The 110,629-nt window shown below is 61.9% G+C and carries 114 protein-coding genes, 4 tRNA genes and 1 pseudogene (2 of these 119 only partly in view); 65 read left to right on the top strand and 54 right to left on the bottom strand.

Features of this window, described 5'->3' with window-relative positions:
* Together AC1DY9_RS05550 and AC1DY9_RS05545 are read left to right on the top strand one after the other, a co-directional pair.
* Positions 1-1,693, top strand: partial view of an ABC-F family ATP-binding cassette domain-containing protein gene (locus AC1DY9_RS05550; RefSeq protein WP_477665988.1) — the 3' portion only. 320 nt of this gene lie to the left of the window's left edge; 1,693 of the gene's 2,013 nt are visible here — the last part of the coding sequence; the start codon falls outside the window, past its left edge; it ends in the stop codon at positions 1,691-1,693.
* A 66-nt stretch (positions 1,694-1,759) separates the two neighbouring features.
* Positions 1,760-2,263, top strand: a complete 504-nt coding sequence (locus tag AC1DY9_RS05545; protein WP_457280831.1) for a hypothetical protein — start codon at positions 1,760-1,762, stop codon at positions 2,261-2,263.
* A gap of 81 nt (positions 2,264-2,344) precedes the next feature.
* Here AC1DY9_RS05545 and AC1DY9_RS05540 read toward each other — a convergent pair.
* The 9 genes from AC1DY9_RS05540 to AC1DY9_RS05500 all read right to left on the bottom strand — a co-directional run bounded on the left by AC1DY9_RS05540 (position 2,345) and on the right by AC1DY9_RS05500 (position 8,873).
* Positions 2,345-2,420, bottom strand: a tRNA-Lys gene (locus tag AC1DY9_RS05540).
* Positions 2,421-2,428: 8 nt separating this feature from the next.
* A tRNA-Lys gene (locus AC1DY9_RS05535) sits at positions 2,429-2,504 on the bottom strand.
* A 93-nt stretch (positions 2,505-2,597) separates the two neighbouring features.
* Positions 2,598-3,377 carry a tRNA threonylcarbamoyladenosine dehydratase gene (locus AC1DY9_RS05530; RefSeq protein ID WP_457280830.1) on the bottom strand — a complete coding sequence of 260 codons (780 nt, stop codon included), beginning with the start codon at positions 3,375-3,377 and terminating at the stop codon, positions 2,598-2,600.
* Positions 3,378-3,406: 29 nt separating this feature from the next.
* Positions 3,407-4,522, bottom strand: a complete 1,116-nt coding sequence (locus tag AC1DY9_RS05525; RefSeq protein WP_457280829.1) for a YeeE/YedE family protein — start codon at positions 4,520-4,522, stop codon at positions 3,407-3,409.
* Positions 4,523-4,588: 66 nt separating this feature from the next.
* Positions 4,589-5,344, bottom strand: a complete 756-nt coding sequence (gene ybgF / locus AC1DY9_RS05520; protein WP_457280991.1) for a tol-pal system protein YbgF — start codon at positions 5,342-5,344, stop codon at positions 4,589-4,591.
* Positions 5,345-5,364: 20 nt separating this feature from the next.
* Positions 5,365-5,898, bottom strand: a complete 534-nt coding sequence (gene pal, locus AC1DY9_RS05515; RefSeq protein ID WP_457280828.1) for a peptidoglycan-associated lipoprotein Pal — start codon at positions 5,896-5,898, stop codon at positions 5,365-5,367.
* A gap of 62 nt (positions 5,899-5,960) precedes the next feature.
* Entirely contained in the window at positions 5,961-7,250 is a 1,290-nt protein-coding gene (gene tolB / locus AC1DY9_RS05510; RefSeq protein WP_477665987.1) for a Tol-Pal system beta propeller repeat protein TolB, read from the bottom strand.
* 13 nt (positions 7,251-7,263) lie between these two features.
* Positions 7,264-8,121 carry a glycosyltransferase family 2 protein gene (locus AC1DY9_RS05505; protein WP_477665986.1) on the bottom strand — a complete coding sequence of 286 codons (858 nt, stop codon included), beginning with the start codon at positions 8,119-8,121 and terminating at the stop codon, positions 7,264-7,266.
* A complete protein-coding gene (locus AC1DY9_RS05500; RefSeq protein ID WP_477665985.1) occupies positions 8,118-8,873 on the bottom strand; it encodes a glycosyltransferase family 2 protein in 756 nt (251 codons plus the stop codon). Before AC1DY9_RS05500 ends, AC1DY9_RS05505 begins: the two co-directional genes overlap by 4 nt.
* Positions 8,874-8,981: 108 nt before the next feature.
* On the opposite strand from AC1DY9_RS05500, the gene AC1DY9_RS05495 reads away from it, so the two are divergent.
* Genes AC1DY9_RS05495 through AC1DY9_RS05485 form a run of 3 tightly spaced genes read left to right on the top strand, consistent with a single transcriptional unit; the run spans position 8,982 to position 12,972 of the window.
* Positions 8,982-10,316, top strand: a complete 1,335-nt coding sequence (locus AC1DY9_RS05495) for an O-antigen ligase family protein (RefSeq protein WP_477665984.1) — start codon at positions 8,982-8,984, stop codon at positions 10,314-10,316.
* A complete protein-coding gene (gene msbA / locus AC1DY9_RS05490) occupies positions 10,313-12,085 on the top strand; it encodes a lipid A export permease/ATP-binding protein MsbA (protein WP_457280823.1) in 1,773 nt (590 codons plus the stop codon). Before AC1DY9_RS05495 ends, msbA begins: the two co-directional genes overlap by 4 nt.
* 14 nt (positions 12,086-12,099) lie before the next feature.
* Complete coding sequence (locus AC1DY9_RS05485; RefSeq protein ID WP_457280822.1) at positions 12,100-12,972, top strand: glycosyltransferase family protein; 873 nt, start codon at positions 12,100-12,102, stop codon at positions 12,970-12,972.
* Positions 12,973-12,979: 7 nt separating this feature from the next.
* Here the strand turns inward: AC1DY9_RS05485 and AC1DY9_RS05480 are convergent, their stop codons facing one another.
* The 10 genes from AC1DY9_RS05480 to AC1DY9_RS05435 form a co-directional block, all read right to left on the bottom strand.
* Positions 12,980-14,161: a glycosyltransferase family 4 protein gene (locus AC1DY9_RS05480; RefSeq protein WP_477665983.1), complete on the bottom strand. Its 1,182-nt coding sequence runs from the start codon at positions 14,159-14,161 to the stop codon at positions 12,980-12,982.
* Complete coding sequence (locus AC1DY9_RS05475; RefSeq protein ID WP_457306663.1) at positions 14,158-14,910, bottom strand: polysaccharide deacetylase family protein; 753 nt, start codon at positions 14,908-14,910, stop codon at positions 14,158-14,160. Before AC1DY9_RS05475 ends, AC1DY9_RS05480 begins: the two co-directional genes overlap by 4 nt.
* Positions 14,911-14,915: 5 nt before the next feature.
* Positions 14,916-16,415 (bottom strand): ribonuclease G, encoded by a 1,500-nt coding sequence (gene rng / locus AC1DY9_RS05470; RefSeq protein WP_457280819.1) that lies wholly within the window; start codon positions 16,413-16,415, stop codon positions 14,916-14,918.
* Positions 16,416-16,447: 32 nt separating this feature from the next.
* Positions 16,448-17,050, bottom strand: a complete 603-nt coding sequence (locus AC1DY9_RS05465; protein WP_457280818.1) for a Maf family protein — start codon at positions 17,048-17,050, stop codon at positions 16,448-16,450.
* A 130-nt stretch (positions 17,051-17,180) separates the two neighbouring features.
* The gene (rlmH, locus tag AC1DY9_RS05460) at positions 17,181-17,648 is read right to left on the bottom strand and encodes a 23S rRNA (pseudouridine(1915)-N(3))-methyltransferase RlmH (protein WP_436154540.1); all 468 of its coding nucleotides are present in this window, start codon (positions 17,646-17,648) and stop codon (positions 17,181-17,183) included.
* Positions 17,645-18,457 carry a ribosome silencing factor gene (gene rsfS, locus AC1DY9_RS05455; protein WP_477665982.1) on the bottom strand — a complete coding sequence of 271 codons (813 nt, stop codon included), beginning with the start codon at positions 18,455-18,457 and terminating at the stop codon, positions 17,645-17,647. The genes rlmH and rsfS overlap by 4 nt, the downstream gene beginning before the upstream one ends.
* 29 nt (positions 18,458-18,486) lie before the next feature.
* A complete protein-coding gene (gene nadD, locus AC1DY9_RS05450; RefSeq protein ID WP_457280816.1) occupies positions 18,487-19,116 on the bottom strand; it encodes a nicotinate (nicotinamide) nucleotide adenylyltransferase in 630 nt (209 codons plus the stop codon).
* Positions 19,116-20,033 (bottom strand): oxygen-dependent coproporphyrinogen oxidase, encoded by a 918-nt coding sequence (gene hemF / locus AC1DY9_RS05445; protein WP_457280815.1) that lies wholly within the window; start codon positions 20,031-20,033, stop codon positions 19,116-19,118. Before hemF ends, nadD begins: the two co-directional genes overlap by 1 nt.
* A 51-nt stretch (positions 20,034-20,084) precedes the next feature.
* Positions 20,085-21,386, bottom strand: a complete 1,302-nt coding sequence (gene purD, locus AC1DY9_RS05440; RefSeq protein ID WP_457280814.1) for a phosphoribosylamine--glycine ligase — start codon at positions 21,384-21,386, stop codon at positions 20,085-20,087.
* An 81-nt stretch (positions 21,387-21,467) separates the two neighbouring features.
* Complete coding sequence (locus AC1DY9_RS05435) at positions 21,468-22,193, bottom strand: YebC/PmpR family DNA-binding transcriptional regulator (RefSeq protein ID WP_457280813.1); 726 nt, start codon at positions 22,191-22,193, stop codon at positions 21,468-21,470.
* A 75-nt stretch (positions 22,194-22,268) separates the two neighbouring features.
* On the opposite strand from AC1DY9_RS05435, the gene AC1DY9_RS05430 reads away from it, so the two are divergent.
* The 20 genes from AC1DY9_RS05430 (at position 22,269) to AC1DY9_RS05335 (ending at position 41,250) form a co-directional block, all read left to right on the top strand.
* The gene (locus tag AC1DY9_RS05430; protein ID WP_477665981.1) at positions 22,269-23,783 is read left to right on the top strand and encodes a helicase HerA-like C-terminal domain-containing protein; all 1,515 of its coding nucleotides are present in this window, start codon (positions 22,269-22,271) and stop codon (positions 23,781-23,783) included.
* A gap of 118 nt (positions 23,784-23,901) precedes the next feature.
* Entirely contained in the window at positions 23,902-25,233 is a 1,332-nt protein-coding gene (locus tag AC1DY9_RS05425) for a GTP cyclohydrolase II (protein WP_457280811.1), read from the top strand.
* Positions 25,226-26,545: a URC4/urg3 family protein gene (locus AC1DY9_RS05420; protein ID WP_457280810.1), complete on the top strand. Its 1,320-nt coding sequence runs from the start codon at positions 25,226-25,228 to the stop codon at positions 26,543-26,545. Before AC1DY9_RS05425 ends, AC1DY9_RS05420 begins: the two co-directional genes overlap by 8 nt.
* 109 nt (positions 26,546-26,654) lie before the next feature.
* Positions 26,655-27,296, top strand: coding sequence for a uracil phosphoribosyltransferase (gene upp / locus AC1DY9_RS05415; protein ID WP_457280809.1), 642 nt, complete (start codon positions 26,655-26,657; stop codon positions 27,294-27,296).
* A 96-nt stretch (positions 27,297-27,392) separates the two neighbouring features.
* Complete coding sequence (locus AC1DY9_RS05410) at positions 27,393-28,394, top strand: BMP family protein (protein WP_457280808.1); 1,002 nt, start codon at positions 27,393-27,395, stop codon at positions 28,392-28,394.
* Positions 28,395-28,428: 34 nt separating this feature from the next.
* Positions 28,429-29,436: a 5'-methylthioadenosine/S-adenosylhomocysteine nucleosidase gene (locus tag AC1DY9_RS05405; protein ID WP_457280807.1), complete on the top strand. Its 1,008-nt coding sequence runs from the start codon at positions 28,429-28,431 to the stop codon at positions 29,434-29,436.
* A gap of 1 nt (position 29,437) precedes the next feature.
* Positions 29,438-29,881 carry a VOC family protein gene (locus AC1DY9_RS05400; protein WP_457280806.1) on the top strand — a complete coding sequence of 148 codons (444 nt, stop codon included), beginning with the start codon at positions 29,438-29,440 and terminating at the stop codon, positions 29,879-29,881.
* Positions 29,856-31,592 carry an ABC transporter ATP-binding protein gene (locus tag AC1DY9_RS05395; protein ID WP_457280805.1) on the top strand — a complete coding sequence of 579 codons (1,737 nt, stop codon included), beginning with the start codon at positions 29,856-29,858 and terminating at the stop codon, positions 31,590-31,592. The genes AC1DY9_RS05400 and AC1DY9_RS05395 overlap by 26 nt, the downstream gene beginning before the upstream one ends.
* Positions 31,589-32,668 carry an ABC transporter permease gene (locus AC1DY9_RS05390; RefSeq protein ID WP_457280804.1) on the top strand — a complete coding sequence of 360 codons (1,080 nt, stop codon included), beginning with the start codon at positions 31,589-31,591 and terminating at the stop codon, positions 32,666-32,668. The genes AC1DY9_RS05395 and AC1DY9_RS05390 overlap by 4 nt, the downstream gene beginning before the upstream one ends.
* Positions 32,669-32,839: 171 nt before the next feature.
* Positions 32,840-33,781 (top strand): ABC transporter permease, encoded by a 942-nt coding sequence (locus AC1DY9_RS05385; protein WP_477665980.1) that lies wholly within the window; start codon positions 32,840-32,842, stop codon positions 33,779-33,781.
* Positions 33,781-34,242 carry a hypothetical protein gene (locus AC1DY9_RS05380; RefSeq protein ID WP_477665979.1) on the top strand — a complete coding sequence of 154 codons (462 nt, stop codon included), beginning with the start codon at positions 33,781-33,783 and terminating at the stop codon, positions 34,240-34,242. Before AC1DY9_RS05385 ends, AC1DY9_RS05380 begins: the two co-directional genes overlap by 1 nt.
* A 22-nt stretch (positions 34,243-34,264) precedes the next feature.
* Positions 34,265-35,542 (top strand): amidohydrolase family protein, encoded by a 1,278-nt coding sequence (locus AC1DY9_RS05375; RefSeq protein WP_477665978.1) that lies wholly within the window; start codon positions 34,265-34,267, stop codon positions 35,540-35,542.
* Positions 35,539-35,793 carry a hypothetical protein gene (locus AC1DY9_RS05370; protein WP_477665977.1) on the top strand — a complete coding sequence of 85 codons (255 nt, stop codon included), beginning with the start codon at positions 35,539-35,541 and terminating at the stop codon, positions 35,791-35,793. Before AC1DY9_RS05375 ends, AC1DY9_RS05370 begins: the two co-directional genes overlap by 4 nt.
* A 72-nt stretch (positions 35,794-35,865) precedes the next feature.
* Positions 35,866-36,123: a hypothetical protein gene (locus AC1DY9_RS05365; RefSeq protein ID WP_457280799.1), complete on the top strand. Its 258-nt coding sequence runs from the start codon at positions 35,866-35,868 to the stop codon at positions 36,121-36,123.
* Between the two features lie 105 nt (positions 36,124-36,228).
* The gene (locus tag AC1DY9_RS05360; protein WP_477665976.1) at positions 36,229-36,501 is read left to right on the top strand and encodes a YkvA family protein; all 273 of its coding nucleotides are present in this window, start codon (positions 36,229-36,231) and stop codon (positions 36,499-36,501) included.
* Positions 36,502-36,564: 63 nt separating this feature from the next.
* Positions 36,565-37,251 carry an alpha/beta hydrolase family protein gene (locus AC1DY9_RS05355; RefSeq protein WP_477665975.1) on the top strand — a complete coding sequence of 229 codons (687 nt, stop codon included), beginning with the start codon at positions 36,565-36,567 and terminating at the stop codon, positions 37,249-37,251.
* A 157-nt stretch (positions 37,252-37,408) separates the two neighbouring features.
* Positions 37,409-38,470 carry a L,D-transpeptidase family protein gene (locus AC1DY9_RS05350; protein ID WP_477665974.1) on the top strand — a complete coding sequence of 354 codons (1,062 nt, stop codon included), beginning with the start codon at positions 37,409-37,411 and terminating at the stop codon, positions 38,468-38,470.
* Complete coding sequence (locus AC1DY9_RS05345; protein WP_477665973.1) at positions 38,470-39,192, top strand: M23 family metallopeptidase; 723 nt, start codon at positions 38,470-38,472, stop codon at positions 39,190-39,192. Before AC1DY9_RS05350 ends, AC1DY9_RS05345 begins: the two co-directional genes overlap by 1 nt.
* A 27-nt stretch (positions 39,193-39,219) precedes the next feature.
* Entirely contained in the window at positions 39,220-39,408 is a 189-nt protein-coding gene (locus AC1DY9_RS05340) for a hypothetical protein (RefSeq protein WP_477665972.1), read from the top strand.
* Between the two features lie 213 nt (positions 39,409-39,621).
* Entirely contained in the window at positions 39,622-41,250 is a 1,629-nt protein-coding gene (locus tag AC1DY9_RS05335) for a hypothetical protein (RefSeq protein ID WP_457280794.1), read from the top strand.
* Positions 41,251-41,309: 59 nt separating this feature from the next.
* On the opposite strand, the gene AC1DY9_RS05330 is transcribed toward AC1DY9_RS05335, so the two are convergent.
* Together AC1DY9_RS05330 and AC1DY9_RS05325 are read right to left on the bottom strand one after the other, a co-directional pair.
* Positions 41,310-42,731, bottom strand: coding sequence for a DUF2867 domain-containing protein (locus AC1DY9_RS05330; RefSeq protein ID WP_477665971.1), 1,422 nt, complete (start codon positions 42,729-42,731; stop codon positions 41,310-41,312).
* A gap of 16 nt (positions 42,732-42,747) precedes the next feature.
* Complete coding sequence (locus AC1DY9_RS05325) at positions 42,748-43,071, bottom strand: metalloregulator ArsR/SmtB family transcription factor (protein ID WP_477665970.1); 324 nt, start codon at positions 43,069-43,071, stop codon at positions 42,748-42,750.
* A gap of 153 nt (positions 43,072-43,224) precedes the next feature.
* Between AC1DY9_RS05325 and AC1DY9_RS05320 the strand changes: the two genes are divergently transcribed.
* Entirely contained in the window at positions 43,225-43,683 is a 459-nt protein-coding gene (locus tag AC1DY9_RS05320) for an EVE domain-containing protein (RefSeq protein ID WP_457280791.1), read from the top strand.
* Between the two features lie 8 nt (positions 43,684-43,691).
* Here the strand turns inward: AC1DY9_RS05320 and AC1DY9_RS05315 are convergent, their stop codons facing one another.
* From AC1DY9_RS05315 to AC1DY9_RS05285, 7 genes are all read right to left on the bottom strand, one after another.
* Entirely contained in the window at positions 43,692-44,426 is a 735-nt protein-coding gene (locus tag AC1DY9_RS05315) for a Crp/Fnr family transcriptional regulator (RefSeq protein ID WP_457280790.1), read from the bottom strand.
* Positions 44,401-45,105: a cupin domain-containing protein gene (locus AC1DY9_RS05310; RefSeq protein WP_477665969.1), complete on the bottom strand. Its 705-nt coding sequence runs from the start codon at positions 45,103-45,105 to the stop codon at positions 44,401-44,403. Before AC1DY9_RS05310 ends, AC1DY9_RS05315 begins: the two co-directional genes overlap by 26 nt.
* Positions 45,105-45,752: an SDR family NAD(P)-dependent oxidoreductase gene (locus AC1DY9_RS05305; protein ID WP_477665968.1), complete on the bottom strand. Its 648-nt coding sequence runs from the start codon at positions 45,750-45,752 to the stop codon at positions 45,105-45,107. The genes AC1DY9_RS05310 and AC1DY9_RS05305 overlap by 1 nt, the downstream gene beginning before the upstream one ends.
* Positions 45,749-46,147, bottom strand: a complete 399-nt coding sequence (locus tag AC1DY9_RS05300; RefSeq protein WP_457280787.1) for an MAPEG family protein — start codon at positions 46,145-46,147, stop codon at positions 45,749-45,751. The genes AC1DY9_RS05305 and AC1DY9_RS05300 overlap by 4 nt, the downstream gene beginning before the upstream one ends.
* Positions 46,148-46,280: 133 nt before the next feature.
* Complete coding sequence (locus tag AC1DY9_RS05295) at positions 46,281-48,023, bottom strand: bifunctional protein-serine/threonine kinase/phosphatase (protein ID WP_477665967.1); 1,743 nt, start codon at positions 48,021-48,023, stop codon at positions 46,281-46,283.
* A 63-nt stretch (positions 48,024-48,086) separates the two neighbouring features.
* Entirely contained in the window at positions 48,087-48,899 is an 813-nt protein-coding gene (locus tag AC1DY9_RS05290) for a formate/nitrite transporter family protein (RefSeq protein ID WP_457280785.1), read from the bottom strand.
* 335 nt (positions 48,900-49,234) lie between these two features.
* Positions 49,235-50,053 (bottom strand): dienelactone hydrolase family protein, encoded by an 819-nt coding sequence (locus AC1DY9_RS05285; protein ID WP_477665966.1) that lies wholly within the window; start codon positions 50,051-50,053, stop codon positions 49,235-49,237.
* A gap of 127 nt (positions 50,054-50,180) precedes the next feature.
* On the opposite strand from AC1DY9_RS05285, the gene AC1DY9_RS05280 reads away from it, so the two are divergent.
* Positions 50,181-51,161 carry a GlxA family transcriptional regulator gene (locus tag AC1DY9_RS05280; protein ID WP_477665965.1) on the top strand — a complete coding sequence of 327 codons (981 nt, stop codon included), beginning with the start codon at positions 50,181-50,183 and terminating at the stop codon, positions 51,159-51,161.
* 12 nt (positions 51,162-51,173) lie between these two features.
* Here AC1DY9_RS05280 and AC1DY9_RS05275 read toward each other — a convergent pair whose 3' ends face one another.
* Positions 51,174-52,088: a ketopantoate reductase family protein gene (locus AC1DY9_RS05275; protein WP_477665964.1), complete on the bottom strand. Its 915-nt coding sequence runs from the start codon at positions 52,086-52,088 to the stop codon at positions 51,174-51,176.
* Between the two features lie 109 nt (positions 52,089-52,197).
* Positions 52,198-53,127 (bottom strand): LysR family transcriptional regulator, encoded by a 930-nt coding sequence (locus tag AC1DY9_RS05270; protein WP_477665963.1) that lies wholly within the window; start codon positions 53,125-53,127, stop codon positions 52,198-52,200.
* 106 nt (positions 53,128-53,233) lie between these two features.
* Between AC1DY9_RS05270 and AC1DY9_RS05265 the strand changes: the two genes are divergently transcribed.
* The gene (locus tag AC1DY9_RS05265) at positions 53,234-53,863 is read left to right on the top strand and encodes an NADPH-dependent F420 reductase (RefSeq protein ID WP_477665962.1); all 630 of its coding nucleotides are present in this window, start codon (positions 53,234-53,236) and stop codon (positions 53,861-53,863) included.
* 108 nt (positions 53,864-53,971) lie between these two features.
* On the opposite strand, the gene AC1DY9_RS05260 is transcribed toward AC1DY9_RS05265, so the two are convergent.
* On the bottom strand, positions 53,972-55,297 hold the full coding sequence (locus tag AC1DY9_RS05260; RefSeq protein ID WP_477665961.1) for an ATP-binding protein: 1,326 nt from the start codon (positions 55,295-55,297) through the stop codon (positions 53,972-53,974).
* Positions 55,298-55,307: 10 nt separating this feature from the next.
* The gene (ompR, locus tag AC1DY9_RS05255; protein WP_477665960.1) at positions 55,308-56,057 is read right to left on the bottom strand and encodes an osmolarity response regulator transcription factor OmpR; all 750 of its coding nucleotides are present in this window, start codon (positions 56,055-56,057) and stop codon (positions 55,308-55,310) included.
* Positions 56,058-56,335: 278 nt separating this feature from the next.
* On the opposite strand from ompR, the gene AC1DY9_RS05250 reads away from it, so the two are divergent.
* The 3 genes from AC1DY9_RS05250 (at position 56,336) to AC1DY9_RS05240 (ending at position 58,280) form a co-directional block, all read left to right on the top strand.
* Entirely contained in the window at positions 56,336-56,878 is a 543-nt protein-coding gene (locus AC1DY9_RS05250) for a hypothetical protein (protein ID WP_477665959.1), read from the top strand.
* A gap of 73 nt (positions 56,879-56,951) precedes the next feature.
* Positions 56,952-57,257: an EF-hand domain-containing protein gene (locus tag AC1DY9_RS05245; protein WP_457280776.1), complete on the top strand. Its 306-nt coding sequence runs from the start codon at positions 56,952-56,954 to the stop codon at positions 57,255-57,257.
* A gap of 111 nt (positions 57,258-57,368) precedes the next feature.
* Positions 57,369-58,280: an alpha/beta hydrolase gene (locus AC1DY9_RS05240; protein ID WP_477665958.1), complete on the top strand. Its 912-nt coding sequence runs from the start codon at positions 57,369-57,371 to the stop codon at positions 58,278-58,280.
* 80 nt (positions 58,281-58,360) lie between these two features.
* On the opposite strand, the gene AC1DY9_RS05235 is transcribed toward AC1DY9_RS05240, so the two are convergent.
* Positions 58,361-59,617 carry an extracellular catalytic domain type 1 short-chain-length polyhydroxyalkanoate depolymerase gene (locus tag AC1DY9_RS05235; RefSeq protein ID WP_477665957.1) on the bottom strand — a complete coding sequence of 419 codons (1,257 nt, stop codon included), beginning with the start codon at positions 59,615-59,617 and terminating at the stop codon, positions 58,361-58,363.
* Positions 59,618-59,986: 369 nt separating this feature from the next.
* Between AC1DY9_RS05235 and trhO the strand changes: the two genes are divergently transcribed.
* Together trhO and AC1DY9_RS05225 are read left to right on the top strand one after the other, a co-directional pair.
* Positions 59,987-60,934 (top strand): oxygen-dependent tRNA uridine(34) hydroxylase TrhO, encoded by a 948-nt coding sequence (gene trhO / locus AC1DY9_RS05230; protein WP_477665956.1) that lies wholly within the window; start codon positions 59,987-59,989, stop codon positions 60,932-60,934.
* Positions 60,935-60,954: 20 nt separating this feature from the next.
* Positions 60,955-61,608 carry a glutathione S-transferase gene (locus AC1DY9_RS05225; RefSeq protein ID WP_477665955.1) on the top strand — a complete coding sequence of 218 codons (654 nt, stop codon included), beginning with the start codon at positions 60,955-60,957 and terminating at the stop codon, positions 61,606-61,608.
* Positions 61,609-61,870: 262 nt separating this feature from the next.
* Here the strand turns inward: AC1DY9_RS05225 and AC1DY9_RS05220 are convergent, their stop codons facing one another.
* Positions 61,871-62,302, bottom strand: coding sequence for an Lrp/AsnC family transcriptional regulator (locus AC1DY9_RS05220; protein ID WP_477665954.1), 432 nt, complete (start codon positions 62,300-62,302; stop codon positions 61,871-61,873).
* 169 nt (positions 62,303-62,471) lie between these two features.
* On the opposite strand from AC1DY9_RS05220, the gene AC1DY9_RS05215 reads away from it, so the two are divergent.
* On the top strand, positions 62,472-63,569 hold the full coding sequence (locus AC1DY9_RS05215; protein ID WP_477665953.1) for a saccharopine dehydrogenase family protein: 1,098 nt from the start codon (positions 62,472-62,474) through the stop codon (positions 63,567-63,569).
* 738 nt (positions 63,570-64,307) lie between these two features.
* Positions 64,308-64,703, top strand: coding sequence for a hypothetical protein (locus AC1DY9_RS05210; RefSeq protein WP_457280769.1), 396 nt, complete (start codon positions 64,308-64,310; stop codon positions 64,701-64,703).
* Positions 64,704-64,718: 15 nt separating this feature from the next.
* Here AC1DY9_RS05210 and sbcB read toward each other — a convergent pair whose 3' ends face one another.
* The 5 genes from sbcB to icd all read right to left on the bottom strand — a co-directional run bounded on the left by sbcB (position 64,719) and on the right by icd (position 71,993).
* A complete protein-coding gene (gene sbcB / locus AC1DY9_RS05205; protein WP_477665952.1) occupies positions 64,719-66,185 on the bottom strand; it encodes an exodeoxyribonuclease I in 1,467 nt (488 codons plus the stop codon).
* Between the two features lie 20 nt (positions 66,186-66,205).
* A complete protein-coding gene (gene cls / locus AC1DY9_RS05200) occupies positions 66,206-67,663 on the bottom strand; it encodes a cardiolipin synthase (RefSeq protein WP_477665951.1) in 1,458 nt (485 codons plus the stop codon).
* A 124-nt stretch (positions 67,664-67,787) separates the two neighbouring features.
* A complete protein-coding gene (gene clpA / locus AC1DY9_RS05195) occupies positions 67,788-70,124 on the bottom strand; it encodes an ATP-dependent Clp protease ATP-binding subunit ClpA (protein ID WP_457280766.1) in 2,337 nt (778 codons plus the stop codon).
* 69 nt (positions 70,125-70,193) lie between these two features.
* Positions 70,194-70,571 (bottom strand): ATP-dependent Clp protease adapter ClpS, encoded by a 378-nt coding sequence (gene clpS, locus AC1DY9_RS05190; RefSeq protein ID WP_457280765.1) that lies wholly within the window; start codon positions 70,569-70,571, stop codon positions 70,194-70,196.
* A gap of 162 nt (positions 70,572-70,733) precedes the next feature.
* Complete coding sequence (icd, locus tag AC1DY9_RS05185) at positions 70,734-71,993, bottom strand: NADP-dependent isocitrate dehydrogenase (RefSeq protein WP_457280764.1); 1,260 nt, start codon at positions 71,991-71,993, stop codon at positions 70,734-70,736.
* Between the two features lie 199 nt (positions 71,994-72,192).
* On the opposite strand from icd, the gene AC1DY9_RS05180 reads away from it, so the two are divergent.
* On the top strand, positions 72,193-72,498 hold the full coding sequence (locus tag AC1DY9_RS05180; RefSeq protein ID WP_457280763.1) for a hypothetical protein: 306 nt from the start codon (positions 72,193-72,195) through the stop codon (positions 72,496-72,498).
* Between the two features lie 151 nt (positions 72,499-72,649).
* Positions 72,650-73,087, top strand: a complete 438-nt coding sequence (locus AC1DY9_RS05175; protein ID WP_477666040.1) for a DUF192 domain-containing protein — start codon at positions 72,650-72,652, stop codon at positions 73,085-73,087.
* A gap of 66 nt (positions 73,088-73,153) precedes the next feature.
* Here the strand turns inward: AC1DY9_RS05175 and AC1DY9_RS05170 are convergent, their stop codons facing one another.
* Complete coding sequence (locus tag AC1DY9_RS05170) at positions 73,154-73,735, bottom strand: Fe-Mn family superoxide dismutase (protein WP_431096247.1); 582 nt, start codon at positions 73,733-73,735, stop codon at positions 73,154-73,156.
* Between the two features lie 54 nt (positions 73,736-73,789).
* The gene (gene xseA / locus AC1DY9_RS05165; protein WP_477665950.1) at positions 73,790-75,109 is read right to left on the bottom strand and encodes an exodeoxyribonuclease VII large subunit; all 1,320 of its coding nucleotides are present in this window, start codon (positions 75,107-75,109) and stop codon (positions 73,790-73,792) included.
* 340 nt (positions 75,110-75,449) lie between these two features.
* Here xseA and AC1DY9_RS05160 point away from each other — a divergent pair, with 340 nt between their 5' ends.
* From AC1DY9_RS05160 to adk, 6 genes are all read left to right on the top strand, one after another.
* Entirely contained in the window at positions 75,450-76,088 is a 639-nt protein-coding gene (locus AC1DY9_RS05160; protein ID WP_457280990.1) for a MotA/TolQ/ExbB proton channel family protein, read from the top strand.
* Positions 76,085-76,513, top strand: coding sequence for an ExbD/TolR family protein (locus AC1DY9_RS05155; RefSeq protein WP_457280760.1), 429 nt, complete (start codon positions 76,085-76,087; stop codon positions 76,511-76,513). Before AC1DY9_RS05160 ends, AC1DY9_RS05155 begins: the two co-directional genes overlap by 4 nt.
* 22 nt (positions 76,514-76,535) lie before the next feature.
* Positions 76,536-77,606: a tetraacyldisaccharide 4'-kinase gene (lpxK, locus tag AC1DY9_RS05150; protein WP_477665949.1), complete on the top strand. Its 1,071-nt coding sequence runs from the start codon at positions 76,536-76,538 to the stop codon at positions 77,604-77,606.
* Positions 77,587-77,769, top strand: a complete 183-nt coding sequence (locus tag AC1DY9_RS05145) for a Trm112 family protein (protein ID WP_122956562.1) — start codon at positions 77,587-77,589, stop codon at positions 77,767-77,769. The genes lpxK and AC1DY9_RS05145 overlap by 20 nt, the downstream gene beginning before the upstream one ends.
* 37 nt (positions 77,770-77,806) lie before the next feature.
* Positions 77,807-78,565 (top strand): 3-deoxy-manno-octulosonate cytidylyltransferase, encoded by a 759-nt coding sequence (gene kdsB / locus AC1DY9_RS05140; protein ID WP_477665948.1) that lies wholly within the window; start codon positions 77,807-77,809, stop codon positions 78,563-78,565.
* Positions 78,566-78,751: 186 nt separating this feature from the next.
* Complete coding sequence (adk, locus tag AC1DY9_RS05135) at positions 78,752-79,408, top strand: adenylate kinase (protein WP_477648743.1); 657 nt, start codon at positions 78,752-78,754, stop codon at positions 79,406-79,408.
* 96 nt (positions 79,409-79,504) lie between these two features.
* Here adk and AC1DY9_RS05130 read toward each other — a convergent pair whose 3' ends face one another.
* Positions 79,505-80,461 carry an asparaginase gene (locus AC1DY9_RS05130; protein WP_477665947.1) on the bottom strand — a complete coding sequence of 319 codons (957 nt, stop codon included), beginning with the start codon at positions 80,459-80,461 and terminating at the stop codon, positions 79,505-79,507.
* A gap of 237 nt (positions 80,462-80,698) precedes the next feature.
* On the opposite strand from AC1DY9_RS05130, the gene lexA reads away from it, so the two are divergent.
* The 3 genes from lexA to AC1DY9_RS05115 all read left to right on the top strand — a co-directional run bounded on the left by lexA (position 80,699) and on the right by AC1DY9_RS05115 (position 83,086).
* Complete coding sequence (gene lexA / locus AC1DY9_RS05125) at positions 80,699-81,403, top strand: transcriptional repressor LexA (RefSeq protein WP_457280989.1); 705 nt, start codon at positions 80,699-80,701, stop codon at positions 81,401-81,403.
* 136 nt (positions 81,404-81,539) lie between these two features.
* A complete protein-coding gene (locus tag AC1DY9_RS05120; protein ID WP_457280755.1) occupies positions 81,540-81,932 on the top strand; it encodes a hypothetical protein in 393 nt (130 codons plus the stop codon).
* Between the two features lie 146 nt (positions 81,933-82,078).
* On the top strand, positions 82,079-83,086 hold the full coding sequence (locus AC1DY9_RS05115) for a D-2-hydroxyacid dehydrogenase family protein (RefSeq protein WP_457280754.1): 1,008 nt from the start codon (positions 82,079-82,081) through the stop codon (positions 83,084-83,086).
* A 69-nt stretch (positions 83,087-83,155) separates the two neighbouring features.
* On the opposite strand, the gene AC1DY9_RS05110 is transcribed toward AC1DY9_RS05115, so the two are convergent.
* Positions 83,156-85,291: a type IV pilus assembly protein FimV gene (locus AC1DY9_RS05110; protein WP_477665946.1), complete on the bottom strand. Its 2,136-nt coding sequence runs from the start codon at positions 85,289-85,291 to the stop codon at positions 83,156-83,158.
* 56 nt (positions 85,292-85,347) lie between these two features.
* On the opposite strand from AC1DY9_RS05110, the gene AC1DY9_RS05105 reads away from it, so the two are divergent.
* The 5 genes from AC1DY9_RS05105 to AC1DY9_RS05085 all read left to right on the top strand — a co-directional run bounded on the left by AC1DY9_RS05105 (position 85,348) and on the right by AC1DY9_RS05085 (position 91,094).
* Positions 85,348-86,868, top strand: a complete 1,521-nt coding sequence (locus AC1DY9_RS05105) for a 3-hydroxyacyl-CoA dehydrogenase (protein ID WP_457280752.1) — start codon at positions 85,348-85,350, stop codon at positions 86,866-86,868.
* A gap of 159 nt (positions 86,869-87,027) precedes the next feature.
* Positions 87,028-87,807, top strand: coding sequence for an oxepin-CoA hydrolase, alternative type (locus AC1DY9_RS05100; RefSeq protein WP_477665945.1), 780 nt, complete (start codon positions 87,028-87,030; stop codon positions 87,805-87,807).
* 139 nt (positions 87,808-87,946) lie between these two features.
* On the top strand, positions 87,947-88,672 hold the full coding sequence (locus AC1DY9_RS05095; RefSeq protein ID WP_457280750.1) for a Crp/Fnr family transcriptional regulator: 726 nt from the start codon (positions 87,947-87,949) through the stop codon (positions 88,670-88,672).
* Positions 88,673-88,693: 21 nt separating this feature from the next.
* A complete protein-coding gene (locus tag AC1DY9_RS05090; RefSeq protein WP_457280749.1) occupies positions 88,694-89,785 on the top strand; it encodes a phosphotransferase in 1,092 nt (363 codons plus the stop codon).
* A gap of 49 nt (positions 89,786-89,834) precedes the next feature.
* Complete coding sequence (locus AC1DY9_RS05085) at positions 89,835-91,094, top strand: acyl-CoA dehydrogenase family protein (protein WP_457280748.1); 1,260 nt, start codon at positions 89,835-89,837, stop codon at positions 91,092-91,094.
* A 90-nt stretch (positions 91,095-91,184) separates the two neighbouring features.
* On the opposite strand, the gene AC1DY9_RS05080 is transcribed toward AC1DY9_RS05085, so the two are convergent.
* Entirely contained in the window at positions 91,185-91,871 is a 687-nt protein-coding gene (locus AC1DY9_RS05080; RefSeq protein WP_457280747.1) for a hypothetical protein, read from the bottom strand.
* Positions 91,872-91,927: 56 nt separating this feature from the next.
* On the opposite strand from AC1DY9_RS05080, the gene AC1DY9_RS05075 reads away from it, so the two are divergent.
* Positions 91,928-92,632, top strand: a complete 705-nt coding sequence (locus AC1DY9_RS05075; RefSeq protein WP_457280746.1) for a glutathione binding-like protein — start codon at positions 91,928-91,930, stop codon at positions 92,630-92,632.
* A 362-nt stretch (positions 92,633-92,994) separates the two neighbouring features.
* On the opposite strand, the gene AC1DY9_RS05070 is transcribed toward AC1DY9_RS05075, so the two are convergent.
* Positions 92,995-93,071, bottom strand: a tRNA-Arg gene (locus AC1DY9_RS05070).
* A gap of 239 nt (positions 93,072-93,310) precedes the next feature.
* Here AC1DY9_RS05070 and AC1DY9_RS05065 point away from each other — a divergent pair.
* A complete protein-coding gene (locus AC1DY9_RS05065; protein WP_457280745.1) occupies positions 93,311-93,754 on the top strand; it encodes a response regulator in 444 nt (147 codons plus the stop codon).
* 116 nt (positions 93,755-93,870) lie between these two features.
* On the opposite strand, the gene AC1DY9_RS05060 is transcribed toward AC1DY9_RS05065, so the two are convergent.
* Positions 93,871-93,947, bottom strand: a tRNA-Pro gene (locus AC1DY9_RS05060).
* Between the two features lie 155 nt (positions 93,948-94,102).
* Here AC1DY9_RS05060 and AC1DY9_RS05055 point away from each other — a divergent pair.
* Positions 94,103-94,489 (top strand): DUF488 domain-containing protein, encoded by a 387-nt coding sequence (locus tag AC1DY9_RS05055; RefSeq protein ID WP_457280744.1) that lies wholly within the window; start codon positions 94,103-94,105, stop codon positions 94,487-94,489.
* Positions 94,490-94,597: 108 nt separating this feature from the next.
* Here the strand turns inward: AC1DY9_RS05055 and boxB are convergent, their stop codons facing one another.
* The 3 genes from boxB to AC1DY9_RS05040 all read right to left on the bottom strand — a co-directional run bounded on the left by boxB (position 94,598) and on the right by AC1DY9_RS05040 (position 98,764).
* A complete protein-coding gene (gene boxB / locus AC1DY9_RS05050) occupies positions 94,598-96,022 on the bottom strand; it encodes a benzoyl-CoA 2,3-epoxidase subunit BoxB (RefSeq protein ID WP_457280743.1) in 1,425 nt (474 codons plus the stop codon).
* Positions 96,023-96,150: 128 nt separating this feature from the next.
* Complete coding sequence (gene boxC / locus AC1DY9_RS05045) at positions 96,151-97,854, bottom strand: 2,3-epoxybenzoyl-CoA dihydrolase (RefSeq protein WP_477665944.1); 1,704 nt, start codon at positions 97,852-97,854, stop codon at positions 96,151-96,153.
* A 13-nt stretch (positions 97,855-97,867) separates the two neighbouring features.
* Entirely contained in the window at positions 97,868-98,764 is an 897-nt protein-coding gene (locus AC1DY9_RS05040) for a helix-turn-helix transcriptional regulator (RefSeq protein WP_477665943.1), read from the bottom strand.
* A gap of 134 nt (positions 98,765-98,898) precedes the next feature.
* Between AC1DY9_RS05040 and AC1DY9_RS05035 the strand changes: the two genes are divergently transcribed.
* The 9 genes and pseudogenes from AC1DY9_RS05035 (at position 98,899) to AC1DY9_RS04995 (ending at position 106,645) form a co-directional block, all read left to right on the top strand.
* Positions 98,899-99,390 (top strand): flavodoxin domain-containing protein, encoded by a 492-nt coding sequence (locus AC1DY9_RS05035; protein ID WP_457280740.1) that lies wholly within the window; start codon positions 98,899-98,901, stop codon positions 99,388-99,390.
* A gap of 96 nt (positions 99,391-99,486) precedes the next feature.
* On the top strand, positions 99,487-101,064 hold the full coding sequence (locus tag AC1DY9_RS05030; RefSeq protein ID WP_457280739.1) for a benzoate-CoA ligase family protein: 1,578 nt from the start codon (positions 99,487-99,489) through the stop codon (positions 101,062-101,064).
* Between the two features lie 195 nt (positions 101,065-101,259).
* Entirely contained in the window at positions 101,260-102,447 is a 1,188-nt protein-coding gene (locus AC1DY9_RS05025; RefSeq protein WP_457280738.1) for an ABC transporter substrate-binding protein, read from the top strand.
* A gap of 182 nt (positions 102,448-102,629) precedes the next feature.
* Entirely contained in the window at positions 102,630-103,256 is a 627-nt protein-coding gene (locus tag AC1DY9_RS05020) for a LysE family translocator (RefSeq protein WP_477665942.1), read from the top strand.
* A gap of 9 nt (positions 103,257-103,265) precedes the next feature.
* Entirely contained in the window at positions 103,266-104,129 is an 864-nt protein-coding gene (locus AC1DY9_RS05015; RefSeq protein WP_457280736.1) for a branched-chain amino acid ABC transporter permease, read from the top strand.
* On the top strand, positions 104,126-105,148 hold the full coding sequence (locus tag AC1DY9_RS05010) for a branched-chain amino acid ABC transporter permease (protein ID WP_477665941.1): 1,023 nt from the start codon (positions 104,126-104,128) through the stop codon (positions 105,146-105,148). Before AC1DY9_RS05015 ends, AC1DY9_RS05010 begins: the two co-directional genes overlap by 4 nt.
* A pseudogene (locus AC1DY9_RS05005) lies at positions 105,141-105,659 on the top strand (ABC transporter ATP-binding protein); the annotation flags it as partial. The gene AC1DY9_RS05010 and the pseudogene AC1DY9_RS05005, both read left to right, overlap by 8 nt.
* 15 nt (positions 105,660-105,674) lie before the next feature.
* Positions 105,675-105,893 (top strand): ABC transporter ATP-binding protein C-terminal domain-containing protein, encoded by a 219-nt coding sequence (locus AC1DY9_RS05000; protein ID WP_477666039.1) that lies wholly within the window; start codon positions 105,675-105,677, stop codon positions 105,891-105,893.
* A complete protein-coding gene (locus AC1DY9_RS04995; protein WP_477665940.1) occupies positions 105,890-106,645 on the top strand; it encodes an ABC transporter ATP-binding protein in 756 nt (251 codons plus the stop codon). Before AC1DY9_RS05000 ends, AC1DY9_RS04995 begins: the two co-directional genes overlap by 4 nt.
* Before the next feature lie 122 nt (positions 106,646-106,767).
* Here AC1DY9_RS04995 and AC1DY9_RS04990 read toward each other — a convergent pair whose 3' ends face one another.
* Positions 106,768-107,613 (bottom strand): IclR family transcriptional regulator domain-containing protein, encoded by an 846-nt coding sequence (locus tag AC1DY9_RS04990; RefSeq protein WP_457280732.1) that lies wholly within the window; start codon positions 107,611-107,613, stop codon positions 106,768-106,770.
* A gap of 126 nt (positions 107,614-107,739) precedes the next feature.
* Here AC1DY9_RS04990 and pobA point away from each other — a divergent pair, with 126 nt between their 5' ends.
* Positions 107,740-108,909, top strand: coding sequence for a 4-hydroxybenzoate 3-monooxygenase (pobA, locus tag AC1DY9_RS04985; protein WP_457280731.1), 1,170 nt, complete (start codon positions 107,740-107,742; stop codon positions 108,907-108,909).
* Between the two features lie 27 nt (positions 108,910-108,936).
* On the opposite strand, the gene AC1DY9_RS04980 is transcribed toward pobA, so the two are convergent.
* Genes AC1DY9_RS04980 through AC1DY9_RS04965 form a run of 4 tightly spaced genes read right to left on the bottom strand, consistent with a single transcriptional unit; the run spans position 108,937 to position 110,368 of the window.
* A complete protein-coding gene (locus AC1DY9_RS04980) occupies positions 108,937-109,263 on the bottom strand; it encodes a TfoX/Sxy family protein (RefSeq protein WP_477665939.1) in 327 nt (108 codons plus the stop codon).
* A 49-nt stretch (positions 109,264-109,312) separates the two neighbouring features.
* Entirely contained in the window at positions 109,313-109,513 is a 201-nt protein-coding gene (locus AC1DY9_RS04975; RefSeq protein ID WP_477665938.1) for a hypothetical protein, read from the bottom strand.
* A gap of 22 nt (positions 109,514-109,535) precedes the next feature.
* A complete protein-coding gene (locus AC1DY9_RS04970) occupies positions 109,536-109,751 on the bottom strand; it encodes a helix-turn-helix domain-containing protein (protein ID WP_092127875.1) in 216 nt (71 codons plus the stop codon).
* 47 nt (positions 109,752-109,798) lie between these two features.
* Positions 109,799-110,368, bottom strand: a complete 570-nt coding sequence (locus tag AC1DY9_RS04965; protein WP_477665937.1) for a DUF2975 domain-containing protein — start codon at positions 110,366-110,368, stop codon at positions 109,799-109,801.
* Positions 110,369-110,582: 214 nt separating this feature from the next.
* Between AC1DY9_RS04965 and AC1DY9_RS04960 the strand changes: the two genes are divergently transcribed.
* Positions 110,583-110,629 carry the start of a CoA transferase gene (locus tag AC1DY9_RS04960; RefSeq protein WP_477665936.1) on the top strand. 907 nt of this gene lie beyond the right edge of the window, so 47 of the gene's 954 nt are visible here — the first part of the coding sequence; it begins with the start codon at positions 110,583-110,585; its stop codon lies off the right edge, out of view.

Below are 110,629 nucleotides of genomic sequence, written 5' to 3'. Positions count from 1 at the left end.
CGACCGCATGGCGCACGCCTACATGGAGCTGTACGACTCCGGCGCGCACGACTCGCAGGCGCGCGCCCAAGCGCTGATCCTGGGCCTGGGCTTCAAGGTCAGCGAACTGGACAACCCGGTCAACAGCTTTTCCGGCGGCTGGCGCATGCGACTGCAGCTGGCGCGCGCGCTGATGTGCCCGTCTGACCTGTTGCTGCTGGACGAGCCCACCAACCATTTGGACCTGGACGCGCTGGTCTGGCTGGAAGCCTGGCTCAAGCGCTACCAGGGCACCATGCTGGTCATCAGCCATGACCGCGAATTTCTCGACGCCGTGACCGACGTGACGGTGCATATCGAAAGCGCAAAACTCACTCGTTACGGCGGCAATTACAGCAAGTTCGAAGATTTGCGTTCCGAGCAAATGGCGCTGCAACAGACTGCGTTTTCCAAGCAGCAGGACAAGATCGCCCACCTGCAGAAGTTCATCGCCCGCTTCAAAGCCAAAGCCAGCAAGGCCAAGCAGGCGCAAAGCCGCGTCAAGGCACTGGACCGCATGGAGAAAATCGCGCCGCTGTTGGCCGAGGCCGACTTCACCTTCGAGTTCAAGGAGCCGGCCAACCTGCCCAACCCCATGCTGTCGATGCAGAACGCCTACTTCGGTTACCCACCGCTTGAAGATTCCCCGGAAGGTACGCCGCCCACAGTCATCGTGCAGAACGTCAGCAAGTCAGTGCTGGCCGGCCAGCGCATTGGCATCCTGGGCGCCAACGGCCAGGGCAAGTCCACGCTCGTGAAGACCGTGGCCCGGGCACTCGTGCCCATCAGCGGCGAGATGATTGAGGGCAAGGGACTGAACATCGGCTACTTCGCCCAGCAGGAGCTGGACGTGCTGCGCCCTGCTGACAACCCGCTGGAGCACATGATCCGCCTTGTCAAGGAAGTCACCGCCGCCGGCAAGATGGGCAACCAGCCTACGCGTGAGCAGGATTTGCGCAGCTTCCTGGGTAATTTCAATTTTGGCGGCGACATGGTCAAACAGGCCGTGGGCAGCATGAGTGGCGGTGAGAAGGCCCGCCTGGTGTTGTGCATGATCGTCTGGCAGCGCCCCAACCTGCTGCTGCTTGATGAGCCGACCAACCACCTGGACTTGGCCACGCGTGAAGCCTTGTCGATGGCACTCAATGAGTTTGAAGGCACCGTCATGCTGGTGAGCCACGACCGCGCACTGCTGCGCGCCGTCTGCGATGAATTCTGGATGGTGTCCCAAGGCGGCGTCGCCCCCTTTGACGGCGACCTGGACGACTACCAGAAATACTTGCTCGACCATGCCAAACGTCAGCGCGAGGAAGCCAAGAAAGCCGGCAGCGCGGCCCCGGTTGCCACTGCCAAGTCGGTTACACCCCCTGCGGCGGCCGAAGAAAAGAAACCCGTGCCCCGCGAGACGCCCGAACAGCGCAAGTTTGATGCACAGCGCCGTCAGCAACAGGCCGAAGCCACCAAACCGCTTCGCAAGGAAATCGAGAAAATCGACCTTCGCATGAAAGCGCTGGCCGCAGAACGCGACAGCCTGCAGGGCTTGCTGACCACCACCACTGCGCCCGCAGAGATCGCCCAGACCGGCAAGCGCCTCAAGGCCATCGAGGGCGAAATAGACATGCTGGAAGAACGGTGGCTTGAGCTGACCGAACAGATCGAGACGGCTGCGGTGTAAAGTGGCGAAAGGATCCTTGACGGCACCACGCCGCCGAGGTCACCCCATTTTGAAAGGGCCCGATTGATGCCTTCAGCCTTGCATATGGCCGCGGACGACGCGGCACTTGAAGCCGCCGTCAAACGCAGCCGCAAGCTGCTGAACAAGCGTGCCATGGTGGCGGCCGCAGCCAGCGCCGTGCCGGTGCCCGGGCTGGACTGGGCGGTGGACGCTGCGATGCTGTCCCGGCTCATCCCGGAAATCAACAGGGAGTTCGGTCTCACGCCCCAACAGCTTGACAGGCTGGAGCCCAGAAAGCGCGACCAGGTGCAAAAAGCCGTCACGCTGGTAGGTTCGGTGCTCATCGGAAAATTTATCAGCCGTGACCTTGTCATCAAGGCTGCCACCAAGATCGGCGTTCGCCTGACCACCAAACAGGTTGCCAAGTATGTGCCACTGGCTGGCCAGATCGTGTCGGCCGCAGTCGGCTATGCGGCGATACGCTACCTGGGCGAAGAGCACATGAAAGACTGTATCCGGGTGGCGAAGCAGGCGGAGATGGAGCTGCCCTTGCTGGGCTACTCGGCTTGAGCCCGCAAAGCCCGCCTTCGGGAGTTTGTCAGCAGAACAACAAAAAAGGACCTGGCCTTGCGGCCAGGTCCTTGATGTACTTGGTGGGTTCTGACAGATTCGAACTGTCGACCTACGGATTAAGAGTCCGCTGCTCTACCAACTGAGCTAAGAACCCGGAAATTCTGGTGGGACCAGCGGGGGTCGAACCCACGACAAACGGATTAAAAGTCCGCTGCTCTACCAACTGAGCTATGGTCCCAAGAACGTATCTTGCGAGACATCCCGGTATTTGCTGCTTCGAGGGCAGCAAAGCCTTGAATTATAGCGTGATTTTTTAAGCCTCCGCAAAAACTCAGGCCGCAATTTTGTCGAGTGCCCAGCCGGCCGCGCACAACCCGAAGGTCGAGGTCACGCTCACGACCGATCCATAACCGTGGCAGTTCAGGCTACCGTCGCTCTGAGCGGCCGCATCGGGCTGCAGCACGGCTTCGCGGCTGAACACGCAGGCCACGCCTATCTTGCCTTTGCGCGCCGCGCCGTGCTCCTTGCGCAGGCGGTAACGCAGCTGCGCCAGCAAAGGGTCGTGCGTGACCAGCGACAGGTCGTCGATGTCCACGCGGTGCGCCAGCCGCTTGCCGCCCGCGGCGCCTACACTGACCAGATTCACCTTGTTGGCAATCGCCCAAGCTGCCATGGCGGTTTTGGCTTTCACCTGGTCGCAGGCGTCGATGACGGCCAGCTGCTTGCGGTCAAAGCCCTCTTCGAGGCCCAGGATGCCCGGCCAGTTGGCGGTGTCGACAAATTCCTCGATGCCGTCCACGCGGCAGCCCGGGTGAATCTGCGCGATGCGTTCGCGCATGGCCTGCACCTTGGCCTGCCCCAGCGTGCTGTCCAGCGCATGGACCTGGCGGTTGATGTTCGATTCGGCGATGTGGTCGAGGTCGATCAAGGTCAGGCGGGCCACGCCGCTGCGGGCCGCGGCCTCGGCCGCCCAGGAACCCACGCCGCCCAGACCCACAACCACAACGTGCGCCTGGCGTATGCGCTGCGCCCCCGCCGCGCCGTAAAGGCGCGCCAGGCCGCCGAACCGGCGCTCCAAGTCGGCGGGAAGTTCTTCGATGAGGGATGTCATTGGAAATGCGGATCGTTGCCGGGACGTGCTCAGGCAGAACGTTCCAGCCGCCAGATCTGGTACTTCAATCCCGCCACGCAGCCCGCGAGAATGGCCGCCAGCGCCACAAAGCTGGTGGCGCTCAGGGTCGAGATGCCCGACAGGCCCTGCCCTACAGTGCAGCCCATGGCGCAGACGCCGCCCACGCCCATCAACGTTGCGCCCACCAGGTGGTTGGCGGTGTCTTCCGCGTCGCGAAAGCCTTCCCAGCGGAAACTGCGCGACAGCAGGGCATAGACGGCCGAGCCGGCCACCACCCCGAACACAGACACGATGCCCAGGGTGAGCACCTTGCTCTTGTCGCTGAAGAACATCAACCAGTCTACGGTATAGGCCACCGGCGAGACAAAGCTCAGTGCCTCGGCCCGGCCCGAGTTGGTGGCCAGGAAGGCCTCCTGCAGCGTCTCCGGATGCTCGGCCACATAACCGAGATGCCCGCTGACCCACCACATGGCCGCAATGACGCCGCCTATGCCCAAGCCCGCGAGCAGGTTGTCGAAGCGCCGGAACTCTTTGCCGAACAAGGCCCAGACGATGAGGCCCAGTCCGATGAGGATGGCCAGGCCTATGCCGGCGGCAGCGGGCGTTATGCCGATGGCGCCCGCCACCCAGTTCGGCAGGGTCGCATTGACCGCGAACTCAACGGCCACCTTGTCGACCGTGGCCACCCGAACCACGGCGGTGATGCCCTTGAGTGTGGCGAAAGCCGCGATGCCCATCACGGCGAACACCACGACGGATTTGAGGCTGCCTCCTCCGATACGCACCAGCGTCTTGCTCCCGCAGCCCGAGGCCAGCACCATGCCAAAACCGAACATCGTGCCGCCCACCAGCGCAGAGAGCCAGATAAACCGGTTGGAGGCGTACAAGGTCTTGGCGGGGTCAATCACACCGGCAGCGGCCAGGGTGAAAAAACCGATCATGGCGACGCCGATCGCCATTCCCCACATGCGCATACGGGTCCAGTCACCCATGTTCACGATGTCGCTGACGGCGCCCATGGTGCAGAAGTGCGTTCGCTGGGCAATCGCGCCAAAAACCATGGCGAGAATGAAACCGGCCCAGAGAACCTGGGCCGTGAGACTGTTGAGTGCGGAGATGTCCATCGCCCGATTTTAGGGGCGAATGATCTTTGCCCCCGGGCCGGCCGGATAGCCTGCCCGAGGTGCGGCTTACTTCAGCTTGGCCAGCCGTTCCTTGGCGACGGAAGCCGCCTCGGCCTGGGGATAGGTCTTGACCAGGTCCTCCAGCGTCTTGCGGGCCGACTTGGTGTCCTTGAGTTCCACCTGGCAGTTGGCCAGCGAAAGCATGGCCTCCGGCGCACGCATATGATCGGGTTCAGCCGTCACGAGCGAGCGGAAATTGGTCACCGCATCGCGGTAGTTGCGCAGGGCGTACTGCGCATTGCCCAGCCAGAACAGGGACGATGTCCGGTAGCCGGTTTGCGGATAACGCTTCAGGAAGCCCAGGAAGCTCGTCTGCGCTGCTGCGAAGTCGCCCTTGCGAAGCGTAGCCAGTGCGGTTTCAAACTCCTGTTTTTCAGCGGGCTCGGCCACAAATTCCTTGCCGTCCACATTGACTTTGCCGGGTTCGAACTTGCGCAGACGCTCGTCCACGCCTGTCGTCAGGTCTTTCTGGGTGCGCTGCATCTCGGCCACGCTGCGCGTCAGGTTTTCGTTCTGCCCACGCAGGTTGGCGACTTCGCTGCGCAGTGCCTCAATCTGGTTGGACAGGTCGAGTACGCTGCGGCGCAACTGGGCATTGTCTTCCGTGTTTTTCCGCACGTCATCGGCCATGCGCAGCTGCGACGCATCGACCTTTTGCCGCAAATCGAGGATCGCCCGGCGGGCCTCATCGTCTTCAAACAGGCCGGCGTTTGCATTGAACGCCAGCACGCAGGCCGCGGCCACAGCGGCATACCGAAACATGTTCACGGTTCGGGCTCCGTTTAACGGTAGTTGAGTTCAGCGCGGCGATTCTTCGCCATGGATTCCTCATCAGAGCCCGTAGCTGCCGGCTTTTCCTTGCCGAAGCTAACGGCCTCGACTTGCGCATCTGCCACGCCCAGCAAGCCCAGCGCGCGGCGAACTGCCTCGGCGCGCCTTTGGCCCAGAGCCAGGTTGTACTCGCGGCCGCCGCGCTCGTCAGTATGGCCTTCAATAGCCATCTTGCGGCCCTTGTTGGCCGTCAGATATTTGGCATGGGCCTCGATGGCTCCCTGGAACTCGGGCTTGACCACATAGCTGTCGAAGTCAAAGTAGATGACCTTGGTGGTATTGGCCGGCCCTGCCAGCGAGGCATCGGCACCTTCAACCTGTACCGGCGCAACAGCACGGCCGGTCGCGCCTGGTGTACCGCCTTGCTGGGTCGTGCCGGTGCGATCCTCGACCGGCACGTCGTTCAACTTGACGCCAGAGCCGCAAGCTGTCAGCGTGGCCGCCAGGACAAGGGAGGAGATGATTGAAAAAACGGTGCGTTTCATGAGGTACCTCTACAAAAAAAATAGGCCGTATGGAAAACAAAAATAATGCCGGGTGTTGCCGGTCACCGCTGGAAAGGGCCCCAATCGGGCTCCCGGATGTCACCGCTTGCCCCGGACAGTCTTGCCTTGATCTTGCCGTCCAGCGTTGTGGTCATCAGGGCTTCCCTGCCCTGCTGCTGGGTGGCATACACAATCAACCGGCTGTTGGGTGCAAAGCTCGGACTCTCATCGGCCGTGGTTTCGGTGATTGGAGTGACCGTGCCGCTGGCAAGTTCCATAACGTGCAGCTTGAAGGCGCCGCCCACCCGGGAAACATAGGCCAGCCATCGACCGTCGGGGCTGATCGCAGGGGATATGTTGTAGGTCCCGGTAAAGGTGACCCGCTCTGCATTGCCACCATTGGGGCTCATGCGGTAGATTTGCGGCGCGCCGCCGCGGTCGCTCACGAAATAGATGTAGCGTCCGTCGGGCGAGAAGGCAGGCTCGGTGTCTATGCTGGAAGACTGGGTCAGCCGTTTGGGCTCGCCCCCATTGAGGCCGATCGCATAGAGCTGTGAACCGCCGTCGCGGCTCAGTGTCGCCACCAACTGTTTGCCGTCCGGTGACCACGCCGGCGCGCTGTTGGAGCCTCGAAAGTTGGCCAGCAGGCGTCGCTTGCCGGAAGCCACATCGTGCGCGTAGATCACCGGCTTGCGCGACTCAAACGACACATAGGCCAGTTGCGAGCCGTTGGGTGACCATGCGGGCGAAATAATGGGTTCGGGGCTGGTCAAGGCCGACTGCGCGCCCTCACCATCGGAGTCGGCCACCCAGAGGTTATATTTCTGGGCCGCCTTGGTCACGTAAGCGATACGCGTCGAGAAAATGCCTTTTTCGCCAGTGAGTTTTTCATAGACAAAATCGGAAATGCGGTGTGCAGACAGCCGCAAGTCAGCAGGTCCTACCGTGTAACTCTGGCCTCCCAAATCCTGTCCGCGCACGATATCCCAGAGGCGAAGACGAACGTCGAAACGACCGTCTGCCAACGGAGAAATGCTGCCGGTCACCATCGAATCGGCGCCTTTTTGCTTCCAGGCGGCCAGATCCGGGCGGGTATTCTCATCTGCGACGATCCCTGCGGTATCGATCGGCCGAAACATGCCACTACGTTCAAGGTCTGCCCGGACGATGGCACCGATCTTTTGCGGCGCCTGCGCTTCTCCCCGAAACGTGGCGATGGCAATGGGCAGTTGGGTCAGGCCAACTCCGGAAACCTCAACGCGAAATTGCGCCAGAGCCGGCACTGCCGGGAGCGTGGCAGCAACCAGCATTCCAGCAATGGTGCGACGGCGAATAAGGGGTGTGATGCTCATGGTTTTTTTGAGGTCAATGCAAATGCGTTATTTTGATGGGTGTTTGGGGGGCAATCTGGCCCAGCCCTTTCTCCGCCTGCGTGACAGCAGTTTTCATGCGCTGGAGCACCCTGTTTTTATTGATGGATTCCTGGTCGCGCGTGTTCTCTCGGTGCCAAAGATGAAATACTTCCGTACCCATAAAACCATTTTTGCGCCGAATTCCCATATGGCTGAGCCTCAACACCAGGTCGGCATCTTCATGACCCCACCCCTGAAAAGTTTCGTCAAATCCGTTGACGTTAAAAAAATCCCGCCGCCAGACACCCAGATTGCAGCTGCGAATGCCTTGCCACTGAAAACCTTGTTGTACCCTGAATAAACGCCATGGCCAGGACAGGAGGTGCAATAATTTGTTGCTATCACCCTGCAGCCGGGCGCGAATCCAGAACGATACAGGACGGCTGGGTAAATCAATAGCGCCATTGACTACACGTTCTGTAAGACGCGGGCTGATGAGCACCCTGCTTCCATTGACAAAACATCCTGGTTCGGCGAGGCGGGCGTGCTCCGCCACAAAGCGCGGCCCGGGAACGCAGTCTCCGTCGAGAAAAACCAGATAGTCGGCCGTAGCCAGACTGGCTCCGAGGTTGCGAGCCTGCGCAGCGGTAAAGCCCACGTCAGGGTGCCAAACGTGGCGGACGGAGCATTTGAAGTCCGGACATTGCTTATGGAGCATCTCCACTTCATCCGCGCGAGATCCATCATCGGCAATGATGACCTCATGCGCCGACCCGCATTGATTTGCGAGTGACTTCAAAACAACCAGCAATGCATTGGTCCGGTTGTAGGTCAGCACAATAAAGCTGACCTTCACGGTGTGCTCGTTCACTTGCCGGAATTCCGTTGCAGCAACCAAAGCTTCAGGTAGCGGTAATAGGTACCTTCGGCATTTGAAATGGCAAGCACGAGCCCCATGCGCCCGTCCATGAAACCCAAGCGCAAAAAATAGGTTCGAAAGAATGCCCAAAAACCATGGCCGAGCGCTTTGCTGATCGACGATTTTTTACCCTTGCTGCGCAGCACTTGGGCACCGGCACTGGAATAGCGGTTGGCCTTGTCGAGAACCGACTCAAAGTTTGTGAAACTTTCGTGGAGCAGGGAGGAGTTCAACTGCCCCACCGGGTTCGACGTAAGAATTTTTTCATGGACAAGATCATCCGAAAAACGGGCACTCTCGCGCCGAAACAGTCGCGTCACACGATCGGGATACCAGCCGGAATGCCGCATATATTGCCCGCAATAGCTGGAAAGACGAGGGAAAGAATAGACGTCAAACGCCGGCGCCTGAAGCGCTTTGATGATTTCACGCTGAAGCTCGGGGGTAACTCTTTCGTCCGCGTCCAGAGAAAGAACCCATTGGGAACTCGCCAGGGCCAATGCGCGATTTTTCTGGGCACCAAACCCGGGCCAGTCATGATCGATGCTGACGCGAGCTCCCATGGACCGGGCAATGGCCACAGTTCCATCACTGCTGCCTGAATCGAGAACCACGACCTCATCAGCGAAAGCTACCGAGCGTAAACAGGCCTCCATGTTATGGGCCTCATTCTTGGTGATGATGGTGACGGACAAGCTTGCCAACGAATGCCTACTCAGAAGATCACAAGGGGGAATTACCAGTGAAGTTGCGTTGCTTCATCCCCTGACAGCATAGCAGAGGACCCGTACGCTTTCCCCTCGTCGCCAAGTGTGGAATCACCGATAATGCGGGCTGCTCATCAGGTACTCACTGCGACCATTTTGTTAAAAAAGACGCTCAATTTTCGGCTCGCCATTATTTGCATAGCCACGGCCTCTATTGGATTGTCTATGGCAATAATCAGTATTGCCAAGCTTTTGCTGGTGCTTTGCGGGCTCGCTACCCTGCTGGCCATGCGACAAACCGGGCAATACAAGAATCCGCTTGCAGGGTTGCGCGTACCAATCGCCGTGCTGGTCATACTGTTCGCGTTCACGCTTAGCCTGATATGGACCGTTGCGCCACTGACCGATGCATTGAGCTCGGTTGGAAAATATGGCAAGCTGCTTGAGATCATCCTGATCGTATTTCTTGTTCGCGATGCGCGCGAGGCGATGTGTGCGTTTGCCACATTTGTTGCTGCACAGGTATTTTTGCTGGCCGGTTCCTGGATGCTTTTTTTCCATCTACCGGTACCCTGGGCCACTTCCAATATGGCGCTGACAAACTACGCCGTATTCTCCAGCTACCTGGACCAGAGCATCATGAGCGGAGTGTTCGCGGCGGTCTGCTGGCATTTACGCGCCCTCTTCCCCGGGCGCTTTGGCCCACATTTCGCTGTATTGGCAGCGATCCTGGCGCTGTGCAATGTTTTTTTTGTGCTGAGTGGCCGTACCGGGCACGTGGTGGCAATCCTTTTGCTGTCGAGCGCCATCATGTGGGAACTACCCAAGCGCTATCGAATAGTCACTGTACTTCTGCCTTTTATCTTTCTTGTAGCTCTCTCATTTGGTTCATCCAAAATGCACCAGCGAATTGTGGAAGCTCAGGCTGAAATAAAGTCTTTCTCCTTTAAAAAAGGTGCCGATATCGCAACCGGTTACGGCGCAGTATCAAGCTCTTCAGGCATTCGGCTCCATTTTTGGCACAGGGCGGTGCAGTCGATTGGCGACAACCCGGTTCTGGGCGCCGGGGCCGGGAGCTGGGCAAGCGAATACAACCGGCTTGAGCAACGGGAAAAGCAGGATTACAAGCCTGTACAAAACGGAAATCCGCATCAGGAATACCTGCTGTGGGGAGTTCAGCTGGGCATTCCCGGAATTGCTCTACTTTGCGGGTTGATGTTTTCGATCTTCAAAGATACCGCCGGGATGAACAAAGCATGTGCCCGGGCGGTGCAGTCCACTTTGCTGGCACTGGCTGCTTCGTGCTTTTTCAATGCATCCATTTATGACGCGCTGATCGGGGATTTTTTCTGTGTATTGCTCGGTTTGTTGCTGGTTTTAGGGCTTCGCAGCCCGACGCAAGAATCTGCTGGTCGATCTAAAAACGAAGCAATAGCATGAGCAGCAGCACTGAAACAGGCTCCTTGGATTCACCATCAAAGCCGTCCCTGCAGCACAGGATTGCGAGAGTCTGGCCTTATTTCAGCAGCTCACGCGGTGGATGGGCATTGGCCATTGGCGCCACTATCGTGGCTTCGGCAACCGAGCCGTTTGTACCGGCATTACTCAAGCCACTCCTGGACCGGGGATTTCAGCGGGACTCATTCAATCTCTGGCTGGTTCCACTGACGTTGATGCTGCTTTTCACCCTGCGAGGACTCTCCGGGTTTCTGGCGCAGTACGCCCTGGCCAAGGTCACCAACGAGGGCCTCCAGTCGCTGCGCCGGGCGATGTTCGGCAAACTGCTGAGCTCGCGCCTGTCGCTGTTCGCGGACCAGTCCTCCAGCGCCATCGCCAACACCGTTGTCTACGAGGTGTTCAACGGCTCGTCGATGATGATCAATGCGGTCATGAAGCTGGCGCGCGACGTTCTCACGCTGGTGGCCTTGGTGGCTTACTTGCTCTTCCTGAACTGGAAGCTGATGCTGATCGTCTCCTTGCTGTTCCCGGCCGTCGCGCTGGTGATTCAGCTACTGACGCGCCGCCTTTACCGGTTGACCCGTGAAAGCCAGGTGGCCACGGACAACCTGGCCTATGTCGTCGAAGAAAACGTGCTGGCTCACCGCGACGTGCGGCTGCATGGCGCGCAGGCCGGTCAGGCTTCGCGCTTCGAGGCGCTGAGCAACACGCTGCGGCGGCTGTCCATCAAATCCACCGTCGCCTACGCAGGCATGAGCGCCATCACCCAGGTGCTGGCCGCAATGGCGCTATCGGCCGTCATCTCCATCGCCCTGCTCCAGGGCTCGGAAAACACCACCACTGTGGGCGGCTTCGTGGCCTTCGTGACGGCCATGCTGCTGCTGATCGCCCCCATAAAAAGCTTGTCCGACGGCGCCACGCCCATCACGCGAGGGCTGGCAGCGATCGAGCGCGGGCTGGACCTGGTCGACCTCATCGAGGACGAAAGCAGCGGCAGCTTCAGCACGGCCAGGGTCGCCGGCGACATTGAATTTTCAGGCGTCAGCGTTGTCTACAAGCCGGATACGCCGTCGGCGTTGGACGGCATCAGCCTGGCGATACGCGCCGGCGAGACCGTGGCGCTGGTCGGCTCGTCCGGTTCTGGCAAGACCACGCTGGCCAGCCTGCTTCCGCGCTTTGTCGACTACAGCGCCGGCAGCATACTGCTGGACGGCACGGAACTACGGGACTGGGACCTGGCTTCGCTGCGCTCGCAGTTCGCCTTCGTAAGCCAGCACGTCGTCATGTTCAACAACAGCATGGCCTTCAACGTCGCGCTGGGTCAGTCTTTCGACAGGGACAAGGTCATGCGCTGCCTGACCGCCGCCAACCTGGGCCAGCTGCTCGATGAACTGCCGCAGGGTATAGACACCGTGCTCGGCCACAACGCCATGCAGTTGTCCGGCGGCCAGCGCCAGCGGCTGGCGATTGCCCGGGCGCTGTACAAGGATGCGCCCGTGCTCATCCTCGACGAAGCCACCTCGGCACTGGACACGGAGTCGGAAAAAGCCGTGCAGGAAGCCATACAGCGGCTGGCCGCGGGCCGCACCTCGCTGATCATCGCCCACCGGCTGTCCACCATCCAGCATGCCGACCGCATCATCATGATGAACGCCGGCCGCATCGTCGAGCAGGGCAGCCATGCTCAGCTGCTCCAGAACAACGGCGCTTATGCCCACCTTTACCGCCTGGGCTTCCAGGGCGCAGCCTAGAAAGTCATTTTCCGATGCCAGTCTCCATCAGCGGCTTTACCTTTATTCGCAACGGCGTGGGCCTGGGCTTTCCCTTTGAGGCCTCCATCCGCTCCCTGTTGCCCCTGGTCGATGAATTCGTCGTGGCAGTGGGCAAGGGCGAGGACGACACGCTGGAGCGCGTCAAGGCCATAGGCGACCCGAAAATCCGCATCATCGAAACCCTGTGGAACGAGCGCATGGCCGACCGCGGCTTTGTGTATGCCCAGCAGAAAATGATCGCGCAGTATTCGTGCACCGGCGACTGGGCTTTCTACCTTGAAGGCGATGAAGTCGTGCATGAGGGCGAACTGGCCGCCATACGCGCCAGCGTCGAGCGCCACCACAACAACCCGGCCGTCGAGGCGCTGGTCTTCGATTACCTGCATTTTTACGGCTCGCCCGACTGGATCTCCATCAGCCCCGGCTGGTACCGCCGCGAATGCCGTTTGATCCGCAACACCATACGCAGCTATGCACCCGATGGCCAGTACTGGCTGGTGACCACCCGACACAAGCGCGGGCGCAACCCGCAGGCCGCACTGGCCAACGCGCATATCTACCACTACGGCTGGATACGCCGCAACGAGGAAATGCAGAAGAAGCTGGACCAGGTCAGCAAGTACTGGGGCGAAGCCCTGGCGGCGCAGATCACCTACAGCCAGTTCGACCGCCGCGCCCTCGCCCCATTTACCGGCACGCACCCCGAGGCCGTGCGGCAATGGCTGGCCACCGAGGCTGAACCGGTCCTGAACCTCGACCCGGCCTACAAGCCCACGCCCAAGGAAAACAAATACCATTTCATGCGGCAGGTGGAGACACTGACCGGTCTGGACTTCAGCCGCAAGCATTTCAAGCTGGTGGCCTGAGGCGTTTTCAGGAATCCGCGCCCTTCACCGCCATCGCCGAAAAGTACAGCGCCTCCTGCTGCAGTGCGATTTCCCGCCACTGGTAATGCGCGGCAAAGGCCGCCGCGCCCTCTGACAGCGTTTCCCGCAGCGCGGCCTGGCCCAGCAAATCCCCCAGCACCCGCGCCAGTTCGCCCGCATCCCGGGGATCGTCCAGCAGCATCGCATTGGCACCCTGCACCAGCAGCCCGGCGATGCCGCAATACTTCGGCCCGCTGACCACCACCGGCAGGCCGTGGGCCATGGCCTCCAGCACCACCATCGCAAAGGTGTCCTCGAAGGTGGGGTGCACCAGGATATCGGCGGCTTCGTAGGCTGGGCTGACGTCTTTGAGCGCACCCAGGAAGAACACCCGCGCACCGAGTTTGAGCGTCTCGGCCAGCGCGCGGAATTCTGCAATATGGGCCGGGTTGCCCACCACCGCCAGCACAACCTCGGCCGGCAGTTGCATCAGAGCCTGCAGCAAAGCCTCCAGGCCCTTCTTGCGGTAATCGTTGCCCACAAACAGCAGGCAACGGCCCTCTGCCGGCAAGCCCAGCCGAGCCCTCGCCTCGCGTTTTTGATCCGCCGTCACCGGCAAGTTGGGCAGCGTGATGCCCGGGGTCACGACCGAAACGGCCGCGCGGCACGCCGGATAGGCGGCCTCCATGATGGGCCGCAGACTTTCGGAGGTCACCACCACCTGCCGGCCTGGGTGCGGCGTATAGCGCGCGCGCTCCAGTGCCAGGTAAGCCAGCAGACGCGGGCTGGTGACAACCTTGATCCAGCGCAGGAAGCGGCGCAGCCCACCGCGACCCTGGAACAGGCTGTGTTTGACCGGCATCACGTGCACCGTCTGCACCTCGCCGTGCCAGGTGTTTTCATGCGAGTGCACCACGTCGAAGCCGCGGCGCGTCGCCCACCAGGTTGCTGTGGCAAACCACAGCTGGTTGATCCAGCGCGGCTTGCGTATCGGGGCCGATACCTTGTGATAAGTCACGCCGGGCCACTGGTGATCAATTTCCTGCGCGAACACATGCACTTCGTGCCGGGCCGAGAGTTGTTCAACCAGGGCGATGGAATAGCGCTCAGCGCCGCCGCCGGTCGGCGAAAAAGTGCGGTTGAAGACGGCAACGCGCAGTTTCTGGGATGGGGAATCGGGCGGGCTCATTTTTTCCGGCGGTCCTCGTAGGCCGTGGCGATCTTGAGCCAGAACACCGGCAAGGTGGTTGAGCGCAGTACGGGCACCCGCGGCAACTGCAGCAGATCAGCGCCGCTATGGCAGCGACTGCGCTGTGTGGTGGTGGCGGTAGCAAAACCCAGTTCCCGGACCAACTCGACGTGCCTGGCCTCGTAATGGCCGTAGGGATAGCAGAAATGCTCGACCGGCCGGGCTATGACGGCCTCCAGCCCGGTTTTTCCGAGCACCATCTCCTGGCGACAACCAGACTCGTCGGTTTCCAGCAGATTGACGTGCCGGTGCGTATGCGAGCCAATCTCCTGCCCGCCCGCCACCCATTGGCGGATCTCGGCCTCGTCCATCAGCGGTGTCTGCGGAATGCCGATGTTCTCGTCCCAGATATTGGTTTTGCCCAACAACCCGCTGACCGCGTAGCAGGTAGACGAAAAGCCATGCTTCACCAACGCCGGCAGAGCATGCGTGAGGTTGTTCCGGTAGCCGTCGTCAAAAGTGATGCCAATCACCCTGCCGCTGCGCTCGCCCTGCAGGTAAGGTTGCAAGGCGCTCATGGACAGGCCGGTGTAACCGAGTAGTTTGAGCCAGGCCATTTGCCGCGCAAAGGCCGCAGGTGCCACGTACAGGCCGCGAAAAGGGCTGCCCTTTGGCGGCGCCTCGGCGATCTGGTGATAGACCAGGATGGGAATGGGCTGGCGGTTCTGGCTGAACATTGAAAGGGGCATGAAGGTCACAGCAGCACGATGTCGTATTGTTCCTGAGCCATCGCCGCTTCCGCCTGCAGGGAAATGGGTTTACCGATGAAGTCGCTCAGGCTGGCCAGGTGCTGGCTCTCTTCATCGAGGAAAAGTTCGATCACCTTGGGTGAAGCCACCACCCTGAATTCGCGCGGGTTGAACTGCCGCGCTTCGCGCAGGATTTCGCGCAGGATGTCGTAGGTCACGCTCCGCGCCGTTTTAACCACGCCTTTGCCCATGCAGGCTGCGCAGGGCTCGCAAAGCTGGTGGGCCAGGGATTCGCGGGTGCGCTTGCGTGTCATCTCCAGCAGGCCCAGTGCGGAAAACCCGTTGACACTGGTCTTGATGCGGTCTCGTGAGAGCTGCTTCTGAAATTCGCTCAGCACCGCATCGCGGTGGTTTTCCTTGACCATGTCAATGAAATCGACAATCACAATGCCGCCAAGGTTGCGCAGGCGCAGCTGCCGGGCAATCGCCTGCGATGCCTCCAGGTTCGTTTTGAAAATCGTGTCGTCGAAGTTGCGGGCACCGACAAATCCACCGGTATTGACATCGACGGTTGTCAGCGCTTCCGTTTGGTCGATGATCAGGTAACCGCCTGATTTGAGATCGACCCGCCGGCCCAGTGCTTTGGCAATTTCCTCGTCAATGTTGAACAAGTCAAAAATAGGACGTTCGCCACCGTAGTGCTGCAGCTTCGGCTCGGTTGCCGGCATGAACTCCACAGCAAATGCCTTCAGCTTTTCAAACTGCTCACGTGAATCAATGCGGATGGTCTGCGTTTCCTCTACCACCAGGTCGCGCAGCACGCGTTGCAGCAGATTAAGGTCCTGGTGCAGCACGGAAGCGGGGGGTAAACGCACAGACGCATCCTTGATCCGTCCCCAGGTCTTGCGCAGGTAGGTGATGTCCTCTGCCAGTTCAGCGTCTGTCGCATCCTCGCCGTTGGTTCTCAGTATGAATCCGCCACCCATGTCCGCAGTCAGGGCCTGAACCCGTTGACGAAGCTCTTCGCGTTGCCTGGGTGGTATTTTTTGCGACACACCGATATGGTTGTCCTGCGGCAAAAACACCAGCAACCGGCCGGCAATGCTGATTTGCGCGGTCAGCCGCGCGCCCTTGGTGCCTATCGGGTCTTTGAGGACCTGCACCATGACGGCCTGCCCTTCGAACAGCTGCTTTTCAATCGGCTGTAACGACGCCATGGCCGGTGACGTCAAGCCGCCAGCCGCCTGGGCATCCGTGTCGGCATGGCGGCTGTTGATGCTGCTCATGAGATCGGCCACGTGCAGAAAGGCTGCTCGGTCCAGTCCGATGTCGATAAAGGCCGACTGCATGCCGGGCAGCACGCGGGCGACCTTGCCCAGGTACACATTGCCGACCAGGCCGCGTTCCAGGGTGCGTTCAACGTGAAGCTCCTGCACTGCGCCGTGTTCGACCACCGCCACCCGGGTTTCCTGGGGAGACCAGTTGATCAGGATGTCTTGTTGCATGTCTTTTGGGAGATTGAGTTGGCTTGGGGGCGCTAGAGGCGGATACCCGCGGCCTGCAGCAGCTGGGCGGTTTCCCTCAGCGGGAGCCCCATGATGCCACTGTAGGAGCCATCGATGCGGCTGATGTGCATCGCCACCCTGCCCTGCACGGCATATGCGCCGGCCTTGCCCATAGGCTCGCCACTGGCCACATAGCTGCGGATCTGCGCGGTCGTCAGCGCGTCAAAACTGACACGCGAAATGCTCAGCGCCTCGAAACGACGGCGCCCGGACTGCACCGCCACGGCGGTCAGCACCCTGTGCGTACCGTCCGAAAGCTCGCGCAGCATGCGGGCCGCGTCTTTCGCGTCCTCCGGCTTGCCGTAAATCACCCGCCCCATGGCCACCGTAGTGTCCGAACAAAGGATGGGCGCCGGCGGCAGTTTGCGCCGCTTCATGCGGGTGACCGCGGCATCCAGCTTCAGGCCAGTGACGCGCTGGACGTAGGTGGCAGGCGCTTCATTCTTGAACACCGCCTCCAGCGATTCGGCGTCCTCATCGGCGTCCGGCAGCAGCAGTTCGTGACGCACGCCGAGTTGCTCCAGCAGTTGTCGCCGCCGTGGGCTTTGCGAGGCCAGGTAGATAAATTCAGGCATACAGCAGGTTATTCAGGTATTTGGATATTCAAACCAGCAGGAGCCGCGGAACTGGCTTTGCCGGGCCGCAGGCGCAGCGGCCCCCTCGGGGGCAGGAAGCTACACGAAGGGAGCGACCGTGGGGGCTTCATCACTCTCTGTGGTAAGGATGGTTGATCGTGATGCTCCAGGCGCGGTAAAGCTGCTCAATCAGCAGCACACGCACCATGGCATGCGGCAAGGTCAGGTCCGAGAGGCGCAGGCGCTCGTGCGCGGCCTGCTTGAAGCCGGCGTCCAGCCCGTCAGGCCCGCCGATCACGATGGCGACGTCGTCACCGGAGAGTTGCCAGGCTTTGAGTCGTTCAGCCAGTGCCACGGTAGTGACGGCCGTGCCGCGTTCATCGAGCGCCACGACGCGGGTGCCGCGGGCGATGCTCGCCTCTATGCGCCCGCGCTCGGCCGACAGCAGGTTTTCCAGGGTCTTGGAGGCGCGAGGCTCGGTCTTGACGGCTTTGAGCTCGACTTTCAGCTCTGGCGGGAAGCGCTTGGCGTAGTCGTCATAGGCCGTTTGCGCCCAGTCGGGCACTTTCTGGCCGACCGCTACGATCGTGAGCCTCATTTGCTCCGGGACGGAGTTTTCCTGGCGGCGGGTTTGCGGGCTGCTGTTTTAGCGGCGGTTTTGGCCGCAGTTTTCTTCGCCGCCACCTTTTTGGCTACGGGCACTTTGACAATTGGTGTCTTAACCGCAGGTTTTGCCGATGACCTGGCAGGAGCCGCTTTGGCGCCTGCCCGGGCCGGCTTGGCGGCTGGTTCGGTCGCAGGCGTGGCGGCATTGCGCTTGGCGGTCCAGTCGTTGGTCTTGCCGACCCGGCCCACATAGCTTGAATCGGGGGCCGTCGGCGCCTTTGCAGGTGCTTTGGCCGCCGACTTCGCGGTGGTCTTTGCGCCTGGTTTCGCGGAAGTTTTCGCGCCAGCGCGGGAAGTCTTGGGTTTGGCCTCCAGCTCGGCCTCGGATTTGGACGCCTTCACCAGTGGCGCGGGCGCGCCCAGCTTGAGTTTGATGGGCTTGTCGCCCCAGAGTTCTTCCAGATGGTAGTACTGGCGAATGGTCGGCTGCATGATGTGCGCCACAGCGGCGCCGCAATCAACAATGATCCATTCACCGTTGTCTTCGCCTTCAATGCGCGGCTTGGCAAAACCGGCGTCCCGCACGGCATCCCGCACGCTGGCGGCCAATGCCTTGGTCTGGCGGTTGGAGCTGCCGGAGGCGATGATCACGCGCTCGAACAATGACGTGATGTGCTCCGTGTCAAACACCTGGATGTCCTGCGCCTTGACGTCTTCCAGACCGTCAATGATGGCACGCTGCAGTTTCTGCACGTCCTTTTTGTCGGCGGCGGCGGAGGTTTTGACGGTGGTGGATGTCATGCAGTGTTTTGCTTCGATAAAGTGGGAAATTAATGGGAACCGTACAGCTGGTGAAGTGAAATATAACGCGCAACGGCTTCAGGGACCAACTGGGTAATTCCCCCTGTCACCGCGGCTCCGGAGGCCATTAACTGGCGAATCTGGGTGGCGCTGACAGGCATCAGGGGAAGATTGAGCAGGACAAAACGGTTGCTGCGGCTTTCGTAGGACTCAAATTGAGCTCCAGCCAGCGTGGATTGTGCGCGATCAGCTATACAAATTATAGCGAGGTCAAGAATGTCCTGCCACCGGTGCCATTGCCTGAAGACGGCAAACTGGTCTGCGCCAATGAACAGGTAAAGCTGGGCGCCCGGATTCTCCTCCTGGAGCGCCAAAAGCGTGTCAATGGTGAAAGTCGGCCCGGTGCGTTGCACCTCGCGCTCATCCACCCGAACGCCGGAAATATCGCCAAAAGCCAGCCTGGCCATGGCCAGCCGGTGAGCCGGCGCGCTCAAGGCGCGGGATTTGTGCCAGGCGTGGCCGGTCGGAACGACATACAAGGTATCAAGGCCAAACTGCCTGATCGCCTCTTGAACCAGTGCAACGTGTGCGCTGTGCGGCGGATCAAACGCACCACCAAACATGCCGATGCGCTTTTGCGCAGGTGACGGCGTTGCCATCAAACCCAGTCCCGTCTCGGCAAAAACTCCGTATACAGGCGCTCTTCAGGGCTGCCAGTCTCTACGCCCCGCTGATAAGACCAGCTCGCCAGCGGCGGCATGGACATCAGGATCGACTCCGTGCGCCCCCCGGATTGCAAACCAAAGTGCGTGCCGCGGTCCCACACAAGGTTGAACTCCACATATCGGCCGCGCCGGTAAAGCTGGAATTCGCGCTCCCGCTCACCATATGGCGTGTCCTTGCGCCGCTCAACAATTGGCAAATAGGCCTGCAAGAAAGAGTCAGCCACACTTTGCATCAGGGCAAAACTCCGGTCCGGCCCCAGCTCCTGGAAGTCGTCAAAGAAAACGCCGCCAATTCCACGCTGCTCCTGCCGGTGCTTCAGGTGAAAGTACTCATCACACCATTGTTTGAACCGGGGGTACTTGTCGTCGCCAAACGGTGCCAGCGCGTCCTTGCAGGTCTGGTGGAAATGCACCGCGTCCTCTTCAAACCCGTAATAAGGCGTCAGGTCCATGCCTCCACCAAACCAGCAGACGGCCTCGCCCGAGCCTGCCACCGGGGTCGCGGCCAGCATGCGCACATTCATATGGACTGTCGGCACGTAGGGATTACGCGGGTGAAACACCAGCGAAACCCCCAGGGCCTCAAACGGTGCGCCTGTCAATTCCGGACGGTGCTGCGTCGCCGAAGGCGGCAGCTTGGGGCCCCGCACATGCGAGAACCCGCAGCCGGCACGCTCAAACACCTGGCCCTGCTCCAGGATCATGGTGATGCCATTGCCCTGCAGCGTCTCGCCGGGCGCTTTCTGCCAATGGTCCGCCGTGAAGGACTGGCCGTCGATCCCGGAAACCGCGCCGGTGATGCGCTGCTGCAGCGCCAACAGAAAGTCTCGAACGCTTGAAATATCGGTCATGCTGCAGTGTTACCCGAAGGGCGGAGGGAAAAACCAGCGCTCATTTGGCGATCAAGACTTGACCGCGCGCCAGCCGATGTCTTTGCGGTACTGCGCACCATCAAATCCAATGTCCTGGGCAACTTCGTAGGCACGTTGCTGCGCGGCCTTCACCGTGCTGCCGAGTGCCGTCACGCACAGGACCCGGCCGCCAGCCGTTACCGTCGAATCGCCCTGTTTTCGTGTTCCGGCATGAAACACCATCGCGTCTTCGGCCGCATCGGCGCCTTTTTGCAGCCCATGAATCACGTCGCCCTTGCGCGGGCTCAGTGGATAACCGTGCGCAGCCATCACCACCCCCAGGGCTGGCCGGCGGTCCCAGTCCAGCTCGATCTGGTCCAGCGCACCCGAGGTGGCGGCCATCATCACCTCATACAGGTCGGTTTTGAGGCGCATCATGATCGGCTGCGTCTCCGGGTCGCCCATGCGGCAGTTGAATTCCAGTGTTTTCGGTTTGCCTTCCGCATCAATCATCAGGCCGGCATACAAAAAGCCGGTGAACGGAATGCCGTCTTTTTCCATGCCCTTGATGGTCGGCAGGATGATCTCGCGCATGGCGCGGCCGTGCACTTCGGGGGTAACGACCGGGGCCGGTGAATAGGCTCCCATTCCGCCGGTATTCGGGCCTTCATCGCCGTCCAGCAGGCGCTTGTGGTCCTGGCTGGTCGCCATGGCGGCCACATTCTTGCCGTCGCACATCACGATGAAACTGGCTTCTTCACCCTGCAAAAATTCTTCAATCACCACCCGAGCGCCACCCTCGTTGTGTGCCACGCCAAGCGGGTTGAAGTCGGGATTTGGCGCCAGCATGAATTCGATGGCCTCGTGCGCCTCGTGCAGCGTCATGGCCACCACCACGCCCTTGCCGGCCGCCAGGCCGTCGGCCTTGACGACTATCGGGGCGCCTTTTTCGTCCACGTAGGCGTGGGCCGCCGCAGCGTCGGTGAAGGTTTCATATTCAGCCGTCGGAATACCGTGGCGCTTCATAAAGGCCTTGGAGAACGCCTTGGAGCTTTCCAGCTGCGCCGCCGCCTTGGTCGGGCCGAAGACCCGCAAGCCGTGCGCACGGAACTCGTCAACGATACCGGCCGCAAGCGGCTGCTCGGGGCCCACCACTGTCAGCGCGATCTTTTCGGTCAGCGCCCATTCGCGCAGCGCCTTCACGTCGGTGATGTCAATATTTTCAAGGCGCGCATCCAGCGCAGTGCCGCCATTGCCTGGGGCGACATACACCGCCTGAACCTTGGGAGACTGCGCCAGTTTCCAGGCCAGGGCGTGCTCACGGCCACCGCCGCCCACCACTAAAACTTTCATGCTGCTGCTTTCATTGTGTGCCTGGCTTTGCTTTTGCTGTTGTGGTGTTGTTGCTTCATTGTGGCTGCGTGTTTGGTTTTCTTATTCAGACAACTCGGCGTTATGGAACACATCCTGGGTATCGTCCAGGTCTTCCAGCACGTCCAGCAGTTTTTGCATCTTGCGGGCATCCTCGCCGGCAAGTTCTATGGTGTTGTCGGCGCGCATGGTGACTTCGGCAATCTCGGGCTTGAGGCCGGCGGCTTCCAGCGCGTTCCTCACGGCTTCAAAGCCCGTGTAAGGCGTCAACACCTCAATGGCACCGTCTTCATGCGTGATGACGTCGTCGGCGCCGGACTCCAGCGCGACTTCCATGATCTTGTCTTCGCTGGTGCCGGGCGCAAAAATCAGCTGGCCGCAGTGCTTGAACTGGAAAGCCACCGAGCCTTCGGTGCCCATGTTGCCGCCATGTTTGGAAAAAGCGTGCCGCACTTCAGCCACGGTACGCACCTTGTTATCGGTCATGCAGTCCACGATGATGGCCGCGCCGCCGATGCCGTAGCCTTCGTAGCGGACTTCCTCGTAATGCACGCCTTCCAGGCTGCCCGTGGCCTTGGCAATGCCGTATTTGACGTTCTCATTGGGCATGTTGGCCGCCTTGGCCTTGTCCACTGCCAGACGCAGACGCGGATTCGTGCCCAGGTCGCCGCCGCCCATGCGGGCCGCCACCATGATTTCACGCATCACACGGGTCCAGATGCGCTGGCGCTTTTCATCCTGGCGCCCCTTGCGGTGTTGAATATTCGCCCATTTACTGTGACCGGCCACGAAGAATCCCTTTTCAGACTGATTAATTGATTTAATCTACAACCCGCATTTTACTTTTTCACTCCAGGACACCCCATGGCCGAGCCGTTACTGATTGCCAAGCACGATTCCATCCACTGCGAGATCCTTCCCGCGCTGGCCAACCGCCATGGGCTGATCACCGGCGCCACGGGTACCGGCAAGACCGTCACGCTGCAAACACTGGCCGAAAACTTCTCGAAAATCGGTGTCCCGGTCTTCATGGCCGACGTCAAAGGGGACTTGACCGGCATCAGCCAGGCCGGCACCATCGGCGACAAAATGGCCGGCATCCTCAAGGAACGCGGCATCGACCTTCCCGAATCGCTGGCCTGCCCCGCCACGCTGTGGGACGTCTTCGGCGAACAGGGTCACCCCGTGCGCGCTACCATTTCCGACATGGGCCCGCTGCTGCTGGGCCGCATGCTCAACCTCAACGAAACCCAGGCCGGCGTGCTCAACCTGGTGTTCAAGATTGCCGACGACAACGGCATGCTGCTGCTCGACCTCAAAGACCTGCGCGCCATGCTGCAGTACGTCGGCGACAACGCCAGCGAGTTCACCACCAAGTACGGCAACGTCAGCGCCGCCAGTGTGGGCGCCATCCAGCGCGGGCTGCTGCAGGTCGAAAGCCAGGGCGGCGACAAGTTCTTCGGCGAGCCCATGCTCAACATCAGCGACTTCATGCAAACCGTTGATGGCAAAGGGGTGATCAACATACTGGCCGCCGACAAGCTCATGAACTCGCCGCGCCTCTACGCCACCTTCCTGCTGTGGATGCTGTCCGAGCTGTTCGAACAACTGCCTGAAATTGGCGACCCGGACCAGCCCAAGCTCGTCTTCTTCTTTGACGAAGCCCACCTGCTCTTCAACGAAGCGCCCAAGGTGCTGGTCGAGCGCATCGAGCTGGTGGTGCGCCTGGTGCGCTCCAAGGGCGTCGGCGTGTATTTTGTGACGCAAAACCCATTGGACATTCCCGATTCGGTGCTGGCCCAGCTTGGTAACCGGGTGCAGCACGCCCTGCGCGCCTTCACTCCGCGCGACCAGAAAGCCGTCAAGGCCACCGCCCAGACCATGCGGCAAAAGCCCGGCCTCGACATCGAAACCGCGATCACCGAACTGGCCGTTGGCGAGGCCCTGGTGAGCTTTCTCGACAGCAAGGGCCGTCCCAGCGTGACGGAACGCGTTTACGTGCTGCCGCCCGGCAGCCAGATCGGTCCCATCACACCGCCACAACGCCAGCTGCTGCTGCAAAACTCACTGGTGGCCGGTGCCTACGAAAAGACCGTAGACCGCGAATCGGCCTACGAAGCCATCAAAGGCCGCGCGGAAGTCGCGGCCACGGAAGCGGCCAAAGCTCCCCAGGGCGGCGCGGCCGGCCAAACCGATTCGGGCGGCATCATGGGCGGGCTCAACGACGTCCTGTTCGGCACCACGGGCCCGCGCGGCGGCAAACACGACGGCCTGGCGCAAAGCATGGCCAAGTCCGCCGTGCGTACCATGGGCTCGGCCGTGGGCCGGGAAATCATCCGCGGCGTCCTCGGCAGCATCTTCGGCGGCAAAAAACGCTGAGCCTGCGCACAGACCCGGTGCGTTCGGCCGGGCCTGTCGCAAATTAACGACCCGGCAAAACTGCCGGGCTTGTCAATCCCGGCACGCATCGCTACATTGGATTTTTTAAGGATCCGCAATGCCTGCTGAAGTTGCCGCCAAATCACCCGATCCAAGGCCGGCCTCCCCCTCGCCTGTTTCTGCGCCTGCCTCCTCCACAGCTCCAGCCAGCCCTGCGGTCTCCCACATCCGATTGACCTCTCACGCAGGAGGTTATGGCGCCTTGCCCATCCGCTGGGCCGCCGCCACTGCCACCGAACGCGGCCCGGTGGTGGGCACCACCACCAAACGCAGCCACCGCAACGTCATCGGCACGCATAGCGGCTCGTACAGCGTCTACCGCGCGCTCGCCGTTGCTTCCGGCGCGCTCAAGGCCAGCCACAAGGCCGACCTCACCAACACCTCGCCGACCGACGTGATCGGCCCCTACCCGCAATGGAGCGAGCCTGGCCGTATCGTCGCCATGGACCCATGGGGCGCGATGGTGGCCGACGTTTTTTCCAGTGAGCTGGCAGCGGGTTACGACATCCGGCCAACCATCGCCGTAACCCAGGCCCACGTGATCCTGCCCGAGGTGATCGAAGCCCTGCAGTCCGGCAGGCTCAAGGCCGACGGCAAGTTTTTGACAGCCGGCGGCGCGGCCATGGTGACCAAGGTCGCCGTTGAACCGGTCTGGTACCTGCCCGAAATTGCCCGGCGCTTTGGCTGCAGCGAAACCGATTTGCGCCGCGTGCTGTTTGAAGAAACCGGCGGCATGTACCCCGAGCTCGTCACCCGCAGCGACCTGGAAGTCTTCCTGCCGCCCATCGGCGGCCTCACGGCCTACATCTTTGGCCGCCCGCGCGACCTCGCCAACCCCGACATCGAGCTCACAGCCCGCGTGCATGACGAATGCAACGGCTCCGACGTCTTCGGCTCAGACATCTGCACCTGCCGCCCCTACCTCACACACGCCATTGAAGAGTGCATCCAGGGTGCCCAGCGCGGCGGCGTGGGCCTTGTGTCCTATTTCCGCAAGGAGGGCCGGGCGCTCGGCGAAGTCACCAAATTCCTGGTCTACAACGCCCGCAAGCGCCAGGTGGGCGGCGACACCGCCGACCAGTACTTCAACCGCACGGAATGCGTGGCCGGCGTACAGGACATGCGCTTCCAGGAACTCATGCCAGACGTGCTCAACTGGCTGGGCATCCGCAAGATCCACCGGCTCGTTTCCATGAGCAACATGAAGTACGACGCCATCACCCGCTCGGGCATCGAGGTAGTTCAGCGCATCAATATTCCCGAGCACATGATCCCGGCCGACGCCCAGGTCGAAATGGACGCCAAGATGGCCGCAGGCTATTTCACCCCCGGCGCGGTGCCCGACGCCGAAGAACTGAAAAAAGCCAAGGGCCGGGGGCTGGATGTCTGAAACCACACCCGCTCCTGACAGTCCCAGCAACCCCGCCAACGCCACCTATACCATCGCCGGAAACCTGCGCGGGATCAGCGCCGCCGCAGAATTGCGTTCCACCAGAACCATACGCGCCCGCGCCTCTGCCCTGCTTGAGCGCGCACGCCGCGGCGAATCCGCCTGGTTTACCGTCAACGACGGCGCCATGACCACCGCCGCTGCGCTGGTTGCTGAAATCACCCGCGCCCGCTACCCGGACCTGGACATTCCGTACCACAGCCGCTGGCGACATTTTGAAGCTGGCGGCATTGACCGCCTGGGTTTACTCAATGCAGCACTGGCATCCGCCACGCCTGCCGGGCGCGCCCGCGCGCAGATTGACCTCGCGCTCATCAGCGTGCTGCTGGACGCCGGTGCCGGCGCCCAGTGGCACTACCTCGAAGCCGCCCAGGGAGAGCATCCCTGCAGCGAATACAGCCGTTCCGAAGGCCTGGGGGTGGCAAGTTTTCACGCCTTCATGGCTGGGCTCTTTTCCAGCGATCCACAGCAACCGCTGCAGGCCGATGCCCTCAAGCTCAAAACCATTACCGCAGACCAGCTTGCCCTGGCTTTTCAGGTCACGCCCGAAAACCCGCTGATCGGCCTCGAAGGCCGCGCCGCGCTGCTGCGGCGCCTCGGCCAGGCACTTCAGGACCAGCCTGCGCTCTTTGGCCAGCGCGGCCGTCCCGGCCATTTGTTTGAAGCGCTGGCGCAACCCGGGCAAAGTGCTATCGAGGCGCACGAGCTGCTGTCGGTGCTGCTCACCAGCCTCTCGTCTATTTGGCCAGCCCAAAATGTCATGGGCAACATTCCCCTGGGCGACTGCTGGCAGCACAGCGCGGCAGGCGACGATGAATCCGAAAAAGCTGGGCCCAGCCATGGCTGGATGCCTTTCCACAAGCTGTCGCAGTGGCTCACCTATTCACTGCTGGAGCCTTTCGAGTGGGCCGGTGTGCAGGTCAAAGGGCTAGACGCGCTGACCGGCCTGCCCGAATACCGCAACGGCGGCCTGTTCCTCGACGCCGGTGTGCTGGTGCTGAAAGACCCGGCCCAGGCTGGGCGCCTGCATGCCGCCGGCGACGAACTCATCGTGGAGTGGCGCGCGCTTACCGTGGCCCTTCTCGACGAGCTCGCGCCACTGGTGCGTGAGCAGCTGGGATTGACCGCCGAGCAGATGCCGCTGGCCTGCGTGCTCGAAGGCGGCACCTGGGCCGCAGGGCGTGCACTGGCACAGCAATTGCATCAAGGTTTGCCGCCCCTGAACATCGAAAGCGACGGCACCGTATTCTGAACATCGATCCCGAAAGATGCGCGGACCCGACGGGCACAGGCACAGGTAAAAGCAGAATAAAAATAACAACCGAACAAAACAAAGACAGAACACAGAGGCACACAAGAAAATGACCATCCAGAGCAACAAAGTCCACCTGATCGACCACCCGCTGGTACAGCACAAGCTCACCCTGATGCGCCGTAAGGACGCCTCCACCAACACCTTCCGCACCCTGCTCAACGAGCTCAGCATGCTGATGGCCTACGAGGTCACGCGTGACATGCCGATGCAGGACATCGAGATCGAGACCCCGCTCGAAATCACCACCTCCAAAGTCATCGACGGCAAGAAGCTGGTGTTTGTCTCTATCCTGCGCGCCGGCAACGGCATTCTTGAAGGCATGCTCAGCGTGGTGCCCGGCGCCCGCGTCGGCCACGTCGGCCTGTACCGCGACCCGAAAACCCTGACGGCGGTCGAGTACTACTTCAAGATGCCGCACGACATGGAAGAGCGCGACATTGTCGTGGTCGACCCAATGCTCGCCACCGGCAACTCGGCCATCGCGGCGGTCGAGCGGCTCAAGGAGCTCAACCCCAAGTCCATCAAGTTCGTCTGCCTGCTGACCTGCCCCGAAGGCATCAAGGCCCTGCAGACCGCCCACCCGGACGTGCCCATCTACACCGCCGCCATTGACCGCGAACTCAACAGCCATGGCTACATCCTGCCGGGCCTGGGCGACGCGGGCGACCGGATCTTCGGAACCAAATAAGGCCTCCGCCCTTTATGGACGTGCGCAAGCAGCTCCTGAATTGATAGCAGTTTCCAGACACCGCCAACCCACCTGAAAACCCAACCGGAGAGTCCCATGCCTCAGATTTTCAAGCGCCGCCAGCTCGTTCTATTGGCAACCGCCCTCGCAACCGCCCTGCCCGGCCTGGCCCTTGCCCAGGCAGCCAAAACCAAGGTTGCGGCCATCTACACCGTGCCGTTTGAGCAGCAATGGGTCAGCCGCCTGCACAAGGCGCTCAAAGCCGCCGAAGCGCGCGGGGAGATCGAATACAAGGCCACTGAAAACGTCTCCAATGCCGACTACGAACGTGTCATGCGCGAATACGCCACGGCCGGCAACGCGCTCATCGTCGGCGAAGCTTTTGCGGTGGAGGCCGCGGCCCGCAAGGTCGCCAAGGACTTCCCGAAAGTGTCCTTCCTCATGGGCTCGTCCGGCAAGGTGCAGGAGCCCAACTTCTCGGTGTTCGACAACTACATTCAGGAGCCGGCCTACCTAAGCGGCATGATCGCCGGCGGCGTGACCAAGAGCAACAAGATCGGCATGGTCGGCGGTTTTCCGATTCCCGAAGTCAACCGCCTGATGAACGCCTTCATGGCAGGCGCCAAAGAAACCAACCCCAAGGTCGAGTTCAGCGTGAGTTTCATCAACAGCTGGTTTGACCCGCCCAAAGCCAAGGAAGCCGCCTTCGCCATGATCGACAAGGGCGCCGACGTGATGTACGCCGAGCGCTTCGGTGTGAGCGACGCCGCCAAGGAAAAGGGCAAGCTGGCCATCGGCAACGTCATCAACACGCAAGACAAATACCCCGACACCGTGGTGGCGTCGGCCCTGTGGAACATGGAGCCCAGCATCGACCGCGCGATCAAGGCCGTCAAGGAAGGCAAATTCAAGGCCGAAGACTACGGCCCGTATTCCATGATGAAGTACAAGGGCTCCGAACTCGCCCCGCTGGGCACCTTCGAGAAAAAGGTGCCCGCCGACATCGTTGCCAAGGTCAAGGCCAAAGAAGCCGACATCCTGGCCGGCAAGTTCACCGTCAAGGTCGACGACGGCCAGCCCAAGTCCACCGCCAAATAAGCCGGCGTTTCACCGCCCCACCTGAAAGCGCCGTATGCATTCCCTGTTTTGCTTGCGGCGTTTTCTTTTCAGTCAGCCTGTTGCCTGGCGGGCCGCGGCGCCGCTGGCCTTCCTGGCCTTTCTGTCATTTGGCCTGTTGGGATGTGCGGGTCCGGCGTCTGTCCCATCCAATCCATCAGGCGCAGCTGCGGGCATTCCTGTCCGGCTTGACGCCACGCCCCGCATCGCGGTGATGTCGGCTTTTCAGCCCGAACTGACCCTGTTGCTCAACCGCTTGCAAGGCCCCGCCAGGCACCGCATCAACGGCGTCGATTTCACCACCGGCACCCTGCAGGGCAAGCCGGTTGTGCTGTTCCTTTCCGGCATCAGCATGGTCAATGCGTCCATGAACACGCAGCTGGTGCTGGACCGTTTCAACATCACCCACATCGTCTTTAGCGGCATCGCCGGTGGCGTCAACCCGGCCCTGCACATCGGCGACGTCAGCGTACCCACCCAATGGAGCCAATACCTTGAAGTGCTGATGGCACGCGAAACTTCGCCGGGCCGCTTCACTATCCCGCCGCGCATGGAGGCGCAGACCCTGGCGCCCTTCGGCATGCTGCACCCGCGCCCGGTTGAAACGCGCACCGCCGCCAACCCGGCGCCCGTACGCAAGTTTTGGTTTGAAGTCGACCCCCGGATGCTCGCGGTTGCCAGGGGCATGGGCAACATCGAACTCGGCGCCTGCAACGCGGGGGTATGCCTCACGCACAAACCGCAGCTGATGGTGGGCGGCAACGGCGTGTCGGGCCAGGCCTTTGTCGACAATGCTGCCTTCCGCGAATACGCCTTCAAGACCTTCCAGGCCAACGTACTCGACATGGAAACCGCCGCCGTGGGCATGGTGGCCTACAGCAACAGCGTGCCTTACATCGCCTTCCGGTCGCTCAGCGACCTGGCCGGCGGCGGTGAAGCCGCCAATGAAATGGTCACTTTCATGAACATCGCTGCCGACAACTCGGCCAAGGTTCTATTGGCGTTTCTCGCGGCCTGGAAATAACATGCCCGAGCTCACCGGCATCGACCACATCTACATTGCCGTGAGCAACATGGCCGAGTCGGAAGCGTTCTACGACAAGCTCATGCTCAAGGCACTCAGCTGCCGCAAAAACACCTTCACCATCGGCGGCGACCCGCACATCCAGTACTACAACCGCCACTTTGGTTATGTGCTGCGGCCAGCCCGCTCGCAAGCCGCGCACGACTCATACTCGCCCGGCCTTCATCACTTCTGCCTGCGCGTAGACACCATCGAAGACGTGGCCGAATGCGCACGGCTGCTGCAGGCCTCCGGCATCAACGCCAGCGAGCCGCACAACCACGGCGAATACGCACCCGACTACTGGGCCACTTTTTTCACCGACCCCGACGGCCTTCGTCTGGAGATCACCAACTACCGCCAGGAGCGGCGCGACCGGCATGACCACTGGGCATCCCTCGGCTGAGAACGCACAACCGCCGGCGCTGCGGCTGAACGGCATCACCAAACGCTTCGGCCCGCTGGTTGCCAACGACGCGATTTCGCTTCAACTGCACAGCGGTGAAATCCTCGCGCTGTTGGGTGAAAACGGCGCCGGCAAGTCCACGCTGGTGTCCATCCTCTTTGGCCACTACACCGCCGACGAAGGCCACATCGAAATCTTTGGCCAGTCGCTGCCACCGGGTAACCCCAAGGCCGCGCTGGCGGCGGGTGTCGGCATGGTGCACCAGCATTTCACGCTGGCCGACAACCTCAGTGTGCTCGACAACGTGATGCTGGGCAGCGAGCCGCTGTGGCAACTGTTTTCACGTCGCAGAGCAGCCCGTGCCAGGCTGCTGGACGTGGCCCGGCGCTTTGGCCTGCCCGTGGCGCCCGATGCCAGGGTGGGCAGCCTCTCGGTCGGTGAACGCCAGCGTGTCGAGATCCTGAAAGCGCTGTACCGCGGTGCACGCATCCTGATCCTGGACGAACCCACCGCCGTGCTGACGCCGCAGGAAAGCGAGGCGCTTTTCGATACGCTGGGCCAGATGGTGGCGCAAGGCCTGTCCATCATTTTCATCAGCCACAAGCTCGGCGAGGTGCTGCGCGTGTCGAACCGGGTGGCTGTGCTGCGCGGTGGCAAGCTGGTGGCCGAAGCACCTGCCGCCGGTACCAGCCAGGCGCAGTTGGCGCAATGGATGGTCGGCCACGCCGTCACCACCACACAACGCCGCCCCGCGCCGTCAACCGGCCTGCCGGTCTGCACGCTGGAAGGCGTCAGCACGGCCGATGCGGGGCAAGACCGCCTGGATGGCGTTTCGCTTCAGCTCAAGGCCGGTGAAATCGTCGCCATTGCGGGTGTCTCAGGCAACGGCCAGCTCGCCCTGGCCGACCTGCTGTGTGGCACCCGCGCCGCCAGCCAGGGCTCCGTGACATTTCTGGGCCAACCCATGAAGGCCTCGCCAGCCTGGCTGGTCACCCAGGGCGTGGCGCGCATCCCCGAAGACCGGCATGGCGTGGGCGTGGTTGGCGACCTCAGCGTCTGGGAAAACGCCGTGTCAGAGCGCTTGCGCAGCCCGGTGTTTTCCAAAGTGCTGTGGGTCAAGCGCAAGGCCGCGCAGGCCCATGCAGCCCGCATCATGCGCGAGTTTGACGTGCGCGGCGGCGGACCGGACACCGCGGCGCGCTCGCTGTCGGGCGGCAATATGCAAAAGCTCATCCTCGGGCGGGCGCTCGTGGCCCCCACGCTTGTCGCTTCGCGTACTGCGCTGCCCCCCGAGGGGGCTATTTTTCCTAGGGGCGGCCCGTCGGAAAAATGTTTCCCCTCTTCCGAAACCGCACCCCAGCCGGCCAAACTGATCATCGCCCACCAGCCCACCTGGGGCCTGGACATCGGCGCCGTTGCCTATGTGCAGCAGCAACTGATCGCAGCACGAGACGCCGGCGCGGCCGTGCTGGTCATTTCTGATGACCTGGACGAAGTGGTGGCGCTCGGCGACCGCGTGGCGGTGATGCACGCGGGCCAGCTGACGGAGGCTCTGCCCGCCGAAGCCTGGACACGCGAGGCCATTGGGCTGGCCATGGCTGGAGCCAATGGGGGTGACTCGAGCGCCGCCGGGCCGCCCCAAGGAGCGAGGGCCCCCTCGGGGGGCAGCGCATTACACGAAGTGAAAAGCGTGGGGGCCAACCAGTTATGAGGCTGGAGAAAAGAACACAAACCTCAAAGCTGGCCCTGGTGCTCGCGCCCATAGGCGCCATCGTCTTCACCTTGCTGATCAGCGCACTGCTGGTGCTGTGGGCCGGTGCACCGTTGGGCCAAACCTATGTGCTGCTGTTCAAGGGCGGCTTTGGTTCCGTCTTTGCCCTCAGCGAAACCTTCACCCGTGCAGTGCCCCTCATCCTGACCGGCCTGGCCGCCACGGTGGCCTTCAAGGCGCGGCTTTTCAACATTGGCGCCGAAGGCCAGCTTTATGCCGGCGCGCTGGCCGCCGTGGCTGTGGGCGGCATGCATGGGGGTACCGGTTTTGAGCTCCCCACCTGGCTGCTGTTCGGGCTGATGATGCTGGCCGCCGCCGTTGCCGGTGCGCTGCTGTTGCTGGGCCCGGCCCTGCTGAAGGCCCGGCTGGGCGTCGATGAAGTCGTCACCACCCTGCTGCTCAACTTCATCATGCTGCTGTTTGTGTCGGCCATGCTCGACGGCCCCATGAAAGACCCCACCGCCATGGGCTGGCCGCAAAGCGTGGCGCTGCAGGGCGATCTGGAGCTTTCCAGGCTCGTCGCGCAGACACGCATCCACGCCGGCCTGCTGTGGGCCGCTGCGCTGGCTGTGGCGCTGTGGGCCTTGCTGAAGTACACCGTGCTGGGCTTTGACATACGCGCTGTGGGCGCCAACGCCAAAGCCGCGGCGTTCGCCGGCGTGCCCGTCACCCGCACGGTGGTGCTGGTTGCCCTGCTCTCGGGCGCGCTGGCCGGACTGGCCGGCGCCATCGAGGTGGCCGGCCGCACCAGCTACGTCACGCTCGACATGTCACCCGGCTATGGCTACACCGGCATCGTGATCGCCATGCTGGCCGCGCTCAACCCCATGGGCGTTCTGGCGGCAGCCGTGTTTGTGGCGGGCGTGCTGGTCGGCGCCGACACCATGAGCCGGGCCGTGGGTGTGCCGACCTATATCGCCGACGTCATCGTGGCGGCGTCGCTGATCTCGGTGCTGGTGGCCACGTTGATGACGCAATACCGGCTGGTAGTCAAAGAAAAAGGCCGGGCCGCATGAAATTCTTCGGCTCACGCGCCCTGCCAACCCATCAGGCCACTGACGCCCGGGCTGAACCTGCACGCACAGTTCTTAAGAAAATAATAGCCACAAGCCAATACAGACGGGCGCAACCAGCTATTAAATTCATAGCGAAAGCTGCCTGCACACCACAGGGAAAAGGCTTCCTGCATGGCTGAAATGCTCGATATCCTCGCCGCCGCGCCCTTCTGGATCGCCGTCCTGCGCATCGCCACGCCGCTCATCCTGGGCACCCTGGGTGTACTGCTGTGTGAGCGTGCCGGCGTGCTTAACCTGGGCATCGAGGGCATCATGGTTGCCGGCGCCTTCAGCGGCTGGCTGGCCGTGTATGGCGGCGCGCCGCTGTGGGTTGGCGTGGGTGTGGCGGCGCTTACCGGTGCGATGTTCGGCTTGCTGCACGCCTTTCTCACCGTCGGCCTGGCGCTGTCGCAGCACGTGTCCGGGCTTGGCATCACCCTGCTGGCCACCTCGCTCAGTTACTACGGCTACCGCGTCAGCTTTCCCAAAGTCGACACGCCACCCACCATCACACCCTTTGCTCCCATGCATTGGCTAGACGGCTTTCCCGGCGGCGGGCTGAACGTGCTGGCCGCGCAAACCTCGCTCACGCTGCTGGCGCTGCTGCTGGTGCCGCTGATCGCCTGGCTGCTCTACCGCACACCGGCCGGCCTGGCCATCCGCATGGTCGGCGAGAACCCCCAGGCCGCCGAAGGCCAGGGTGTCTCCGTCGCCGCTACCCGCACCGCCGCCATCGTGGCCGGCTCGGCACTCATGGGCGTGGCAGGCTCCTTCCTCACGCTGTCGGCGTTTAACGCTTTTTTCTTCAGCATGGTCAATGGCCGCGGCTGGGTGTGCGTGGCACTGGTGGTGTTTGCCTCGTGGCGGCCCGGCAAGGCACTGCTGGGCGCGCTGCTGTTTGCCTTTTTCGACGCACTGCAGCTGCGCCTGCAAACCTCGGGCATCGTGAATGTGCCCTATCAGGTGTACTTGATGCTGCCCTACGCCCTCTCCGTCCTCGCGCTGGTGCTGGTGGCGCGCAAGGCGGCGTATCCTCAGGCGTTGATGAAACCTTATCGAAAAGGCGAGCGCTGATGACGACGACACCCCTTGCCCCACGCGGCACGCTGCTGGCCGCCTTGCTGGTACTGGGCTGCGCCAACGCGCAGGCGCTGGGCAGTGACTACAGCTACGACAGATTCAAGACACCCGACGCTGTAAGCTGGGTGCAGATGTGCGGCACATGGGGCAAGGACCACCAGGGCACCTACCGCGTCGTGCACGCCGACCAGTACGCACAATCATTCCTCTACATCCAGTGGATGACACGCGACGCCAACGGCAGCCTGCATGCCGGGCACACGATAGGGATCACAGAGCTGAACAACGACCATTCGGAAATCATGCTCAGCGACATCACCTGCCGCACAACGCCGCGCGGCATCACGCTCACGGCGCGCGCAGCCTCCGGCCATGACGACAAACTGCGCCGCGTCACCATCGAGGTCGGCCCGGCCAATGGCCAGTACCGCTACCGCACGCAACGCGCACACTGAAACCCAATACACCCCCACCGCCATGCTCGACCTCCTCATCACCCACGCCAGCCTGCCCGATGGCCGCAACAACATCTCCATTGCCGTGCAAAACGGGAAGATCACCGAGGTCAGCGAAGGCCCCATCACTGGCGCGCAAGCCCGCGAGACGGTAGACGCCGAGGGCTACCTGCTCAGCCCGCCCTTCGTCGACCCCCACTTCCACATGGACGCCACGCTGAGCTACGGCCTGCCGCGCGTCAATGAAAGCGGCACACTGCTCGAAGGCATCGCACTGTGGGGCGAGCTGAAGCCGCTGCTCACAGCCGAAGCGCTTATCGAACGCGCCCTCACCTACTGCGACTGGGCCGTGGCCAAAGGCCTGCTCGCTATTCGCAGCCATGTAGACACCAGCGACCCCAGCCTGCTGGCGGTAGACGCGTTGCTTGAAGTCAAAAAGCAGGTCGCCCCCTACATCGACCTGCAGCTGGTCGCCTTCCCGCAAGACGGCGTGTTGCGAACAAAAGGTGGCATCAACAACCTTGAGCGCGCACTCGACAAGGGCGTAGACGTGGTCGGCGGCATCCCGCACTTTGAACGCACCATGGCCGACGGCACCGCCAGCGTGAAGCGGCTCTGCGAAATTGCGGCCGAACGCGGCCTGCTGGTCGACATGCATTGCGACGAGTCCGACGACCCGCTTTCACGCCACATCGAAACCCTGGCCGATGAAACCCAGCGCCTGGGCCTGCAGGGCCGCGTCAACGGTAGCCACTGCACCTCAATGCACAGCATGGACAACTACTACGTCAGCAAGCTGCTGCCCCTGATCGCCGAGAGTGGCGTCAGCGTCATCGCCAACCCGCTCATCAACATCACCCTGCAAGGCCGCCACGACACCTACCCCAAACGCCGCGGCATGACCCGCGTGCCCGAACTCATGGCGGCAGGCGTCAACGTCGCTTTCGGCCACGACTGCGTAATGGACCCCTGGTACGGCATGGGCAGCGGCGACATGCTGGAAGTGGCGCACATGGGCCTGCACGTGGCGCAGATGACGAGCCAGAAAGGCATTCGCCAGTGCTTTGATGCGGTGACGGCGAATGCCGCCAAGGTGATGCACCTCAAGGGCTATGGCCTGGAGGTGGGCTGCGACGCGAGTTTTGTGCTGCTGCAGGCGCGGGACCCGGTGGAGGCGATCCGGTTGCGCGCGAACCGGTTGAAGGTGTGGAAGAAGGGTGTGCTGCTGGCTGAAACCCCAGAGGTCGCGGCGACATTGCAGTTGCCGAAACGCCCACCCGCTACCCGTTTTATGACTTGAAGAGCCATCCGGAAAATGACACTTTCGATCAAAAGGGTCCTGTGAATTCATCTGTTGATCATGCCGGGCTCATCGCCACTTTCAGGAGGGCGGAGGCAGAGGCTGCGCACAAGTTTGGATTAATCAAATTGGCTGCGGCCAAAGGCCCCAAGGCGATCCAGATGGCCGTCGAGACAGCAGACAAGGCGGCAAAACGCAGGGACGCGTATGCCAAAAAGCTCGCGGCGCTAGGGGTGGAGCTCAAGGACTGAGCTGCGCTCAGTGCCTTCCTCCCCGAAAGACAGGCATAGGTTGCGGATAATCGGGATTTGGAGAGAAACCCGATGCAAACAGACGCACCAGAAGACGCACTGGACGAAGCACCCGACGACGAACCGGAGCCGATCGAGGAATACGTCCCCGGCGTCGCAAACGGCCGCAACTACATGGCCAGGCTGTGCCATCTGCCTGACGGTCCCTGGTACATCGATGTGGTGCATGTTGAATCGCTGCCGCCCTTGCACGACAGCGACAGGACCTGGCTCACGCGCGCTGAGGCTGTTCAGGCGGCAGACAAGCTGGTTGCCGATCTGGCGCACTGACCGGCGCGAATGTAACGCTTGGTCATGGTCCTTGCAGCGTACGCAAGCAGCTCCATATGGATGCCAGCGGCCCGCCGGGCCTGCACCTTCACCCAAGGAGTTTTCATGTTCAAACGCCTGACTTTGCTCTGGGTTCTGGTACGCGGCGACGCGCGGCGGCTGTGGACAGCACTGCGCCACCCGGAAGCGCCCGCCTGGCTGAAATGGGGCACCGCGGCGATTGCGCTCCACCTGTGCTCGCCCATTGACTTGATCCCCGACATCCTGCCGGTCATTGGCATCGCTGACGATTTGGTACTGGTTCCGCTGGCGATCCGCTGGCTGTTGAATCGCCTGCCGCCCGGGATCGCCGATCCTGCGCCGAAGCGTTCGGCCTGAGCACCGGCGATGCTGTAATGGGCATCCCAAGCCAGTTCGCCATTTCAGCTCGCCCTTCTATTGATGCCCACACGCCCCGTTTCACTGACCGTTCCGCTCCCTTCGGGCGGTACCATCTCCGGCCTGCTGCAAAAACCTGCCAGCGCCAAGGCGTGTTATGTGTTCGCCCACGGCGCGGGCGCGGGCATGAACCACACCTTCATGGAGGCGATTGCCCAAGGTCTCGCGGAACGCGACATTGCCAGCTTGCGCTTCAATTTTCCGTTCATGCAACAAGGCTCGAAACGACCAGACTCCCCAGCCGTTGCGCATGCGGCAATCCGGGCGGCAGTTGCTGAAGCGGCGTGGCAAATGCCTGATGTGCCGTTGTTTGCCGGTGGCAAGTCCTACGGTGGGCGCATGACCACGCAGGCGCAGGCGGCTGAGCCATTGCCCGGACTGAAGGGCATTGTGCTGGTGGGCTTTCCACTGCACCCAGCCGGCAAGCCCTCAACCGAACGCGCCGCGCACCTAGGCGGCGTCAAGCTGCCGATGCTTTTTCTGCAAGGCACGCGCGACGGCCTCGCTGATCTGGACTTGATCACCCAGACCACGGCGGGCCTCGGTAAAAAGGCAAGCCTGCACATCGTGGATGGCGCCGACCACGCCTTTCACGTGCTGGTGCGTTCAGGCCGCACCGATGCGCAGGTGCGCGAGGAATTGCTGGACACCATGGCCGCGTGGATGACGAAGCACCAGCGTGCAGCGTGATCGTCAGTTCCCTGATGTACCAGGAGAGCCGCTTGGCACTCTGTATGGCGTGTGAGCCAGGACAAATACCCGCTTAAACCTGACCACCGCTAGGCATGGCTGCTGACAGGTGATGCGCCTGACGCCCCCCAGACTGGCCTGACTACGAAAGCCCGTCATGCCGCTCGATGCCCAATCATCTCTTCGCCTTGTAACTCCCCCCCTCTCCCAGTTCTCCCGTCGCACCCTCGTCCTCGCCTTGTGCCTGACGGGGTTGGGCCTGGCCGGCAACGGCGCATGGGCGGCCAAGCCCAAAAACACGGCGGCGGGCAACCAGCCCCTTGATACAGAAGCCTTCAACACCGCCACCGACAGTCCCTTGCTGCGCAGTGGCAGCAAAGGCGCAGCGGTAGCGCGCGCACAGATCATGCTGGACCGGGCCTGGTTCTCCTGCGGGGAGATCGATGGGCGCTTTGCCACCAACATGCAGCGCATGGTCAAGGCCTACCAGAGCGCACACGACCTCAAACCCACGGGTACCGTCACTGCGGAAACCTGGGTTTCGCTGCGCAAGGACGGCGCTCCGCTGCTGACAAGCTATACCGTGACAGAGAAGGACGCCGCCGGCCCTTTTGAAAAGACGCCTGTGGCGATGGACGAGCGCGCGAAGATGAAAGCGCTGGTGTATGAATCGGTGGAAGAAGCGCTGGCGGAAAAATTCCACACCAGCACCGGCTACCTCAAGCAGCTCAACGGCGGCATCAACATCGAGGCCGGCAAGCAGATCACCGTACCATATATCGCGGTCAGCGCCACGCCGGTCAACGCGGCTTCCATCGAAATCGACAAGTCCGAGCGTGTGCTCTACGTGCTGGACACCGCCAAGCGCCTGGTGGCGGGTTTTCCCATCAGCATAGGCAATGAAAAGAACGACCCGCTGCCGCTGGGCATGATGGCCATCAAGAACGAGGTCAAAAATCCCGGCTTCACCTACAACCCTGCGTTGCTGAAAAACGCACCCAAGGATGCGCAAAAGGTCGACATCGCAGCCGGTCCCAACAACCCCGTCGGCACCATCTGGCTGGGCCTGACCAAACCGCACTGGGGCATTCACGGCACACCCAACCCTTCCAATGTGGGCCATTCCGAAACCAATGGCTGCATTCACATGACCAACTGGGACGCAGAGCGCCTCTCGACCCTGGCGAAAGCCGGCTTCAAAGTGAGCGTCAAGGCTTGATGGCATCCACACCCGCCCGCCTCAAGAGAGCGGCGTTTGCAATCTGCGCGCTGCTGGCCGTGGCGGCAGGCGTGATGCTGGGCACGCGCAAGGAAGAGGCAGTTACACAAGTCATACAGCCCACCACGCCGCCAGCCAGCCAGGCGCTGGCGCCCGCCGTGCCGGCAAGAGAGGCCGACAAGCCAGCGCTTGTGGTTCAGACCATCGAGAATGCCGCGCCCCCATCTGCCCTGCCGCCCCCACCCGCATCTGTCGCGGACGACACGGACATTTCGCAGTTACGGCTACGCGTCCTGACACTTCCGGTGCAAGGCGTCATGCCCGCCCAGCTCAGCGACACCTACACCCAGGCGCGCGCAGCAGGCGCCCCGCATGAAGCCATAGACATCATGAGCGCACGCGGCACGCCAGTGCTCGCCGTCGAGGACGGCAAAGTGGCCAAGCTGTTCCTGAGCAAACCCGGTGGCATCACGATTTACCAGTTCGACCCGGCCAGCCAGTACGCGTACTACTACGCCCACCTGGACCGCTATGCCGAAGGCCTCACCGAAGGCGCCAGCCTGCGCAAAGGCCAGGTCATCGGCTATGTCGGCAGCACCGGCAATGCATCACCCGACGCACCGCACCTGCACTTCGCGATCTTCAAGCTGGGGCCGGAGCGCCAGTGGTGGCGCGGCGCCCCGCTGAATCCTTATCTTGTCTGGCGCGACGCCAGGCCGTGAGCAACCCGGCCGATGACGTGCCGGCTCATGCTGACGCGCTATGCACTTGCCAGCCTGGCAAGCGCCTTCACCCCTGCCTTCCTGAACAGTCGCGCACCTAACCGCAAACCGCCGCAGGGCAGGCAGCTCCTTCACGATCTCAACACCCACGCAAGACCTGAGCAACAGATGTTTGTTGTTATCGAGGCCGAGTGCGTCAGGATTTCGCGGGTATAAATCCTGCATTGCCACCTATTTCTGCCGATAGTTGGCTTGAATATAAGATCGGCGTGATCACCAAAAAACAAGCTTGCTGCGCAAGCCGCCTTTCATCGGAGGGAGACCGATACGTGAAAACAGCAAATACCCACGCAAAAGAGAGCGTGGCCTTAAAAACCAGACGGGTGGGTTCTGGTTTTTTGTGCCCTGGCCTTGCTGCCGACGAGAACCATGTTCACTCGTACCGCGCGGCAGCATAAAACCATGGCACGAACCCTGCGCCAAATTCTCTGCGGCGTGCTGCTCTTCCAGAGCTGGGCCTTCGCAGCCAATCCTTCGTCCGTCCCGACCGCCTACACCACCGCGCTTTACGAAACGAGTGTGGGCAGCAATCCCGCGCAGGCCTACTTCCTGGTGAACGTATTGCGCCGGGCTGAAGCTCCCAAGGCGGACCTTGAAGCCTTCCGCGCCGAACTGCTGCATGGCTATGTAGCCCAGATGACCAGCGCAGCGCCACCGACCGCCGCGCCCAAACCCGCGCCAGGCCTTTGGGAGTCACTCATGCGGCGGTTGCCGGGCCGGGCGAAACCGCCAACAGACAATGTGGCCGCAGTCATCGCGCGCGGCCGGCAGCACGGCGACGTGATGAGCCCCGCGTTCCGCGCCACCTGGCAGACGGCAATCAACCAGGCGATGACCCCGCGTTGGGGACCCGGCACCTCAGGCGCGCCGGTTTTCACGCTGGAGCTGCGCGACATGCAGCCTATCGCGCCCGGCATCTGGGCTGCACCCTCTGCCGAGGGTCAGGTGCGCCTGATGCTGTCGCTGCGTCTGGCCAACACCAGTTCGGTGACACTGCCCCTGTACCGCCCCGACATCGTCCTGCAAGGCACGCTGCGCTTTACCTGTAACTGGGACAGGACGCGGATAAGGCAGAGCGAAATGCAGGCCAATGAGGTAACCCTGTTGCAGCCCGGCGCCGAATCAGATCCCCTGGCGTGCGAAGCACCTCCAGTGCCCGGGTATTGGCGCGAGCAGGTGCCCGCGCTGCTAGCCGCCAACGGCAAGGCGGGTCTGCAAACCGTGGTCGTTCCGCACGAGCTGGACAGCAACCAGCGGCTGTACCACATGGAATTGGCGTTCTCGCATGCGGCGCCGCAAGCTGTCAGCTGGAGCCAGCGCCTGATGAAGGCCCGGCATGAGAAGTACCGCCAGTGGTCTCCTGCCAAAACCGCACTGGAGCCACCCGAGTCGGGCAGTTTGACGGCTGCGCCGCATCACGGATGGAAGGCGACCGCCACATTGCTGGCGACCTTCCTCGGCGCCACCGTGTTGGCGCTCGGCCTGTTTGCCGGCGGCCGCGCGGCGCGTAGCGCGGGCGTGCCGGAGGGCGTGGTTGCCGTTGTCTCGGTGCTGCTGGTAGGCGGCGCGTGGGTGCTGGCCACTGTGAAACTGGGCGGTGGCGGCACGGGTTACGACCATCCCCTGTATCTCGGCCTTGCCTTGGGGGCGGGCTTCGTCGGGCCGGTGGTGCTGGGCGTGGTGGCCCTGCATGCCCTGCACAAGGTGCTGGACGACGAGGAGATGGAATGGTGGCAGGCCGTGGCCACCGGCTGGCGCCTTACGCTGAATGTCACCGCAAAAACAAGCCGGGCTGAGTTCTGGGGTTTCCTGGCGCATGCTGCCTGGCTTTGGGCGCTGGCGCGCGTCTGCCTCATGCCGCTAGACCGCTGGATAGGCCTCGTCTTGCTGGTTCCCGTGGTGACGCTGACGGTCCGCCGCATGCTCAGCATGACGAGTCAGGAATGGCTCGAGATGGGGGTGATGCTGATATGCCTGCTGTTGCTTATGCTGGCGTGAGTTGCTGCGAGGTGGTGACAAAGTTGCGACGGCCAAAACAACGTTCCTGACTTGATCTCTCAGGCCGTTACCAGTTTGGCGGGTACAACCGACTCTTTTTCCTGAACCACCGCATATTCCACAGCCAGCCGCAGCATCGTGGGTGTGACGTAGTGGCGATGCACATAGTCAATGGCCGTCATGTAAAAGCGGCCAAAGGCATTCTTGCAATGAACCCGCGTACCCAGCATCACATCCACATGATGCTTGTCGACGATTTCCACGCTGACACAGGACCTGAACAGCAGATGTTTGTCATTGGCGCCCAGAATGACTTGCGCTTTGGTATCTGCTGTATTAACGCTTTGGTCAAGCACCGGGTAACGGTTGGCGAACAGGTTGCTGGTGTCCGGCGACAACAGCGAAGACACCGGGCAGCCCAATGGCGATGTACGCAGGCCCAGGGGTTTAACCAGAACATTGCGCAGCGCCATCAGATTGGACACACCGCTGGGCGCATTGAGCAGAAAGCCCTCCAGGACCGCGGCGAGCAGATTTGTGGCGCTGGTGTGCCCAAAGTTGGTACCGGTCACGCGCAAACGAAAAGTGTCTTCATGATGGACGCGCAGTTCGGTCAGTTGCTGAAGCAGCAGCGAATCCACCGGCGGGCTGCTGAGCTCCTTCACGCTTCGGGCGGATCCGCCATGTGACAGAAAGCCCGACGCCCCTTTCCACGAACCCCACAAGCCTCGCATCACGCCTGCGCCGCTGCGCACAGTGTTGCATACCACCCGGTGGAACGTCCCGGGCGGAGCATCCAGCGACAAAGTCGTGGTCGGCACGGTATCGGCCTTGAAGTCCTTGGCCTGAAGCAACGCCTTCACCTCGTCCGGCAGCAACTCCGTCAATGATGGGATACTCGCCTTATTGGTCAGCACCTCCTGTTTCAAAGACTCCGACAAATTGCCGCCCAGTTCATTGGTATGGCAAGACAACGCAAAAAATACAGGGTGCAAGGAATTACGCGAGAGCGGAGAAAACTGGTGCCAGGTTTCACCGCCAAAACGCACAGTGAACATGCAGTCCGGCGGGATGTTCACAAAACGCAGGGCGCGGATGAAGTTTTGCGGGTCTTCCTGGATTTGCTGCTCCGACGCACTGGAAAATCGCAACTGGGCTCCACCGCTGCCCGACACTGCCGTAAATATGCGGTGCCCCGCATGGCGATGAAACGGATGGCCTTTAGGCCCCACGACGAATGAATACAGCGACGTTGCATCACCTTTGGGAAAGTTGGTCCCACCCAGCTTGGCCGAGGGCTCGTCCAGTTCATCGACAAACGCACCGTGCTGGCGCTGCCTGGATGCCACGCTGGCAAACAGATGATTGCCCGCACCATGGCCGATCTGGGCAATCAAAGACACCTCGACGGCCAGGCCGCCCGATTCCGATGGAATACGAACCGATGGAAACGTTTCAATCACTTGTGTGAGATTCAGCATGAGTCCCTCCTTCTTTCTACCTTGCTTTTTGTGTTCTGGCCGGGGCACGTTCCCGTTTCAGGGGACGCGCCACCGGGCATAGTTCAAATGCATAACCCGTGAGGCTGTTGACGAGGCTGTCACCGTTGAGCTTGTAGAGCACAAACTGGCCGCTGCGCTCGCTGGTCACCAGGCCGGCGTTTTCAAGCACCGACAGGTGGCGAGAAACGGCCGGCGTGCTCATGGCAAAGCGCTCGGCCAGCTCAGTGGTGCTGAGTTCTTTCTCGGTGAGGTACGCCAGAATTTGGCGCCTGGGGCCCGAGGCGAGCGCTTCAAATATTTTGTCAAGGGATGCAGGCATTGATGTATTAACTTATTTGTTAATAACTTTATTCAAGATATTCCGTACTGTCAAGCGGCTTCTGGGCTTCTGGTTTGAGGTCGGCGCTTTTCTTTGCCCCGTCGATCCGCTAAGCTTTGCTCCGTCCCAACCTCAGGCATCAAGGCCTCTCCCATGACAAGCTACTGGCTCATGAAATCCGAACCCGAAGAATGCTCGGTCGACGACGCGCTCGCAGCCGAAAATTCGACAGTCCCCTGGGTCGGCGTACGCAACTACCAGGCGCGCAACTTCATGCGTGACGGAATGCAAGTCGGCGATGGCGTGCTGTTCTACCACTCGAGCTGTGCCGAGCCGGGCATTGTCGGTATCGGCCGGGTGGCGTCTACGGCCTACCCTGATCCCACGCAGTTTGATCCGAAGTCGCCCTACTACGACCCCAAGTCAAAACCTGAAGAACCGCGATGGATGCTGGTGGATGTGCAGGTGTTGCGCAAAATACCCAACGTCACCCTGCCCGCCTTGCGTGCACGGCCAGAACTGGCAGACCTGCAGGTGCTGCGCAAGGGCAACCGCCTTTCCATCACGCCCGTCGAGCCGCAGCACTGGAAAGCCATCACCGGCAAAAAGTGAAAGGCCTGTCAGGCGCCGGACTGCGGCAGGCTTTGCAGGCGGCGCAACCCGAACAGATCCTTGATGATGATCTGGCCGCGCTGGCTTTTCAGGAAACCTTCGGCGACCAGCCCCTGCATCAGCCGCGCCACCACTTCACGCGACGTGCCCAGATGCCCGGCCAGCTGCTGCTGCGTCGTTTTCAATACCCCATCGGACGAGGCGTGCAGCAAGACAAAATGCACAAGGCGCTGCCGGTGGTTGAAGGAATGAACGGCATCGAGTTCTGCCATCAACCTGAAAACAAGTGTCGAGAGCGCGTGCAGCGTCAGGTCCTGGATGCACGTTTCCTGCTTGAAGAGCTGCCGGTACAACGGACCGGGGATGACAGCGACACGCGTCGCCTTGTCGGCCTGAACCCAGGCAGGATAAAGAAGATCGTTGAACAGGCAGTTGAGCGAGAGTACGCAGGTCTCCCCGGGCTCCACCAGATACAGCGTGGCCTCGGTACCCGCAGGCGTGATGGTGTAGACGCGCAGCCGGCCCGACAGCACGACATAGGCGCCAGAGGCAGGCTGGCCCTTGTGAATGATGCCGGTTCCTGCCAGCGCACTCATCGGAACAGCACCCTGGGTCAACAGGTTACGGCCGTCCGCACTCAGGCGGCTGAAAGGCTCGAAAAGGGCAAGTTCACGTAAGACCTGCATATTGCTCCATTCGCGGCGACCTGCCGCACCGTCAAACCAGCGGTGCCACGTGGCCACGCTTGATCCACAACAAGGCACCTTCAGAACTGGCCAGGGCGGGCTGCCCGGTGTGTGGATTTCGCAGCCAGCACAGAGGGCCGAGGTCTTGCGCACCCGCAGCGCGCGCGCTCGCGTCGTCGCCAGCTTCGACACGGACCAAACCCTCGACGACCAGCATTTCCTGGCCGCCACGCACGTACTGCGCGGCCATGGTACACCCCGGTTCCAGCCGTACGAGGAATACGGTTTCCCTGGGGCCCTCGTACAGCAATGCATGCCGATGCCGGGCGATTCCGGCATCCACCCAGGGCCTGCCTGCAGCACTGATGACAACGCGGCGCTGTTCGAGCAGGTCCATCTGCCGCAGTTTGACGAAAATGGTGCAGCCCTCGTCGCTGAAGGGCCTGTGGCTGGAGCCCGGCGGATTGCGCACATAGGTACCGGGGCCGTACGAGCCGTGCTCGTCGGAAAATACGCCGCAGAGCACAAGGAATTCTTCGCCCAGCGCATGCGAATGCGCGTCAAACCGGCTGCCAGCGGCATAGCGGACGAGCGACGTTGCCACAGCCACCTCTGCACCGGTACGCTCGAGCATGCGCCGCTCAACCCCGGGCTGCGGCGACGGCAGCCACGGCAGCGACCCGGCCCGTACCAGGACCGGCGCCGTGCGGTCGACGTTCACGTGCATCAGCTCCATCAGAACTTCTCCGACGCGGTCCGCAGGTCCAGCTCCTGTGTCCATGCGGTGCGCGCCTGTTGCGCAAGCCACAGGAAATTGGCAGCCACGCCGTCGGGCGCCATCACCGGGGCTTCTACTGCCGCGTGGCGGGATGCGGCAGCGGAGCCGCGAAGCAAGCCGTCCAGCACGACGTGGGCCACGTGGATGCCCTGCGGCTGGAACTCTCTTGCCAGTGACTGCACAAGCCCGCGAAGGGCAAATTTGCCCGCGGCCATGGCCGCGAAACGGGCCGACCCGCGCAGCGAAGCCGTGGCGCCGGTGAAAAGCAGGTTGCCGCGCCCCACGGCCAGCATGCCCGGCAGCACGGCCCGGGCGCAGTGCGCTGCCCCGACAGGGCCGGCTTCAAGGCACTTGCGCAGCGCACTCGCCTCCAGTTCAAGAAAAGGAGCAATTGCCAGATGACCCGCGTTGTACAGCAGCGTGTCGACGGGGCCGTGGCGCTCGATCAGGGCCGCGATGGCCTGCGTCACTGCCTCACCGTCGACCAGATCGCAATCTGCACGCCGCAGGCCCGCCACTTCGTACCCCGCCTCGTTGAACTGCCGCGCAAGCCATTCGCCGAGCACACCACCGCTACCCGCGATGAGTGCGAAGGGCCGGCTCACAGCACCCCCAGCAGGCGCCCGATCAGCACCAGCGTGGCCGCCCAGCCCGCTGCCCAGGCAAGCGTGCGTGCGCCGGGAACACCGAGCGTGTAAACCACGTAGTGAATGAGCCGCGCAAAAAAGTAGACGGCGCAGGCGGCGGCCGTCACCGAATCGGCTCGGCCGCTAGCCTGCACCGCCAGCACAGCTGGCGCAAAAATCACCAGATTTTCGGTGGCATTGGCCTGGGCCCGCTGTGCGCGCTGGGCCCACTCGGCAAGGGGTTTTTCTGTGGCTGACGGGTTGGCCAGCGTGCCGCCCAGGCCACGCACGGCAATGCGGTTGAGAACGTAAGGCAAGGCGAACAACGCCGCAGCGGCCAGGGTCAATGCCAGCCAGTAGATTTCCTTGGACATGATGGGTTTTTCCTTCTTCGTGACATGCCGCAATGCGGGCACGAACGCGAAGATAGCTGCGCCGGGAAAAGCGTTCTGTAGCTTTTGCTACAGAGTCACAAAGATGGCGAGAAGGCAGCGCCGGCGCCCTGGCTCAATGTCTGCCGATGATCACCAGGCAAATGAACAGGCAGGCGGCCAGCAGCAGCGACAGGCCCTTCCAGAACGCCACCGGGTTGCGCTCCAGCAAAGCCGGGCGAGCCTTGTCCAGAAACGCCTGGTTGGGGTGGCGCAGGTCGTACAAGAACTCCGACAGCTCGCCATAACGCTTGGCGGGATCGGGGTGAACGGCCTTGCGGAGCACGCCGTCCATCCATGCGGGTATGTCACGGTCTTCGTACAGCACGGAGTCATAGCGCAGCTTGCTTTGTGCGGCCCGGGTCCGGCATTTGGCCACTTCGGCGCCGTAGGGCAGCTTGCCGGTCAGCATCTGGTAGGTGATGACGCCGAGCGAGAACAGGTCTGAGCGCGTGGTACCGCCCTCGCCCACAAAATACTCCGGCGCCGAATACTGGGCCGTGCCCAGGATGTCTTCGTGCCCGCCGGGCGCATCTGCTTCCATGAGGCTGGCCACGCGGGTTGAGCCAAAGTCAATGATCTTCGCCGTGCCGGTCTTGTCGATCATGACGTTCTCGGGCCGCAGGTCCTGGTGCAGCATCTCCAGCCGGTGAAACGCGCGCAGGCCTTTGGCGATCTGCTCCACCAGCCCGCGCACGGCTTCCAGGCCGGGCCGGGGATTGTCGATCATCCACTGGCTCAGCGTTTGCCCGTCGATGTATTCGGTGGCCACATACACATAGTGGCGCTTTCGGGTCGGCACATAAGGCTTCAGCACATGCGCGCTGTTGATGCGCCGGGCGATCCACTCTTCCGTCAAAAACCTTTCAAGGTAGGCCGGGTCACCGCCCAGGTCTATTGACGGTGTTTTCAGGATGACGAGCACGCCCGTTTCGTTGTCTGTGGCGAGGTAAATATGGCTGCGGCTGCTGCCGTGCACTTCGCGGACGATGGTGTAGCCGTCAAACTGCGTCCTGGCCTCCAGGATGGGCGGAAGCGGCAGGCCCGACAGCTGCTGGAGCAACTCGCCGGCCTGCCCGTTGGGCAGCTCATCGACGCGGACAATCTGTGCCGTGAGGTTGTCGCCGCTGCCCCGCTCCAGGGCTTTTTCAACGATGGATTTGGCCGCCATATCAAGCCCACCGGGCTCGTCGGCACAGATGTGGATGAGGCCGGCCATGTCGTATTCGCTGACGTGTTCGTACACGCCGTCGGTGGCCAGAAGAAAGATGTCGCCCTGCTCCACCTGCTGGGTCTGGTAGTCGATCTCAAGCTGCGGCTTGAAGCCCAGCGCACGGCCAAGGTAGCTTTGGCCCTGGGAAATCCACACACGGTGGTCGTTGGTCAGTTGTTCCAGCGCCTTGCCGCGCAGGCGGTAAATGCGCGAGTCACCGACATGAAAAATATGCGCGGTGGTCGACTTGATGACCATGGCGCTCAGCGTGCACACATAACCTTTATCCTTGTCGTAGCGGTATTGGCTTTTCTGCGTCTGGGCATGCAGCCAGGAGTTGGTGGCGCTCAAGATCCGCTCGGCCGATGTCTTGACCGACCAGGCCTCCGAGGTGCAGTAATAGTCTTCAAGAAAACCAGTGACGGCGTACTGGCTGGCCACGTCGCTGACGGCGCTGCTGCTGATGCCGTCGGCCAGCGCAACGGCGATGCCCTTGGCGCTCAGTTGCGGCTCTTTAGGTACATAGATACCGTGGAAATCCTGGTTGGTTTCCTTGCGGCCCTTGTCCGAATACTGACCTGCCGATATCTTCAGTTCACTGGACATGTGGGGTACCGGCAAAGCCCCCGCGCATGCAAGATGCGCGAGGGCCTTTGTTTTGGAGGCGGATTATTTGAAAGAACGTGTCGGTCCGGTTTTAATGTGTGTGGCATACAGCGTCAAGCCGGTGAAGGCCAGGCCGCCCACCAGGTTGCCCAGCACCGTCGGAATTTCGTTCCAGATCAGGTAGTCCATGATGGTGAAATGCGCGCCCAGCAGCAGGCCGGATGGGAACAGGAACATGTTCACGATGGAGTGCTCAAACACCATGTAAAAGAACAGCATGATGGGCATCCACATCGCGATCACCTTGCCGCTGACCTGGGTGGAGATCATCGCACCCACCACGCCGGCCGACACCATCCAGTTGCACAACATGCCGCGCACGAAGAGCGTGAGCATGCCGTTCGCACCGTATTTCTGGTAGCCCAGCGTGCGGCTCTCGCCCACGATGCCGATAGCCTTGCCCACGGCGCTGGGCTCGGTCGAGAAGCCGTTGGTGACGTAGATGGCCATCATCACCGCCACCGTGAAGGCGCCCGCGAAGTTGCCGACGAACACCAGGCCCCAGTTACGCAGCACACCCTTGAGCGTGACGCCCGGGCGCTTGTCGATCAGCGCCAGCGGGCACAACACAAACACGCCGGTCAGCAAGTCGAAGCCGAACAGGTACAGCATGACAAAACCCACCGGGAACAGCACGGCGCCCAGCAGGGGCTGGCCGGTCTGCACGTTGATGGTGACGGCGAACCAGGCTGCCAGAGCCAGAATGGCGCCGGCCATGTAGGCCCGGATAACGGTGTCGCGGGTGGACATGAAGATTTTGGATTCACCCGCATCCACCATCTTGGTCACAAATTCCGAAGGCACTAAATAAGCCATACGATCCCTCTAAATCCTGAAAAAAGCCAAAAAAAAATCCACTTCGAGATCTTCAAAAGATTGAAGACCGAAGTGGACGTCGTTATCCATTCAGATCGATGGGCACCGGCGAAGCCCGCCGTACCCTGCGCAGGCCTTCGTTAGCCTGACCTGATGGATGCAAGCACATACCGTGCCGCTAACAAAACACCGCGAATCCGGGCTTGCCGACGCTTTAGCGACGCTTTTACCCGTCGTTTTGGCACTGCGAAGGGAGTGACTGCCCCAAATTTGTGCATCGAGGTGTCCATCTTTAAATATTTTGGTGCCAGCTGGGCCACTGCCGGATACAGGCGCTAAGGCGCAAGCCGCTGCGCAAAGAACGCCAGGATCTCGTCACGCGCCGCCAGTGTGGGCTGGCCCGCCTCGTCGATCAGGTGGGCGGTGACCACGCTGTGCGGTGTCTTCACGTGCGCCGCAAAGAACGGCGGCACGTCGGGGTTGGCGGCGCTGTCGGGCAGCACGCGGCCCACAAAGCGGTCGCCCAGCGCCTCGGCATAGGCCGCAAAGCGCTGGGCCCTGCAAAAGCTGTCGCCTTCAAACCGATAGGCCAGCACCGTGAGGTTCTCGCGGTCCAGCCGCTGGCGGACGGCCTTGATGTCCGCAGGCGAAATTTCGATGCCGGCCGGATCATTGAGCGGCAGCGACGGCTGGCACAGCACCGGCGCCAGCATGGCAGGCTCCAGCATCATCGTGAGGGCGAAATTACCCGTCCAGCACATGCCGATGGCGCCCACGCCGGGGCCGCCGCACTCGTCATGCGCCAGCCTTGCCAGTGCCCGCAGCCACTGCGTGGCCGGGCTGGCCTGGTTGGACGCGAACGCGCGGAACTCGGCGCTGACACAGGCGCGCTGAAAGATGGCCGCGCCTTCATCGGCACGCGGCACGGCGCCGTCGCGGCCAAAGAGCGACGGCATGTAGACGGTAAAACCTGCGTCGCGCACCCAACGGCTGAAGCGCGCCACGTGCGGGCTGATGCCGGGCATCTCGGTCATGACGATCACGGCCGGGCCTGTACCCATGAGGTAGACCTTCCTGGTGATGCCGTCGAGCGTGATCTCGCGCTGGGTGAAATCCTCGAGGGAGTCGTCTTCGGTCAGCTTGCGCGTTGTCATCGGTGTCCTTGCTTTGCGAACGGTGGGAGCAATGGCGTCCGTGGAATTCATGGAACAGATGAATTTGGCACCGCACGCGCGTAAACTCCCAGTGTCTATTTCGACATGTTTAAGGCCTTTTCAGCCAATGCGAGATTTCACCCTCCTGCTGCTGCCGGGCACCTTTGCCACCGGCGTGGCGGCCACGCTCGATATCCTGCAGGCCGCGTCTGCCCTCGCGCCGCGCATGAAGCTGGCGCGCCCCACCTGGCGCGTGTTGTCAGCCACCGGCGGCCCGGTGCCGCTGAGCTCGGGCCTTCACATAGACACCGCGGCCCTGCCCCGGCGCTACCGGCCCGATGCTGCCACCTGGATCGTGCCGGGCCTGGGCCTGGACAACCCGCAGGCCCTCAACACCGGCTTGGCCACCGCAGACGCGCAACGCGTGATTCAGGCCGTCGCCGCGCATGCTGCGCACGGTGGCCGTGTTGCGGCGTCGTGCTCGGCGGTTTTTTTGCTTCAGGCGGCCGGTGTGCTGGCCGGGCGCCGGGTCACCACCTCCTGGTGGCTGGCGCCGGAGCTTCGAAGGCGGGAGCCGGCCTGTTCCGTCAATGCCGACCGGATGGTGTGCGCCGACGGCCCGGTGAGCACCGCAGGCGCCGCCTTTGCGCAAACCGACCTGATGCTGCATTTGTTACGCGAGCAGTTCGGGGTAACCCTGGCCGAGGCTGTAGGACGCATCCTCTTGATCGACGGGCGGCAGGCGCAAGCGCCTTTTGTGGTGCCAGCCATGCTCTCCAGCGGCAACGCACTGGTGGCCCGCCTGGTGGCGCGGATCGAATCCGCCCTGCCCAGCCCGCCCAGCGTGGAGGCACTGGCAAACGAATTCGCGATGTCGCAGCGGACGCTGTCGCGCCACGTGCGCGAGGCCACGGGCAAGAGCACGATGGCGCTGGTGCAAAGCGTTCGGCTCAATCGCGCGCGGATGCTGATTGAGTCCAGCCGGATGACCATCGAACGCGTGGCCGAGCAAGTGGGCTACGAAGATGCCACGGCGCTCCGGCGCATGATGCACAAGGCGGCGGGCGCCAACCCGAGCCGATACCGGGCGGCGGGGTTAAGAGCTTGAGAGCCCGGCGATTCAGGCGAGGGCCTGCCTGGACTCCATCAACTTCACCAGAGCCCACAGCACCCGGTTCGCCGGCGTGGCCACACCCAGCGCTTCACCGCGCCTGACGACCAGCCCGTTGAGGTAGTCGATTTCGGTGGGTTTGCCGCGCGCCAGGTCTTGTGCGGTGGATGACAACTGGTTGGGCATGCTGCCGGCCAGTTTGTCCACGGCCAGGTGCATGTCGCCCTGCACCTGCACGCCTTCGGCCTCTGCCACGGCCAGGCATTCGGCCACCACGTCGCGCATGACGTCTTTCACGCCCTCGCCTTGCACGGTTTTGCCGTACGGCAGCTGCGCGATGGCCGAGACGGCGTTGTAGGCGCAGTTGAGGATGAGCTTGGCCCACAACGCGCCGCGCACGTTGCTGGAGATTTCAACCGGCACACCGGCTGCGATGAAGGCCTGGGCCACGGCCTCGCTCCGGCTGGCCGGCTCAATCACCAGCTCGCCGCGGCCGTGGTGCCTGACGTGGCCGGGGCCGGCCATTTCGGTGGCCACGTACACCACGGCGGCCGCCACGGCGTGCTGCGGCAGCACGGTGCGCAGGCGGTCGGCGTTGTCCACGCCGTTTTGCAGGCACAGCACCAGCGCATCCGGTGCCAGGTGCGGCCGGATCAATGCACCGGCCGCTTCGGTGTCGGTGGATTTCACGCAGAACAGCACCAGGTCGGCGCCCTGCACGGCGGTGGGTTCGCTGCTGGCGGCCAGGCGCACGTGTTCGTCGAAAGTGCGGGTTTCCATGTGCAGGCCGTCACTCTGGATGGCGTCAGCATGCCGGGGCCGGGCGATCAGCACCACGTCAAGCCCGGCACGGGCCAGCATACCGCCGTAATAACAACCAACGGCGCCTGCGCCCATCACGGCGACTTTGAGGGATTGGGTCATGGGGGTCTTTGCCTTCGGTGAGATGCAGATACGGAAACGGAAAAAGGAATTGTGGGTGAAGTCTGCCGCCCCTGCAGGCGACCGGGCCTCTTGGAAACCTGTTCGCGGTCTACACGGGGCCGCCGGCAAAGCGCCGGGCCAGCTGGTCGCGCTCGAAGGCCTCGACGACGAAGTCGATAAACACCCGCGTCTTGGCGGGCATCTGGCTGCGCGTGGCGTAGTAAATCGAGATCGCGCCGGCATCGACATACCACTGCGGCAGCACCCTGACGAGCTCGCCGCGCTCCAGCAAAGGCAGCACATCGGGCAAAGCCACGAGCGCTACCCCCAGACCCAGCAGCGCCGCGGCGCGCATGGCCGTCGGATCGTTCATGACCATTGACTCCATAAAAACTGCCGGAACCTCAGCACCGGCCGCGTCGCGCATGACCCACTGGCGAACCCGGCCCGTTCCGCTGGAACGCAGAGCGATACCTTTGAGCCCGGCCAGACCCGTGGGGTTGGCTGGAGCCTGCTGGCCTGCCATATAGGCGGGCGACGCCACGGCGACCAGGTGAATCGGGGCCAGCGCGCGAGACACCACGCCCGGTGACAGCTCAAAGCCGCCGCCGATGGCCGCGTCATACCCCTCGGCAATCAGGTCGACCGGTCGGTTTTCAAAGTACCAGTCAGGACGTATGAGCGGATAACGGTCCAGGAAGGCCGGCAGCAAAGGCACGATGTACTCGGTGCCGAAGGTGGGTGACATGCTGACCTTGAGCGGGCCCGCGGGAGTGCCGCTGTCGCTGGAAACGGCCGCGATGGCGGACTGCAGCGCGTCGAGGTTGCCGCCGATCGATCCCAGGAAGCGTTCACCGGCTTCGGTCAGCGTGAGTTTGCGGGTTGAGCGCTGAAACAGCCGCACGCCCAGGTTTCGCTCCAGCATGGCCACATTGCGGCTGACGGCAGCTGGCGTCAGCGCCAGGCGCCGCGCCGCTTCCGAAAAGCTGCGGCCTTCGGCGCTGCGAATAAACGATTCGAGGTTGGCCAGGGTTTCCACTTCGCCATTTTAAAGTAATGATTGAAAATAATTCAATCAATTACCGGCTTATCAAAAGGCAATCAAAAACCCATCATTCACCCATCAACAACCAAGGAGTGAATTTATGTCTACCCCCTCAACCCCATCCAGCACCCCCAGCATCGGGATCATCGGCGCCGGCGCCATCGGCACGGCATTTGCCAAAACCCTGGCCCGCCAGGGCATCCATGCCACGCTGTCCAACAGCCGCGGCCCGGACTCGCTCAAAGACATCGTGCGCGAACTGGGCCCCACCATCCACGCCGGCACCGTCAAGGAGGCCGCCACAAAAGACATCGTGCTGGTGGCCGTCAACTGGGGGCGCCTGCCTGAGGCGCTGGCCGGTTTGCCCAACTTTGGCGGCCGTGTCGTTATTGACGCCAACAACGCTGTCGAAGGCCCTCCTCTCCGGCCCGTTGAGCTGAACGGCCGCGCCTCCAGCGAAGTGTTTGCCGAGCTGGTGCCCGGCGCGCGCGTGGTAAAGGCCTTTAACCACCTGGTCGCCCGGCTGCTGGCCACTGACCCCGCCGACCAGGGCGGCAAACGCGTGCTGTTTTTCTCAGGCGACGACGCCAAGGCAAAGGCGACCGTGGCGGCACTGATCAGCCAGCTCGGGTTCTCGGGAATCGACCTCGGCGCTTTGGCCGTGGGTGGACGCCTGGCGCAGTTCCCCGGCGGCCCGCTGCCCATTCTCAACTTGGTGCAGTTCGGCTGAAGCCGCAGCAATCGCTATCAAATCAATAGCTGCTTGCGCTCGTCTCTATTGGCCTGCAGCCCGTTTTGATGCTTGAAAAGGCCTTTTGAGGCCTTTTTTTGGGTATTTTCAGGCCCGCGGCAGCGTGATCCGGGCGCAGAGGCCCCCACCGTCGGCAGGCAGCAGTTCAAACTTGCCGTCATGCGTGCGCACGATGCGGTCCACGATGGCCAGGCCCAGCCCTGCGCCGGGCGGGCCGGTACGCGTACTTTCAGCGCGGCGAAACGGTTGTTTCAAAGCCTCGGCCTGCGCCGCGTCGATGCCGGCGCCGTGGTCTGTCACCGCTATCCAGACCGAGTCGCCTTGTACGCCGGTGACCATCGTGACCGGCGGCAGGCCATGGCGCCAGGCGTTTTCGACCAGGTTGGTGAGCACGCGGCGCATCGCACGCGGGCGCAAGGGCACGGGCGGCGGGTTGCCGCCCTGCAGCGCCACCGGCATGCCGTGGCCAGCCGAGGCGGCCGCCACCTCAGCCGCCAGCACATCCAGCGCCACCGGCGCCGGCGCTTCGCTTTCGGTGCTGCGGGCAAAGTCCAGGAACTGGCTGATGATGGCGTCCATTTCTTCCACGCCGCGCGTCATGCGGGCCATCAGCTCATCGTCGCCTTGATCACTTTTGTCGCGCAGGATCTCGATGCCCAGGCGAAGTTTGGTCAGGGGTGTGCGCAGGTCGTGCGACACCCCGGCCAGCATCAGCGTGCGCTCGTCGTCGGCCTGGGCCAGGCTGCGCACCATCTGGTTAAAGCTGCGGCTCAGGTCGGCGATTTCCGTCGGGCCGTCTTCGGGCAGCGGCTGCGGGCTGGTGCCGCCCGCCAGTGTGTGCGCCGAAGCCATCACGCGGCGCAAGGGCTGGTTCAGGTAACGGTGAATCAACAGCGCACCCAGCAAGGCCAGCAAGGCACTGGCGAATGATGTCACGACCCAGGCGCCGGTGAATTCACGCGCCGGCAGCACGCCGGGCAGGTTGACCCAATGGTCGGCGCCATCCAGGCGCAGCCGCACCGCCAGGCTGCCGCCGGCTTCGCGGCGCCAGATGATCTCGGAGCCCTCGCCTTCCAGCGCAATGCCGCGCGAGGCTTCATTGACGAAGCGCCGCTCAAGCCGGCTCAGCAGCCGGCGTTCGCCACGGCCGTCACCCTCGTCGTCATCGGCAATGCCCTGCATGGCACGGCGGTTGAACTGCGCCACAAAGGCCTCGCGCTGCGCGGGCGGCATGGCGGCCAGGCCGGCACGGATGGAGCTGACATTGCGCGCCACCGCCACCGACAGCTGCGCCAGCCGCGGCTTGATGATCAGCTGGCGCACCAGCAGCGCGCTGGCCAGCTGGCCGACCACAATGAGCACCACGATCAGCAGCACATTGCGGCCGAACAGGCTGCGTGGAAACAGCTTCATGGAAATAGCCTCACGGCTTGCCCGCCTTGCCGTTTTTTGCCGCACCGCCTTCCGGCACAAACACATACCCCACGCCCCACACGGTCTGGATGTGCACCGGCTGGGAAGGGTCCGACTCAATCAGCTTGCGCAGGCGCATGACCTGCACGTCGATGCTGCGGTCGGTGGCTTCGTGGTCGCGGCCGTAGGCCAGCTCGATCAGCCTGTCGCGGCCCAGCGGCCGGTTGGGGTGCAGGGCCAACGCCTGCAGCAGGCTGAACTCACCGGTGGTGAGCGGCACGTCTTCACCGTTTTTTTCCAGCCGGCGTGCTTCCAGCTTCAAGGTGAAGGCGCCAAACTGCACCGTGCCCTGGCCGGGCAGCGGGCCGCTGTGCGCGCCCAGCATGCGCTGCCGGCGCACCAGCGCCTGGATGCGGGCCAGCAGCTCGCGGGGATTGAAGGGCTTGGGCAGGTAGTCGTCAGCGCCCATTTCCAGCCCGACGATGCGGTCCACCGGGTCGCCGCGGGCGGTGAGCATCACGATGGGAATGGTTTCACCCTGCGCGCGCAGGCGGCGGCACACCGCCAGGCCGTCTTCGCCCGGCATCATGACGTCGAGCACCAGCACGTCGAAGCGCTCACGCGCCAGCAGAGTGTCCAGGGTTTTGGCGTCTTCCAGTGTGCGCACGGCGTAACCCTGATCGCTCAGGTAACGCTGCAGCAGGCTGCGCAGGTCGGCCTCGTCGTCGACCACCAGGACCCGGGCCAGTGGCTCGCTCATCGTGAAAGGCCTGTCTGCAAAAGCGCGCTGGAAACAACCATAAGAAAACACCCGTCGCAAGAAAGATGCCCCATGGTAGCGGCCCGCGTCTGGCCGCCCGCCCGGCGAATCATGACAAACGATGACAAAGCCGGGATTTGCTCATGCCTTGTCATCAAGAGGCCGCCTGCAGCCATGCCTGGCTCACATCTGGCGGCCACAGTGACATCACGGCGCTGCAATGCGGCCGGAATCTCAAGACCCTTCACCGTTCAACGTCAACCTTCAAGGAGTTCACCATGAAAACCATGCTTTCCGCCACTGCCCTGACCACCGCCCTGACATGCACCCTGCTGGCCGCAGGTTTTGCCACCCCCGCCGAAGCGGCCAGCCGCCACGTGGTGCGGACCCATGCCGATGGCAGCGCCACCGCCACCAGGGCAGTCACCCGCCAGGGCCCGCAAGGCGGCACACGGGTGCGCAACCGCAGCACCACCGCCGACGGGCAGGGCAATGCCAGCACAGCGGGCAGCGCCTCCACCACAGGCCCCAACGGCGCCACCGCCGTGCGCACCGGCCAGGCCAGCCGCAGCGCGGACGGTTCGGCACAGCGCAGTGGCAATTTTGCCGCCACCGGGGCCAAAGGCAGCGTGGAAAGCAGCGGCAGCAGCAGCAAAACCGCTGACGGCGCCGTCAACGCCAGCCGCAACACCACGGCCACCAGCGCTGCCACCGGCAACAGCGTGCAAAGCACGGCGTCCTACAACCAGGCCACCGGCGTTACCCGCAGCACAACTTGCTATGACGCTGCCGGCGCGGCGATGAGCTGCCCGTCGCGTTGAGCGCGCCTGGGCCTTTCATCAAATCCGGTTTTCAAAATTTCGACCTTCACTTTCATTTTTTTGGAGCACTCTCATGACCCCCTCGTTCAATCTCCGCGCACTTTCAATCATTGGTCTGCTGACACTAGGTACCGCAGCCCATGCCCAGGCACCCAATGCCGCCCGCCTGGAAAAAGCCCGTACCGAACTGCAAAAGCGCTTTGAGGCGGCCGACACCAACAAGGACGGCAAGCTGACCCGCGAGGAGGCGCAGGCAAAAATGCCCAAGGTGTACAAAAACTTTGACGCCATCGACGCCAGCCATGCAGGCACTATCTCGCTGGCCGACATCGAGACCTTTGTGGCATCGAAAAAAGGCTCGCGCAAACCGGCCGGCTGACGACTACGCATCGCGCAGCCCGAATGCCTGACCCATCGTTGACGCACAAGGTCAGAGGCGGGCCGGATATGCTGTCCGGCCTGCCCGCCGCAATACCACTGGAGCCATGACATGTCCCTTGCCCCTCGCCTCCTCACACACTGGCCGACGCTTGCGCTGGTGCTCACCGCGGTTCTCTACGCCGGGCCGGCACCTGCCCAGCAGGACAGCGGCCGCCTGGCGAGAAAAACCGCCAGGTCCACCGTACCGGCCGGTGTGCGCCAAATCCCCGACATCGCCTACGGCGCAGATCCGCGCCAGCGCATGGATGCCTACCTGCCGCAGCAGCCGGCAGCCAACGCACCGGTCATCGTCATGGTGCACGGCGGTGCCTGGATGGTGGGCAACAAGGCGATGGCCAACGTGACCGACAACAAGGTGGCTTGGTGGGTCAAGCAGAAGGGCTACATCCTGGTGTCGGTGGGCTATCGCCTGTCGCCGCAGGTTGACCCGCTGGTGCAGGCGCGCGATGTGGCCAGTGCCCTGGCCAAGACGCAGGCCATGGCCGCCTCGTGGGGTGGCGATCCGGCCAAGGTCATTCTTATGGGGCATTCGGCGGGCGCACACCTGGTGGCACTGCTGGGTGCCTCGCCGGCATTGGCCTATACGTCAGGCGCCAGGCCGTGGCTAGGCACTGTGGCACTTGACAGCGCCGCGCTGGACCTTGAGCGCATCATGAAAGCGCGGCACATGCGGTTTTATGACCGCGTATTTGGCACTGACCCGGCCTACTGGCGCACTGTGTCGCCCACYAGCGTGCTGGCGGCTGACGCCACGCCGATGCTGCTGGTCTGCTCGACACAACGGGCGGATGACCCCTGCGCACAGTCGCGTGACTTTGCTGCGAAAGTGACGGCCAAAGGCGTGCGGGCCAGCGTGCTGCCGCAAGACCTGACGCACGAACAGGTCAACACCACGCTGGGCCTGCCCGGCGGGTATACCGATGCGGTTGACAGTTTTATGGCGGGGCTGCTGCCGCGCTGACGGTTTTAAGAAAAAACAGGCTGCAGCCCGCAAGGAATAAGCGCAAGCAGCTATTGATTTAATAGCAGATTCAGGCTCAGCTACTTCGCCGCACCAGGCCCTGCCGCGGCCGGAGCGGCATTGCGGCGGTGGTAGGTGAAAAACGTCCACATCATCAGCGTGGCGTCGGGGCCTTCAGGCTCGCTGTATTCCATGCTGGCGTCTCCGCCGCTCCAGGCGTGGCCCAGGGCGTCTACGTCGCACTTCACCAGCTGCGGCTTGCGGCCGGCGTACCAGGTCGTGGTCTGGTAGGCATGGCGTGGCCGCCTGCCGCTGCGGCGCTCGGGGTAACGGCGAACCACCGGCTCGAGGCGGGCCGCATTTTGGGTAATGACCGGGTTGTTGATGATTTCGAACTGCTCGGCCAGTTGCTCGGCGTTCACCCGCCGCACCACGGCATCGTTGTCGCCATGGATCAGGATGGCCGGCATGCCCGGGAACGCCGGCTGGTCGCTGGCAAACAAGCGCGCCACCGCATCGTAAGACGAGCCCGAGCCGTGTTGCATGGCCCGGTAGGCGCTGAAGGGCGAGTGGGTGGTGCCGAACACGGGTGCGGAATGCATGCCCACGGCCGCGATCAACTCCGGGTGGCGCAGTGCCACGATGGCCGCCAGCGCGGCGCCGGCCGACAGGCCCGCCACGTAAGTTCGTGAAGCGTCAAGCCCGTGTTTTTGCTGCACCTGGGAAATCATGGCGGCGATCACGCCCACATCGCCCTCCCCGTTTTGTGTGGCCCGCTTGTACCAGTGCCAGCAGCGGTGGGCGTCGGCCGCACTGGATTGCTGGGGGTACAGCACCGCAAAACCCTTGCGCTCGGCCAGTTCGTTCATGCGGCTGCCCGCTGCAAAGTCAGCCGCCGTCTGCTGGCAGCCGTGCAGCATGACCACCAGCGGGCGCGGTGTCGCAGGGGCATCGGGAACCCCGGCAGTAGCGGCCGTAGCGGCCGTAGCGGCCGTAGCGGCCGCGGCGGGTAGATACAGCCAGTACAGCATGCGCCGGGAATCCGTCAGCAAGCCGTCCCCGGGCAAGGTAAACCAGGCCTTGCGCCAGGTGCCGGGCAACCCGGCTGCGGCGCGGGCCTGTGCAGCCGTGGGCCGGCGGGCTTTTTTGGCGGGCCGGACAACCACCGGTTTCAACAGCTTGACCCCGGGCCTGCGCCGGCGCGGCGTTGTGGTGGCAGGCAACGCCGGCGTGACCTTGGGAAGCAGGCTTTCAAACAGCCGCAAGCCCTGCGCCTGCTGGGCCTTGCCCATGCGGCGCATGCTTTTAAGCCAAAGACTGCTTATGCTTCTGGACATGGTTTGACAAAAAGTGGTGGGGCCATCTGGGGTCGGTTCGAGGTCTGCGTCTACTTTGATTTCCAGGAAGGTATTTGCGCCAGATCAATAAGTACACGGTCATTTTGCTGCATTGCAACAAAATGTCTACCAGCATGGCCATAAAACATTGAATTCGGCGCTTTCCGTCACAAAATCGGGGTTACAAAATGCTAAAACCCGAGCCGCTACGATGGAGCCTGGGAGCGCTTGTGCCATTTCGGCGCGTTATCAGCGCCATTTCAGCGCGTACACGCACCGTTTAGAGTCTTTTCGTGCTTTCCGGCCTTTGCCCTGTTTGCCCTCTTTTGAACGACCGCACATTTCTTTTCGCTTTTCGCCTGTTTTCTCATGCCCGAATTCCTGACCGCCGCCCTTTACCAGTTCGTTGAGCTGCCCGATTTCGCCGAGCTGCAGGCGCCGCTGCTGGCGCAGTGTGAGGCCCATGGTGTCAAGGGCACGCTGCTGCTTGCGGCAGAAGGCATCAACGGCACGATTGCCGGGCCTGAAGAAGGTGTGCGCGCCGTGCTGGCCTATCTGCGCAGTGACCCGCGCCTGGCGACGCTGGAGCACAAGGAAGCGTGGGCTGAGTCCATGCCGTTTTACCGGATGAAGGTGCGCCTCAAGCGCGAGATAGTCACCATGGGTGTGCCGGAAGTCCACCCCGCGCTGATGGCCGGCGAATACGTCAAGCCGCAGGAATGGAATCAGCTGATCAACGAACCGGGCGTGGTGCTGGTCGATACACGCAACGATTACGAGGTGTCCATCGGCACCTTCCACGGCGCCATCAACCCGCACACCAGCAGCTTTTCAGAGCTGCCCGGCTGGGTAGAGCGCGAAATGGCTGAAGGCGGCAAGCTGGCGGCGCATGACGGCAAAAAGCCGAAGGTAGCCATGTTCTGCACCGGGGGCATTCGCTGCGAGAAATCCACCGCGCTGCTGCGCTCCAAAGGCTTCGAGGAGGTCTACCACCTCGAGGGCGGCATCCTCAAGTACCTGGAAACCGTGCCCGAGGCGCAAAGCACCTGGGAAGGCGAATGTTTTGTGTTTGATGAGCGTGTGTCCGTCGGCCACGGCCTCAAGCCCGGCGCCTTCACGCTGTGCCGCTCGTGCCGCGATCCGCTGAGCGAGGAAGACCGCCAGTCGCCGCTGTACGAGTTGGGCGTGAGCTGCGCGCACTGCCATGCAAAGACGACGGAAGAACAGAAAGCCGGCTACCGCGAGCGCCAGCGCCAGGTTGAGCTGGCCGAAGCGCGCAATGCCGCGCACATCGGCGTGCGGCAATCCGGCACTTGATGCACCTGGTGTTTCAGGCCATGAACAGCGCCCTGCCCGTCCTCTATTCCTTTCGCCGCTGCCCGTATGCCATGCGCGCCCGCCTGGCGCTGGCCGTGAGCGGCGAGCCCTATGAGCTGCGTGAAGTCGTGTTGAAGAACAAGCCCGCACAAATGCTGGACGCTTCGCCCAAAGGCACCGTGCCGGTGCTGGTGCTGCCCGGTGGCGAAGTCATTGATGAAAGCCTGGACGTGATGCTGTGGGCGCTGCGGCGCAATGATCCCGAGGGTTGGCTCACATCACCGCAGGGCTCTCTTGATGACATGCTCGCGCTGGTTGCCGGCAACGACGGTGCCTTCAAGCGCAGCCTGGACCGCTACAAATACCCGAATCGCTACCCCGAAGAAGCCGCAGGCGACAACGCGGGCTTTGCCTTGTCACACCAGGCTGCATGCGCAAGTTGGCTGGGCCAGCTGGAAACCGTGCTGGCTGGCGGCTGGCTCTTCGGCACGCATGCCAGCCTGGCCGACATGGCGTTGCTGCCGTTTGTGCGGCAGTTTGCACATACCGATGCGGCCTGGTTTGCCGCGCAACCCTGGCCGCAGGTGCAGGCCTGGCTGGCGCGCTTTGAAACCAGCGCGCTGTATGAAGGCGTGATGGGCAAGCATGCGCCTTGGCCGGCGGGTGCTGTGTAAGGCCGTATTCGCTATCAAATCAATAGCTGCTCGCGCAGATCCTGATTGGACTGGAAGCCAATTTGATGCCTGAAATCGGTCTGAAAAGCCGTTTTGGACGTGCTTTTTGGCCGACAGGAAGCCATTTTTGAGTCCGGAAGCATCATTTTTTTGGAAGAAAAATGGCCTTTCACCAATTACAACGGGCGCGAGCCGCTATTAAATGTATAGCAATCGGCTGGCGGCAGGAGCGCCACGTTCAAGGGGCGCCAGCAGCAAGATGTCAGCGCTGAATGCGCGTAGACAGCACCACCGAGGTATTGGTGCGCTCGACCCCATCAAGCAGGCCGATGCCGTCGATCAGCGCATCGAGCCGCTCAATCGAGCCGGCCTGCACGATGGCGATCATGTCGAAGGTGCCGCTGACGGAGAGCAGTGAGCGGACCTCGGGAATCTTGCGTAGCGCCGCCTCCACGGGGCCCGACAGCTTGGGGCCGACGGTGAGCATCACGTGGGCGGCTACCTGCGACTGCTCATACGCGTCGCCGGTGCGCACGCCGTAGCCGGTGATGACCTTGTCGCGCTCCAGCCGCTCGATGCGGGCCTGCACTGCCGTGCGCGACAAACCCACCTTGCGGGCGAGCAAAGCCACCGGGCAACGGGCGTTTTCACGCAATTCGCTGAGCAGTATCTGGTCTATGGCGTCGAGATTCATGTGCCGGGCGTGACTATGGTTAAAGCAGGGTAGGCAAATAGATGGTAGATGCCTTCTATTTCACTAAATTATGACTTCTATTTGTATAAATTGATACTACCAACCGCCGGTGCTGCGCTCCACAATCAGTCAACGCCCTTCACCTGGAGGGGCCCATCAAGGAGCGGATATGAAAAAGATCATGGTCGTAGGCGCAGGCAAAATCGGCTCAACCATTGCCGCCCTGCTGGGCTCCAGCCAGGACTACGCGGTGACGGTGGTGGACGCATCGCAGGCCGCACTTGCAGGTATCAAGGCCGGCGCCGGGGTTCAATTGAAGGTGCTGGACGTCACCGACCCTGTCGCCCTGCGCGCAGCGCTTGAAGGGCAGTTTGCGGTGCTCAGCGCGGCGCCGTTCCACCTCACCACATCGATTGCCGAAGCTGCCGTGGCAGCCGGTGTGCACTACCTGGACCTGACCGAAGACGTGGCCAGCACGCGGCGCGTGCGGGAGCTGGCCGGCACCGCGCGCTCAGCGCTGATCCCGCAATGCGGCTTGGCGCCGGGTTTTGTGTCTATCGTGGCGGCCGACCTGTGCCGGCGTTTTGACAGCCTGCACAGCGTGCGCATGCGCGTAGGCGCCCTGCCCCAGTTCCCGTCGAACGCGCTGAACTACAACCTGACCTGGAGCACCGACGGCGTCATCAACGAGTACTGCGAACCCTGCGAAGCCATTGTGGAAGGCGTGCTGCGCCAGGTGCCGCCGCTGGCTGAGCATGAGGAGTTTTCGCTCGACGGCGTGACGTACGAGGCCTTCAATACCTCAGGCGGCCTGGGCACCCTGTGCGAGACGCTGCAGGGCAAGGTCACCAACCTCAACTACAAGACCATCCGCTATCCCGGCCACGCGGCGATCATGAAGGCACTGCTCAACGACCTGCGCCTGCGCGACCGCCGCGGTGTACTGAAAGACATACTGGAAAACGCCCTGCCCACAACGATGCAGGACGTGGTCATCGTGTTCGTCACCGTGAGCGGCCAGCGCGAAGGCCGGCTGATGCAGGAGACCTACGCCCACAAGGTATACAGCCACGTGGTCGGGGGCGTGCTGCGCAGTGCGATCCAGATCACCACGGCGGCTGGTATTTGCACGGTGCTGGATTTGCTGGCTAACGGGCGTTTGCCTGCGCAGGGGTTTGTGCGGCAGGAGGATATTGCTTTGGGGGATTTTCTGGGGAACCGGTTTGGTGGGGCTTATGCGCCTTTGGTGGAGCGGGCTGCGGCTTGAGGGTTGATTTTTTGAAAACCAGGCGTTGCGGTTAATGGGGGCGAGCGGTAGCAGCTATTGAATTGATAGCGGCTTCTTTTTGGGTTGTTGTTGGTTYGATGGGGGCGGTCTTTGCTGAGGGCGGTTGGCCGGGGGTTGCCCGGCATGCAACTCACTTTCTTTTGCATCGCCAAAAGAAAGTAAGCAAAGAAAAGGCGACCCTGGTTCCTGCGTCCCTTCGCTTCGCTGCGGGCAACCTGCGGTGCTCGGTCCAGCCGGGGTCAAAAACAACTCGCTTCGCTCAAACAAGTTTTTGCCCTGATCCGTCTGGCCCTGTGCTCCTCGGCGCATCCACAAGGGGTTGGGGAAGGAATACCTAACAGCCGAATACCGGAAGAAACAAGGACTCGCCATGGCGAGTCCTTGTCGGTATTGGAGCTGGCATTTGTCTTCGGTTCCCGCACCCGATTGCCCCTTCCCTTCTGTCTGCGCCGAGGAGCGCAGGTTCAGGCGGATCAGGGATCGCGATTGTCTGAGCGAAGCGAGTTCGAGCGAGACCCCGCCTGAACCGAGCACCGCAGGTTGCCCCGTAGCGAAGCGAAGGGGTCGCAGACAGCAGGGTCGCCTTTTCTTTGGTGACTTTCTTTTGGCGAAGCAAAAGAAAGTTACTTGCCGCCGGGCAACCCCCGGCCAGCCGCCCTCAGCATCTATGATCTGCGTGAAACACGCCACCGTGGTTGAACATCAATTCCACACGCCATGAATATTTCACACACCGTCTGCCGGATTTTCTTTTCGGCAGCAATAACGGCTTTGTCTGCAGGGTGCTATGCCCAGTCAATGCTGTCTGAGGTTTCTCAAAAAAACCTTGAAGCCAATGTGGAACTGTTCGCCAAGTCCTATTACCTCGGCACCGGCGCTGGCCACTTTGTCACCAGCGTAAGCCCGGTCGATACCGAAAATGCTGTGGCGGTCGTCGGTGAGGTCGGAGATTTCGGGCGAGATCCCAATGCCTATACGGTTTATCTCAAACTCATCCAGCAAAAATGGCGAGTTGTCAGAATCGAGTTTGTGTACCGCGATACTGGCAAGAAGACTTCACAACAGGTATTGCCACCTTTTCCCTATCCCGGCTGGAGAAAAGACGCGCCTTGAGCCCGGTTGTGCGCCTCAGTCCTCAGGCGCAATCATCTCCGCATACTCATAAAGCGCCTCAAGCACCGCCTGCCCCTTCTCATCTGCCGTCTCCGCCAACACATCAATCTCGGCAAACAGCGCATCCACATTGCGTGCCCCGCCCTCACCCTCCAGCAGGCGCGCAGCGCGATGCGCTTCCCAGCGTTCGGCGTCTTCGGGCGACAGGGTTTCGGCAAAGTTGCGCGCCCGGTAGCGAAACACCAGTTCCCCGAGGCGTTCATCGTCGAAGCCGATGCGGGCATGGGCCAACTCGGCAGGGGACAAGGCGCGCAGCTGGTTGAGCCTGCGCCGGTCGATGTTGTTGATGAAACCACCGTACAGGTCTTCATCGACATCCGGCGTGGGCTCTTTGGGCCGCTGGAAGACTTCGGGCCAGAGGGCGCTCATGTCGGGCAGGCCGGCGGCTTTTTTGGCGTTGGCCAGCGCAGCGGGGATATCTACATTCCATTTGGCCGCCATCTCCGGCGACAGCGTGGCGAGCTTGCGCACGACCATGGGTGACTTGTTCAGGTGAACCGATTTGATGGGCAGGCGCAGCACGCCTTCGGGCAGCTCGGCTGATTTACTGAAGAGGCGTTGCCGCAGCGTGGCAACGTCGAGCAAAGGCAGCTCACTTGGGTCTTGCGACAGGTCCCAGGCCAGCAGCTCGTTCTTGTTCGTCGGATGCGTTGCCAGCGGCCACATGACGGCCAGGCAGCCGCGCTCTGGCGGGAACATGCCCGAGACATGCAAAAACGGCTGGGCCGTTTGCGGGCTGGTGGGCAGGCCGAGCTCCGCGGCCACGCGGTCCTTCTTGTGCAGGCCCAGGCAAAAGTCGAAAAGCTTGGGTTGCGCCTTGCGGATCAGGCGGGCCAGCGCGATGGTGGCGCGCACGTCAGACAGGGCGTCGTGCGCCGACTCGTGCATCAGGCCGTTGGCACGCGCCAGGTCTTCGAGCTTGAAGCTGGGGCGAACGGCGCTGGCGTCGTCCGGTCTGCGTTCGTCGGGCTTGAGCGGCCAGGCGATGCCTTCGGGCCGCAGCGCATAGGCCATGCGCACGACATCGAGCAGATCCCAGCGGCCGCAGTCGTTTTGCCATTCGCGCGCATACGGGTCAATGAGGTTGCGCCAGAACATGTAGCGCGTGACTTCGTCGTCGAAGCGGATGGTGTTGTAGCCCACGCCGATCGTGCCCGGCTCGGCCAGAACGGCTTCGATCTGCGCGGCGAATTCGTGCTCGGCCACGCCACGCTCCATGCACAACTGGGGGGTAATGCCGGTGAGCAGGCAGGACTCTGGATTGGGCAGGTAGTCGTTGGCCGGCTTGCAATAAATCATCAGCGGCTCGCCGATTTCGTTGAGCTCGGCGTCGGTGCGAATGCCGGCGAACTGCGCGGGCCGGTCGCGGCGCGGGTTGATGCCGAAGGTTTCGTAGTCGTGCCAGAGGAAGGTGTGGGGCATGAAGAACTCGAAGTAGGTAATTAGAGCAAGGGTGAAAACAGCCGCGCCGTGGCGTCGAGCAGGCGCATCAAAAAGTTCTGGGGGCGATGTGCGCGCACGGGCGCGGCGCTGAGCAGGTCGGTTTCAAACTGCGCAGCGAGCGGCCCTGCCAGCGCGGGGCCGTAGACCACGGCCATCACTTCGAAGTTGAGGCGAAAGCTGCGGTTGTCGAAATTGGCGGTGCCGACCATGGCACAGCTGTCGTCGACGACCAGTGTTTTGGAGTGCAGCATGCGGGCCTTGTACTCCCAGACCTTGACGCCAGCGGCGATCAGTTCGTCGAAGTAGGAGCGCGCCGCGGCGCTGACGACAAAGCTGTCGCTGCGGCGCGGCACCAGCAGGCGCACGTCGACGCCGCGCAGCGCAGCGCTGGTCAGCGCCATCAGCGCGGGTTCTCCCGGCACAAAGTAAGGCGTGGTCAACCAGGCGCGCTGGGTGGAGGCATTGATGGCGGCCAGGTGCATGCGGTGAATCGGCTCCAGCATGTTGTCGGGCCCGCTGGTCACAAACTGCACCGGAATGTCGCCGGCTTCTTCGTCAGGCACCAGGAGGGGCAGCAGGTGCGGAAGGGTCCCGTCCGTGTCGGCTATCGATTCGCCGGTGGCATAGGTCCAGTCTTCCAGGAAGGTGGTCTGCAGCCATCGCACCGCGCTGCCTTCAATGCGCAGGTGCACATCATGGTAGGCATCGGCGCGGGTGCGCCGGTCTTCTTCATCGGTGATGTTGACGCCGCCCGTGAAGCCGACACGGCCGTCGCAGACGACAATCTTGCGGTGGGTGCGGTAGTTGGTCACCGGGCGCAGGCGGCGGCCTATGCGGGTATCGTGAAAGAATGCAACCTCGACGCCCGCGGTCTCCAGCGGTGCCAGAAACCGGCTCCCAAGCCGCTTGGAGCCGAGCGCATCGACCAGCAGCCGCACCTTGACGCCCTGCTCGGCCCTTTCGGCCAGCAAGTCGCGCAGGGCAGTGCCGATGCGGTCGGGTTCAAAAATATAGTACTCGAGGTGCACATGATGGCGGGCGTCGCGGATCGCCTGGAAGATGCTGTCGAAGGTATGCGCCCCGCCTGAAAGCAGCTGGACGCCTGTGGCACTGGACACCGGAAGGCCGCAGGCGGCGGTTCCCAGGGCGGTCATCTGCCGCAGCGCCGGAGGTGCTCTTTCGGCCACGCCCTGCAACTGGGCCAGATCGGCATCGCCACGCGCACCGGCGCGGCTGCGCAGCCGCTTGAGGCGCTGCTTTTTGAGGCGCTGGGGACCGAGGAAGTAGTAAATCACGAAGCCGGCAAACGGCAGCAGGGCCAGCGACAGGATCCAGCTCATGGTGGAGACCGGCGCGCGCTTTTGCATCACGATCCAGACCGACAGCACTGCAATGTAGGCACTCCAGACCAGGGAGAGGCCGGTTTTCCATTCTGAGCTGAGTTCGGGAAGGGTCAAAGCGGGGTGTCTCTGGGGTTGGGGCGCGGGCGAAATGAAAAAAGGCCGATAGCGTGATGCTAGCGGCCTTTTTTGGGTGCGCGGAAACTATCCGCGCCGCTGGATCGGCTCGATCAGCGAATGGTCAGTTGGTTTCTGCCGCTTCGGCTTCCGGCTTGGCTTTACCTTCCTTCTTCGGCAGCGGCTGGATGTCGAGCTGGACTTCTCCGGTCTCAACGCCCTTCTCGTCCGTCGTGACCTTCATGTCCACCGTCAGGCGGCCACCGTCGGTCAGCCGGCCAAACAGCAGCTCGTCGGCCAGCGCACGGCGGATCGTGTCCTGGATCAGGCGCTGCATCGGGCGGGCGCCCATCAGCGGATCAAAGCCCTTCTTGCCGAGGTACTTGCGCAGCGTATCGGTGAAGGTGACTTCCACCTTCTTCTCGGCCAGTTGCGTTTCGAGCTGCAGCAGGAATTTGTCGACCACGCGCAGGATGACGGTTTCGTCCAGCGCCTTGAAGCTGACAGTCGCGTCCAGGCGGTTGCGGAACTCGGGCGTAAACAGGCGCTTGATGTCGGCCATCTCGTCGCCGGACTCGCGCGGGTTGGTAAAGCCAATGGTCGCCTTGTTCATCGTCTCGGCACCGGCGTTGGTGGTCATGACGATGATGACGTTGCGGAAATCGGCCTTGCGCCCGTTGTTGTCCGTCAGCGTGCCGTGGTCCATGACCTGCAGCAACACGTTGAAGATGTCCGGGTGCGCCTTTTCGATCTCGTCAAGCAGCAGCACGGCGTGCGGCTTCTTCGTGATGGCCTCAGTCAGCAAGCCACCCTGGTCAAAACCGACGTAACCCGGAGGCGCGCCAATCAGGCGGCTCACGGCATGGCGTTCCATGTACTCGGACATGTCGAAGCGGATCAACTCGATGCCCATGATGTAGGCCAGTTGCTTGGCAGCTTCCGTCTTGCCGACGCCAGTGGGGCCGGAGAACAGGAAGGAGCCAATCGGCTTGTCGTCCTTGCCCAGGCCGGAGCGCGCCATCTTGACGGCAGAGGCCAGCACTTCAAGGGCCTTGTCCTGGCCGAAGACCACGCTTTTCAGGTCCCGCTCGAGCGTCTGCAGCTTGCCGCGGTCGTCGTTGGAGACATTGGCGGGCGGGATGCGGGCGATCTTGGCCACGATCTCTTCGACCTCGGCCTTGGTGATGATCTTCTTGCGCTTGGACGCAGGCAGGATGCGCTGGGCAGCGCCGGCTTCATCGATCACGTCAATGGCTTTGTCGGGCAGATGGCGATCGTTGATGTACTTGGCGCTGAGCTCGGCGGCAGCCTGCAGGGCAGCCACGGCGTACTTGACGCTGTGGTGCTCTTCAAAGCGCGACTTCAGGCCCTTGAGGATGTCGACCGTTTCCTGCACGGTCGGCTCGACCACATCGACCTTCTGGAAGCGGCGCGACAGGGCCGCATCTTTTTCGAAGATACCGCGGTATTCGGTGAAGGTGGTCGCGCCGATGCACTTGAGCTGGCCGCTGGACAGCGCCGGCTTGAGCAGGTTGGACGCATCCAGCGTACCGCCCGAGGCCGCACCGGCACCGATCAGGGTGTGGATTTCGTCGATGAACAGGATGCCGTTGGGCTTGTCCTTCAATGCCTTGAGCACGCCCTTCAGGCGTTGTTCGAAGTCACCGCGGTACTTGGTGCCGGCCAGCAATGCGCCCATGTCGAGCGAGTACACATTGGCTTCGGCCAGGATCTCGGGTACGTCTTTTTGCGTGATGCGCCAGGCCAGGCCCTCGGCAATCGCGGTTTTACCCACACCGGCCTCACCGACCAGCAGCGGGTTGTTCTTGCGGCGGCGGCAGAGAATCTGAATGACGCGCTCGACTTCATACTGGCGGCCGATCAGCGGATCGATCTTGCCGTCCTTGGCGAGCTGGTTCAGGTTGACGGTGAATTGTTCAAGCGGTGAGGCTTTTTCGTTCTTCTCGCCGCCCTCTTCGTTCTCGGCGGCGCTCTCGCCGGCCTTGGCTGGCTCGGGTGGATCGCTCTTCTTGATGCCGTGCGCGATGAAATTCACCACGTCCAGGCGGGTTACGCCCTGCTGGTGGAGGTAATACACGGCGTGGGAGTCTTTTTCACCAAAAATGGCGACCAGCACATTGGCGCCGGTGACTTCCTTCTTGCCATTGCCGGTGGACTGCACGTGCATGATGGCGCGCTGGATCACGCGCTGGAAGCCCAGCGTGGGCTGCGTGTCGACATCGTCGGTGCCGGCGACCTGCGGGGTGTTGTCCTTGATGAAATTGGCCAACGACTTGCGCAAGTCGTCCACATTGGCTGAGCAGGCGCGCAATACCTCGGCTGCACTGGGGTTGTCCAGCAAGGCAAGCAAGAGATGCTCAACGGTGATGAACTCGTGGCGCTGCTGACGCGCCTCGACAAACGCCATGTGCAAGCTGACTTCTAGTTCCTGGGCAATCATTGATCTTCCTTTCGGCTTGCTTGGGTTAACTCTACTGACTTATGAAGGGAATATTGGCCGGATTTACGATTATTCAATGGGCTCACTGACACACTGCAGCGGATGGCCGTTTTTCCGGGCAGCTTCGGTGACCTGGTCCACCTTGGTCGCCGCTACGTCCCTGGAAAACACGCCACAGACACCTTTGCCGTCCAGATGGATCTTCAGCATGATCTGCGTGGCGGTGTCATGGTCCTTGTTGAAAAACTCCTGGATCACCACCACCACGAACTCCATGGGGGTGTAGTCGTCGTTGAGCAGGACCACCTGGTACATCTGCGGGGGCTTGGTCTTTTGCGGCCGGCGCTCCAATACGACCGACTCTCCCCCATTGCCGTTATCGGGCTTGATAGCCGGGACTGGGGGCTGCACCGGAGAGTTAGGGGATTTTGGAGACTTGGTTGCMATGGAATTCATTCTAGCCACCGATGTAGTCCAGTGCGCCTGATAGGGAAATTGGTGGCGGGAACGCGACATTCAAGCGTGATTTTTTTCCTTTTCCGTGGCCAAGAAAAAAACCGCCGCGGGATTGCTCCCGGGCGGTTCTCGGAAAAACCGGCTGAGCCAGCTTTACATGTGGTCGATCATGACCTGGCCAAAGCCGGAGCAGCTGACCTGGGTTGCGCCTTCCATGAGGCGGGCGAAGTCATAAGTGACCTTCTTGGAGTCGATGGATTTTTCCATCGAGCTGATGATCAGGTCGGCAGCCTTGGTCCAACCCATGTGGCGCAGCATCATTTCGGCCGAGAGGATCTCGGAGCCGGGGTTCACGTAGTCTTTGCCAGCATACTTGGGCGCAGTACCGTGGGTGGCTTCAAACATGGCGACGGTGTCGCTCAGGTTGGCGCCGGGGGCGATGCCGATGCCGCCGACCTGGGCAGCCAGCGCGTCGGACACGTAGTCGCCGTTCAGGTTCAGGGTGGCGATCACGCTGTATTCAGCGGGACGCAGCAGGATCTGCTGCAGGAAAGCATCGGCGATGCTGTCCTTGACGGTGATTTCCTTGCCGGTCTTGGGGTTCTTGAACTTCATCCATGGGCCGCCGTCAATTTCCACGGCGCCGAATTCCTTCTTGGCCAGGGCATAAGCCCAGTCACGGAAGCCGCCTTCGGTGAACTTCATGATGTTGCCCTTGTGCACGATGGTCACGCTGGGCTTGTCGTTGTCGATGGCGTACTGGATGGCCTTGCGCACCAGGCGCTCGGTGCCTTCGCTGGAAACCGGCTTGATGCCGATGCCGGAGGTGTTCGGGAAGCGAATCTTCTTGACGCCCATCTCGTCCTGCAGGAACTTGATGAGTTTTTTGGCCTTGTCGCTGCCGGACTCGAACTCGATACCGGCGTAGATGTCTTCCGAGTTTTCGCGGAAGATGACCATGTGGGTCTTTTCAGGCTCTTTGACGGGCGAAGGAACGCCCTTGAAATACTGGATGGGGCGCAGGCAGACGTAAAGATCCAGCTCCTGGCGCAACGCCACGTTCAGGCTGCGGATGCCGCCGCCCACAGGGGTCGTCAGCGGACCCTTGATCGACACGACGTAGTCACGAACAGCGTGCAGGGTTTCTTCTGGCAGCCAGACGTCCGGGCCATAGACCTTGGTGGACTTTTCACCGGCAAACACTTCCATCCAGTGGATCTTTTTCTTGCCGCCGTAGGCTTTGGCAACAGCAGCATCAACCACTTTCAGCATCACCGGCGTAATGTCTGCGCCGGTGCCGTCGCCTTCAATGAACGGAATGATGGGTTCGTCAGGTACGTTCAACGAGTTGTCGGCATTGACAGTGATTTTTTGGCCTTGGGAAGGCACCTTGATGTGCTGATACATGAACAAAAGTCTCCGGTAAGCGCAAGGCGTCCAAGGGCACGCCACGCAACAGTTAGGTAAAAACCCCTAAATTCTAGCCGTAAAACCGTACAGCAAAAGAATTTGGGGGCATCGTGTCAACGGCTTTGGAACCGGCCTCGTTACGGTAGGGCCTCCGAGAAGTTCGGGGTATTTTTTCCAATAACGTTATCAAAGGAAATTCCAAATGAACAAAATCCTCGCTGCTTTGATCGCTGGCCTCTTCGCTGCTGGTGCTTTCGCACAAGCTTCCGCTCCTGCGGCTACCCCAGCCAAGCCAGCTGTTGCCGCAACGCCAGCCGCTCCTGCTGCAAAAGCAGAAGCCAAAGCTGAAGCAAAGCCAGCCAAAATGACCAAAGAAGAAAAAGCTGCTGCCAAGGCCGCAAAGAAAGAAAAAGCTGCTGCTGACAAGAAAGCAAAAGCTGAAGCCGCTGCAGCCAAGAAAGCCGAAGCTGCTGCCGCCAAAAAAGCAAAAGCTGAAGCCAAGAAGTAATTCCTGGTGACTTCGGTCAAAATGCCCGCCGCGTGCGGGCATTTTTTATGCGCGTCGTTTATGCTGGCCGATCAACTTCATGCGTGGTGACTCTATGTTTTTCGAACCCGGTACTGTCTTTTTTCGTGGGGCGTTCAAGGGCCTCACCCAGATGCTGGCTGTTGCCGCCTTGTTCGTGCCCCTGGGTGCTTCGGCGCAGGACGGCCCCCAGATGAATTTACAGCGCGTCAAGCTGTCGGCCGGCATGCACCTGATTGAGGCACAGGTGGCCCTCACGCCGGAACAGCGGCAAATCGGCCTGATGTTCCGCAAGGAAATGCCGCAACAGGAAGGCATGATTTTTATCTTCGAGCAGCCAGCCCAGCAGTGCTTCTGGATGAAAAACACCTTGCTGCCACTGACCGCCGCCTTTGTGGCGGATGACGGCACCATCGTGAACCTCGCCGACATGAAACCTCAAACCACAGACCCACACTGCTCTGCCCAACCCGTGCGCTTTGTCCTGGAAATGAACAAGGGCTGGTTTGCGCGAAAACGCATCAAGGCCGGCAGCAAACTGGGCGGCCCGATTTTCGAGGCGAAGCGCTGATTTCTCGCTTTTAAAACAAAAAAAGCCGACTCATGTCGGCTTTTTCGTGGGCGAAGGCTTCTCGCCTCAGGCGAAGTTGGCCTCGGCAAAACTCCAGTTCACCAGATTGGAGAGGAAGGTTTCGACAAATTTCGGACGCAGGTTGCGGTAGTCGATGTAGTAGGCATGCTCCCAGACATCCACCGTCAGCAGGGCCTTGTCGGCGGTGGTGAGAGGGGTACCTGCCGGGCCGGTGTTGACAATATCAACCGTACCGTCGGCTTTTTTGACAAGCCACGTCCAGCCGGAACCGAAATTGCCAACGGCTGACTTGACGAAAGCCTCTTTGAACGCAGCATAAGAGCCAAACTTGGCGTTGATGGCTGCAGCCAGCGCGCCGCCAGGTTCGCCGCCGCCGGCCGGTTTCATGCAGCTCCAGAAGAAGGTGTGGTTCCAGATCTGGGCCGCATTGTTGTACACACCGCCACTGGATTTCTTGACGATCTCTTCGAGCGTCATGGCTTCAAACTCAGTGCCTTTTTGCAGGTTGTTGAGGTTCACCACGTAAGCATTGTGGTGCTTACCATGGTGGTATTCAAAGGCTTCCTGGCTGTAATGCGGCGCCAGGGCGTCGATCGGGTACGGTAGCGGGGGGAGTTTGTGTTCCATGATTTTTTCCTCGTGGTGATGAATAAACTGCTTTTAACGATGTCATTGTAAAAACTAAATCAGCCTGCGCGCAGAAACCGTCAAATCGACCTCGCCGTCGGCAAGGGTAGCGCGTACGGGTTGCCCTATGTGTGTATTTTCCTGGCTGGTAATGGGCTGCCCATGAAGGTCGGCAAGCCAGGCATAACCGCGCTTCAGGACCAGTTTGGGATCCAGTAATTCAAGCCGCAACTGTGCGCGCTCGACGCGCTGCCGACCTCGTTGCAGGCTGCCTTGCACTTCGTGCGGAAAATCGCTGCCCAAGACCTGCAGCCTGCGCCGTTCGTGCTGCAGTGCCGAACGCGCCGCATGGCTCAGGCTCTGGCCGAGCCCGGCCAGACGGGCATGCTGCCTGGTAACCAGATGCGACGGCCGGGTGATTCGCGAAGCCGCCCAGTCCAGGCGCTGGTTGTGCGACTCCAGCTGGCGGTCTACACCGTTTTGCAGCCGCGACAGAGCCAGGTCCAGCGCACCCAGCCAGACAGCCTGGGGCTGCGCGCAGAGTTCTGCCGCGGCGGTCGGCGTGGGCGCACGCACGTCAGCGCAAAAATCAGCGATCGTGAAGTCGGTTTCATGTCCCACCCCGCTGATCACTGGCATGGGCGATTCCACCAGGGTTCGGGCGAGTTGCTCATCATTAAAAGCCCACAGGTCTTCCATAGCACCGCCGCCGCGTACCAACAGCAAGACATCCACGCGGTCCTGGGATCGCCGCTGATAGGCTTTGAGCAAAGCGGCGCGCAATTCGCCGGCTGCCTGGCTGCCCTGTACGCTGGCAGGATAGATAACCACGGGAATATGTGGCACACGGCGCTGCAAAGCACTCATGACATCGTGCAAGGCGGCGGCACCCAGCGAAGTCACCACACCAATGGCGCGGGGCAGCAAAGGCAAAGGCCTTTTACGGCCCTGGTCGAAAAGACCCTCAGCTTCAAGTCTGGCCTTGAGCAGCAGGAACTGTTCAAAAAGGTTGCCCTGGCCCGCCTGGCGCATGGACTCCACCACCAGTTGCAACTCACCGCGCGGCTCATAAACACCCAGCCGTCCCCGCAACTCCACCAATTGGCCGTCGCGCGGGGAAAAATCGAGCATCGTGGCAGCGCGGCGAAACATGGCGCAGCGAACCTGCCCCTGTTCATCCTTGAGTGAAAAATAGCAGTGGCCGCTGGCCGCACGCGAAAAACCGCTGATCTCACCCTGCACCGCGACGGGGTTAAACCGGGCTTCAAGGCTGTCTGAAATAGCCCTCAGCAAAGACCCGACGGGCCATACCCGAATGCCCGCGTCGCGCGCTCCCGCTTGCGGCTTCCCCGAAGGAGTCGATGCATCAAACACGCCTAAACCCCTTGGCAATCCGGGTGTAATACTCCACAGAGAGCCGCCCTTCAAGGCTCAACCCCCTGGTTTCCCGCGGATATCGAGATAAATTCGTGTAACTCATTGATTTTGAATAACTTAATTCTGCTCAAAATTTCATCGTTCTGTCACATGCACGATTTGGCGCGGCTTGGAGGCCGCTGTGCCTCCACTTGCTAACAAAGTTATCCACAGCTTCTGTGGGCTACGTCCGACACGCGATGACGTTGCGAACATTTAACAGATCAGGCTCGGCTGCAACGAGATGGCAGTTTCTGTAAGCCATAATCCACCACAACTTACTGCCTGGAGATGTGCATTGTTTTCGATCATACAAGCCGCAGGTTGGCCGATTTGGCCCCTGGTTGCCTGCTCTGTCTTGGCCCTTGCTCTGGTTATCGAGCGTTTTACCAGCCTAAAAATCCGAAAAATCGCCCCCGCCAAGCTGCTTGACGAAGCCATCACCGTCTCCCGCGCCTCCGTCCCCTCCCCCGATGTGGTGGCGCAACTTGAACAGAATTCGCTGCTCGGCGAAGTGCTTGCCAGCGGTTTTCGTGCGCTGAACACCAATCCACGGATCAGCGAAGATGACCTGCGTTCCACGCTGGAAGGCGCGGGACGCAAGGCGGCCCACAAGCTGGAGCGCTACCTGGCAGCCCTGGCAACCATCGCCTCTGCCGCGCCCTTACTCGGTCTGCTGGGTACCGTCATCGGCATGATCGAGATTTTCGGCTCGCAGGCAGGTGGCGGAGGTGTGAGCAATGCCGCCGGCGGCAACCCTGCCCAGTTGGCGCAAGGCATCTCGATTGCGCTCTACAACACGGCTTTCGGCCTGATGGTGGCCATTCCCTCGCTGATTTTCTGGCGCTATTTCCGGGCGCGAGTGGACGGATATCTGCTGACGATGGAGCTGGCGGCCGAGCGTTTTGTACGCCACCTCAATACCCTCAGAAAATGAACTTTCGCCCCCATCCTCATGACGAGCCGGAGATCAACCTGATCCCCTTCATCGATGTGCTGCTCGTGGTGCTGATCTTCCTGATGCTGTCCACCACCTATAGCAAGTTCACCGAACTTCAGGTCAAGCTGCCGATCGCCAACGCCGAACAACAGCGCGACTATCCCAAGGAAGTCATCGTCGCCGTGAGCAGCGACGGTCGCTACATGGTCAACAAGACTTTGGTGGAAGGCCGTGGCATCGAAGTGCTGGGAGCCGCGCTTGCCGAAGCAGCGAAAGCCGGCAAGGAAAGCGTCATCATCATCAGCGCCGATGCCAACGCCACACATCAAGCCGTCATCACCGTCATGGAGGCCGCACGCCGCCAGGGGCTGACGCAAATCACATTTGCAACGCAAAGCGCCGCAACGGCCGGGGCCAGATAGGCCGGGGCCGGTTGCCCATTCCATGCAGCCTTCGCGGCGAAATGGCAGTCATCACGTGAAACAGATTTTGCAGAATGCCTGGCACAGACGGGGTTGGCTGGCATGCCTGCTCTGGCCGCTTGCCCAGGTCTATGGCCTGGTCGTGCGGCTGCGGTGGGTGCTGTATCGCCGTCACATTCTCCGGTCCGAACATTTTGGCGTTCCGGTGGTCGTGGTCGGAAACGTCATCGCCGGCGGCGCCGGAAAAACACCGCTGGTGATTGCCCTGGTGAAACATCTGCAGGCGCAACAGGTACTGGTAGGGGTGGTGTCCCGCGGTTACGGAAGGCACGGCACCGACTGCCTGGAGGTGATCCCCGGCGCATCCCCTCATCTCTCAGGCGACGAGCCGGCCCTTATCAAGCGTGCAACGGGTGCGCCTGTTTTTGTTGCCGGCAAGCGTGTAGACGCCGTGCGTGCATTGCTTGCCGCATATCCGGGCACGGCTGTAGTCGTGTGTGACGACGGGCTGCAACACTACGCCCTGCAACGCGATATCGAGATTGCCGTGTTCGACGACCGAGGTGTGGGGAACGGTTGGCTGCTACCGGCAGGCCCGTTGCGTGAGCCCTGGCCCGCACGCGAACGGGTTGGCTTGAATTTTGTGCTGCACACCGGGCAAAAACCGGCATTTGAAGGGTTTGTTTCCAGTCGCAAACTGGGCAACGAAGCTTATTCCGGCCGGGGCGAACCGGTCGCGCTAACGAGCCTGCGGGGCCGGCCTCTGGCGGCACTTGCGGGCATAGCCAACCCTGAAGCATTTTTCGGAATGCTGAGGGAAACCGGCCTGACGCTGCAGGCCACAACTGCCCTGCCCGACCACCATGACTTCACCGATCAAGACCTGGAGGCGGAGGCGCTCAAAGGGCGTGTGGTGCTGTGCACTGAAAAAGACGCTGTCAAGCTTTTTGCCCTGCAGGGCACGTCACAAAGGGAGGTTCTGGCCGTGCCTTTGGTGTTTACGCCCGAACCAGCGTTCTTTGCCGCACTCGATGCCCGGCTGGCCCCTTTGATTTCTCCCTTACCATCAGGCCATGGACACCAAACTGCTTGAACTGCTGGTCTGCCCTGTGACCAAAGGCCCGCTCGACTACGACCGGGAAAAACAGGAACTTGTTTCCCGCAGCGCCCGCCTCGCGTACCCGGTGCGCGACGGGCTTCCCGTGCTGCTGGAAAGCGAAGCGCGGACCTTGACCGACGAAGAGCTCGGCCTGTGAACGGGTCCTTGAAAAACACAGGCAAGACCCCGAAAGCATGAGCTTCACCGTCCTCATTCCGGCCAGGCTGGCCTCTACACGCCTGCCCAACAAGCCGCTCGCCGACATCGGCGGCGCACCCATGGTCGTGCGTGTGGCGCAGCGCGCGATGCAGAGCACTGCCCTGCGCACCGTCGTCGCAACCGACAGCAACGAAATCATCGAAAAATGCGCGTCTTTCGGCATCGCCGCCGTGCTCACCCGGGAAGACCATCCCAGCGGCAGCGACCGGCTCGCGGAAGCCTGCAGCGTGCTGGGACTCGCGGACGACGACATTGTGGTGAACGTGCAAGGTGACGAGCCGCTGATTGACCCGGCCTTGATCGACGCGGTCGCACGCCTGCTCATCGAGCGCCCGGACTGCGCCATGAGCACGGCGGCGCATGCCATCCAGCAGCTGGCCGACCTGAACAACCCCAATGTGGTCAAGGTTGTGCTTGATGCGCGCCATACGGCCCTTTACTTCAGCCGCTCACCCATTCCGGCCGCGCGCGACTTTACCGGCAAGGCGTGGTGGGAGGCCGGCAGCAGCCTGCCCCGGCCACTCCGGCACGTAGGCATTTACGGCTATCGGGTGGGATTTCTGCGGGAGTTCCCGCGCCTTCCCCAGTCGCCACTCGAGCAACTGGAGTGCCTTGAGCAACTCCGGGCGCTGTGGCACGGCCATCGCATCGCCGTGCACATCACCAGCGACGTGCCTGGGCCGGGCGTTGACACGCCGGAAGACCTGGACCTCGCCCGCAAGCTGTTTTCCTGACCTGCCCTCCCCGGCATGACGCGGGCTCGTAAGTTGCTGTCAGGGGTGCATGCTATCCTTGGGAAAAACACAAGTGTGAGGCCTGCAGGGCGTGCCGGCAGCCCTCCATACCTGTCAAGCAGCCCCTGCGGAAACCGGCCGGCGGTTCGGGCTGACTTCAAGAATTCATAAAATCCGAGGACATCCATGAGACTGATTTTGTTGGGCGCGCCTGGCGCGGGCAAAGGGACGCAAGCGACCTTCATCTGCCAGAAGTACGGCATTCCCCAGATTTCCACCGGCGACATGCTTCGTGCGGCCGTCAAAGCCGGCACGCAGCTGGGCATTGAAGCCAAAAAAATCATGGACTCGGGTGCACTGGTCAGCGACGACCTGATCATCAATTTAGTCAAAGAGCGCATTGCCCAGCCCGACTGCGCCAAGGGCTTTCTGTTTGACGGCTTTCCGCGCACCATTCCGCAGGCCGACGCCATGAAGTCTGCCGGCGTCAAGCTGGATTACGTTCTTGAAATCGACGTACCATTCGACGCCATCATCGAGCGCATGAGCGGACGCCGTTCGCACCCCGCCTCAGGCCGCACCTATCACGTCAAGTTCAATCCGCCCAAGGTCGAAGGCAAAGACGATGTGACCGGCGAGCCGCTGATCCAGCGCGATGACGACAAGGAAGAAACCGTCCGCAAGCGCCTGGAGGTTTACAGCGCGCAGACCCGTCCGCTGGTTGAGTACTACTCCAGCTGGGCAAAGTCAGAGCCTGAACTGGCCCCAAAATACCGTGCCATCAGCGGCATGGGCGGTGTTGACGAGATCACCGCCCGCGCGTTCAAAGCGCTGGCGGGCTGAATCGAGCCTCCAGCGAGTCCATCTGCACCCCAAAGCCGTCAGTCTGACGGCTTTTTTCATTCCAGTTCCCGGCAGACTGAAATCGGAAGGCAGGGTTCAGCTTTGCGCCAACAGCTCGAGCATCATCGCTATTCTCGCCTTCACGGGGCTCAGCCCCTGCGAATCAGAAAACAGATCCCCGGGTGTGGGCAAGACACGACCATTGAGGCACCTTGTCGACCGGACGACCCGCACCCCCGCAGACCGCGCGCGAAGCAAGGCCGCCTCCAGCGCATGGTGCAAGGTGCCATTACCCGTGGCGGCAACTACAAGCCCCTGAACACCCTGCGCCAGCAACGCGTCCACGACCGCACCACTGGCGCCGGCATGGTTCATGACGATCTCAACGTGCGGCCACTGGACCGGAACCACGGAGTTCGCTATTATTTTAATAGCTGCTTGCGCTCGTTCTACATGGGTTTCAGGCCAATTTCGCATTAACCTGAGGAATCCTTCCTCCACATAGCCAATCGGCCCCGCATCACCAGAGTCAAAGGCGTCAACCTTGTAGGTATGCACTTTCTGCACGTCCAGCGCGCTGTGGATGGTTCCGGCGCACACCGCAACCACACCCCTCGCCCCCGCATGACGCGCCGCCGCCATGGCATCCAGCATGTTCTGGGGGCCGTCAGGCACCAGCGCCGTCGCGGGCCGCATGGCGCAGGTCAGCACCACAGGTTTATCGGGGCGGCACACCGCATGAAGGAAATATGCCGTCTCTTCCAGCGTGTCCGTTCCGTGCGTGATAACAATGCCCTGCACGTCCGGCTGGGCCAGAAAGTAATTGACCCGACTGGCCAGCTGCATCCATACCTCGAAGCTCATGTCCTTACTGTCGACCTGCGCGACCTGCTCGGTCATCAAGGGGCCGTACCTTGCCAAGGACGGGACCGCCACGACCAGCTGCTCAACGCCCACCTGGGCGGCGGTATAGCCGATGTTGTCCGACGCACTCGCAGCCTGCCCGGCAATCGTGCCGCCAGTGCCCAGAATCACAATATTTTGAGGATACATAAAACGTAAACTTGCAATCTTTTAAAAACTGGATGAAAATACAGTTACTGGATATTAAAACAGCTACAGCAACGTGCGTACCCAAAGCCAACAGGCAACAGGCAACAGGCAACAGGCAACAGGCAACAGGCAACAGGCAACAGGCAACAGGCAACAGGCAACAGGCAACAGGCAACAGGCAACAGGCAACAGGCAATACGCAAGCGGGCTGAAGTTGTGATTCAAGGAGCAACAGTGATGAGCACACTCGATAACTTTCCGCATTTTCCCTCTGAGGCTCCCAAGCTCACTGCGCGCCAGCAGCAAATTCTGGAATTGATCCAGAGCGCCATCGCGCGCACGGGCGCCCCGCCCACCCGTGCTGAAATCGCCGCTGAGCTTGGCTTTCGCTCTGCCAACGCCGCCGAGGAGCACTTGCAGGCACTGGCCCGCAAAGGCGTCATCGAGCTGGTCAGCGGGACTTCACGCGGCATACGTTTGCGCAATGACGCCCTTCGCAGCCTGAACGAATCCAGAATCAAACAGTTTTCCCTGCCGTTGCAAAGCCTGGCCCAACTCGCCCTACCTCTGGTGGGGCGGGTTGCTGCTGGCAGCCCGATTCTCGCGCAGGAACATGTCGAGCAAACCTATTATTTTGAAAGCAGCCTGTTTCAGCGCCAGCCCGACTACCTGCTCAAGGTTCGCGGCATGAGCATGCGGGACGCAGGCATCATGGATGGCGACCTGCTGGCCGTCAAGCAATCAAAGGAAGCCAAGAATGGTCAAATTGTCGTGGCCCGGCTGGGTGATGAAGTGACCGTCAAGCGCTTTCGCCGCAACAAGCACCTGATCGAACTTCTGCCCGAAAACCCGGACTTTAAAACCATTGTGGTCGAGCCCGGCGAGCCTTTCGAACTGGAAGGCCTGGCCGTCGGCCTCATTCGCAACACGATGCTGATGTAGGCAGTTCACCTGGCCACGCACCAGGTGGCGGGCGTTTGGCCGTTGTGATGGCCAACACCCTGGTGCCGGGGCCTTCCTGGCAATTTGCCAGTCTGCAATCCTGCCTGTGTAAACCTCTCTCATACAGGAGTTCATCATGGGAATCATCAGTTTTTCACATACACCAATGTCGTCAGTCCTGCTGGCACCCGTGCAGGCATTGGTGTCATTGTTTTTGCCGGCGCAGGGTATGGCTGGGGCAAGCCGTTTTTCCGCGCCAGCCGGCGCGCAGCCCAGATCTCACCAGCTTGCGCTACCCTTTGCTTCCGGCGATTTCGCGGCAATGCGCGGCCCGTCTGCCCGCGCCACTGGTACTCTTGCCGTCCAACGCTCTGTCAAGGCGTCCCGACCCAGCCGGCTGCGAGTTGTCCGTGAGTTTGACTCCAATGTCGGCCCAGCGTGCGCTGGCCGCATGGTGATATCCGGCCGCATGGCCGACGTCTGCGCGGAACTTGAGCGCATGAGCCAGCGAGAAACCTCTTTGAGATAACTGGTACGGCAAGCTTCCCACCAGAAGTTCAGCCCGGGCCTATGCGCTTTGCGGCGCCGTCTGGTGCGTTTCCTTGAGATACAAAATCCCCAGTCGGAAGTGACCCCGGCGGCAAGGAAGAAAAATCTTGCAGGCACAATATCGGCATGAATATTGTGATCCTCGACGACTATCAGGACGCGGTGCGGAAACTGAACTGCGCAGCCAAGCTGGAGGCCTACCCCGCCAAGGTCTATACCAACACCGTTAAAGGCATCGGCCAGCTGTCCGTCCGCCTCAAGGATGCCGATGTCATCGTCCTGATCCGGGAGAGAACCCAGCTCAACCGGCAAGTTATTGAAAAGCTGCCCAAACTCAAGCTGATTGCCCAGACAGGCCGTGTCGGAAGCCATATAGATGTCGCGGCTTGCACAGAACGCGGCATCGCGGTTGCCGAGGGCATTGGGTCTCCTACGGCACCCGCGGAGCTGACCTGGGCACTGGTGATGACCGCCATGCGCCGCATTCCGCACTATGTAGCCCACTTGAAGCATGGCGCCTGGCAGCAGGCAGGGCTCAAGTCAGCTTCGATGCCACCCAACTTCGGCATTGGCTCCGTCCTCAAGGGCAAGACATTGGGGGTATGGAGCTACGGGAAGATCGGGCAAATTGTGGCTGGCTACGGCAGGGCCTTCGGTATGCGTGTCGTCATTTGGGGCCGCGACGCATCACTGGAGCGGGCACAGGCCGATGGCTTTGAAGTCGCGGCCAGCAAAGCCGAATTCTTTGAGCAAAGCGATGTACTGAGCCTTCACCTGCGACTCAACGCAGAGACACGCGGTATCGTCACGCTGGAAGACCTGTCGCGCATGAAAACCACGTCCCTGCTGGTGAATACATCAAGGGCGGAGCTGATCGAGCCGGAAGCATTGATCGCCTCCCTCAATCGCGGGCGGCCCGGCCTGGCGGCCATCGATGTTTTTGAGTCGGAGCCCATCCTGCAAGGCCATGCGCTGCTCCGCCTGGAAAACTGCATTTGCACGCCGCATATTGGCTATGTTGAACAGGACAGCTATGAGCTGTACTTTGGCGCGGCGTTTGACAACGTCGTCAACTTCATCAAGGGCACGCCCACCAATATCGTCAACCCGGGGGCCTTGCAAGTACGGCGCTGATGTGACACGCCCAGCCTGATCAAGTGCGCGTAAACCCGGGATTCCCGGCGAGCCAGGCTCAAACTTCGCTCAAGTTTTCTGCGTCGGCCCCGAAGAATCCGGAAAGTCGAGGTCAAACTCGATGAGATTGTTGGCAGCGGCTTGCGGCGGCCGCGCACCAGCGTCGATCGATGGAAACGGGACCAGGTCCCCGCCCTCACCTGCACTCAAATCAATATCAAGGCCAAGCCGGGGGGAAGCGGGAGGCTGCGTCGGGTCGGTTGCACCTGCCACGGCAGGAGACGGCAAAGGCGCCACGATCTGGAACCGGGCTGACAGTGGCTGGATGCTGGTGGGTCCAAAGCCTGCAACGCTTGGGAGCGTATCCGGCATGGTCGGAATCGACGGTGCGTCCGATGGTTTTACCGGTGCTTCGGCGTCGCCGGGCGGCCGGCTAACAATCCTTTTTGCGATCGAGTGGAGGAGCAACAGCTCGCGGTAGGCGGCCAGGCTGAAGACCTCTCCCCGCGAATCCGGTTTGCGGAATATGGACTCTTCAAGTACGTCGAGTACCTTGGGCGTTGGCCAGAGGGCCTCAATCCGCGAGAGGGCCTCCGTGTAATACTCAAGATCGTGCGTATTCGCCGCGTATTCGTCGAATGGCGGCACCTTGGCATTGAACATCTTGTTGAAGTCTGTGCGCAACGCGTCGTAATCCTCCCGGCGTCCCAAGCTGTGATAGAGGTCAAACAGGTCGAGATAGACGAGCGCGCTTGTTTCCACGTTGTCCATGATGTGGTGGCGCAGAACATCTACCGCCTTGTCGGGCCGGCCGAGCGACAGGAAAAAATCGGCCTGTTGCTGCACATCAAACAGCTCTTCGGCATTCACAATCCGCGGCATGCTGCTGATACCGCTCAGGCTAGGCAGAAATTCCGAGGGGAATCTGGATTCGGCAACCCTTGGGCGCGCCACGGCGCTTGAAGCCGGCGTATTTTTCGGCGCATCGAGAAATGGTTCGCTGGGATCGAAATCAACCAGCGAATCGGGCATAGGCCCGGCGCTCACCGATTCAGCTTCTGAGGCCCTGCGCAAGAAGACCTTCCCGGTGTTACCCGTACCTTCAGTCACATAAGGCGCGCTGTCTTCGGCAAACCCTTTGCCCCACCATGATCCCCGGCTGACACGGCTTTGCTGTCGGCTACGTATCCATAGTGCCAGGATCGCAAGAAGGGAGGCGACCAGCAAGGCGTAAAGGGCGTATACGAGCCAGTTGTTATAGCGTTCACCGCGCGCCTGCTCAAGCTGGCCGCGCATTTCCATCACGGCTTTTTCGGTTTTCTGGCTTCGCGCGAGCATGCCGGCAACATCGGCTTCCAGGGATTTCAGGCGCTGGCTGTCGCGCACCATGTCTTGCGGCTGTGCATTAAGCGCCTGCCACAGTGCGGCGGCGGCAGCGCGCTGCTGGGCGTCTGTTGAGGGCTCCGTCAGCAGCTCCGGCGAAGACCGGAGCACAGGGTCGCGCTCGGCCGCCAGGTCAATGGGGTCAAGTTTCAGGCGAGAACGGAGCTTGCCCGCCGGCTCGGATGCGGACTTGCCAGCCCCGCGAACAGCAGGCGTTGCCTGCAGCAACCCAACTGAGGTAGCCGATCGCAATTCACTGCCTCCGGCAGGCGGGACTTTTCCGGACCTCGCTCTTGGGGCTTTTCCCGGGCTGGAGGGCGCGGAGCCTGCCTGTGCCTTTGTGGCGTTGCCGCCGGCGCCAACAACACCAGGCATCTGCGCCACCAGAGGGGCAGTCGCCACGGCTTCTCCGCCGACAACGGGAATCGGGCTGGTGTTTTCTCCGGCCACTTCCGCCAGCAGCACGTACTTGCGCGTGTTTTTCTGCAAGCATCCTTCACGCACATAGAGTGTCACCACCGGCTCGTCGACGCCTGAGCTTGTGCGGATGCGGATCAGTGCCTCACCGGAAGCGCCTTGCGACGTGACAACGCGTACCTTGTCCTGGGCAACCTGGCTGTCGCCAAAAAACACATCTGCCGCCACACAGACTGCAGACAGCCCTTCCGTGCCGTCCAGGTGCGCCGACAGAGTGACATCAAGGGGGCGTCCGACAAGGGTGGCGCCGCGCATGCGCCCCAGCGACAAGGCCATGCTGTGGACGGCAACGCCCATCAGCAGAACGCCAAGGAGATATTTGACAGGCTTCTTGGCAAGTTTCATGGGGTGGGCAATTTTGACACGGTACCCTGCCAAATACGGTCAGCCATAATTCAGGCATGGAAGTAAATTACGCGAATGTGGGAATAGTTGGCACCGGCGCCATGGGGCGCGGCATTGCGCAGATCGCCGTGCAGGCCGGCAGCATCGTCAGGCTGATGGACGCGCAGGCAGGCGCCGCGGAAAAAGCGCGCGAAGCCATCTGCGCCCAATGGGACAAGCTCGTTGAAAAAGGCCGCATCGACGCAGCCGCGGCAGCCGGGCACAAAGACCGGCTTGTGCTGGCCTCCACCCTCACTGACCTGGCGGCCTGCGACCTCATCATCGAAGCCATCGTGGAGCGGCTGGAGGTCAAGAAAGCCCTGTTCGCCGAACTCGAGACACTGGTACCTGTGCACACCGTTCTGGCCAGCAATACCTCCTCGCTGTCTGTAACGGCCATCGCCGCAGACCTGAAGCACCCCGACCGCCTGGCCGGTTACCATTTCTTCAACCCCGTTCCGCTGATGAAAGTGGTGGAGATCATCGCCGGCCTGAAGACCATCCCCTCTGTATGCGAAGGCTTGAGCCAATACGCCCGGCAAATGGGCCACACACCCGTGCAGGCGCAAGATACGCCCGGCTTCATCGTCAACCACGCCGGCCGGGGCTACGGCACCGAAGCGCTGCGCATCGTCAGCGAAGGCATCGCCGATTTCGCCACCATAGACCGCATCCTGCGCGACCAGGCCGGCTTCAAGCTGGGCCCTTTCGAGCTGATGGACCTCACCGGGCTCGACGTCTCCCATCCCGTGATGGAGTCGATCTACCACCAGTACTACGAAGAAGCCCGCTACCGTCCCAATGTGATCACGGCGCAGCGCCTGGCCGGCGGCGTGCTGGGCCGCAAGACCGGAGAAGGCTTTTATCGCTACACCGACGGCGCCATGCAGGTGCCGCCCGAGCCTGCCGTCCCTGATGTGACCGAACTCCCGCCGGTGTGGGTGTCGCCGCGTGCTGCACGCCGCTCGGAGCTGTTGCAACTGCTCAAAAACCTGGGCGCCAAAATCGAAACCGGCGCCTCCGCATCACCACAGGCCCTGATGCTGGTGGCCCCTTTGGGCTTTGACATCACCACCGTCGCCGTTGTCGAACGGCTGGACCCGGCCCGCACTGTGGGTATCGACATGCTGATCGACGACGCAGCCACCAAGCGGCGCGTGCTGGCGACCAACCCGGCCACCCGCACCGACATGCGCGACGCCGCGCACGCCCTCTTCGCCCGCGACGGCAAGGCCGTCAGCGTGATCCGCGACAGTGGCGGTTTTGTCACCCAGCGCGTCGTAGCCACCATCGTCAACATCGCCAGCGACATCTGCCAGCAAGGCATTTGCAGCCCGAAGGACCTGGAAACCGCCGTCACGCTGGGCCTGGGTTATCCGTTGGGGCCGCTGGCCATGGGCGATCGCTATGGCCCCACCAATGTGCTGGAAGTCCTGTTCAATATGCAAACCGTGTATGGCGACCAACGTTACCGCCCTTCCCCCTGGCTGCGGCGGCGCGGCGCCATCGGCCTTAGCCTGTTACACCAGGAGGAATAGCACCCCCTTCGGATGCTCACTTCGTGTAGCACCTTCCCCCCTCGAGGGGGCGGCGCCTGCGGCCTGGCGAAGCCAGTTCCGCGGCCCCCACTGGCAAGGGGATCTGTACGGGGACTTGGTCCCTGCCTATTTCTTATTTCGATGCATTGGAAAACTAGCATGGCAGGCGCAATCAAAGGTACGAGCGAGGGTCAGACCCTTATCCTGACGATCAGCAACCCCGAGTTCAAGAACGCGCTCGGCCCCGACATTTACGCCGCGGGTATTGAGGCACTGAATGCCGCTGAAAACAACCCCGACATCCGCAGCGTGGTGATCACCGGCGAAGGTGCCATGTTTTGCGCCGGGGGCAACCTGCAGCGCCTGGAGGCCAACCGCCGCGAGGCGCCGGAGGTGCAAGCCCAGAGCATTGAAGGCCTGMACAACTGGATCGACTCGATCCGGACTTATCCCAAGCCGGTGATCGCCGCCGTGGAAGGTGCTGCCGCCGGTGCAGGTTTTTCACTGGTGCTGGCCTGCGATTTCGTCGTTGCAGCGGACAACGCTGTGTTCGTGATGTCTTACAGCACCGTGGCACTCTCGCCCGACGGCGGCGGCAGCTGGGTCCTGGCGCGTGCCTTGCCGCGTGCGCTGGCCAGCGAATTGCTGATGGCCGGCGAACGCATAGGCGCGCGCCGGCTCCATGATTTTGGCTTGGTGAACCGCGTTACGGCCCCGGGCGAGGCCTTGGCCCAAGCGCTTGAACTGGCCGACAATCTGAATGCACGCGCACCCAACGCGCTGGCCAGCATCAAGGAACTCATCAACGACGCAGCCGGCAGCACGCTGACCGAGCAGCTCACCCGCGAACGTGATCACTTCGTGCGCAACCTGCACGACGCCAACGCGGGTGAAGGCATAGACGCCTTCCTGAACAAGCGCACGCCGCACTACCGCTAGGCGGCAGGCAGCCGGTCGCGGGCTGCCCAACCGACAATCCAGGCCTACGGCCGGGCGACACCCATGCGACAGCCCGCTGGCGCCGGGCGGGTCCCTCAAGCGACAATGGACGTCTTGTTAGTCACTCAAAAGACAGCCCATGGACGATCCCATTCTTACGATAGAGGAACGAGAGGCCATCAACAACGGCCGCTGGTTTTCATCCCTGTCCCCATCACTGAGGCACGACATACTTCGATGCGCCTACGTCAAACGCTACAAAGACGGCGAACTCATCAGCGCCCGCGGCGATGTGCCGGAAGAATGGATCTCCTGCGCGCGGGGTGCCATCCGTGTCAGTTCGACCTCGATTTCGGGCAAGCAGGTCACGCTGACCTATGTGGAGCCGGGCCTCTGGGTCGGCGATGTGGCGATCTTCGACGGCGAGCGGCGCACCCACGACTCCTATGCCCATGGCGAAACCACGCTGCTGTGCGTCTCGCGCGCCGACCTGCGCAAGATTCTGAGCCAGCATGTCGAGCTGTACGAAGCCCTGCTGCGCCTGCATGCGCGGCGCATACGGCAGCTCTTCGGCCTGGTGGAAGACCTCAACACCCTGCCCTTGCGGGCAAGGCTGGCCAAGCAGCTGCTGCACCTGGTGCGCAGCTACGGTGTGCCCAGCCTGGCGGACAGCGGCGAGGTGCGAATCGGCCTGCAGCTGGCGCAGGAGGAATTGGCACAACTGCTGGGCGCCTCGCGCCAGCGCGTCAACCAGGAGCTCAAATCCATGGAGCGCGAAGAAGCCATCCGGATCGAGCCGGGAGGCTTGGTGGTGCGCAACCGCGCAACCCTGATGCGCATCTCTGAAGCTGAAATTGACAAATAAACAGAGACAACACGTTTGAGCATGAGCAATTTCGATCACTTTGTCGGTACACGGGCTGTTTCGGGTGGGCACGCTTTTGATCTCGAAGCCCTTGCCGCTTATCTCGACAAGCACCTGCCTGGCTTCCAGGGCCCGCTGACCGCGGAAATCTTCAAAGGCGGCCAGTCCAATCCGACCTACAAGCTGATCACGCCCACCGCTTCTTATGTGATGCGCGCCAAGCCGGGACCGGTGGCCAAATTGCTGCCGTCGGCCCATGCGGTGGAACGCGAATTCAAGGTCATGCAGGGGCTGCAGGGTACCGACGTGCCGGTGCCCAGGATGTATTGCCTCTGCGAAGACGAATCCGTGATCGGCCGCGCTTTCTATGTGATGGAGTTCGTCGAGGGCCGCGTGCTGTGGGACCAGTCACTTCCCGGCATGACCAACGCCCAGCGCGGCGAGATCTACAACGAGATGAACCGCGTGGTCGCCGCACTGCACAAGGTGAAGTTTGCCGAGCGAGGCCTGGCCGACTACGGCAAGCCCGGCAACTACTTTGAACGCCAGATCGGCCGCTGGAGCAAGCAGTACGCCGCATCCATCACCCAGCCTATCGCCGAGATGGACAGCCTGATGCAGTGGCTGCCGGCCAACATCCCGGCCAGTGCGCGCGACGATAGCATGGTGTCCGTCGTGCATGGCGACTTCCGGCTGGACAACCTGCTCTTTCACCCCACCGAGCCACGCGTGCTGGCGGTGCTTGACTGGGAGCTCTCCACCCTGGGCCATCCACTGGCCGACTTCAGCTACCACTGCATGGCCTGGCACATCCCGCCGGGCGCTTTCCGCGGCATTGGTGGGCTCGATGTCGTCAGCCTGGGCATTCCCACCGAATCCGACTACATACGCCTTTACTGCGAGCGCACCGGGCTGGCCACGCCCGAGGCGCTCAAGGCCGACTGGAACTTCTACATGGCCTACAACCTGTTTCGCATCGCGGCCATTCTGCAAGGCATTGCCAAGCGCGTCGAGGCCGGCACGGCCTCCAGCGCCCAGGCCGTCAGCTCGGCCGCCGGCGCGCCGCTGCTGGCGAAGATGGCATGGGGCTTTGCCCTGAAAAGCCAGGGCTGAACGACCGCTGTCTCATAACAACATCGCCTCACATCTTTCTGGAGATTTCATGGACTTCAACTACACCCCAAAAGTACAGGAACTGCGGGCGCGCCTGCTCAAGTTCATGGACGAGCATGTTTACCCCAATGAGGCCCGCTTTTTCCGCGAAATCGCCGAGAACCGTGCCAAGGGCAATGCCTGGATCCCGACCAGGCTGGTCGAGGAGCTCAAACCCAAGGCGCGTGCCGCCGGCCTGTGGAACCTGTTCTTGCCGCACTCGCCGCGCGCGCCTGAAGGTTTGTCCAACCTCGAATACGCGCCGCTGTGCGAAATCATGGGCCGCGTGCCTTTCGCGGCCGAGGTGTTCAATTGCTCGGCGCCCGACACCGGCAACATGGAAACCATCGCCCGCTACGGCTCCGAAGCCAACAAGGACCAGTGGCTGGATCCGCTGCTCAAGGGCGAGATCCGTTCTGCCTTCCTGATGACCGAGCCCGAGGTCGCCTCGTCTGATGCGACCAACATCCAGTGCCGTATCGAACGCGACGGCGACAACTACGTCCTCAACGGCCTCAAGTGGTGGTCATCCGGCGCGGGCGATCCGCGCTGTGCCATCTACATCGTCATGGGCAAAACCAACCCCGACGCCGGCCGCCACGAGCAACAATCCATGATCCTGGTGCCCGCCAACACGCCCGGCATCGAGGTCATCCGCCCTCTGTCGGTATTCGGCTATGACGACGCCCCGCACGGCCACATGGAAGTGCGACTGACCAATGTGCGCGTGCCCGCCGCCAATTTGATGCTGGGCGAAGGCCGTGGTTTCGAAATTGCCCAGGGGCGCCTTGGCCCCGGACGCATCCACCACTGCATGCGCAGCATCGGCATCGCCGAGCGTGCGCTGGAGTTGATGTGCAAACGCCTCAATACCCGCGTCGCCTTCGGCAAGCCCATCGCCAGCCAGTCGGTCTGGCACGAACGCATCGCCGAGGCCCGCTGCATGATCGAGCAGGCCCGCCTGCTGACGCTCAAAGCCGCCTACATGATGGACACCGTTGGGAACAAGGTTGCAAAGGCCGAGATCGCGATGATCAAGGTGGTGGCGCCCAACATGGCCTGCCAGATCATCGACTGGGCCATCCAGGCCCACGGCGGCGGCGGTGTGTCGGACGACTTCCCGCTGGCCTATGCCTACGCCAGCCAGCGCACCCTGCGCCTGGCCGACGGCCCGGACGAGGTGCATCGAGCTTCTCTGGCCAAGCTTGAGCTGGCCAAGCACTTGCTGATGCCCGGCGAAGTCGAGATGCCCATCACGCGTGGCGGCTGATACGCCCAAATTTTGCTATTAAATCAATAGCTACTCGCGCTCACCCCATACGGCTAAAGTGCCAATTTCACCCTGAAAATGGCAATGCGATCAGAGCGTGATGTCGTTGGACAGGCCTGCAATGGCCGATTCGCAGGCGCTCGTGAAGATCTGGGCCGCATGTTCCAGCGTCGGCATGTCGGCGGGGGTGTATTGCATGCGCAGGTAAGCCTTGCCGCGCAGAATCATCAGGATAAAAGGCACTTGCGCATCTGGTGATGGCTCCGGCCAGTTCATCAGCAAGTCGACCAGGTGGGTGTCCAGCCAGGCCTGCGCATGCACACGCTGGTCTGCCATGACTGCGTAGCGCTGCCAGAACGGCTTGGGCAGGCTTTCCCAACCTACTTCCGAATACATGGCCAGCCAGCGCACCTCTTCCGGCATGCTCAGGTCTGCGGTGGTCTGCAGGGTGTCGGTATAGGCCTGGTAAGCACGTTTTTCAAGTGAATCCTTCAGTGCCCGGTTCATGACCAGCACCGTGACGTCGTCGTTGACCTTGATCTCACCGCGGGCGCGGAGTTCTTCGCCGCGGATGTAGTCGCGCGAGGCCCGGCCACGCTCCATCTTCCAGGGTTTGCCACTCACGGAACCTTTCAGGGCGAAACCCTTGCCTTCCCCCAGGCCGGTATAAGAAAAGCCGCGGGTACCTGCCCACTCGGACACGGCATCGTCGGAGGCGCCGGCGTCGCCCGCATCCCCCTTACCCCCGACAAAGACTTTCTTCAACCGCTCAAACATGGTTTTGGCTTTTCTCTTAAAGTGCAGCAACCTCATGTTAGTCCAAGGAAGCGCCAATGATCAATGTTTACTCCTGGCCCACACCGAACGGCCACAAGGTCCACATCATGCTGGAAGAATGCGGACTGCAGCTGGACCGGGACTGGCGGGCGATTCCAGTCAATATCGGCACCGGCGACCAGTTCAAGCCCGAATTTCTGGCCATCAGCCCGAATAACAAGATTCCTGCGCTCGTTGACCCGGTCGGCCCCGACGGCAAGCCGATCCCGGTGTTTGAATCCGGCGCCATCCTGCTGTACCTTGCCGCAAAAACCGGCCAGTTTTTGCCAAAAAGCGACCGCCTCAAATTCCAGGTGCTGCAGTGGCTGATGTTCCAGATGGGCGGCGTCGGTCCCATGATCGGGCAAACCCACCATTTCCGGCAGTACGCGCCGGAGAAAATCGACTACGCCATCAACCGCTACACGAATGAAACGAAGCGGCTTTACGGCGTGATGGACAAGCAGCTTTCCACCCACAAGTTCATCGCCTGCGATGAATACACCATCGCCGACATCGCCATCTTCCCCTGGCTGCGCAATTGGCAAAACCACGGCATCGACTGGGCCGATTACCCGCACCTTAAAAAATGGTTTGACCTGATCAGCGACCGCCCCGCCGTGCAACGCGGCGTCAAAGTGCTGGCCGATCTGCGCAGACCCATCACCGACGACAAGGCGCGGGAAATCCTGTTTGGCAAGACGCAGTACGAAAAGCGTTGAGCTCAGGCGGCGATCCGATACCAGGAGCGTTGTCCCCCGATTTGGGATCAGATCGCGTAGCGAGAACGCGTCGGCAAGTCCGAGCCGCACCGGAAGAACCAGAGCCGGTAAGTGAGGATAAAAGCGCATCGAGCTGACGCCCAGACAAGAAAATCGGCCGATAGCAAGCGTAGCGAGGGCCCGCCAGCAAAGCCAAACCGTACCGCAGCGTTGCCCCCAAATTTGGGATCAGATCGCGTAGCGAGAACGCGTCAGCAAGTCCGAGCCGCACCGGAAGAACCGGAACGTACTTCAGGTACGTGAGGATTCTGAGGAGCGCATCGGGCTTGATCACGCGTTCGCAGTAGCGAGATGGCCCAAATTGGCCTGCCCGGAGGGGATCGAACCCCCGACCCTCAGCTTAGAAGGCTGATGCTCTATCCAACTGAGCTACGGGCAGTCTGTATGTGTGTCAGCGCGGCGGAGCCGCAAACGTGCGAACTGAAGGATTCAGTTCGTCGCGAATCATACCTTCAAACGCCTGCCGGATACCCCGGGCAACAGGGTCGGACATGTCCGGCACGCGGTGATTCGGACTCAGTGGTTTGTTGTGGTTCTCACACACCGCAATGACTCACCTATGGCTGGCTCCCTGTCAGGGGTATATTGTCTACACGAAAGAAACGCAAAGGCACGCACATGACCCGACCAATCCTGCTGCTGGTGGAAGACAACCCTGCCCATGTCGAGCTCACCATGGTGACGTTGCAGGAAAACGGTGCGGACCATGAAATCATCGTTGCCCGCGACGGCTCGGAAGCCCTGGAATACCTTTTCTGCGAAGGTGCTTACAGCAACCGGACCAACGACCATCCGCCCGAACTCGTCATGCTGGACCTGAATTTACCCGGCCTCAGCGGGCTGGAAGTCATGCAGCGCATGCGGGCCGACCCCCGCACCTTCTTTGTACCCGTCATCCTCCTGACGTCCGAATCCAAATATTCCCCGGTGGTGAAAGAGCTCCAGGGCGGGCTCAACAGCTACGTTCGCAAGCCGCTGCACTTTCGGGATTTTCAGGAAAAACTGGAACAGGTGCGCGAATACTGGCGCACATCCAACTTTGGGTCCTTGCTCAAGCCCTGAAAACGCCGCCGTTGGTGGGCCTGAGGTCCTGAGGACTGCCAAGGCCGGACTGGCGAGACGCCTCCGCAAACAGGCATGAAAAAGCCCACATAGGTGGGCTTTTTGCTGGGAATTTTTGGTCGGAGTACAAGGATTCGAACCTTGGACCCCCTGGTCCCAAACCAGGTGCGCTACCAGACTGCGCCACACTCCGACAAGTCCAAGATTATAGCCCGAACTTGACTCACTTTCACGCACGGCCCCAACTTTTCTCCACGCTACGGGGGCCAGCACGTTCCATAAGGCTGGCAGTACCCGCGGGCGCTTCCAAACAAAGCCTGCCAAAATCGCACCCCAAAGGAGACTGCCATGGCCATCAAGATCGTGAGGCTGGGTACGACACGCACCGCTGGCGAGGGACTGCGCATAGGCACGGTGCGCCGGCCACCGCGCGGTATACCCAAAACGGAGTTTGCATCCGGTAACTGGTATGACGTGTGGTACCCCAATTTGGCGCCCAGCGTGGAAACCATGAAACTGGGCCAGTCGGTTAACTCCGACAAGGACTGGGCAGCCTTCAGCAAGAAATACCGGGCTGAAATGAACGAACCAGATGCCAGCCGCAACCTGGACTTGCTCGCGGCGCTGTCGCACCAGACGAATTTCGCGATGGGTTGCTACTGCGAGAACGAGGCGCGTTGCCACCGCTCGCTACTGCGGGACCTCCTCAAGGAGCGCGGCGGCAGGATTGGTTAGCCCCCACGGTTGCTCACTGCGTGTAGCGTCCTGCCCCCCGAGGGGGCCGCTGCGCCTGCGGTCTGGCAAAGCCAGTCCCGCGGCCCCGACTTGGCTTAAACCACACCCTTAGAGTTTGACGTATTCATACTCAAGTGGATTCGCGTTAATGCCGCGATCAGGCGGCGCGATCCAGGCCGCCATCTTGCCGGGCTCGGTCACGCGGTTCATCAGGCTTTTCACAAACGCCGTGTCGGCCGGCGTGGGTAGCCACTGGTCTTTTTTCGCCTCGAAATCGGCGGCGCTGATCGGATTGCCCAGCGGATCGGTGAAGTTGCCGGCCCAAGCGCCGACTTCGCGACGGAAACGCGTCGAGGGCAGGGTCAGCTCAAAGTCTACACCCGCGCGCTTGATGCCCATGTTCCAGCGCGTCACGCCGACATTGCAGTCCTTGACGTATTCGAGCCGCGTGATTTCATTCATGCCGTTGCGGGTTGAAATCGTCTCGTTTTTAGTACCGCCCTGCCCGTTCGGCACAACGATGCTCATCTCGGTTTCGAGCTCCACGTGGTCGGCGAACTTGGCTTCGTCCGGCCGGCCCTTGATGCCATTGCTGAAGTAGTTGGCGGCGTTGGACGACGCTTCCGAGCCGAACAGGTCCAGCGAAGAGGTGAACCAGAAGTTCATGAATTTTTGCACCGTGGGCAGGTCAATCACGCCGGCTTTGCGCAGCGTGGCGACATCGTCGGTATCCAGCTCTTTCATCACCTCCAGCGTGCGCTTGATGACTCGGCCCACGCCGGTTTCACCCACAAACATGTGGTGGGCTTCTTCCGTCAGCATGAAGCGTGTGGTGCGGGCCAGCGGGTCGAAAGCGGATTCAGCGAATGACTTGAGCTGGAACTTGCCGTCACGGTCGGTGAAGTAGGTGAACATGAAGAAGGACAACCAGTTGTCCATGGGCTCATTGAAGGTGCCCAGGATGCGCGGCTTGTCGGCGTCTCCGCTGTGGCGCATCAACAGCTCTTCTGCTTCTTCACGGCCGTCGCGGCCAAAGTGCGCGTGCAGCAGATACACCATGGCCCAAAGGTGGCGGCCTTCCTCAACGTTGACCTGAAACAGGTTGCGCAGGTCATACAGCGAAGGCGCAGTGTGGCCCAGCAGGCGCTGCTGCTCGACCGAGGCCGGCTCGGTGTCGCCCTGCGTCACGATCAGGCGGCGGAAGGTCGAGCGATATTCGCCGGGCACGTCCTGCCAGACCTCTTCACCCATATGGTCGCCAAAGCCGATCTTGCGGCCCTCTTCCTTGTCGGCCAGGAAAATGCCCCACCGATAGTCGGGCATGGGCGTATAGCCGTAGCTGGCCCAGCCTGATGCATCCACACCGACAGCAGTGCGCAAATAGACTTCCTTGGCCTTGAAGTCGCTGGGGCCCATCTCGTCCCACCAGTTGAGAAAGGCGGGCTGCCAGTGCTCGAGCGCGCGTTGGAGCTGGCGGTTTTCGCCCAGGTGGACGTTGTTGGGGATGAGGGCTTGCAGATCTATTGAGCTCATGGCGTTCTTCCATCAAATAAGTTGCGAGGCGGCAGCAGCAATGTCAGTACCAGTGCCAGCGCGGAACCGGCTTTGCCGGGCCGCAGGTGGCGCCCCCTGGGGGGAGGCGCCGCAGGCGCTTCGGGGGGTTACACCCTCTTCCAGTCGAACTTGGCTTTCTTGCCCGTGCCGAAAAGTTTCAAGGCACCGTCCTCACCCACCGCATTCGGACGAATGAAAATCCAGTTCTGCCAGGCCGAGAGCCGCCCAAACACGCGCGTCTCCATCGTCTCTTTCCCCGGGAAGCGCAACGAGGCTTCCATGCCGGTCATGGCGTCGGGTGAGAGCGAGGCGCGCTCTTCCAGCATGATGCGGATCTCGTCTTCCCAGTCGATGTCATCGGGCGTCAAAGTCACAAGGCCCAGCGCCAGCGCCTGGTCGGCACGCAGCGGGCTGTCGCCGAGTTTTTGCAGCTGTGCAATGGTGGCATCGTCTTCGCAGAATCGGGTTTGCAGGCGTGTCAGGCCATTGACGGCGGGGAACCAGCCGAAGTTGGCCGGGCTCAGTTGCAGCGCAGGCGCGGCGTCTGGTGAATCGGGCAAGTCCAGCATGTAGATGCGGTCGCAGGCCAGGGCCAGCTCGTAGAAGGTGCCGGCAAAGCACGAACCCGCATCGACCAGCGCAATCAGCGAACGGCTGGTGACGTCCAGCCGGGCCAGGGTGCGGCGCAGCGCACCCGTGGTTTCCTTGACCAGCCAGTGGTCCTTCAGTTTGGCCAGCGTTTCGTCCATGCGGATCACCTGGCCGGCATCGCCTGTGGTCTTGATGACCCAGGTGCCGACTTCCAGTTCGTTGGTGCGCAGGTTGAGGATGGCGTCGTCCAGTTCGCGCTGCAATTTCAGCGGGTACCAGTTGGCGCCTGCGGCTTCGATGGCATCGGGCGTGGACTCAATGGCTGCGGCTGGCGCTTTTACCGTGATGGTGGCAATGCGCTTTTCGCGGTCGACCTGCGCGTTAACCAGGCTGTAGTGATAGCCGGCGTCATCAATAACTGCTTTCAGCGGTGTGAGCTCAATGCCTTTTGAGGCTGCAGCCCTTGTGGACTGTGCGCGAAGTGCTTCAATTTCTGTAGCAAGCAGATCGCCAAACTGCTGCGGCTTGGCGTGGGCGTCGATCAGTTTCCAGTCCTTGGCGCGGTCGGCGCGCACGCCGTCACTGGTCGTGCAGAAGATATCGGCCAGATCGCGGCGCACCTTGCGCTTGTCGGTCACGCGGGTCAGGCCGCCAGTGCCGGGCAACACGCCCAACAAGGGCACTTCAGGCAGGCTGACGGTGGAAGAGCGGTCGTCCACCATGATGATGCGGTCGCAGGCCAGGGCCAGCTCGTAGCCGCCGCCGGCACAGGCGCCGGTCACCGAGGCAATCGCCTTGAGGCCGTCATGGCGCGAGGAGTCTTCCAGGCCGTTGCGGGTTTCATTGGTGAATTTGCAGAAGTTGACCTTCCAGCCGTGCGTCGACAGGCCCAGCATGTAGATGTTGGCGCCCGAGCACCAGATCTTTTCCTTGCCCGACTCGAACACCACCACCTTGACGGCCGGGTGCTCAAAGCGCACACGGTTGATCGCGTCGTGCAGTTCGATGTCCACGCCGAGGTCGTAGCTGTTGAGCTTGAGCTTGTAGCCGGGCTTGATGCCACCGTCCTCGTTGATGTCCAGCTTCAGACGCGCGACGTCACCCTCCAAGCTCAGCGTCCAGTGCTGGTATTTGCTGGGGTGGGTGGAGAAACTCACGAGCTCGCGCTCCTGGCCTTCGATGACCTGTTTGAATAAAAGCGGTTCTGTCATGGCGTTCATGGGGTGTCTCCGGTTATGCCCGTTCGACGGTGTCGCGGACGGTTGTTTTGGGAACGGCGCGTTCCAGGTCTTTGAGGCTTTGTTTCAGTGTGCGCGCAGCGGTATCAACCACGGCGTCGGCGCGGGCATAGAGCGCTTCGCGGCTCGAAAGGATGCGGCGGATGTCTTCCATCGCCTCGTCGGTCGCGCCGCGGGTCGTGTCGAAAGGCCGCATGTCGCCCTGGGCCACCACGCGGGCCATGTGTTCTTCGGGGCTGGCTTTGAGCCAGACGCAGTAAAAACGGCTTTGCAGCAAATCGAAGGTTTCGCGCTCGCTCACGATGCTGCCGCCCGTGGTCATGACAACGCCATCCGGGTGGTCTTCGGCGATGCGGAACAGCGCGCGACGCTCATAGCGCCGGTAGCCGGCCTGCCCGTGCAGCAGCAAAATTTCGTTCATGCTGGTGCCGGCTTCGCGTTCAATCTCGCGGTCCAGCTCGATAAAAGGCACGCCACGCTCGGCCGCCAGCTGGCTGCCCAAGGTGGACTTGCCGGCGCCACGCAGGCCGATCAGCGCTACCCGCTGCTCGCGGCCCAGTGAGTCGCTGAGGCCGAAGGTGCTGCCAAGCAGGCTGTAGGCCTGGTCGAGCTGGGAGTCGTCCAGCCGTGTCAACAGGCCTTGCACACGGGCCAAAGCCGGCCGCGGCGCGTCTTGCAGCAGCTCAAGAATGGAAATGTTCAGCGCCCGGGCCGCAGCCTCCAGGGAATTGATCGAAACGTTGCCCTTACCGGTTTCCACATCGGCCAGAAAGCGTTCGCTCAGGCCAGAGTCCGACGCCAGCTGTTTGCGCGTCATGCCCCGGCGCGCGCGCCAGGCACGAACACGGGCGCCCAGTTCACTGAGCGTGGCTTTCGATTCCTGTTCGGACATGATTTCCAAGAAGCACCTGTGTAAAAAGTCGCCCTTTCAGGGCTTTGTCAGTTGCATTTCGTTTAAATTGCAGTATACTTCAGGTTAAATTGATGTCAAGCAGTTTATTGCATCTTTTATTTGGAGACTTCTTGATGAAACTCAAAATCCTTGTAGGTACCATGACCAGTACCGCCGACTATGTTGCACAGGCCATTCAAATGGATTGTGCCGACCTGGTCAGCGACATTGAGGTCGAACTGATGGACAACCTGGACATCAGCGTCTTTGATGCTTCGAAGGCGGAAGATGCACTTTATCTCATCTGCAGTTCCACCTACGGCTCCGGCGATGTGCCTGACAACGCCCGTGCCCTCTACGAATCATTGAGCGCCAACCCGCAATTCCTGGGGCATGTGCGCTACGGCGTTATCGCGCTCGGCGACCGCACCTATATGCAGACCTTCTGCTTCGGCGGCAAGAAGTTCGACGAACGCCTGACCGACCTGGGCGCCCAGCGCATCGGCGATATCTGGTGCCACGACGCCAGCAGCGGCACCATGCCCGAGACAGAAGGTACCGAGTGGTGCCGCCAGTGGCTCACCGGCGCACTGCAGACGCTGGGTGCCAGCCCGGCCACCGCTTGATCTGCATCATGAATTTATAAGAAATCGGCCCGTAGCGCTTGATGTGCGTGCGCAAGCAGCTACCAAAATAATAGCAAGAGCAATCTGGAGACAAGCATGCAAGCAAGCACCGCAGACCATTCGGCAAGCCCGCCACGGGTAACCATTCCGCGCAATTACAACGCCGCGCACGACCTGCTGCAGCGCAATGCCGGCCGTGCGGGCAAGGCCGCCTTCATCGATGCCACCACCGGCGAGGCGCTGACTTACGGCGAACTCACCGACCAGGCCCACCGTTTTGCCAACGCCTTGCGTGCCCAGGGAGTTGCCCCTGAAAGCCGCGTGTTGCTGGCCATGCTGGACACGCCGCAATGGCCCGTCGCTTTCCTTGGCTGCATTCTTGCGGGCGTGGTGCCCGTGGCGGCCAACACCCTGCTCACCCCTGCCGACTTCGAGTTCATGCTGCGCGACTCGCGGGCGCAAGGCCTTGTCGTCTCCAATGCCCTGCTCCCGGCCTTTGAGCCGCTGCTCGAGAAAATGGACACGCTGAAAACCGTGATCGTCGCCGGCATTGAAGAGTCCCCGTCATATCCAACGCTGGCCGGCGTCCTGCGTGCGCAACCAGCTACCAAAACCATAGCAGACACCTGCGCCGACGGCGTCTGCTTCTGGCTTTATTCCAGCGGCTCGACGGGTGCACCCAAAGGCACCGTACACCTGCACAGCCACCTGATCCAGACGGCCGAGCTGTATGGCCGCGGCGTGCTGGGCATCCGGGAAGACGACGTGGTGTATTCCGCCGCCAAGCTCTTTTTTGCCTACGGCCTGGGCAACGCGCTGACTTTCCCCATGAGTGTGGGTGCCACCACGGTGTTGCTGCCCGCGCGGCCCACGCCCGCTGACGTGTTTGCGTTGCTCAAAAAATACCAGCCCACGATTTTTTATGGCGTGCCCACTTTGTATGCGGCCCTGCTGGCCGATCCGGCCCGGCCGGCGAAGTCCGAGTTGCGCCTGCGCGTGTGCACCAGCGCCGGGGAAGCCCTGCCCGCTGAAATCGGGAAAAAATGGACTGCGCAATACGACTGCGAAATCCTGGATGGCATCGGCTCCACCGAGATGTTGCACATCTTTTTAAGCAACCGTCCCGGCCAGGTGCGCTACGGCACAACCGGCCAGGCCGTGCCGGGTTACGGGCTGCGCATCATCGGCGACGACGGGCGTGAATGCGCCGACGGGGAAATCGGAGAGCTGCAGATCAGCGGGCCCAGCGCGGCCATCATGTACTGGAACAACCGCGCCAAAACCAAAGCCACCTTTGCCGGCGAATGGACCAAGAGCGGAGACAAGTACACCCGCGACGCTGATGGCTACTACACCTACGGCGGACGCAGCGACGACATGCTCAAGGTCGGCGGCATTTACGTCTCGCCGTTTGAAGTCGAAGCCTGCTTGATGACGCACCCCGCCGTACTGGAAGTGGCGGTGATAGGCGTGGCCGACGCCGACGAACTCGTCAAGCCCAAGGCCTATGTGGTGCTCAAGGTCGGGCAGGCCGCCACCGTGGACGAACTGAAGGCCCATGTGAAGCTGCAGCTTGCACCTTACAAATACCCGCGCTGGATTGAATTTGTGAACGAGCTGCCCAAGACGGCCACCGGCAAGATCCAGCGCTTCAAGCTGCGCCAGCCGCACTGACATGGAAAACCCCGGGAAGCAGGCATCCGGAAAATACCCTGCGCCGGAGGGTCAGAAAATGCGCGAATCGGGCACGGGTATTGCTTTAGGCATAAACAATTTAATCTTCAATCTCGGGTTTTACACTAGGGCTGCATACACAACGCACGCTTACTATTCGTCTCACTGTCTTCAGTCTCAACCAGGAGCTATTCCATGACTTCACGCCGACTTGTATTGACCCGCAGTGCTGCCGTTATCGGTGCCGCTTCCACCGGCCTCTTGCTGCCCGAAATCGTGCGTGCGCAGTCCGCCAAGGTGCGTGTGGGTTTCATGCTGCCCTATACCGGCACCTTCGCCCAGCTCGGCGTCGCCATTGAAAACGGCTTTCGCATGGCCATCAACGAACAGGGTGGCAAACTCGGCGGCCGCGAAATCGAATACTTCAAGGTCGACGACGAGTCCGAGCCATCCAAAGGCATTGAGAACGCCAACAAACTGGTGCAGCGCGACAAGGTCGACGTACTCGTCGGCACGGTGCATTCAGGCGTGCAGATGGGCATCCAGAAAGTCGCCCGCGACTCCGGCGTGCTGAGCCTGATCCCCAACGCCGGCGTGCATGCCGCCACGCGCAGCCTGTGCGCGCCCAATGTGTTCCGCACGTCTTTCACCAACTCGCAACCCACGCGCGCGCTGGGCAAGGCCATGGTCGACCGCGGCCACAAAAAAGCTGTGTGGATCACCTGGAAATACGCCGCAGGCGACGAGGCCTTTGAAGGCTTCAAGGAAAGCTATACCGCCGCGGGCGGCACCATCGTCAAGGAGCTCGGCCTGCCCTTCCCGCAAGTCGAATTCCAGGCCTTGCTGACCGAGATCGCCGCGCTCAAGCCTGACGCCGTGGCCTGCTTCTTCGCCGGCGGCGGCGCAGCCAAATTCATCAAGGATTACGCCGCCTCGGGCCTGAAGGAAAAGATTCCCCTGTACGGCTCCGGCTTCCTGACCGAAGGCGTGCTCGAGGCCGCCGGCCCCGCTGCCAACGGCATCATCACGACCATGCACTACAGCGACTCGCTGCCAACGCAGCGCAATGGCCAGTTCCGCCTGAGCTACGCCAAGACCTTCCGGCTGCAGCCCGACGTTTACGCCGTGCAGGGCTACGACACCGGCCTGCTGCTGATTCAGGGCGCCAACGCGGTGAAGGGTGACCTGAGCAGCAAGCCGGCGCTCTACAAGGCCCTGGAAGGCGCCGTCATCGACAGCCCGCGCGGCAAGTGGACCATGAGCCCGTCGCACAACCCTGTGCAGGACATGTACCTGCGCGTGGTCGAGAACAAGGAAAACAAGGTGATTGGTGTGGCAGCCAAGGCGCTGGCCGACTCAGGCGCCGGTTGCAAGATGGCCTGAAGACGTGGCCCCCACGGTCGCTCACTTCGTGTAGCTCCCTGCCCCCCGAGGGGGCCGCCCGCCTGCGGTCTGGCAAAGCCAGTCCCGCGGCTCATGCTGGTATGAAGTCACATGGGCCGCCCCGCCTCATTCTTAGGTAAAACTGGTATGAGGTGTGCTTTCTGTCTTGTAGCATCCTCACCATGACGCTCACTACCTACCTCCTCTACGTCGCAGCAGTCGCCCTGCTGATCCTCACACCCGGCCCGACCATGCTGATGTGCATGACGAATGCGCTCAACCATGGTCCGCGCAAGGCCATGACTTCGGTGGCTGGAAGCGTCAGCGCGGTGCTGTCTGTGATGCTGCTGTCGGCCATGGGACTAGGCGCGTTGCTGGCGGCGTCTGAAACCGCCTTTACCGTAGCCAAGGTGATTGGCGCTGCATATCTGATCTGGTTGGGGATCAAGACCTTCCGCAGTGAAGCGGCTGTCTTTGATCCTGCCGCAGGTGAAGCACCAGCCCAGCGCCGTTCGTTTTTCCTGCGCGGCTTCCTGGTCGGCGCCAGCAACCCCAAAGCGGTCCTGTTCTTTGCCGCGTTCTTCCCGCAATTTTTGAATCCGGCCGCGCCCTTTGTGCCGCAGTTCGCCATCCTCGCCCTCACCTTCATGGCGTTTGAGTTCACCGTGCTGACCGGCTGCGCCTTGGGCGTGGCGCGCATCGCACCGCTGCTGAGATCCAGCCGGGCCGTGCGCTGGTTTAACCGCGTCTCCGGCGGTTTATTCACCCTGATGGGCAGTCTCTTGTTGTTTACGCGTCGCCACACATAAACCTGATCTATGGATCTAGCCAACTTCCTTATCCAGCTGCTCAACAGCGTCCAGTACGGCCTGCTGCTGTTCATGCTGGCCGCCGGCTTGACGCTGATCTTCGGCATCATGGGTGTGGTCAACCTGGCCCACGGCAGTTTCTACATGCTGGGCGCCTACCTGGCCTGGTCGCTCAGTACGCTGACGGGCAGCCTCACGCTGGCCATCGTGCTGGGCGCGGTGCTGTCGGTCGCCTTCGGCCTGGCGCTGGAGTGGCTGCTGTTCAGGCACTTCTACCAGCGCGACCACCTGGACCAAGTGCTGCTGACCTTCGGCCTGATCTATATCTTTGAAGAAGTGCGCTCCATCCTCTGGGGCGACGATGTCCATGGCGTGACGATTCCCGACTTGCTGGGCGCCTCGATTCCGCTTACCGACAACCTCTCCTACCCCGTCTACCGCCTCTTTATGTCGGGTGTTTGCATCGCGCTGGCACTGGGCCTTTATTTCATGATCTCCAAAACCCGCCTGGGCATGAAGATACGCGCCGGYGCCTTTAACCGCGACATGGCCGAATCGCTGGGCATCAACATCAAGCTGATTCACGCCGTGGTGTTCGCGCTGGGCGTGGGCCTGGCCGCAGTGGCCGGCATGATCGCCGCACCCGTGGCCAGCGTCTACCCCAACATGGGTTCGCAAGTCCTCATCATGTGTTTTGTGGTGGTGGTCATTGGCGGTATCGGCTCGGTGCGCGGTGCGCTGATCTCGGCCCTGCTGGTCGGCCTGGTCGACACCATTGGCAAGGTGTTGCTGCCTTCGATGGCGGGCATGCTGGTGTATATGTTGATGGCGGCTGTGCTGCTCTGGAAGCCCGAAGGTCTATTCAAGCAATGAGCTCAGCAAAAGCAAATCTCGAAATCTTGCCGCGCGGCGTTCAGGTGGCATTGGGTCTCGGCCTGATCGCGCTGATCGCCTTCCCTTTCGTCGGCACTGACTTCTACACCCAGATGGTCACGCGCATGATGATCATGGCGATTTTTGCCATGAGCCTGGACCTGCTGCAAGGTGTCACCGGTCTGGTCTCGCTGGGCCACGCAGCCTACTTTGGCCTGGCAGGTTATGCGCTGGCCTTTTTGACACCTGCCGGCGAACCTGTCAGCCTGTGGTGGACTTTGCCTGTGGCCGTGGCGGCCTCGGGCCTGGCCGCACTCATCATCGGTTTCTTTGTGGTGCGCACGCACGGCATCTACTTCATCATGGTCACCATGGCGTTTGCGCAGATGGTGTTCTACCTCTTCTTCGACAACAAGGTGCTGGGCGGCTCCGACGGGCTGTACATCAACTTCAAGCCGAGCGCGGCCATCTTCGGCTGGGTGCCTTTCGACCTCGACAAGAAAATCACGCTTTACTACTTCACGCTCGCGGCCGTGCTGCTGGTCTACGCCTTCTTGCGGCGCCTGCTCTGGAGCCCCTTCGGCCGTACGCTGGCAGGCATACGCGTCAACGAGCACCGCATGCGCGCCATGGGCTTCGGTACCTTCGGCTACAAGCTCTCGGCCTTCACGCTGGCTGGCGCGCTGGCGGGCCTGGCCGGTTACCTGTGGGGTGCGCAAACGGGCTACATCAACCCCGAGCTCATGGGCTTTCACATGAGCGCGCACGCGATCATGATGGTCATTTTGGGCGGCATGGGTAACTTCGCGGGCGCCATCGTCGGCGCCTTCGCGTTTGAATATCTGCTGCACGTCTTCAAGGACCTGCCGCAAATCGGCAGCGTCAACCTGGGCAAGCACTGGCAGCTGTGGATGGGCCTCTTTATCGTGCTGCTGGTCACGTTTGCGCCGCGCGGCATCCTGGGCTTGGTCGAAAAATTCACCCAGCGCAAGAATAAGGCGGAGGCCGGCCATGAGTGAAGTCCTCCTCAGTGCAAAGAACCTGACAAAACGCTTCGGCGGGTTGGCTGCCGTCAACGACGTATCGGTCGATCTCTGGCGCAACCACATTCACGCCGTCATCGGCCCCAACGGTGCCGGCAAATCCACGCTGACCAACCTGCTCTCGGGCGACTTGCCGCCGACCTCGGGTACGGTCACTTTGGGTGGGCACGACATCACTGGCTGGACACCCGAAAAAATCTCGGGCAAGGGCCTGGGCCGCAGCTACCAGAAGACCAACATCTTTTTGCCTTTCAGCGTCTGGGAAAACGTGCGGCTGGCGTCACAGTCGCGTGCGCCGCATGCCGCGCACTGGCTCAAGCGCGCCACGAACTTCGCGGCAGTCAACACCCGCGCAGAAGAAGCGCTGGAACTGGCCGGCCTGCAACACCGCAAGCACAGCATCGCCGGCACTATCAGCCACGGTGAGCAGCGTCAACTCGAAATCGCCATGACGCTGGCCACCGAGCCGCAGGTGCTGCTGCTCGACGAGCCGCTGGCCGGCATGGGCGTGGCCGAGGCCGAGCGCATGGTCGCCCTGCTGCTGGCCATCAAGAAAAACCACGGCATCCTGCTGGTCGAGCACGACATGGACGCGGTGTTCACGCTGGCCGACAAGCTCACGGTGATGGTCAACGGCCAGGTGATCGCCAGCGGCACGCCGGCGCAGATCCGTGCGGATGCCGGTGTGCAAGCCGCGTACCTTGGCGAGGAGCATTCATGAACACGCCAGAAAAACAAATTGACATCCTGATCGCCGCCCAGGACATCAACACCTACTACGGCGCCAGCCACGTACTGCGCGGCATAGACTTTCACGTCGCACGCGGCGAGACCATAGGCCTCATGGGCCGCAACGGCATGGGCAAGAGCACGCTGCTCAAAAGCATCATGGGCCTCGTCAAACCGCGCTCGGGCTCGGTCGCAATCAACGGCAGGCCCATGACGGGCGCCCCGCCCTACGAAATCGCCCGCCTCGGCATCGCCTATGTGCCCGAGGGCCGCGGCATTTTCGGCAATCTCAGCGTGACCGAGAACCTCAAGATGGCGGCGCGCGCCGGCAGACCAGGAAGCGCCGCAGACGGCGTGGGCCGCAGAAACGACTGGACCTACGAGCGCGTGCTGGAGACCTTTCCGCGCCTGAAAGAACGCCTGAACCACGGCGGGCAGCAGCTTTCGGGCGGCGAGCAGCAGATGCTGACGATCGGCCGCGCGCTGATGACCAACCCCGACGTACTGATCCTCGATGAAGCCACCGAAGGCCTGGCGCCGCTGATTGCGCGGGACATCTGGCGCATCTGCGGCCTGATTCGCGAAACCGGCATCAGCAGCGTGATCGTCGACAAGAACTGGAAACACGTCACCCAGATCACCGACCGCAATGTGATCCTGGTCAAAGGCCAGGTCGTGTTTGAAGGCAGCTCGGCCGAGCTGCATGCCAGGCCGGAATTGCTTGCCCAGTACCTGGGCGTTTAGGCTGCCGGCGCGCCTGCGCCATGCCGGCAATCGCTATCGCTATCGTTTTAATAGCTGATTGCGCCCGTCCCTATTGCCTTCGAGCCTGATTTCTTATTAAAACCAGACTCACGGCGGGCACCCTACAGCAGTGACCGCAACTCGCGCGCTGCATCCAGCAACAGCGGCAGCAGTTCTTTTTGCAGCAGGTCTGCACGCAGCCGCTGCGGCGACGACACCACATTGAGCGCGGCCACCGTATGCCCCTGCATGTCGCGCAGCGGCACGGCCAGCGCATGCACGCCCAGCTCATGCTCTTCGCTGGCCACGCAGTAATCGTCTAGCCGCACCTGGTCAACAAGCGCGCGAAGTTTGCGCGGGTCGGTCGTCGTGTGCAGAGTCAGCCGGGCCAGGTTGCCTGTGTCGGTCCTGGCCTTCAGCCAGGCATTGAAATCGCTTTTTGTTTTGGCAGCCAGCAGCACGCGCCCGGTGGAAGTCGCATGCGCCGGCAGGCGCGCACCGAGGTGCAAGCCGTAAGCCAGTACGCGCGCCGGCGCCGCCCTGCCGCTGTCTGCCGGTGACTTCCACTCAAAACCGCTGCGGCCGATGATGACAATCTCGTCGCCGTCCAGCACCGCGACGGAAAACGACTCCTGCGTTTGCGCGGCCAGCCGGTTCAGCGCGGGCTGAACAGCGCGCGGCAGGCGCGCGGTGGCCAGGTAGCTGCCTGAAAAGCGCAGCACCTTGGCAGCCAGCCAGAAATAGCTGCCGTCGGTTTCGAGGTAACCCAGGTGCGTGAGCGTGAGCAGGTGGCGGCGCGCGGCCGCCCGCGTGATGCCCGCGCGTTCCGCTGCCAGCGTGGCGTTCAGGCGCTGGCGCTGCGTGTCAAAACTCTCGAGCACGGCCATGCCTTTGGCCATGCCTTCAATCATGTCGGGCTTGGCGATCGGGAAAGTGCCGGTTTTCGAAACGGTTTTTGAAGTGACCATTGCGCGATCATCGCACAAGTGAGCCGGACATCGTGCAAAGCCGCAGCCACGCGCTGGGCACGGCGCACGCAGCCGCATAACCTTCTCGCATGGGGCACATTGCCCGACAAATTAAACGGAGACACCATGCGCGTACAGGTAGCCATCGTGGGCGGCGGCCCCGCCGGGCATTTGCTGGGCCAGCTGCTTTATAAGGCCGGCATCCATGCCATCGTGATTGAGCAGCGCAGCAAGGAATACGTGCTGGGACGCATACGCGCAGGCGTGCTGGAGCAAGGCACGACCGACCTGCTGGACGAGGTCGGCGTAGGCGGCCGCATGCACAAGGAAGGCCTGGTGCACGGCGGCTTTGCCCTGGGCTTTGGCGGCGCCCATCACCGCATTGATATGCAGCAACTGACCGGCGGCAAACAGGTGATGGTCTACGGCCAGACGGAAGTCACACGCGACCTGATGGACGCGCGCGCTGCAGCAGGCCTGGCAACCGCCTATGAAGCCGAAAACGTGAGCCTTCATGACTTTGACGGGCCACACCCCAAAGTGCGTTATGTGCAGCACGGCGTGGCGCACGAAGTGGAATGCGACTTCATCGCCGGCTGTGACGGCTTTCACGGCGTGAGCCGCGCCAGCGTGCCGGCCAATGCGCTGCAGACCTTTGAGCGCGTCTATCCTTTCGGCTGGCTGGGCGTGCTGTCGGAGACACCGCCGGTTTCCCACGAACTCGTCTACAGCAACCATGCGCGTGGTTTTGCCTTGTGCAGCATGCGCAGCCACACCCGCAGCCGCTATTACGTGCAATGCCCGCTGGACGACAAGGTGGAGAACTGGAGCGACGACGCCTTCTGGGACGAGCTGCGCCGCCGCCTGGCGCCCGAGCTGGCGGAAAGCCTGGTCACAGGCCCCTCGATTGAAAAAAGCATTGCGCCGCTGCGCAGTTTTGTTGCCGAGCCCATGCGCTTCGGCCGCCTCTTCCTGGCGGGCGACGCGGCCCACATCGTGCCGCCCACGGGCGCCAAGGGTTTGAATCTGGCGGCCAGCGACGTCCGGTACCTGGCTCGCGCACTGGCAGAGTTTTATGCGGGCAGCGAAGCCGGCATCAACAGCTATTCAGACACCTGCCTTCGCCGCGTCTGGAAGGCTGTGCGTTTCTCCTGGTGGTTCACCTCGCTCATGCACAAGTTTCCCGATGCAGGTGGCTTCGGGCAAAAGCTCCAGGAGGCCGAGCTGGATTACTTGATCCATTCGCAGGCAGCGTCAACGGCGCTGGCCGAAAACTACGTGGGCTTGCCGCTTTAAGCCTGAACTTTTTCGGAGTGGCGTAAATCAGGCACCCGCTGCACTGATCGCCTGCCGGGCCCACACCAGCAACTGCGCCGGGTCATCGAGCAGCTCCGCGGGCGCGGCATAGTACTTGCGCACCTGCACCACACCGTTCTTTGTTGAGTAGCTGAAGGGCCTGGAGCCCTTCTTCTCATACGCCAGGCGCGAGGTGTCGTCCACCCGGAAGTACAGGGTGTTGCCCATGACCATGGCGAACTGTTTGCCACCGTGCTTCATCGCATGGCCACCAAAGAACTTTCCATCGCGGATATCTCCCAGCGGCGCCAGCAGTTCACGCACATAGCGGACAAATTCGGCGCTGGCGCTCATGCTGCCCGCCCGGTTGCAGAGATTTTTTGCTTGAATTTCATGACAGCCATTATGGCGACGGACGCCTGCCGCCCGTCAGGCATTGCGGGTCATTGAAGGTGGCCGGATTGGCGCGGTCACAGGGAATGCTGCAATTGCCCGCACCCCGGCAAGCCGATTTAACGGACTCCTTGGCGGTTTGTTCCCAGTTGATATCGGCGCAGGCGCTGAGCAGGGCGACCAGGGCCGCGGCGATGGCAAGACGTTTCATGAGGAAGCTCCGGAACAGTGAATCAGGTGGTGTCGTCTGGCCGCGAAACCAGCAGGTCCCCCGGCTGACAATCGAGGAATTCGCAAATACGCATCAGCGTGTCAAAGCGCACACCCTTGACCTTGCCCTGTTTGAGCAAGGACAGGTTGGCTTCGGTGATGCCGACATACGCGGCCAGGTCTTTGGACCTGGCCTTGCGTTCAGACAGCATCACATCGAGTTTGACGACGATGGGCATGCGGTGAGCGGTGAGCGGTGAGCGGTGAGCGGTAGGCGGCGAAAGAGTCAGACGAACTGTGCGTTCTCTTCGGCCAGTGCCACTGCCCGCGCCATCACGGCGGCGATTTGCCAGACCATGCCGGCAAACAGCAGCGTGAGCAGTTCATTGCTGCCCATGCCCAGGGACAGTGCACGCTGGCCGGCCGGTGCGCCGGATGTCAGCACCAGGGTGATCAGCGTTGACGACACCACGCTGGCCACCACCGACGCAAAAATGCCGGCGGCAAAACCGCGCAGGTATTTGACAGTGCGCACACTGAAATATTCGGCCTGCGAAAAGCCGGAGAAGCAGCGCATGGCACACACCAGGCCGTACGACGCGCAGCACACCGGCAGCACGCCCAACAAGGCAGCAAAGCTTTTCTGGGCCAGCGTGACGTCAAGCGCCGCAGCCTGCGATGCCGACAACACAACCCCGGCGCGCAACAGCAGGCTTTCAACGGGCGTACTGAGCAGGTGGTAAGCCACCGCCAGCGGCAATGCCACCGCCAGCAAGGCACAAGCCCAGGCCAGCACGCTGCTAATACCCTGAACATCCGGCCCGGCGGGGGCCATGGGAGTTGCCGTATTTTTCAAGGGAGCACCTCTTTGCCTTGTTTAAAGGCCCTCAGTGTCTCAGAATAATTACTGTAAAACAATAATTAATAGCCATTAAACAGAAATTTCCTTCTCATCCAACCATCCGGCAGTGGCACCTGTGACGCCGCCGCTCAGGGGTTTGAGGTAAATTGACCCCACAACCGCCCGGTGCCCGACGCTTTGCGGCCCCTGCCCGTTCACAGTGACCTCCATGCCGCCCTCACCCTCCAAACCCGCCCCCATCCGCAAAACAGCCTC

The organism is Polaromonas sp. P1_F6 (genome assembly GCF_056405695.1).
The sequence above is the reverse complement of the archived record's forward strand: the minus strand, read 5'-3'. Positions and strand labels throughout refer to the sequence as shown.

Bases quoted from the DNA above. Each gene is read 5' to 3' on its own strand.
- AC1DY9_RS05545 (WP_457280831.1), top strand. From the start codon at position 1,760: ATGCCTTCAGCCTTGCATATGGCCGCGGACGACGCGGCACTTGAAGCC.
- AC1DY9_RS05530 (WP_457280830.1), bottom strand. From the start codon at position 3,377: ATGACATCCCTCATCGAAGAACTTCCCGCCGACTTGGAGCGCCGGTTC.
- AC1DY9_RS05525 (WP_457280829.1), bottom strand. From the start codon at position 4,522: ATGGACATCTCCGCACTCAACAGTCTCACGGCCCAGGTTCTCTGGGCC.
- ybgF (WP_457280991.1), bottom strand. From the start codon at position 5,344: ATGTTTCGGTATGCCGCTGTGGCCGCGGCCTGCGTGCTGGCGTTCAAT.
- pal (WP_457280828.1), bottom strand. From the start codon at position 5,898: ATGAAACGCACCGTTTTTTCAATCATCTCCTCCCTTGTCCTGGCGGCC.
- tolB (WP_477665987.1), bottom strand. From the start codon at position 7,250: ATGAGCATCACACCCCTTATTCGCCGTCGCACCATTGCTGGAATGCTG.
- msbA (WP_457280823.1), top strand. From the start codon at position 10,313: ATGAGCAGCAGCACTGAAACAGGCTCCTTGGATTCACCATCAAAGCCG.
- AC1DY9_RS05485 (WP_457280822.1), top strand. From the start codon at position 12,100: ATGCCAGTCTCCATCAGCGGCTTTACCTTTATTCGCAACGGCGTGGGC.
- AC1DY9_RS05480 (WP_477665983.1), bottom strand. From the start codon at position 14,161: ATGAGCCCGCCCGATTCCCCATCCCAGAAACTGCGCGTTGCCGTCTTC.
- AC1DY9_RS05475 (WP_457306663.1), bottom strand. From the start codon at position 14,910: ATGCCCCTTTCAATGTTCAGCCAGAACCGCCAGCCCATTCCCATCCTG.
- rng (WP_457280819.1), bottom strand. From the start codon at position 16,415: ATGCAACAAGACATCCTGATCAACTGGTCTCCCCAGGAAACCCGGGTG.
- AC1DY9_RS05465 (WP_457280818.1), bottom strand. From the start codon at position 17,050: ATGCCTGAATTTATCTACCTGGCCTCGCAAAGCCCACGGCGGCGACAA.
- rlmH (WP_436154540.1), bottom strand. From the start codon at position 17,648: ATGAGGCTCACGATCGTAGCGGTCGGCCAGAAAGTGCCCGACTGGGCG.
- rsfS (WP_477665982.1), bottom strand. From the start codon at position 18,457: ATGACATCCACCACCGTCAAAACCTCCGCCGCCGCCGACAAAAAGGAC.
- nadD (WP_457280816.1), bottom strand. From the start codon at position 19,116: ATGGCAACGCCGTCACCTGCGCAAAAGCGCATCGGCATGTTTGGTGGT.
- hemF (WP_457280815.1), bottom strand. From the start codon at position 20,033: ATGACCGATATTTCAAGCGTTCGAGACTTTCTGTTGGCGCTGCAGCAG.
- purD (WP_457280814.1), bottom strand. From the start codon at position 21,386: ATGAAAGTTTTAGTGGTGGGCGGCGGTGGCCGTGAGCACGCCCTGGCC.
- AC1DY9_RS05430 (WP_477665981.1), top strand. From the start codon at position 22,269: ATGGCCGAGCCGTTACTGATTGCCAAGCACGATTCCATCCACTGCGAG.
- AC1DY9_RS05425 (WP_457280811.1), top strand. From the start codon at position 23,902: ATGCCTGCTGAAGTTGCCGCCAAATCACCCGATCCAAGGCCGGCCTCC.
- AC1DY9_RS05420 (WP_457280810.1), top strand. From the start codon at position 25,226: ATGTCTGAAACCACACCCGCTCCTGACAGTCCCAGCAACCCCGCCAAC.
- upp (WP_457280809.1), top strand. From the start codon at position 26,655: ATGACCATCCAGAGCAACAAAGTCCACCTGATCGACCACCCGCTGGTA.
- AC1DY9_RS05410 (WP_457280808.1), top strand. From the start codon at position 27,393: ATGCCTCAGATTTTCAAGCGCCGCCAGCTCGTTCTATTGGCAACCGCC.
- AC1DY9_RS05405 (WP_457280807.1), top strand. From the start codon at position 28,429: ATGCATTCCCTGTTTTGCTTGCGGCGTTTTCTTTTCAGTCAGCCTGTT.
- AC1DY9_RS05400 (WP_457280806.1), top strand. From the start codon at position 29,438: ATGCCCGAGCTCACCGGCATCGACCACATCTACATTGCCGTGAGCAAC.
- AC1DY9_RS05395 (WP_457280805.1), top strand. From the start codon at position 29,856: ATGACCACTGGGCATCCCTCGGCTGAGAACGCACAACCGCCGGCGCTG.
- AC1DY9_RS05390 (WP_457280804.1), top strand. From the start codon at position 31,589: ATGAGGCTGGAGAAAAGAACACAAACCTCAAAGCTGGCCCTGGTGCTC.
- AC1DY9_RS05385 (WP_477665980.1), top strand. From the start codon at position 32,840: ATGGCTGAAATGCTCGATATCCTCGCCGCCGCGCCCTTCTGGATCGCC.
- AC1DY9_RS05380 (WP_477665979.1), top strand. From the start codon at position 33,781: ATGACGACGACACCCCTTGCCCCACGCGGCACGCTGCTGGCCGCCTTG.
- AC1DY9_RS05375 (WP_477665978.1), top strand. From the start codon at position 34,265: ATGCTCGACCTCCTCATCACCCACGCCAGCCTGCCCGATGGCCGCAAC.
- AC1DY9_RS05365 (WP_457280799.1), top strand. From the start codon at position 35,866: ATGCAAACAGACGCACCAGAAGACGCACTGGACGAAGCACCCGACGAC.
- AC1DY9_RS05360 (WP_477665976.1), top strand. From the start codon at position 36,229: ATGTTCAAACGCCTGACTTTGCTCTGGGTTCTGGTACGCGGCGACGCG.
- AC1DY9_RS05355 (WP_477665975.1), top strand. From the start codon at position 36,565: ATGCCCACACGCCCCGTTTCACTGACCGTTCCGCTCCCTTCGGGCGGT.
- AC1DY9_RS05350 (WP_477665974.1), top strand. From the start codon at position 37,409: ATGCCGCTCGATGCCCAATCATCTCTTCGCCTTGTAACTCCCCCCCTC.
- AC1DY9_RS05345 (WP_477665973.1), top strand. From the start codon at position 38,470: ATGGCATCCACACCCGCCCGCCTCAAGAGAGCGGCGTTTGCAATCTGC.
- AC1DY9_RS05340 (WP_477665972.1), top strand. From the start codon at position 39,220: ATGCTGACGCGCTATGCACTTGCCAGCCTGGCAAGCGCCTTCACCCCT.
- AC1DY9_RS05335 (WP_457280794.1), top strand. From the start codon at position 39,622: ATGTTCACTCGTACCGCGCGGCAGCATAAAACCATGGCACGAACCCTG.
- AC1DY9_RS05330 (WP_477665971.1), bottom strand. From the start codon at position 42,731: ATGCTGAATCTCACACAAGTGATTGAAACGTTTCCATCGGTTCGTATT.
- AC1DY9_RS05325 (WP_477665970.1), bottom strand. From the start codon at position 43,071: ATGCCTGCATCCCTTGACAAAATATTTGAAGCGCTCGCCTCGGGCCCC.
- AC1DY9_RS05320 (WP_457280791.1), top strand. From the start codon at position 43,225: ATGACAAGCTACTGGCTCATGAAATCCGAACCCGAAGAATGCTCGGTC.
- AC1DY9_RS05310 (WP_477665969.1), bottom strand. From the start codon at position 45,105: ATGGAGCTGATGCACGTGAACGTCGACCGCACGGCGCCGGTCCTGGTA.
- AC1DY9_RS05300 (WP_457280787.1), bottom strand. From the start codon at position 46,147: ATGTCCAAGGAAATCTACTGGCTGGCATTGACCCTGGCCGCTGCGGCG.
- AC1DY9_RS05295 (WP_477665967.1), bottom strand. From the start codon at position 48,023: ATGTCCAGTGAACTGAAGATATCGGCAGGTCAGTATTCGGACAAGGGC.
- AC1DY9_RS05290 (WP_457280785.1), bottom strand. From the start codon at position 48,899: ATGGCTTATTTAGTGCCTTCGGAATTTGTGACCAAGATGGTGGATGCG.
- AC1DY9_RS05285 (WP_477665966.1), bottom strand. From the start codon at position 50,053: ATGACAACGCGCAAGCTGACCGAAGACGACTCCCTCGAGGATTTCACC.
- AC1DY9_RS05280 (WP_477665965.1), top strand. From the start codon at position 50,181: ATGCGAGATTTCACCCTCCTGCTGCTGCCGGGCACCTTTGCCACCGGC.
- AC1DY9_RS05275 (WP_477665964.1), bottom strand. From the start codon at position 52,088: ATGACCCAATCCCTCAAAGTCGCCGTGATGGGCGCAGGCGCCGTTGGT.
- AC1DY9_RS05265 (WP_477665962.1), top strand. From the start codon at position 53,234: ATGTCTACCCCCTCAACCCCATCCAGCACCCCCAGCATCGGGATCATC.
- AC1DY9_RS05260 (WP_477665961.1), bottom strand. From the start codon at position 55,297: ATGAAGCTGTTTCCACGCAGCCTGTTCGGCCGCAATGTGCTGCTGATC.
- ompR (WP_477665960.1), bottom strand. From the start codon at position 56,057: ATGAGCGAGCCACTGGCCCGGGTCCTGGTGGTCGACGACGAGGCCGAC.
- AC1DY9_RS05250 (WP_477665959.1), top strand. From the start codon at position 56,336: ATGAAAACCATGCTTTCCGCCACTGCCCTGACCACCGCCCTGACATGC.
- AC1DY9_RS05245 (WP_457280776.1), top strand. From the start codon at position 56,952: ATGACCCCCTCGTTCAATCTCCGCGCACTTTCAATCATTGGTCTGCTG.
- AC1DY9_RS05235 (WP_477665957.1), bottom strand. From the start codon at position 59,617: ATGTCCAGAAGCATAAGCAGTCTTTGGCTTAAAAGCATGCGCCGCATG.
- trhO (WP_477665956.1), top strand. From the start codon at position 59,987: ATGCCCGAATTCCTGACCGCCGCCCTTTACCAGTTCGTTGAGCTGCCC.
- AC1DY9_RS05225 (WP_477665955.1), top strand. From the start codon at position 60,955: ATGAACAGCGCCCTGCCCGTCCTCTATTCCTTTCGCCGCTGCCCGTAT.
- AC1DY9_RS05220 (WP_477665954.1), bottom strand. From the start codon at position 62,302: ATGAATCTCGACGCCATAGACCAGATACTGCTCAGCGAATTGCGTGAA.
- AC1DY9_RS05215 (WP_477665953.1), top strand. From the start codon at position 62,472: ATGAAAAAGATCATGGTCGTAGGCGCAGGCAAAATCGGCTCAACCATT.
- AC1DY9_RS05210 (WP_457280769.1), top strand. From the start codon at position 64,308: ATGAATATTTCACACACCGTCTGCCGGATTTTCTTTTCGGCAGCAATA.
- sbcB (WP_477665952.1), bottom strand. From the start codon at position 66,185: ATGCCCCACACCTTCCTCTGGCACGACTACGAAACCTTCGGCATCAAC.
- clpA (WP_457280766.1), bottom strand. From the start codon at position 70,124: ATGATTGCCCAGGAACTAGAAGTCAGCTTGCACATGGCGTTTGTCGAG.
- AC1DY9_RS05180 (WP_457280763.1), top strand. From the start codon at position 72,193: ATGAACAAAATCCTCGCTGCTTTGATCGCTGGCCTCTTCGCTGCTGGT.
- AC1DY9_RS05175 (WP_477666040.1), top strand. From the start codon at position 72,650: ATGCTGGCTGTTGCCGCCTTGTTCGTGCCCCTGGGTGCTTCGGCGCAG.
- AC1DY9_RS05170 (WP_431096247.1), bottom strand. From the start codon at position 73,735: ATGGAACACAAACTCCCCCCGCTACCGTACCCGATCGACGCCCTGGCG.
- AC1DY9_RS05155 (WP_457280760.1), top strand. From the start codon at position 76,085: ATGAACTTTCGCCCCCATCCTCATGACGAGCCGGAGATCAACCTGATC.
- lpxK (WP_477665949.1), top strand. From the start codon at position 76,536: ATGCAGCCTTCGCGGCGAAATGGCAGTCATCACGTGAAACAGATTTTG.
- AC1DY9_RS05145 (WP_122956562.1), top strand. From the start codon at position 77,587: ATGGACACCAAACTGCTTGAACTGCTGGTCTGCCCTGTGACCAAAGGC.
- kdsB (WP_477665948.1), top strand. From the start codon at position 77,807: ATGAGCTTCACCGTCCTCATTCCGGCCAGGCTGGCCTCTACACGCCTG.
- adk (WP_477648743.1), top strand. From the start codon at position 78,752: ATGAGACTGATTTTGTTGGGCGCGCCTGGCGCGGGCAAAGGGACGCAA.
- AC1DY9_RS05130 (WP_477665947.1), bottom strand. From the start codon at position 80,461: ATGTATCCTCAAAATATTGTGATTCTGGGCACTGGCGGCACGATTGCC.
- lexA (WP_457280989.1), top strand. From the start codon at position 80,699: ATGAGCACACTCGATAACTTTCCGCATTTTCCCTCTGAGGCTCCCAAG.
- AC1DY9_RS05120 (WP_457280755.1), top strand. From the start codon at position 81,540: ATGGGAATCATCAGTTTTTCACATACACCAATGTCGTCAGTCCTGCTG.
- AC1DY9_RS05115 (WP_457280754.1), top strand. From the start codon at position 82,079: ATGAATATTGTGATCCTCGACGACTATCAGGACGCGGTGCGGAAACTG.
- AC1DY9_RS05110 (WP_477665946.1), bottom strand. From the start codon at position 85,291: ATGAAACTTGCCAAGAAGCCTGTCAAATATCTCCTTGGCGTTCTGCTG.
- AC1DY9_RS05105 (WP_457280752.1), top strand. From the start codon at position 85,348: ATGGAAGTAAATTACGCGAATGTGGGAATAGTTGGCACCGGCGCCATG.
- AC1DY9_RS05095 (WP_457280750.1), top strand. From the start codon at position 87,947: ATGGACGATCCCATTCTTACGATAGAGGAACGAGAGGCCATCAACAAC.
- AC1DY9_RS05090 (WP_457280749.1), top strand. From the start codon at position 88,694: ATGAGCAATTTCGATCACTTTGTCGGTACACGGGCTGTTTCGGGTGGG.
- AC1DY9_RS05085 (WP_457280748.1), top strand. From the start codon at position 89,835: ATGGACTTCAACTACACCCCAAAAGTACAGGAACTGCGGGCGCGCCTG.
- AC1DY9_RS05080 (WP_457280747.1), bottom strand. From the start codon at position 91,871: ATGTTTGAGCGGTTGAAGAAAGTCTTTGTCGGGGGTAAGGGGGATGCG.
- AC1DY9_RS05075 (WP_457280746.1), top strand. From the start codon at position 91,928: ATGATCAATGTTTACTCCTGGCCCACACCGAACGGCCACAAGGTCCAC.
- AC1DY9_RS05065 (WP_457280745.1), top strand. From the start codon at position 93,311: ATGACCCGACCAATCCTGCTGCTGGTGGAAGACAACCCTGCCCATGTC.
- AC1DY9_RS05055 (WP_457280744.1), top strand. From the start codon at position 94,103: ATGGCCATCAAGATCGTGAGGCTGGGTACGACACGCACCGCTGGCGAG.
- boxB (WP_457280743.1), bottom strand. From the start codon at position 96,022: ATGAGCTCAATAGATCTGCAAGCCCTCATCCCCAACAACGTCCACCTG.
- boxC (WP_477665944.1), bottom strand. From the start codon at position 97,854: ATGAACGCCATGACAGAACCGCTTTTATTCAAACAGGTCATCGAAGGC.
- AC1DY9_RS05040 (WP_477665943.1), bottom strand. From the start codon at position 98,764: ATGTCCGAACAGGAATCGAAAGCCACGCTCAGTGAACTGGGCGCCCGT.
- AC1DY9_RS05035 (WP_457280740.1), top strand. From the start codon at position 98,899: ATGAAACTCAAAATCCTTGTAGGTACCATGACCAGTACCGCCGACTAT.
- AC1DY9_RS05030 (WP_457280739.1), top strand. From the start codon at position 99,487: ATGCAAGCAAGCACCGCAGACCATTCGGCAAGCCCGCCACGGGTAACC.
- AC1DY9_RS05025 (WP_457280738.1), top strand. From the start codon at position 101,260: ATGACTTCACGCCGACTTGTATTGACCCGCAGTGCTGCCGTTATCGGT.
- AC1DY9_RS05020 (WP_477665942.1), top strand. From the start codon at position 102,630: ATGACGCTCACTACCTACCTCCTCTACGTCGCAGCAGTCGCCCTGCTG.
- AC1DY9_RS05010 (WP_477665941.1), top strand. From the start codon at position 104,126: ATGAGCTCAGCAAAAGCAAATCTCGAAATCTTGCCGCGCGGCGTTCAG.
- AC1DY9_RS05000 (WP_477666039.1), top strand. From the start codon at position 105,675: ATGGGCGTGGCCGAGGCCGAGCGCATGGTCGCCCTGCTGCTGGCCATC.
- AC1DY9_RS04995 (WP_477665940.1), top strand. From the start codon at position 105,890: ATGAACACGCCAGAAAAACAAATTGACATCCTGATCGCCGCCCAGGAC.
- AC1DY9_RS04990 (WP_457280732.1), bottom strand. From the start codon at position 107,613: ATGGTCACTTCAAAAACCGTTTCGAAAACCGGCACTTTCCCGATCGCC.
- pobA (WP_457280731.1), top strand. From the start codon at position 107,740: ATGCGCGTACAGGTAGCCATCGTGGGCGGCGGCCCCGCCGGGCATTTG.
- AC1DY9_RS04980 (WP_477665939.1), bottom strand. From the start codon at position 109,263: ATGAGCGCCAGCGCCGAATTTGTCCGCTATGTGCGTGAACTGCTGGCG.
- AC1DY9_RS04975 (WP_477665938.1), bottom strand. From the start codon at position 109,513: ATGAAACGTCTTGCCATCGCCGCGGCCCTGGTCGCCCTGCTCAGCGCC.
- AC1DY9_RS04970 (WP_092127875.1), bottom strand. From the start codon at position 109,751: ATGCCCATCGTCGTCAAACTCGATGTGATGCTGTCTGAACGCAAGGCC.